Here is a 114,982-nt window from a genome sequence, read left to right on the forward strand (position 1 = left end):
CACGGTGACGATCGTCTTGCCGGCGAACTCGGGGCGCTGGGAGAGGAGGTCCGCGGCGGCCAGGGCGGCTCCCGAGGAGATGCCCACCAGGAGGCCCTCCTCGGCGGCGGCCCGACGGGCGTAGACGAGGGCGTCGTCCGACGGGATGTGCATCAGCTCGTCCCAGATGTCCTGGTCGAGGACCTCGGGGACGACGTTCGGGCCCAGGCCCTGGATCTTGTGCGGCGCGGCACGGCCCTCGCTGAGCAGTGGGGATTCGGTGGGCTCGACGCCGAAGATCTTGACGTCTGGCCGCTCTTCGCGCAGCACCCCTCCGACGCCGGTCAGGGTGCCGCCCGTGCCGATGCCGGCCACGAAGACGTCGAAGTCTCCCGCCTGCTCCAGGAACTCGCGCGCCGTGGTCTCACGGTGGACCTTGGGGTTGGCGGGGTTGGTGAACTGCGAGGCCAGGACCGAGTTCGGGGTGGCCGCCTGGATCTCCTCGGCGCGCTTGACCGCACCGGCAACGCCGCCCTCGGTGGTGAGCACCAGTTCGGCGCCGAAGGCCCGCATGATCGCCCGGCGCTCCTTCGACATGGTCTCCGGCATGGTGATGACGACCTTGTAGCCCAGGGCCGCACCGACCATGGCCAGGCCGACGCCCGTGTTGCCGCTGGTGGCCTCAATGATCGTGCCGCCCGGTTTGAGGTCGCCGGAGGCCTCGGCCGCGCGCACGATCGACAGGGCGATGCGGTCCTTGACGCTGCCGGCCGGCTCGAAGGCCTCGACCTTGGCCAGAACCGTGGCGGGGCCGGAGATGACGCGGTTGATGCGCACCAGCGGGGTTCCGCCGACGGCTTCGGTGATGTTCGACAGGTAAGCCATGATGCTTCTTTTCTTTCTTGTTCCTTGTGCTCGGTGTGGTGCTCTGTGCGCTCTCCCGCTGCTGCGGGCCCGGCCGTGGAGCGGCGCGGCCGCAAGGACGTGGGAGGAGGCGGAAGGAGGCGGAAGAACGCTGATGAGCGCTGACGAGAGGCGGATTGGATGGGGCCGGAGCGGGCCCGGGGTGCCGGGGAGGTCGGCATGGAGATCGGCGTGAGGCCGATTGACGGTTCGCCGCCGTCGATGGGGAGGGGGTACCCGCGGGTCGTGCGTGTGACTGCAGAGGCCTTAGCGGTGCGTCGCCCTATAGCGCCGGGCATGCGCGCAGCGACGCGCGCACAGTGTCGTGGCCAGGCGCCCTATCGACACTCGCAGCACTGACAGCAGGAGGACATCTCGCGCATGACGCCGTTGGACATCATGGGGTCCTCCTTTCGCAGTTCAGAGGCGGCTGTTCCGCAGCGGAGGCCGCCCGTGCGGCAGACAGTACCGCGATGGTGCACATGACTGTCAAGCGGGACTGTCAAGGCGGTCGGGACGGCGTCCGCATGATGGGTGGCGTGGAGCAGGTGCGAGCGAGGGCGAGCGAGGGCTTGAGAGCGATTCAGATGACGCGGATGCGGCGGCTGTGATGCAGATTCGGCGGGCATTCAGGCGGGCAGTTCGACGACGCGGTGCCCGGAGCTGCGAGGCGCGGCACCGCCTGCCGTGATGGCGGCCAGGATTTCGGTGATCCGGGTGGCGTCGGGGGAGTCGGTGGTCAGGGCGAGAACCGCGTGGGTTGCGCCCCAGGTGGTGTCCTCCACGGAGAGGCCGTGCGCACCGCGCTCGCTCGCGGCCCGCAGCTCCGCCTCGACCCGGCCGGCGTCGGCCACGGGGATCTGAGCCTCCCACAGGTAACGGGTTGTCAGGCGCACCCGCTTCGCGGCGGCCAGGACGCGGATAGTCGCCTCCGAGTAGGCGCGTACAAGGCCGCCGGTGCCCAGAAGAGTCCCGCCGAAGTACCTCGTGACGACGACGGCGGTTGCGGTCAGCCCTGTGGATCGCAGCGTCTCGAGCATCGGCTGACCGGCCGTGCCCGAGGGCTCGCCGTCATCGCTGGAGCGCTCGATGGGGAGAGCGCCGGGACTGGGGACTATGTAGGCCGAGCAGTGATGCCGGGAGTCGGGGTAGCGACTGCGGACCGCGGCGATGAAGGCCCGCGCCTCCTCCTCGCAGTCCGCACGCTGAGCGCGGGCCAGGAAGTGGGACCGCTTGATCTCCAGGTCGATCTCCGGCTGGTCGCCTCGAGCCAGGGTGAGTTGCGGGTCGGGGGAGTCAGGGATGTCAGGTGAATCGTGGGAGACGGCGGGGCCGGTCGAAGAGGGGGCGGAGGAGGCGGGCATGGTTCCATCGTGGCATGTCGTGAGGTGATGCGACGTGCCGTGGCTAGCCGTGACGCGCCGAGCACCCGGAGGGGTGGGGGAGGGGAGCTCCTGCGTTGGCGAGAACCGACGAGGGGATTGATATCACACGCATATCGCCTCACCCGGGCTGGAAGGGCCTTGGTCGATGCCGTTAAGGTTTCCCCCGGTCCAGTTTTCGATCGATCAGACGATCCAGTTCTTGAGAGGAGCGGGCTCATGGCAGTGCCGAAGCGGAAGATGTCCCGCAGCAACACCCGCAACCGCCGCTCGCAGTGGAAGGCCAAGCTGCCCGAGCTCAACACCATCCGCGTCAACGGGCGTGAGATCTCCGTGCCTCGCCGTCTGGTGAAGGCCTACAAGACCGGGCTTCTGGAGTACTGAGTCGTTATCGCCGTTATTCCGCGGCTATTCAGCGGGCCGGTGCGGTCGGCTCGCGCATGCGGGTGTAGCTCAATGGTAGAGCCTCTGCCTTCCAAGCAGATGGTGCGGGTTCGATTCCCGTCACCCGCTCGGTGATCGAGCCGGGCCGCCTCCGAATGTTCCGGTGGCGGCCCGGTCCGTTTTCCACGGGGTGTGGCGCAGCTTGGTAGCGCGCCTGCTTTGGGAGCAGGAGATCGTGGGTTCAAATCCCGCCACCCCGACCAGGGCTCGCATATTCAAACCCACGCCTTGAGGTATCTCGGGCGTGGGTTTTTGGGTGGATTAGACCCTGAGAATCCGTATGCCTGATCTCCTGATGATGTACGGCTCATCAAATAGTGTCCTGCCGTACCGTGCGCTCGCCGAGCTCCCGGCTGAGCGTCACCTGGCAGTGCGCTTCCACGGCGATGGCTTTACATGCATCCGGACCTTCCGGAAGGTCTCCGACCATCAGGTTGATCGTCACGTCCTCATCCGTCTCCGTGACCTGTGCATTCACGCCCTCGCAGTCAGTCGGTCCACTTGTGAAAGTGACGTCAATCGTGTCGGGAGAAACCAGCGTCCAGGATTCCCAGGCCTCGGGCTGAGGCGAGACCAGGTCATCGCGCGACGTGAGCAGTGGTGGACCGGAAGTGCCGTTGCCAGTCGATCCGCCCGACCCGTCGGTACCACCGGTGCTGGCAATGCCGCCGGTGCCGGCAGTGCTGGTAGCGCTGGCATGTGTGGCCGTGCTGCGCGCCGATCCATGGCGGCGGCAACCGCTCGCAGCAGCAGCGACTCCCGTGGCCAGGGCTGCTGTCAGGCCGAGAACCGTGCGCCGGTTCGTAACGGCCTTCGCGTTCGTCTCGTCAGTCATGCTCAGTCATATCGGGTGGCGGCATCCCGCGCGGTCTTCATATCACCCGAGAAATATGGACCCCAGTTCTCATCCTCCGCATCATTCCATCTGGACATCACCGATTCGAGATATCCCAGTCCGGTGCTGTTGTCATATGAGTCCAGCCAGGGCCCACCGGAAGATCCTTTACCGAAATCGCACCCGGTAATCGAGTAACTACTCTCCTTCGAGGCATCGCGGGCCGCATTCTCCTGACATGTCCACATCGCCAGGCGGCCGTCGGGATCCTTCTTATTGCTGGGGTATCCGAAGATCGAGACGTCGAAGGCGCTGGGACCATTCCACTTCATGCCATGACCGCCGACGGTGTTCACAATGGGCTCATCATTGTCGCCGCCATCATTGAGGGTCACATATCCCACGTCGTGGGTCCAGTCCTGCTCGTCTATCCAGGTGTCGAACGTACGGAATGAGCGGGCCGTCCACATTCCGAAAGGCTCTCTGTCGTCGTTATTCCTCCCGTCGAATGCGGGGACGAAGACCGCGTTCTCGGACCATTTCCCCGTGTCGAAGTTGTATACGCAATGAGCGGCGGTGAGTATCAGGCGCTTGCTCTCCGTATTCTGCGCCGAAGCGCTGCACGTATGGGTGTCGATGCCGTTGGCGTCTCTGAAGAACAATTTGCCGTTTGTCGCCGAATAGCCGGTCTCCGGAGGTGCGGCCACCGGTGCGTCCTGCTGCTCGTCCCCCTCGGTTGGAGCTGTACCGACGTTATCCGATTTATCCGCCAGCTTCGCAACGACCTCTGCCGAGGGGGCGGCCGGCTCGCTCACCTCCTCGGGACCGGTGGGCTGAGCACTAGTCGCACCCTGCTGCGTGTCCGCATCGGATGGCTCCGGAGTGTCCAGAGGGGTGGCCGCCGCCAGCCGTTCGGGCGTCCAATAGGCGAGGACGTCTTCATCTGGAGCGCTGTACTCATCGGGCGAAGAAACCGCCTCGTCGTCACTGACGGGGGTTGCCTCCTTGCCGAAGCTGGTTGGAGCGCTGACCGCAGTGGAGGCGGCGCGGTCGTCACTGCCATCGGCGGCAGCGGGAGCGTCTGCCGCGGGTGCCCCTAACGCAGGCGGTGCTGCGAGAGCGGAAACGCTCAGGAGAAGAATGGTGGCCCAGCCCGGCCGTCCGCTATGCATCCGCGCAGGCCTCCGTACAGGCATTGTGATTCGCATGGATTCCTCCTCAGGGGGAGATGGAATATCACTTCGATGAATAAGCGCGCAAAATGCCCGAACCTCGTTTGTTCGATAAACGTGGCAAGTATTTTCTAAATATCGTTGGTACATCAGGGATCGTCAGACAGCTGCACGCAGTATCGAGCCTAGCCATCGCAGTTGCCCGTGTAAACCCTGTGCCGCGGCCGAGCGGCGGCAGGTTCGCTCTCCATTCAAGCCAATTGGAGCAGGCCCGCATCATAGGATGACAGCGGCGTCGCATATGGCGCCAGGAGGAGGAACCATGAAGATCCTGCACTCGCAGTTCACCGCCAAGCCCGGCTTTGAGGACGAGGTCGCGACGATGATCTGCGGATTCGCCGACAAGGTCCGCGCCGAGCCGGGCAACCGCGTTTTCGACGTCTACCGGCACAGCGAGGACCCCGCGAAGTTCTTCGTCATGGAGGCCTACGTCGACGAGGACGCTTTCCAAACCCACTTGGGCATGCCCTATGGCGGGCCCTTCAATGCACGTCTGGAGGAGATCATCGAGGAGCCCCACTCGATCCTCACCTTCCTCGACCAGATCGCCTGACGGCGCTCGCCGCTGGCGCCCGATCAGCAGCACAGGGCGGGGCCCGCCGAAACGGTTTGAGTTTCGGCGGGCCCCGCCCTATGCGTGCGTCACGTTCGGCGACGTGCTTCCTACCGGGTAACCCGGACCGATCTCGGCGCGGAACTGGACCGATCTCGAGCCGGAACTGGACCGATCTCGGCGCGGAACTGGACCGATCTCGGCGCGGAGTACGACCGATCTCGACGAGTAGGGGAGGCCGTCGGGCCTCGCCCGCCTCTGAGCGGCCCTGCCGGCCCCGCCCCTGCCTGCCTCCCGCCTGCCCCGGCCCTGCCTGCCTCCCGCCTGCCCCGGCCCTGCCTGCCTCCCGCCTGCCCCGGCCCTGCCTGCCTCCCGCCTGCCCCGGCCCTGCTTGGCTCGGCAGGCCAGGAACCGATCCGTCTAGTGGTTGGCGGGACCGCCCGCCCCCTCGTTGACGCGGTCGGTGAGGATGCGGCCGAAGGAAGAGGCGTCGCGGGTCGAGATGTAGTTGTTGACGGCCTTGAAGAAGCCGTCCTGCATCGCCGGTGAGATCACTTCCCCGTAGGAGATCGAGTTGAGGATCTTCTGGCTGCGCAGGTCCTTCGACGCCTGCTGCTGGTAGGAGCTGAGGGAGGAGACGTCGGCGTCGTTGCGCGTCGGGATGCAGCCCTTGACCTCGCAGACCGCGGTTTGCACCCCGGGGTCGAGGGCGGAGCTCAGGAAGGCGTCCGCGCCGCTGCGGTTGTCCGTCGAGGAGGACGCCACGAATGCGTCCACGACCATGAGGAAGCTCCCCTCGGTTCCCGGGAAGATGGTCGAGGAGACGGGCGAGGTCCCGTTGTTCGAGTCGGTGGTCGCCTCCTCAAGGGTGGTCGATTCGGTCAGGGCGCTGTCGTTCATCTGATAGAAGCCGCATTCGCCCGCCGCCAGACGGCCCGAGGCCTCGTCCCAGGTGCGCGTTGCATCCGCCTGGTCGGTGTGGTCCATAAGGCGCCCGAAGGTATCGAGGGCGTCCTTGACCTCCTGGCCATTCCAGTCGAAGCGATCAGCCTCGATCCTCTCCCACCCCTCCTGGCCGATGGTGGCCAGCAGGACCGACTCGAAGAGCCCTGCTGTGGTGATGGAGTCGGCTCCACCGATGCACAGGGGCGTTGTCCCCTTCGACTGCAGGGTGTCGAGATCGGTCAGGAACTGGTCGAGAGTGTAATCGGCACCCGGTTCGGCGACCCCGGCGCCCTGGAGAACATCGCTGTTGAACATGAGGAGATTCGCGCGATGCGCGGACAGTGGGGCCGCGTACTGCACCCCGTCGACCGAGACCGAGGAGAGTACATCCTCGGGGAGCTGCGACGTGACGTCCTCAGGGAACAGGGAGGAGACGTCGGCGACGGAGCCGGCGTTGTGCCACGCCGTGATATTGCCGCCGACGAGGCTCTGCCAGACGTCGGGCGCATCGCCGTGCGCAATGCGCGTTGCCAGAGTCACGTGCGCCTCGGAGCCTCCACCGCCGACCACCGCGATCTCATCGACAGAGGCGTCTGGGTTGCGCTGCTTGTGCTGATCGACGAGCGTATCGAGGGCCGAGGACTCGGAGGCCGACGTCCACCAGGAGAGCACGTCGATCGATCCGCCTGCGGAGGGGGAGGAGCCGCCCGAGCAGGCGGTCAGGGCCAGGGCGGTCGTCACCGCGGTCAGAGCGGTCAGAACGGCGACGACGCGCCGCCTCAGGGCACTCAGGGCATTCAGGACTCGCGGGGCTCCCGGCGTGCTCGATACGCCAGACGTTCTCGATGTGCCCTGCGTTCTCAGGGTTCTCAGGATGCTCGGCGTGGTCATCACTTGGCCTTCCTCTCCGATGAGGTTGTGGCTATTAGTCGCGGGGTGGGCGTGCGCAGGTCGTAGATCGCGTAGAGAGTGACCATGGCGAAGCAGAGCGCCGGAACTATGAACGACGTGGCCGCGCTCGTCGCGTCCATCACCTTTCCCTGGACCATGGGCATGATCGCTCCGCCGACGATCGCCATGACCAGGCCTGCGGCGCCGAACTTCGTCGCTTCGCCGAGCCCCGCCAGGGCGACCCCGTAGATCGTGGGGAACATGAGGGACAGGCACAGGGAGATGGCGATGACGGCGATGACCCCGGTGATGTCGGGGCGCAGAGCGGCGTAGATGCACAGGGCGACGGCCAGTGAGCCGAGGGCCGCCATGACCTTCGTCGCCCGGATCCTCGCGATGACGGCGGTCATGACGAAACGCGCGATGAGGAAGACGATGAGGCTGACCTGCAGCATCTGCGATCCCAGTTGAAGAGAGCCGTCGATGGCCTGCTGGGTGTACTGGATGATGTACGTCCAGCAGCACACCTGGGCGGCCACGTTGAAGAACTGGGCGACGACTCCGTATCGGTACCGCTTCGAGCGCCACAGGGTGAGCCCCGGGTTGGCGGACTTCGATCCGCTCGCCTTCATCTCCTCCTCGGGGGAGGCCGAGGACGGGGCCCTCTGGATGAAGATGATGACGAGGATGACGGCCAGCAGGATTCCCAGCCCGATGTAGGGGCCGGTGACGGCGCGCAACTGCTCGGCGCGGATCTGGCGCTCCATCTCTGCGCTGACGTCGGCGAGGTTCACCGGGGTGTCGAGCTTGGGCAGGATCATGGTCGAGGCGATCAGGACGCCGATATTGGTTCCCAGCGGGTTGAACGCCTGGGCCAGGTTGAGTCGCCGCGTCGCGGTCTCCTCCGGCCCCAGGGATATGACGTAGGGGCTGGCGGAGGTCTCCAGAAGGGAGCAGCCGGCGGCGATGGCGAACAGCGCGGCGAGGAACGCCCCGTAGGTCATCACCTGGGAGGCGGGCCAGAAGCCGAAGGCGCCCAGTGCGGCGAGGGCGAGGCCCGACACCATTCCCGCCTTGTAGCCCCAGCGGGAGTTGATGAAGGCGGCCGGGATCGCGAGCAGGAAGTACGCTCCGTAGTACGCCATCTGAACCAGGGACGCCTGGAACGAGGACATGTCGAAGATGCGCTTGAAGCCGGAGACCATGGGGGTCGTCAGGTCTGCGGCGATGCCCCAGGCGGTGAAGCACCCGATGACCGCGATGAAGAGCATGGCGGCACCGGGGAAGAGGATCTTTGATGCGGACCCAGTGGGCTCGGTGGGCTCGGTGGACTCGGTGGACTCGGCGGACGGATCGGTGGATTCTCTGGATTCTCTGTCGTCGTTGGTTGCTGGCAGGGCCGTCATGAGCTCTCCGTGGATCTTTCCGGCGACACGGATGTGGAGGTGGAAGAAGCGGAATCTGTACCGGAGCGTGTGCCGGAGTGTGTGCAGCGCGTCACTGCGATGGTACCTGGAGCGCGTCGTGTCGGCGGGTGTTCGCGGACCCGAGATGGGTTGAACTGAGCTGAGATCGATGGAGCGATACGGTGGGGCCGTGCCTTCGTATCGGACGATCCTCACCGTCGTCTCCCTGCGCCCCGGCCGCGCCCCCGGGGACGTCGAGGCGGCAGCGCGCGCCGCCGTCGGCGAGACGACTGTGCTGGAGGCGTTCCAGGTGGATGTCGTGCGCGGAGAGCCGCGCGTCACCGTCCGCTTCACGGGCGCTGACGACGCCGAGGCGCGCGTCGTTCACGATCGCGTCGTCGACGCGGTTCGCGCCATTGCGGATGCGCCCCGCACCCTCCTGGCCAAGGTCGTGGCCGGCCGCAGCGTCCCGGTCGCCTGAGCCCGGTCGGGCGCCCCGCACGCGTGACGGCCCCTCGTGTCGCCTTGATGCCTCTTGTGACCTCCTGCGGCCCCACGGCATGTGTGCGGTGCTCCCGATGTGCCCGATGCGCCTGATGTGCGCGGCCTCATTTTTCGCGTCACGCCGCCTGTGCCCTAGGATGGCACGGATTGACGCCGTCGATCGGCGTCCGTGACGGGGCGCTCTTGGCCCCGCACGCACCATCAGCACCCCGCATCGGAGTAGACCCTCGTGAAGAGCACTGTCGAGAATCTTGACCCCACGCGCATCAAGCTGACCGTGGAGGTCCCCTACGAGGAGCTCAAGCCCAGCCTCGACGCCGCCTACAAGGAGATCGGCTCTCAGATCCAGGTGCCCGGCTTCCGCCGCGGTCATGTTCCGGCTCAGGTCATCGATCAGCGCGTGGGCCGCGCCTCGGTCATCCAGGAGGCTGTCAACAACAAGCTCTCCGACTTCTACCGCGACGCCATTACTGAGGTCAGTCGCATTCCCATGGCCCAGCCCGAGGTCGAGGTCACCGAGCTGCCCAACGTCACCGGCGCCCAGGGCGGCCGGCTCGTTTTCACCGCCGAGGTCACCGTCCGCCCCGAGTTCGACCTGCCCGACCTGGGCAGCGCCGAGGTCGTCGTCGATGCCGTCGAGGTCGGCGACGAGGACGTCAACAGCGAGTTGGAGAGCCTCCGCGCCCGCTTCGGCTCCCTGAAGTCCGTGGAGCGCGCGGCCGAGACCGGGGACTTCGTCACCATCGATCTCAAGGCCGTCATCGATGATGAGGAGGTCGACTCGGTCTCGGGCGTCTCCTATGAGATCGGCAAGGGCAACATGCTCGAGGGCCTGGATGACGCGCTGAGCGGTCTGAAGACCGACGAGTCCGCCACCTTCACCACCACCCTCGCCGGTGGCGAGCACAAGGGCGAGGAGGCCGAGGTCACGGTCACCGCCACGGCGGTCAAGGAGCGCGAGCTGCCTGAGGCTGACGACGACTTCGCCCAGGAGGCCTCCGAGTTCGACACCATCGACGAGCTTCGGGAGGACTTGAGGAAGCAGGTCGCCGATCGCAAGGCCGCCGACCAGGCCATCGCCGCCCGCGATGCGCTTCTGGAGCATCTGCGCGAGCAGGTCTCCTTCGACGTCCCCACCGATGTGGTCGAGGATGAGATCAAGCAGCACCTGTCTGCCGAGGGCAAGACCGATGATGACGACCATGCCGCGGAGATCCGCGACGACGTCACCGCCAGCGTGCGGGACCAGATCCTTCTGGACGCTCTGGTCGAGAGCCTTGAGGTCGGCGTGGGCCAGGATGAGCTCATCGACTACCTCGTCCAGACCGCTCAGCAGTACGGCATGGAGCCCGCCCAGTTCATGCAGGGCGCTCAGAAGGCCGGTCAGATTCCGGCCTTCGTCTCCGAGATCGCCCGCAACAAGTCCCTCGCCATGGCCCTGCGCCAGGTCACTGTCAAGGATTCCGACGGTCAGGTCGTCGACCTGACCGAGTTCATCGGCTCCGACGAGCTCGACGCCGCCGTGGTCTCCGAGGCTGAGGAGGCGGTCTCTCCGGCGGACGCGGGCTCCGAGGGATCGGCCTCCTCGCCGTCGGCCTCCTCGGCCTCTGCCGAGAGCGCCGAATGACTCGAGTGAGGCGGGCCCGCTGAGGCTCCGCCCGCTCAGCGGGCTACGGGACCTACGGGACCCCGCACCGGTTCGCCGGTGCGGGGTCCCGTCGTCTCGTCATCGTGGTCCGCATGCGGCATCGCGGTCTTGCGAACCGCGCGGCTCAGACCTAGAGTGTGACTCGCCGGTCATATGACTGGTGAGTCATATGGAGTCTCTCATGCCCAAGCAGACCTTCTTCAATCTCCCCGAGTCCAAGCGCACGCGTCTTATGGGCGCTCTCAAGGAGGAGTTCGCGGCGCACCCCTATGCGCGAGCCTCCGTCGATCGCGTCACCGGCGCAGCTGGAGTCTCCAAGGGAAGCTTCTACCAGTATTTCGATGACAAGCTCGATGCCTACACCCACCTGGTGGCCGGGCTCATGGGAAAACGCATCGGGCTGGTGGACACGCCCGTGCCGGCGGCCTCCTTCAAGAAGGTGCTTACGGACATCGTCCGGGCAAGCCACGATTTTCACATTCACGATCCCCAGGGGTGGGCCGTTCTCGCTCGCGCCTGCGCCGATGACGCCCCGCCGGTCATCGACTCCGACCAGTCGATCTCCGGCGGTCTCCACCGGTGGGCAGTCGCCGCCATCACCGCCGGGCAGGGCAACGGCGAGCTGCGCCACGACGTGGACGCCGACAGTGCGGCCTGGATGGTCGAGCGCGTACTCCTGGGGGTGCCCCAATACGTCATGGCCCGCTTCGACATCGATCCCGGACGGGTCGCCGTCGACGGCTCCGCCATGGATCGGCCCGAGATCGCCCGGGCGGTCGACGATGTCGTCGCCCTGCTCGTCTCCGCCTTGGCCCCGGAGCGGTCATGACCGCCGCGGCACTGCGCGTGCGCGAGCTCGGATTCACCTACCGGGGCGCCCGAGCCCCGGCTCTCGACCGCATTGATCTGGACCTCCCCGCCGGTGAAGTCCTGGGGCTGCTCGGGCCCAGCGGTGCCGGGAAGTCCACCCTCCAGCGCATCCTCACCGGTCTCCTGCCGGGCTACCGGGGCTCGGCGCAGGTCCTGGGCGCAGAGGCATCGGCCTGGGGGAGGGCTCTCTACGAGCGCATCGGGGTCGCCTTCGAGACGCCCATCTCGTTCGGGCGACTCACGCTGCGGGAGAACCTCCGGTACTTCGCCGGCATGTACGACCGCGTCACTCGCGATCCCGACGAGCTGCTAGAGGCCGTGGGTCTTCTCGACGACGCCGACACCCTCGGGGCCCACCTGAGCAAGGGCATGGGGGTGCGTCTCAATCTCGCCAGGGCGCTGCTCACCGATCCCGAGCTCCTCTTCCTCGACGAGCCGACCTCGGGACTCGACCCGGCCCGGGCGGCACGGGTGGAGGAGATCATCGATCGTCAGCGCCGGCGGGGAGGCTCCGTCGTGGTGACCACCCATGACATGGTCCTGGCCGAACGCGCCTGCGACCGTGTCGGCTTCATCGTTGATGGGCGTCTGGTGGAGGTCGGGGATCCCGGACGTATGCGGCGTCGCCACGGCGCCCCCGAGGTCCTGGCCACCTGGGAGGGCGGCAGCGCCCGCTTCCCCTTGGCGGGACTCGCCGATGACGAGGACTTCCTCACCGCGCTGCGCATCCACCGGGTTCAGAGCCTCCACAGCCAGGAGGCGGACCTGGCCGAGGTGTTCCTGGCGGTCACCGGCCGGAGCCTGTCATGACGCCTGCCCTTCGGCGCATAGGCGCCACTGCGAGACTGAATCTGGGGCGGCAGGCCCGAAGCGGGTTCTGGCTGGTCGCCCTGATGGTGGGAGCCCTGGTCGCCGGGCTCGTCCGGGCGCTGCCCTGGACCGAGGGGCCCGGACAGTGGTGGCCCGTCCTCATTCTGGGCGAGCTGGTCATCACCGGCTTCTACTTCGCCGCCGTCCACGTCCTGCTCGAGCATGATGAGGGCACTCTGGTGGCGCGCGCGGTCACGCCCATGCGCGGCGGCGAGTACCTGACCGCCCTGGCCGCCTCCCTGACGCTTCTGGCGCTCGTCGAGAGCGCCGTCCTGGTGCTCTTCGGCCGTGGGGCTCAGATGCGGTGGGCGCCGTTTCTGGTCGGAGTCGTCTTCCTGTCCGGTCTGTACGTGCTCTACGGGGTCATCGCGGTGGCGGGCTACGACTCCATGAGCGGATTCCTGCTGCCATCGGGCGTGTGGACGCTGGCGCTCATCGTCCCGGCGCTGCCCTTGATGGGGGTGCGAGGCGGCTGGTGGCTCTGGCTCCACCCGCTCCAGGGCGCCTTCGTGCTGATCCAGCTCGGCTTCGATCAGGCGCCGGCCCAGGTCGGGCTGCCCGCCGCGCTGCTGTCGGGCGCCTGGCTGTGCGGGGGAGTCCTCCTGGCCCGCCGCCGTCTGACGGGCATGATCGCCCGGACGGGAGGACGCTGATGCCGCCGCGCGCAATTCTGGCCCTCATGGAGGCCGATCGCCGTCGTCTGCTGCGCGACGGGCTCATGGCCTGGATGATGATCCTCCCGCTGGTCATGGCCGCCGCTGCGCGCGCGGGCCTGCCGGAGCTGGTTCTCGTGCTGGAGGGGCGGGGCATCATGATCGGCCCCTGGGTTCCGCAGCTGCGAGCCGTGGCCTTCACGGTCGTCGTCCCCGTCCTGATCGGCGTCGTGGTGGGCTTCATGCTCCTGGAGGAGAAGCAGGACCGGGTATGGCGGGCCCTGGCGGTCACCGGGGTCCGCCTGCGGCGCTACCTGGTGTGGCGGGCGATGACCTGCCTCGCCGTGGCGGCGCCGGTGTGCCTCCTCTGCCTGCTGATCGCCGGTCCTCCCGGCCTGAGCGCGGTCCGCCAGACCTGCCTGGCCCTGGGCGCAGCACCTCTGGCGGCGGCGGTGGCACTGGGGCTGGCCGCCTGGACGCGGGATGCGATCCAGGGCTTCGCCGCGACCAAACTGCTGCTCGTCCTCCTGGTCCTGCCCGCTGTCGCACCCCTCCTGGGAGCTCCGTGGCGGGAGCTGCTGGTCCTCGTGCCCAGCTGGTGGATCGTGCGGGCGGCGGAGATTGCAGGCGCCATGAACGACGGCGGCCGCTGGTTCCCGCTCGTGCTCGGCTCTGCGGCCGTCAACCTGTTGATCGCGGGTGCCGCGGTTGCGTGCGGGGCGGGAGGACCGGCGCTTCTCCGCCCGTTCTCCCGCCCCGCTTCCCGCAGTCCTGCGCGGGTCAGTCCTGGCTCGCGCCGACGGCGTCGTTGTCGACGTCGACCATGACGAGCTGCATGCGGCAGGGGGTCACGGCGACCAGGGCGTGTCGGTCGTTGGGCGCCAGGTAGATGACGTCACCGGTCTTCATGCGCTCTTTGCGCTCCTTGATGGAGAAGTCCATCTCGCCCTCCAGGAGGGTGACCACGACGGCCTTGGGCGAGGCGTGCTCGGTAAGCTGCTGACCGGCGTCGAAGGTGAAGATGACGGTGCGCAGTACGTCATTGTTGACGACCACGCGGGAGGTGGTGGCCTCATCGCTGATGGGCAGGGCCTCGTTGAGGCCGAGGCGGAAGAGGGACTCGCTGACGAGAGTCGATGTGGCGGCCATGGTGTTCCTTTCGTGTGTTTGGCGAGGTGCGGTGAGAGCAGTGAGGTTGGTATCTCGGTTCTCGGCCTGAGGTGCGGATCCGCAGCGGGGCGAGCCTCAGACCGAGGGGTGGGAGAGCCGGCGGCGCAACGGCCCCAGGATGCACAGCTCCAGGGCGAGCGTGAGCACCGCCATGACGACGGACAGGGCGAAGACGTCGTCCGTATTCAGATTGGTGCGCGCACGCTGAACCATTGCCCCCAGTCCCGTCGTCGTGCTGAGTAATTCGGACATGACGGTGACACGCACGGACTGGCCGACGGCGACGGTCAGTGCCGACAGTACCGGGGGAGCGACCGCGGGCAGAATGACCCTGCGAATCGTCCAAGCCCGGCTCCTGGCGAACACTCGGCTCATGTCCAGCAGATCCGGGTCCACGCCGGCCACGGCGTCGCGCACGGTGGTGGCCAGCAGGGGGAGGGTCACCAGGGCGACCACGAGGACGACGACTCCGGCGGTGGGGCCGAGCCAGATCATGCCGACCACGACGATGACGATCGGCGGCACGGACAGGAGTATCTGCATCCATGAGTCCAGCAGCTCGCGCAGCCACGTCCATGTCCCCATCGCCCAGCCCAGCGGCATGCCGACCAGGCAGGAGACGCCGAGTCCGGTGGCGCCGCGCTCGATGGTGAGCAGAAGCGCAGTGCCGAGCCGCTTGCTGCGGATCAGTTCGAGCAGTGCCTCCCAGGCGGCCTGCGGGCTCGGCAGCACGTAAGCGGGCTGAGACCGTGCCGCCAGGTGCCAGATGACGACCCCCAGCACGATGCCGGTCCACCACAGCAGGGCGGAGCGCAGTCGCTCGGCCCGTGAGCGCCGTTCGTGCATCAGCGCGGATCGGCGACGTAGAAGTCCTCCGCCGGCAGGGAGCCGCCGATGATGTCCGGGTCGAGCGTGGACATCCTCGTGTAGAAGTCCTCCAGCTCGCCCCTGGCATCCGCCGCGGCCACGATCTTCAGCTGCAGACGCGGGATCGTCTCCTTGACCACCGGGACCGGCACCCCGGTGGTGTCCGAGATCGTCTGCACGGTCTCGTCGGTCTGTCCGTTGACGTCGGCCACGGCGGCCTCGAGCTCGTTCAGGACGGCGCCGACCAGCTCGGGGTGATCGTCGGTGAGCGTCTGCGGCATGACGAGGCCCGCCATGGGGAAACGGGCCTCGCCGCCGGTGACCTCGGCCCACAGGTCCTGGAGGTTGAGCGTGTGCTCCAGGCTCAGGCCCTGCTGCTTGCCCTTGGTCAGGGACAGGCTCGCCGCGTGCTCGGGCAGCACGGCGTACTCGACCTCTCCCGTCAGCAGGGCATTGAGCGCATCCTGGCCCTCGGTGTAAGGGGTCTTGCTCAGGTCGGAATCGACGTCCCACCCCTTCTGCCCGAGCAGGTAGCGGAAGACGAGGCCGGGCATGTCGTTCGGCATCGGCACGCCGACGGTCTTGCCCCGTAGCGCCTCCAGACCCTGTTCGGAGGAGCCCGAGGGGCCGATGACGTAGAGCATGCCCCACACCTGCATGGCGATCAGACGCAGCGCCACGCCCTTGTTGAACAGGTTGGCGGCGACGTACGAGGGGGTTGCCGCCAGGTCCGTCTCCCCGTTGACGAGCAGCGACTTGAGCACATCGGTGGTGTTCCAGTTGTCCTTCTGGACATCCCCGACGATCCCGTCGAGATTGCCGTAGGTGCCGAACAGGGCCATGGGGGCGGCGTAGGCGAGCGTGGTGGGGGTGTGGACGCGCAGTGCGTCGGGGAGAGCAGACCCCGAGCCGGACGAGTCCTTCGAGTCGGTCGTCGAGGAGCAGGCGGCCAGGGCGGAGGCCGAGTCCGGCCAGGGCGAGGAGGGAGCGGCGCTTCACGATGGGGTTCCTTTCACGGGTGCTGCTGCTGGGGCGGTTCTGAAGGCTTCCGGTGGGGACGGTGCCCGCGGCGGTTCAGGAGGTCAGCTGCCAGGTGCCGGGCGGGCCGTCCAGGTGCAGGTGGAGGTGGGAGACCTCCTCGGCCTCGTCGGGATCGTGCGTCACCCAGACGGTCACCACGTTCTGATCGGCCAGGAGCTCGGTCAGGTCGGTGCGCAGAGCGGCGGCCAGCGGGCGATCCAGGGCGGAGAAGGGCTCATCGACGAGCAGGAGCGTCGGTGAGGCGGCCAGGGCCCGGGCGATGGCCACCCTTTGGCGCATACCGCCGGACAGCCGTGCCGGGGGCAGGTGGCCCGCGGCCGCGAGCCCGACTCGTTCGAGCCACTGCACGGCCGTCAGGTCCGGCGCGGGGCCGTCCACGATGAGCGAGATGTTGCGGTGCGCGGAGTACCAGGGAAGGAGGCGCGGCTCCTGGAAGACCTGGGACAGGCGTCCCCCGGGGCGCGCCACCGTGCCGCCGTCGGTGGGGGACAGGCCGGAGATGGCGCGCAGGAGCGTCGTCTTTCCCGCGCCCGAGGGGCCGGTGACGGCCAGGACCTGGCCGGGGCCGACTGCGAGCGACAGGTCCTCCACAAGCGTGAGGCCGCGTCGCACCATGGTGACGTGCCGCAGGGTCAAGGACGCGGCTGTGTCCGCTGTGTTCGCCGTGCCTGCGGCAGTTGCGGCAGTTGCGGCGGCTGTGCCGGTGCTCGCGGCTGTGTCGGTCGGGTCAGTCATCTCAGTCATCCCCGGCTCGCCTCGCAGGGTGAGTCTCGTCGGCCTTCCGCGCCACGATGCCGACGGCGCTGAGCAGTTCGCCCTGCAGGCGGAAGTTCTGGCGCATGGCGCGCACCCGGTCGCGCGCCCCGGGGGTGCGTTGCATGGCGCGCCAGAAGCGGGCGGCGCCGAGCAGGCCCTCATCCTCAATGACGCGACGGGGCTCGAGCAGATGCATGGGGGCGGTGCCCGTCCACTCGACGACGAGGCCGGCCTCGGTGAGCAGGTCCTTCCATCCCTCCAGCGGCAGTGGGCGGGCTCCGACCTTGATGGTCCGGGAGATGCTCCTGCGGATGGAGTCGAGCTCCTCGGGCGAGCGATCGCCCCGGAGCGCCAGCTCGTGGATGGCGTAGCGCCCTCCCGGTGCCAGGACGCGCACGGCCTCGGCGACGATCTCGCGCTTGTGCTCGTCGGACTGGATGGTGAGCATGGCCTCGCCCACGACCAGATCGGCGTCGGCGTCCGGCAAGCCCGTGGCGGCGGCGTCGGCGACGACATACTCGACATGCTCAGCATGCTTGGCGCTGGGGTGCTTGTCGAGGACGGCGGCCATCTGATCGCGGCCTTCGGGATTGGGGTCCACCGCCCTGTAGGTCGAGGGGCGGGAGGCCAGCAGCAGCTCGGCCGTGCGCCCGACGCCGGGGCCGAGCTCGACGATGCGTTCGCCCGGCTCGGGAGCGGCCGCTGCCAGAAGACGGCGGGTCAGGCCCATCCCTCCGGGGCGCAGGACGCGCTTGCCCAGGCGGGCCAGGAGCCAGTGGCCCTGCATGCGAGCTGCTTCGGGACCAGAGCGACTGCCGCGCTCGGGCGAGGTTCCGCCCGGTGCGGAGCTGGAAGCGGACGACAATTGTTACCCTTCGAACCGTAACAAATACGTTAAGGGAACCCTAACGCACTGATCCGCACTGCTGAGGGTGTGCTCCCTCACGGTGCGGCGTGCGACAGATCGGTCACACCCTGTGCCGTGAGCGAAAGCGCCCGATCGCGGGCATATGGCCGGCGCCGCCCGCGTTAGCGTTGGCAACACCGAATACGAGAGGACTAGACGTGAGCGAGCTGACTTCGCCCGTGATGCCCGCGGCGGCCGAGGGGCCCGGCACGGGTCTGGGCCTGACCGACTCCATCTACAACCGCCTCCTGAAGGAGCGGATCATCTGGCTCGGCTCCGAGGTGCGCGACGACAACGCCAACGCCATCTGCGCGCAGATGCTGCTCCTCGCGGCCGAGGATCCCGACAAGGACATCTACCTGTACATCAACAGCCCCGGGGGCTCAGTGACCGCCGGCATGGCCATCTATGACACCATGCAGTACGTCCAGCCCGACGTCGTCACGGTCGCCACCGGTCTGGCAGCCTCCATGGGGCAGTTCCTGCTGACCGCCGGGGCCAGGGGCAAGCGCTACATCACCCCGCATGCGCGCGTGCTCATGCACCAGCCCTCCGGCGGGGCCGGGGGCTCGGCCACCGATATCCGCATCAACGCGGACCTCATCATCAAGATGAAGCAGCAGCTGGCGGAGATCACGGCTGCCAACACCGGGCACACGGTGGAGGAGATCATCGCCGACTCCGATCGCGACCACTGGTTCAGCGCGTCCGAGGCCCTCGACTACGGCTTCATCGACCACATCGTGACTTCGAGCCGTGAGATCGGCGCCCAGAACGGAGAGAACTGACATGACGAGCTCTCGCCCCTATTTCGACGCCGCCGCTCACCAGCTGGGGGCCGCGGGCGTCGCGCCCGCCGCCCTGCCGTCGTCCCGCTACGTGCTGCCCCAGTTCGAGGAGCGCACCGCCTACGGCTTCAAGCGTCAGGATCCCTACGCCAAGCTCTTCGAGGACCGCATCGTCTTCATGGGCGTGCAGATCGACGACGCCAGCGCCGACGACATCATGGCCCAACTGCTCGTCCTGGAATCCCAGGACCCCGACGGGCTCATCACGATGTACATCAACAGCCCCGGCGGCTCGTTCACCGCCCTGACGGCCATCTACGACACCATGCAGTACATCAAGCCCCAGGTGCAGACGGTCTGCCTGGGCCAGGCGGCCTCCGCCGCCGCGGTGCTGCTGGCCGCGGGGTCCCCGGGCAAGCGCCTGGCTCTGCCCAATGTGCGAGTTCTCATCCACCAGCCCGCCATGGAGGGCGTCCAGGGGCAGGCGAGCGATATCGAGATCGTCGCCGATGAGATCGACCGCATGCGCGCCTGGCTGGAGGACACCCTGGCCTCCCACACCGGTCGTGAACGGGAGCTCGTGCACGCCGATCTGGAGCGGGACAAGATCCTGACGGCCACCCAGGCCCTGGAATACGGCATCGTCGATCAGGTCCTTTCGTCCCGAAAGACGCCCGCCTCGCCCCGCTCAGCCTGAGAAGGCTCTGAATTCGCCATGAAATTGGTCAGATCAGGCGACGAGCGTGGGGTGGGCACGTTAACCTACGAGAAACAATCCCACCCCATGCCCATCCCACTACCGTGCGGACACGCCGAATAGCCCGATCGCGCCGAGCCTTGTTCGTCATAGGCTTGCACATGAATTGGGCTTCGTGCCCGCAGCGGCCCGACAAGACGGAGGACCCCACGTGGCACGCAGCGCCGAGAGTGTCGATCTTCTCAAGTGCTCTTTCTGCGGTAAGAGCCAGAAACAGGTCAAGAAACTGATTGCCGGCCCGGGCGTCTACATCTGCGATGAATGCATCGAGCTGTGCAATGAGATCGTCGATGAGGAGCTCGGCGATTCCGCCGCGGGCGTCCCCCTGGAACTGCCCAAGCCGCAGGAGATCTTCGACTTCCTCAACCAGTACGTCATCGGCCAGGAGGGCGCCAAGCGCGCCATGAGCGTGGCTGTCTACAACCATTACAAGCGCGTTCAGGTGCGTGAGCGCGCGGTGGCCGAGGGCGACGGATTGGAACTGGGCAAGTCGAACATCCTCCTGCTCGGTCCCACCGGCACGGGAAAGACCCATCTGGCGCGCACCCTGGCCCGCCTTCTCGACGTCCCCTTCGCCATTGTCGATGCGACCGCCTTGACCGAGGCCGGTTACGTGGGCGAGGACGTGGAGAATATTCTTCTCAAGCTCATCCAGGCGGCCGACGGCGACGTCAAGCGCGCGGAGAAGGGCATCATCTACATCGACGAGATCGACAAGATCGGGCGCAAGGCCGAGAATCCCTCGATCACGCGCGACGTGTCCGGCGAAGGGGTCCAGCAGGCGCTGCTCAAGATCATCGAGGGGACCACCGCCTCCGTTCCGCCCGGCGGTGGGCGCAAGCACCCCCACCAGGAGTTCCTGGAGATCGACACCACCAATATTCTGTTCATTGCGGCGGGCGCCTTCGCGGGTATTGAGGACATCGTCCGGCAGCGCCAGCGCAAGGAGGTCGGCGCTCAGCTGGTGGGCTTCGGGGCGACCTTGGCCAAGGACTCCGGCAGGGACGTCTTCGCCTCGCCGGTGCGTCCGGAGGATCTTCACAAGTTCGGCCTCATCCCGGAGTTCATCGGGCGCCTTCCCGTCATCGCCACCGTCCAGGATCTGGGCGTGGCCGAGCTGGTGAGGGTGATGACCGAGCCCAAGAACGCGCTCGTGTCCCAGTACGAGTACCTCTTCAGCCTCGACGGCGTCGAGCTCGTCTTCACCGATGACGCCATCAAGGCCATCGCCTCTCTCGCCCTGGAGCGCAAGACCGGTGCCCGAGGTCTGACCAGCATCGCCGAGGAGGTCCTGGGCAACGCCATGTTCGAGGTGCCCTCCATGCCGGAGGTCGGCCGGGTCGTCATCGACGCCGACGCCGTGCGCGGAACGGGACGCCCCCGGTACGAGGTGGGCTCGGGGACACTGGCGGCTGCCTACAAGGGGGAGCGGAGCCGAACGGCATGAGGATCGTTCCGGCCTTCTGCCGGAGCGGCGTCGACGCTCCGGCGGTCCAGGTCCAGCGGCCATGACGACGCAGACCGGACCGGAATCCGTGGAGCGGAGCCTGCCGGGCGTTCCGCCCCGGTTGGCGGCCTATCGGGCGACCATCGACAACCTGGATGCCGCGCTCGTGCATCTGCTGGCTGAGCGATTCCGCTGCACGCAGCAGGTCGGCGTTCTCAAAGCCGAGCTCGACCTGCCCCCTTCGGACCCGGGCCGGGAGGAGCGCCAGGTGGTGCGCCTGCGCGCCCTGGCGCAGGATTCCGGACTCGATCCGGTTTTCGCGGAGAAGTTCTTCGCCTTCATCGTCGCCGAGGTGATCCGCCACCACGAGGCGATCCGTGACGAGATGACCGACTGACCGGAGTGCCGGGTGAGGGAGGCCCTGCCCGGCGATTGACCGTCTCACCTCAGGGTGCGCGTGTAGAGCGCATCGATCTCCTTGGCGAAGCGCTCCTGGGCCTGAGCCCGACGGACTTTCAATGAGGGCGTGAGCAGCCCGTTGTCGACGGTGAAGTCGCCGGGCAGCACCGTGAAGGTGCGGATCGACTCGGCACGCGAGACCGCTTCGTTCGCCCGGGCCACCGCCTTCTCCAGGGCGGCCCGCACACGAGGATCCTGCGCCGCCTCGATCGGGGCCATGTCCTCCAGGCCGTGGCCGGACAGCCACATCGGCAGTATTTCCGCATCCAGGGTGATCAGGGCGCCGATGCAGGGCCGTCCATCCCCGACGACGAGCACCTGACTGACCAGCGGGTGCCCGCGCAGTCGGTCCTCCAGGATGGCGGGGGCGACGTTCTTGCCGCCCGCCGTCACGATCAGCTCCTTCTTACGGCCCGTGATCCTCAAGAAGCCCTCGGAGTCGAGGGAGCCGAGGTCTCCGCTGCGCAGCCATCCATCGTCGAGCGCCTCGGCGGTCGCCTGCGGGTTGTTTCGGTATCCGCGGAAGAGACCGATGCCCTTGATGAGGATCTCGCCGTCGTCGCTCAGCCTCACCGACGTGCCGGGCAGAGGCCGTCCCACTGAGCCGATGAGCGTGGCCGCCGGCAGGTTCACCGTGCACGGAGCGGCCGTCTCGGTCAGGCCGTAGCCCTCCAGGACGGTGACTCCGGCCCCGCGGTAGAAGTGCCCCAGGCGCTCGCCCAGCGGCCCGCCGCCGGAGATGACATGCGCGACCCGGCCTCCCAGCAGGCCTCGCAGAGTGGAGAAGACCATCCGGTCGAAGACGGCTCGCTGTGCGCGCAGGCCCCGGCTCGGCCCGTCAGGGGTGTCCAGGGCCCGCGAGTAGGCGATCGCGGTCTTGGCGGCCAGTCGGAAGACCTTCTGCTTGGCGCCGGTCGAGCGGGCGTCGGCCGCGTTGTAGATCTTCTCGAATACGCGCGGTACCGCGACGACGAAGGTCGGGCGGAAGGAGGCCAGGTCCGTCACCAGGTTCTTCACATCGGGCGCGTGCCCGAGGACCCCGGCCGGCGAGCAGATGATCGCGATCTCGACGAATCGTCCCAGCACATGGGCCAGGGGCAGGAACAGCAGCGCGCGAACCTCAGGGGCCTTGAGCACTTCCGGAACGTGGGCGACGGCGTTGACCCCCAGGTGGATGAGATTGCCGTGAGTGAGCTCGACGCCCTTGGGACGGCCGGTTGTGCCCGAGGTGTAGACGATCGTGGCCAGGTCCGTGCTCTTCAGATTCGCGACGCGGGCGTCGAGGTCGGCACTGCTGACGCTGCCGGAGCCGTCGGCGCTCGCTGTAGACGCTGTAGACGCAGTGGAAGTGGACGCGGCGGACTCGTCCTGCCCGCCCGTCGCCATGAGCTCGGTGACGGCGCCCTTGGCGAGGGACAGTACCCGCAGTCCGCTCAACTCGGGCACGGCCGCGGTGAGTGAGGTCAGCATCGTCTCCATGGCCGCGTCCTCGACCACGACCAGGCGCACGTCCGCATCGGTGAGGATCCACTGCGCCTGCTCGGGCGAGGAGGTCTCGTAGATGGGAACGACGACCAGGCCCGCCTCCCAGGCCGCGAAGTCGAGCAGCGTCCACTCGTAGCTCGTATGCGCCATGATGCCGATCGCGCTGCCCGCCTCCAGGCCGAGGGCCATGAGTCCGGTCGCGACCTGACGGACCTGATCGCGGAAGGCTCGGGCTGACATGTCCCGCCAGCGCCCGCCCACGGAGGACTTGCGGGCGATCAGCGGGCCGTCGGGGTTGACGCGCACGCGCTCGGCGAGTGCCCATGGGCCCGTCATGTCGTCATGAACGGGTGTGAGCAGTGGGGTGGAGATCTCGCTGGTCTCGCGGCTCGTGCTCACTCCTGCGGGCCCTTCCTCGTGGAGGCGTAGATATCGGCGATCGTGTCGGCGTACTCCTTCATCACCTGGTTGCGCTTGACCTTCAACGACGGGGTCAGCAGCCCGTTGGCCTCGGTGAAATCGTTGGTCAGCACCCGGTAGGTGCGGATGGACTCGGCCCGCGAGACGGCGCGATTCGTGCGTGCCACGGCCCGGTCCAGTGCGGCCAGGACCTGGGGATTGGTCGAGGCCTCCACGACTCCCATCTCCGGCAGGCCGTGGTTGTGCAACCAGCCGGGCAGCATCTCGCGGTCCAGCGTGATGAGAGCGGATATGAAGGGCTCGCCGTCACCGATGACGAGCACCTGGCTGATCAGCGGGTGCCCGCGCAGTCGGTCCTCCAGGATGGCGGGGGCGACGTTCTTGCCGCCCGCCGTCACGATCAGCTCCTTCTTACGGCCCGTGATCCTGATCCAGCCGTCCGAGTCGATGGAGCCGATGTCCCCGGTGCGGAACCAGCCGTCCGGCGTGAAGGCCTCAGCATCCGCAGCGGGATTGTTGTGGTAGTGGGAGAAGACGCTCATCCCGCGCACTTCGATCTCGCCATCGGCGCTGACCCGGGCCCGGCCGCCGCAGACCGGCGGGCCCACGGTGCCGACCTTGTTGCGCCAGTCGAGGTTGACGCTGATGGGGCCGAGCGTCTCGGTCAGGCCGTAGCCCTCGAGGATGGCCAGGCCCAGGCCGCGGTAGAAGTGCCCGAGGCGCTCGCCCAGCGGCCCTCCGCCGGAGATCGCGTAACGGGCGTTGGGACCCAGCAGGTCGCGAATGGTGCGGTAGACGAGCCTGTCCGCCATGGCGTGCGCGGCCGCCAGCCTGCGCGAGGGGCCTGCGGGCATGTCCAGGGCGCGGGAGTACTCGATGGCGACCTTCGCGGCCCAGCGGAAGGTCTTGAGCTTGAAGCCGCCGCCGGCCTTCGCGTCCGCCGCGTTGTAGATCTTCTCCAGGACGCGGGGCACCGCCAGGACGTAGGAGGGGCCGAAGCTCTTGAGGTCGGGCAGCAGGGTGGCCACGTCGGGGGTGTGTCCGAGCACGCCGTTCCCGGCGATGGACAGCAGCTCCAGACAACGGGCGTAGGAATGAGCCAGTGGCAGGAACAGCAGCAGGCGCGTGTCGGGGGAGAAGAGCAGATCGGGGATCCAGCGCACCCCGTTCCAGGCCAGTCCCGCCGCCATGCGATGCGTGATCTCGACGCCCTTGGGATTGCCGGTCGTTCCCGAGGTGTAGATGATCGAGTAGAGGTCGTCGGCATTCAGCGCATCGGAGCGCTCGTCGAGGTCCGCGCGGGAGACCGTCCTGCCCTCGGCCGAGATGGTCGTGAGGGCATCGCGGTCCAGCGACAGCACCCGCACCTCGGCGGCGTCCGGGTGCGCGGCGGCCCGCGCTGCGGCCGCGCCCCGCACCAGTTCGGCCAGCGCGGCCGACTCGGTGATCACAAGCCGCACATCCGCGTCCTGCAGGATCCACTGCACCTGGGAGGCGGAATCGGTCTCGTAGATCGGCACCGAGACCAGGCCCGCCCGGGCGACGGCCATATCGAGCAGCGTCCACTCGTAGGAGGTGTGAGCCATGATGCTCACGCGCTGACCGGGCTCGAGCCCCATTCCCATCAGGCCGGAGGCGACCCGGGCGACGTCATCGCCGAAGCCGCGGGCCGTGACCTTGGCCCAGGAATGGCCCAGTGCCGCCTTGCGCTCGATGATCGGCGAGTCCGGGGTGCGGGCGATGCGGTCGGCCAGGAGCCACGGGACCGTCCAGGAATGATCCGGCTCGGTGATGACGCTGCTGGTAGCCGCGTCATCAATGATGGAGGGCTTGCCTGCGACGGACACAGCGGGGTGGCCGGAAGAGGATCGAGGACTCAGACTCACCGGGTCATTGTGTCAGGTCAATCGATGTGAACGGCAGGCGTTGGCCAAAAGATCTGACGTTCTGTCTTGGAGAGATCCGCTAAGGAGGCCCAGGCTGATCGTGCGCACTCACATAACCGGGGGCGATACGGCCCTGAGCGAGCCCCGGGAGTCGCACACCCCAGCGCTCAGCGCTCAGCACTCAAGTACATCGCATCGATCTGCTCGGAGAAGCGCTCCACCGCCACAGCGCGCTTGACCTTCAGCGACGGGGTCAGCAGGCCGTTGGCCTCCGTGAAGTCGCCGCTGAGGATGGTGAACTTGCGGATCGACTCCGCCCGCGAGACCTGCGTGTTGGCCCGTGCCACCGCTCGGTCCAGTGCCGACAGCACCCGCGGGTGCAAGGCGGCCTCGGACACGGTCATCGCGGGCAGGCCGTGGGATCGCAGCCACAGGGGCAGCATCTCGGCGTCGAGTGTCATCAGCGCGGCGATGAAGGGCCGGTTCTCGCCGACGACGACGACCTGGCTGATGAGGGGGTGCCCGCGCAGGGAGTCCTCGAGACCGGACGGGGCGATGTTCTTGCCGCCGGCTGTCACGATGATGTCCTTGGCCCTGCCGGTGATCCTCACGTATCCGTCCCGGTCCAGGGAGCCGAGATCGCCGGTGCGGAACCAGCCGTCCGGCGTGAAGGCGGACGCCGTCGCCTCGGGATCGCCGTGGTACCCCTGGAAGACCGAGGGGCCCTTGAGCAGGATCTCGCCGTCCGCGGAGATGCGCACGGACATAGGCGGCAGCGGCGGCCCCACGGTGCCGATCTTCGTCAGTCGGGGGATGTTCACCGAGATCGGGCCCACGGTCTCGGTCAGGCCGTAGCCCTCCAGGACGGGTATGCCGAGCCCGCGGTAGAAGTGGGCCAGGCGCTGCGACAGGGGTGCGCCGCCGGAGACGATCCAGTCCGCATTGCCGCCCACAAGGCTCCGGATGCGCCGGAAGACGAGGCGGTCGGCCAGCGCCCGCCGGGCACGCAGCGCGCGGGACGGACCCGTCGGGGCGTCCAGGGACCGGGAGTAGTCCACCGCCACCTTCGCCGCCCAGCGGAAGACCTTACGAGCGCTGCCGGAGGCCGCCCGGGCGTCGGCGGAGTTGTAGATCTTCTCGAGCACTCGCGGCACGACCAGCAGGTAGGACGGGCGGAACGCGGCGAGATCCGGCAGGAGGTTCTTGGTGTCGGGCGCATGGCCGATGACTCCCTCACCGGAGATCTGGAAGACCTGCAGGAAGCGGGCGAACACGTGGGCCAGCGGGAGGAAGAGCAGGAGTCTGGAATCGAGCCCCATGGCGATCTCCGGCATCCATTGATGCGCATTGGTGCATAGGTCGGTGAAGTTGCCGTGGGACAGGACCGTGCCCTTGGGGGTGCCAGTGGTTCCCGAGGTGTAGACGATTGTCGCCAGCGAGGAGGTCCGCAGGGACTCGGTGCGCTCGGCGAGCACGGAGGCCGGAACATCGCGGCCGTTCTCGGTGATGGTGCGGATCGCTCCGGCATCCAGGGACAGCACGCTCGGGCTCTCCCGTCCGACTGAGACGGCGGCCGTGCGAACGAGCTCGGCCATGGTGATCGTCTCGGTGACGATGAGGCGGGCCTCGGAATCGGCGAGGACGTGGGTGATCTGCTCGGTCGAGCTCGTTTCGTAGATGGGGACCGGGACCAGCGCGGCGGTCCAGCAGGCGAAGTCGAGCAGCGTCCACTCATACCGGGTGCGCGACATGATGGCGACTCGCTCGCCGGGCTCCAGGCCCATGCCGATGAGCCCGGAGGCCACCGCGTCGACCTCCTCGGAGAACTCGCGGGCCGTGATCGTGCGCCACACTCCGCTCGTCTCCTGCTTGCGGGCGATGAGGGGGCGGTCGGCTGAGCGGGAGACCCGGGCTTGCAGCAGGGCGGGAATGGTCGTCCGCTCATCAATGCGCGTGAGAGTAGGAGCGTGCCACTCCAGCGCGTGTCCGGTGGAGGCGCCCGGGGAGGGGGACGGGGCAGGTGGGGATGGGGCGGTCATGAACAGCATTACAGCACTCCATCCGCCATCCCAGTGCGCGGGAGGCGGGGAGCAGACCCCTACTCCACGGGCCCGGCTGGTGACACACTGGTGGAGCGGCCCCCCGCGCCGGCAGGGGCACTCGAGGCAGGGATGACGGGGCATTACGAGGCGTTCAGGAGGTTTCAGGGGTGATGGGGAAGGCGCGCAGAGGAGTCCTCCTGCCGATCGGGATTCTCGCTGCTCTGGCCGTCATTGCGGTCGTCCTGCTCCTGGCGCGCACACCCGCACCGGATACCCGGGCCAGGCCGGACGCCGGCCTCGTCCAGACGGCCCTCGATGATCATCAGGCGGTGCTCGATTCCGAATGGACGGACCCCAAGGCGTCCAGCGGCGCCCCGAGCCCCATGGCCGCGGAGGAGACGATCCGCCGCGTGCGGGACGGACTGGCTCAGGACGGGCTTCCGGTGACGTCGGCGACGAGCAGCGTGCACCTCGACAGGGCGACCTTCCAGGACGACGGCAGCGTGCTGGCCGCCGTCACGGTGACCACCACTTACGCTTACGAAGGGGGAGAACCGGATTCGGCCGCAGCCGACCTTCACTGGATGACTCTGACCGGCAGCGACGCCACCGGCTACTCGGTTGTGCAGGACGAGGTGATCGATGAGACGGCCTTCAAGGGCACGCTGGACGGTCCTGATGAGGTCCAACGGCGGGCCGACCTCATCGGACTTGCCATCTCCGTCGTCTTCGGCGCACTGGCGCTGGCTGCCGCGTTCCAGCCATGGCTGGTGCGGCGTCGGCTCCGGCTCGCTCGCCCCGACTCCGGACGCCTGACAGGCTTTCTCACCGCCCTGCTGGTGGGCGGCCCCGCGGTCTTTGCCGTCGCCCTCACATGGCTCTTCACACTGGGCGGTGCCTCTACCATCAGCGACTTCGACGGCAGCCAGGCGACCTGTATGCGTGAGCGCCTCACCTCGCTCGACTCCCGACTCGAATCCGGCGACGGGCTCTGGCACGGCTGCGTCGCTCACAGCCGGATCGATGTCGCCTTGGCGCTGGTGATCGCGACGGCCGTCATCGTGGTGGAGTACCTGATTCTTCTGGGTCTTCACCGCCATCGCCTTGGCAGCATGCGCGCACCGGGCGGCGAGGAGCCCCCGGCCGGCGATGCCGACGGTGCTGACAGCACTGACAGCACTGACAATGAGGGCCCCCGGCTCCCCGAGCCTGACGAGTAAGCCAGAGCAGCGTCTTTCCGGGGCGCGGCGGATGCGGAAGGTTCGCGGTAGACGCGACTGGATGACCTTCCCCCGGTCTTGCTCCGATTGTGAATGTGTTGTGGCCCCGACCCGCTTTCCCGGGTCGGGGCCACAGCGTGAACTGCGCACTTGAACGGGTGTCAGCGCCTCACTTCTTGGAGCGCTTGGGAGGGGCCTGGCCGAGCTCGACGGCGGTGACGCTCACCGATGCGCTCTCATCGCCCTTCTCCGCGCCGTCGTCGGCCTGGCCGGCTACGGACGCAGAGTCGAAGTCGGGGTTCATGACCTCGACCGTGAAGGGGCCGGTGACCTTGGCGGCCTCGATCAGGTCTCCCTGCACGGCCTCGACCGCGGGCGCGACCTCGGGCGCCACCGCCAGGGCGACTGACAGGATCGGCGTCTTCTGGCTCGTCTTGGCCTCGGACTTCACCTTGCGCAGAGCCGCCAGAGCCGTCCCCGCGTGCGCGATCAGCTCGGGATCGGCATCGCCCGCGGCGGCTCGCAGCTCCGCCGCCTGGGGCCAGGCGGCGCGGTGCACGCTCCCGGTGCGGTACCAGCTCCACACCTCCTCGGTGACGAAGGGCAGGAAGGGGGCCAGCAGGCGCACGAAGGTGTCCACCGCGATCGCCAGCGTCGTGCGGGCACTGCGCACCGCCGCGGGCTCGTGAGCGCCGTCGAAGTCGTTGGCCCGGTCCTTGACCAGCTCGATGTAGTCGTCGCAGAAGGTCCAGAACAGCGACTCCGTGGCCTCCAGCGCGCGAGCGTGCTCGTACCCCTCGAAGGCGGCCGTTGCGGACTCGACGACACCGGCCAGGGCGGCCAGCACCGCGCGGTCGATGGGCTCGGTGACGGCGCTCGCGTCCAGGCTCGGCGGCGGCGCGGCGGCCAGCGCCGCCTCATCGGCGTCGAACGGAATCCCCATGGACAGGGCGAACTTGGAGGCGTTGAGGACCTTGATCGCCAGGCGCCGCCCGACCTTGATCTGCGCCTCGTCGAAGGTGGCGTCCAGACCCAGGCGGGCCGAGACCGCCCAGTAGCGAACGGCGTCGGAGCCGTACTTCTCCAACAGGTCCATCGGCGTGACCACGTTGCCCTTGGACTTGGACATCTTCTTGTGGTCCGGATCCAGGATCCACCCGGACAGGCCGGCATGCGCCCACGGCAGTGCGCCGAACTCCAGATCGGCGCGCACCACGGTGGAGAACAGCCAGGTGCGGATGATGTCCTGGCCCTGGGGGCGCAGGTCCATGGGGTAGACGCGGCGGAAGAGATCCTCATCGCTCAGCCATCCCGAGGCCAGCTCGGGGGACAGGGAGGAGGTGGCCCACGTGTCCATGATGTCGAGCTCGCCCACGAAGCCGCCGGGTTCGCCGCGCTGTGCCTCGGTGTAACCGGGTGGGACGTCGGAGGAGGGGTCCACCGGCAGGGCGGACTCATCGGGGGTGATGACGGCGTCGTAGTCGACCTCGCCGTCGGCGCCGATCGCGTACCACAGCGGGAACGGCACGCCGAAGAAGCGCTGGCGGGAGATGAGCCAGTCGTTGTTCAGGCCCTTGACCCAGTTCTCGTAGCGCACCCGCATGAAGTCCGGGTGGAAGACCAGCTCGCGGCCCCGGGCGAGCAGCTCGGCGCGCAGGTCCGCGCCCGTGGCGGGGTTGGTCCACTCCTTGCCGCCGTTGCGGATGTACCACTGCCGGGAGGTGACGATCTCCAGGGGCTTGTCGCCCTTCTCGAAGAAGTTGGCCTGGCGCACCGTCTTGGTGGGCTCGCCGCGCATCTCGCCGGTGGCGGCCAGCTCGGCCACCAGGGCCTCGCGGGCGGAGTAGGCGGTCTTGCCGGCCATGGCGGCGTACATCTCGCGGCCCGCCTCGGAGGTGATCCAGTCCGGGGTCTCGGCCTCGATGCGCCCGTCCTTGCGCAGGATGGCGCGCAGCGGCAGCTCCAGGTCCCTCCACCAGTCGATGTCGGTGGTGTCGCCGAAGGTACAGCACATGGCGATGCCGGCGCCCTTGTCCTTCTCCGCCGCCGAGTGGGGCAGCACGGGCACCTCGACGCCGAAGACGGGGGAGGTCACCGTCGTGCCGAACAGCGGCTTGAAGCGCTCGTCGTCGGGGTGGGCCACCAGGGCCACGCAGGCCGGCAGCAGCTCGGGGCGGGTCGTCTCCACGCAGACGTCGGCGGTGCCGCCCGGGCCCTCCTCGATCGGAGCGCCGGCCGCCCTGGCCCTGGCCACGGCCCCGGCATCGGCGATGTGGAAGGCGATGCGGTGGTAGAAGCCCGGGTACTCCCGGGACTCCAGCTCCGCTTGAGCCACCGCCGTCTGGAACGTCACGTCCCACAGGCCCGGGGCCGCCGACTGATAGGCCTCGCCGCGAGCCAGGTTGCGCAGGAAGGCGGCCTGGGCGACTTTGCGAGCCCGTGAGCCGATGGTCTGGTATGTCTGCGACCAGTCCACGGACAGGCCCAGGCGGCGCCACAGGGCCTCGAACTGGGCCTCGTCCTCGACCGTCAGGCGCTCGCACAGCTCGACGAAGTTGCGCCGCGAGATGGGCAGCTGATCCCTGGCCTTGATCGACTTGCCCTGACCGCCGGTGAAAGGCGGCTCGAAGTCGGGGTCGTAGGGAAGGGTCGGGTCGCAGCGCACTCCGAAGTAGTTCTGGACCCGGCGCTCGGTGGGCAGGCCGTTGTCGTCCCAGCCCATGGGGTAGAAGACGGCCTTGCCCCGCATGCGCTGGAATCGGGCGACGGCATCGGTGTGGGTGTAGGAGAACACGTGGCCCACGTGCAGAGAGCCGGAGACCGTGGGCGGAGGGGTGTCGATGGAGAACACCTCGGCTCGCTCGGCGCTGCGGTCGAAGGCGTAGGTCCCCTCGGCCTGCCAGTTCCCGCCCCACGTGGCCTCCAGGCCATCGGTGGAGACCCTGGCGGGCACTCGCGGGCTGTGGACGGAGTGGACAGAGCTGGCAGAGTGGGCGGGGGCGAGACGGGGTGAGGACCCTGCTGGAATCGCTGAAGCCGCTGAAGTCTCTGGAGTCGCTGGAGTCTCGGGCATGAGCCCGATTCTGTCATGGGGCGCGAGCCCGCCCCGAACGGGAGCCCGATGCCGCCGTGTGAAGTGGACTACGAGCCGGGTTCGGCTGCTGCATGGTGACTGCGTGGGACGAGTGCCACGTTCCCGGTAATGACGATGGGGTGAAACGAAGCCCGCAGACGTTTATCGTTCTGTTAAGAAATCCGCTGACCAGCGATCCGCCCCATCCCGAGTCCCGAAATCACTGAGAGGAGAGCCCGTGGACGAGCGCCCTCAGACGGCCCCGTCCGGGACATCCCCTGACCCCTTCCCGGAAACCGATCCCGCTCCCGCACCTGCTCCGTCATCGCCGGCTCCTGAAGCCTCTGAAACCTCTGAAGCATCCGCTGCAGCCCTTGCAGCTTCTGCAGTTTCTGCAGCTTCTGCAGCTTCTACAGGGGCCGCGCCCGCAGGATCTGCCGAGCTCGAGGCGCAGCGGCGCCTGCGGGAGGATACCGGCGATATCGAGCCCATCGATGAGGCTATCGCCGTCCCCATGACGGCTTCGGAGGCCTCCGAGGCTTCCGAGGCTTCGGCGCCTTCCGACGAGCAGCCCCCGAATACGCCCGTGGCACCGATTCCCGCGGTGAAGGCCGCGGCGGTCAGTCGACTGTCCTCGTTGGCGCGCGCGCAGATCGGTGTCGCCGCGGTGGCGAGCCTGGCGATCGTTGCGGCCCTTGCCGTATTCGTGCCGGGTTTCGGCGGTCGGGAAGGCGCCGCCGAGAAGGCCGTCGCACCCACGGCCACCAGTACGGCCGAATCCGAGCGGCCGTCGCCCACGCCGCAGGCGACGAGGACTGCCACTGCCGAGGCGAGTCGGCACGACGGCGAGGGCGCCGTCGCCGACTCCGATCAGCCGGACGCCGGATCCCCCGAGGCGACGGCTGCCGCCGGCTCCGATGACGCCTTGAGTGACGCCGGCGCTGACGGTGCCCCCGGTGGTGCCGGTGGCGCTGGGGGTGCCGGCGGTGCTGGTGGCGTCGCCGGTGGGGTCAACAGTCCCGACGGCGGGAGTGATAGGGCCTCCGGCGGGGGCGGCTCCTCGACCGGAGAAGGATCCTCAGCCGGGGAGGGGACTCCGGGCGGAGGATCCGAGGATCCTCAGCCGCAGCCCAAGGAGCCTCGGGAGGATGACCTCAACCCGTTGGAGCCAAAGCCTCCGGTGCCTTCGAAGCAGCCCGCCCCCAAGCCCACGACCCCTTGATCCTCGAGGGATCTTCGAGGGGCGACGCCAGGGCGTTCGGTCGAGCAATCGCGGTCGAAGATAAATTGCAGATAGATGGCCAATAGGCTCCCGCTAGGAACCCGATAGGAATAGGATCGAGCTGTACCTCTCGCGCCGTCCTCGTGACGTCCGGGCCCGTGACCGCTTGCGACGCTCGCAGGACCACCCCTCACCACCGAAGAAGTTCTCGAAGGGACCACGCGACCATGGATCATGAAAAGCATTCGAAGAATCCCGATACATCCGACGCAGAGGGCGCGGAAGACGCGGAGGACACAGGGCGAGTCCGGTCCGCATCAGGCGTGACGCCGCGGCGATGGGACGATCGCATTATCAAGACCGTCAGCCTCGTCCTGGTCGCCGTCGTCGTCGTTTTCGCGGTGCTCAATGGTGAGGCCGCTGCGCGTGCCATCGGTTCTTTCAGAACTTTCGTGACCGGAAACTTCACCTGGTACTTCGTCGTGCTCGCCACGATGGCTTTGATGTTCTGCATATACATGGCGATCGGCGAACGCGGCTCCATTGTGCTGGGAGGGAAGGGGGCCAAGCCGGAGTACGGCCGCTTCGCGTGGTATTCGATGCTCTTCGCCTGCGGTCAGGGGATCGGGCTTATCTTCTGGTCCGTGGCCGAGCCCATTCTGGTCAAGGACGACGACCCGATTCAAGCTCATATGAGCGTTGATAAACTCGACGGCGCGCTGATCTGGAGCTATTTCCACTGGGCGGTGCACGGATGGGCCATTTACTGCGTCGTCGCCCTGTGCTTAGCACTCTCTTTCCACAACCGCAAAGCGCCGATGACCTTCCGGGATGCTGTAGTCGGGATGTTCCCGGAGAATACTCGCCGGCCGATCGGGCTGGCGGTTGAGATCATTGCCATTCTGGCCACTGTTTTCGGACTGTCGACTTCTTTCGCATTCGCGGCCATGCAGCTCTCCTCCGGTTTGGTGCAGACCTTCGGATTGGGCAATGGGAGCCTCATCCGCATCGTCGTCATCATCGGAATCGGAGTTTTCGCCGGGGTCAGCGTGTACCTGGGCATTGAGAAGGGGATGAAGCGGGTCAGTGAGGTCAACTCCATTCTGTCCATCGTGCTCGTTGTAGGGGTGCTCATCGCCGGCCCGACCCTCTACCTGCTGTCGGTTCTGCCTCAGACCGCCGGTCAGTACTTCTGGTCGATGTGGTGGATGGGAACCTGGACGGACGCCGGTTCCGCGATGGCGCCGCCGCATGTGTGGAGCGACAGCTGGAATGGCGTCTGGACCGTATTCATCTGGTGCTGGTGCTGGGCCTTCTCCCCGTTCGTGGGGTCGTTCATCGCGCGCATCTCCCGCGGTCGCTCGGTCAGGGAATTCGTTGTGGGCGTGCTCGGCATCCCCTCGGCGATCTGCGTCGTGTGGATCGGCGTCGTCGGCGGTGCGGCTCTTTTCTACGATGAGACAAGGGGCGGTGTCGTCAGCGAGGCCGTGGGTCAGGACACCTCGCTCGGACTGTTCGCCATGCTCAAGGAGCTGCCCTACCGGCCGGTGGTCTTCTCCCTGCTGCTGGCCGCCACCATTCTGGTGGGCACCTACTACCTGACGTCCCTGGACTCCGGCGTCCATGCATTGAGCGGATTCGTGGCATCGGCTTCCAAGCCATCTCGGGTATTCCGAGTCACCCTGGTCGTGGGCATCGCCGCCATCGCCTTCCTGCTGCTCAGCATCGGCGGCGAGAGCGTGGTCGGCACAGTGCAGACCGGCACCATTATCGGCGCCCTGCCCTATACCGTCGTCGTGCTCCTGATGATGCTGAATACGGTCCGTCAGACCAATCTGGAGATCGCGTCGCGGAACAGCGGCTCTTAGCGGCTCGCAACAGCCCTCAGCGGCTCGCAGCAGCCCTCAGCGGCTCTCAGTGGGCATCTGGTTACCCCGCCCGCATCGGGTTAGGCTTGCCTGACCAGGTGTGGTGCGTCCGGGCGCCGATGCCGAATCTTGAGCTCTCTCCGGCTCTCTTCAGCTCTCCCCGGCGCACCCGTTGATGAGGAGGCATGAGGATGACTGTCACCATCGGCACGCTCATCACTCCCGCGCGCAAGGCCATGATCGTCTCCGGCCTGCTCACGGCCGCCGGGGCCGTCATGTCCGTCGTGCCCTATGCGGCGCTGCGCAATATGGCGGCCATCTGGCTGGGGGAGTCGGAGGCCACAGGCTGGGCCGCCAGTTTGTGGGCCTGGGCGGCCATCGCCGTCGTCTCCCTCTTCGCCGCGCAGATGCTCTACCTCATGGGCCTGGGGCTCACCCACCTTGCCGAGGCGAAGCTGCGCCACCTGCTGCGCACGCAGGTGGTGGATGCCCTTGGCCACCTGCCGCTGGGGCGCGTGGCCGCCATCCCGCACGGCGCCATCCGCAAGATGGTGGCCGATGACACCTCCTCCATCCACACCCTCGTCGCCCACGTGCCCGGGGACGCCACCAATGCCGTCGTCGGAGCCGTTGCCGGCATGGCCTACCTCCTGTGGACGGATTGGCGGCTCGCCTTGGCGCTGCTGGGCGTGTGGTGCCTGGTCCTGGCGGCCATCGCCCTTCCCACCATGCGCGGTCTCAGCGGCATCACCGACCGCTTCGCCGTCGCGCAGACCCGGCTGTCGTCCGCCACCGTCGAGATGCTCGAAGGCATGAAGGAGATCAAGAGCTTCCATGCCACCGATGCGACCCGCACCCGCTTCAACACCGCCCGGAAGCACTTCTCCAGCATCTCCTACGAGTGGGTGTCCGCCTCCGGGAAGACCATCAGTCTCATGGGCGCCTTCCTGCGCCCGGCCACTGTCTTCGCCACCGTCGCGCCCCTGGTCGTCCTCTTCGTCTCCCAGGGATGGACGCAGCTGTCCGCCACGCTGCCCTTCTTCCTCCTCGCGCTGGGCCTGCCCGAGGGGCTGCAGACGCTGATCGGCATGATGCAGCAGATGTACGAGTCCCGTATGGCTGCCCAGAGCACCGCCGACCTCCTGTCCCAGGCGCCCATGCCCGAGGGCTCCCACGATGAGGGGGAGGGGCCGGCCCCGGGCCGCGTCGAGGCGGATGACATCACCTTCTCCTACGAGGCCGGCTCCCCGGTGCTGCGGGGCGTCTCCTTCACCGCCGAGCCGGGCACCGTCACCGCTCTCGTCGGCCCCTCCGGCGGCGGCAAGTCCACCCTGGCCCGCCTCATCGCGCGCTTCTACGACGTCGACGGCGGCGCCGTCCGCGTGTCCGGCATCGATGTGCGCGAGACGACCTTCTCCTGGCTGCTGTCCCGCGTCGCGATCGTGCTGCAGGACGTGGACCTGTCCCACGACTCGGTGGCGGACAACATCGCCCTGGGGCGGCCCGGGGCCACCCGAGAGCAGATCGAGGACGCGGCTCGCGCCGCCTGCATCCACGAGCGCATCACGCGCCTGCCCCACGGCTACGACACCGTCCTGGGCGAGGAAGGAGGATTCCTCTCGGGCGGCGAGAGGCAGCGGGTGACTCTTGCCCGCGCCTACCTCCAGGACGCGCCCGTCCTCGTGCTGGACGAGGCCACCGCCCAGGCCGATCCCGCCTCCGAGCGCGACATCCACCTGGCCCTGTCCCGCCTGGCGGTCGGGCGCACCGTCATCGTGATCGCCCACCGCCTGTCCACCGTGCGCGACGCCGATCAGATCCTCGTCGTCGATGACGGCCGCATCGTCGAGCGCGGGCGCCACCGGGGACTCATGGAGGCCGACGGCCGCTACGCCTCCATGTGGCGCAGCCAGGACTTCGACTCCGCTGATGGTGCTGGCAGGGCTGACAGGGCTGATGGTGCCGGTGGTGCTGACGATCAGGCCGGCGTCCCGGCCGCCGCTGCTGCAGAAGGGGAATGACGATGTGGACGATGCTGCTGCGGCTCGTCAATGCGCGCAGGATGCGGGCGATCCTCGCCTGGTTCGTCGCCTCGGCGATCCTCCAGGGCGCGACCCTGGCCCTCATGATCCCCTTCCTGCGCGCCCTCTACGGGCGCTCGGATTCCCTGGTCGCCTGGCTCATCGCCGTGGTCGTACTCGGGGTGGTCACGGTCGCCGTGGACACCACCGCCATGTACCGCTCCTACCGGGTGAGCGTCTTCGAGGTCTGCGACACCATGATCGATCGCGTGGCCGAGCACGTGCTCGCTCTGCCGCTGGGCTGGTTCAACGCCCAGCGCGAGGCCGCCGTGGTCAATGCGACCTCGAAGGAGGTCAACACCCTGTCCCACCTGACCTCCATGGTCATCCCGAATCTGTGCAACGCCTTCATCGTTCCCCTGGTCATGCTGGTCGCCACGGCCTTCGTCGAGTGGCCGCTGGCCCTCATCATGGCGGTCACGATCATCCCCCTGGTCCTCATCTGGCGGCTCATGTCCGCGGCGACCTCCCGCGCCAATGAGATGGAGGACTCCGCCTCGGCGGCGGCGGCCGGGCGCCTGGTCGAGTTCGCCCGACTTCAGCCGGTCCTGCGCGCCACAGGCGTCACCGAGACGGGCTGGGAGCCCGTACGCGCAGCTCTCGATGCCGACTCCGAGGCCACCCTGAACGGCCTGCGCATCAAGGGGCGCCCCGGCCAGGCCTTCAACCTGACCGTCAACATCGCCTTCGCCCTGGTCATGGCCACGGGTCTGTCCTTCGTCAGCGGTTACCGGCTCGACGTGGTCGCCTACCTGGCGATCATGACCGTCACCTCGCGGATGCTCATGCCGCTGACCAGGGCCGCCCTGTTCTCCACCGAGGCCGACGGTGCTCGGGTCGCCCTGCGCGCCATGAGTTCCATCCTCGACGCCGAGCCCCTGCCCGAGCCCGCCCCCGAGGAGCGGGCCCGTCCGGAGGGCACCACGATCGCCCTGACCGACGTCTCGTTCTCCTACGACGAGGGGCGTCCCGTTCTGAAGGACGTGTCCCTGACCGCGCCGCAGGGACGGGTCACCGCACTGGTGGGGCCCTCCGGCGCCGGGAAATCAACGATTCTTCGTCTGGCGGCCCGTTTCTGGGATGTCGGCTCCGGGGCGGTCACCATAGGCGGCGCCGATGTGCGCGCTCTGCCCACCTCCGAGATCATGGGAATGACCTCCATGGTCTTCCAGGACGTCTATCTCTTCGACACGACCATCCGGGAGAATCTGCGCATCGCCCGACCTGAGGCCACCGACGTCGAGCTGGAGGAGGCGGCCCGCCGCGCCCGCCTGGACCGGGTCGTCGAAGCGCTCCCGCACGGATGGGAGACGAAGGTGGGACCCGGTGGCCTGAGCCTGTCCGGAGGTGAGCGCCAACGCGTCTCGATCGCCCGCGCCTTCGTCAAGGACGCTCCGATCCTCCTGCTCGATGAGATCACCTCCGCCCTGGACGGGGAGAACGAGTCGGCGATCACCGAGGTCGTCCGCGAACTGTCCCACGGGCGCACCGTCATGGTGGTGGCCCACCGTCTGTCCACGATCCGCCGCGCGGATGAAGTCGTCTTCCTCCAGCCCGCCGCCGGCGGTGCGCGGGTGGCGCAGCGGGGCGTACCGGACGAGCTGGCCGCCATGCCCGGGCCTTTCCGCGACTTCATCGAGGCGTCCACCGCCTCCTCCCGCTGGCACCTCGCGCGGGGCTGAGCTCAGGCCCCGAGGGCGCGGTCGCGGGCGATCGCCGCCCGCACCGCCTCGATCACTGCGGGGGAGAAGCCCGCCCCCTCCATTGCGATCAGACCCGCCACCGTCGTCCCGCCGGGGGAGCACGCGGTGTCGAGCAGGTCCGCCAATGTGCGGCCCGTCCCGTCCTCGGCTCGACGCTCCGCCTCGCGGCGGACCATGGACGCCGATCCGAGCAGCGCCTGAGTGACGATCTCGACCGCCCGCGCCTTGGGAAGTCCGGCATCGACACCGCCTCGGGCGAGTGCCTCGATGAACGTGAAGATGAATGCCGGAGAGGAGCCGGCCAGGGCTGTGAAAGCCGAGAAGTCCTTCTCGTCTAGGACTATTGTGCGGCCGACCCGGCCCATGAGGGAGGCCGTGAGCTCCAGGTCCTCCTCGCTCGCCGCCGTGCCCGCCGTCAGGGCCGTCATGGATTCGCGGACCGCCGCCGCCATATTCGGCATGGCCCGCACCACGCGTGTGCCGTCCGGCAGCAGGGACTCCAGTCGCGTCGTCGTCAGCCCCGCCGCAATGGAGACGACCAGGGGCTTCCGGGCGGCCAGGGCATCCTGCAACGGTGCCAGTACGACGGGGATGACATGCGGTTTGACCGCCAGGATCACGACGTCGCTCGTACCTACGAGCTCCTCGGCGCTGGGGGCGAGACGCACGCCGGTGCGAGCGGCCAGCGCCGAGGCCGAGTCGTGCGCACTCCACACAGTCGTGCCGCCACTGTGCCCGGAGGCGATCAGACCGTCCACGATCGCGCCCGCCATATTTCCCGCACCGATGAAGCCGTAAGTCGTCATGACTCCAGTTTATCCGCGCCCCATGAGCCGGAGCTGTGCCGAAATCGGTCGGGTTCCGGCTCGAGTTCGGTCGGGTTCCGGTTCGAGTTCGGTCGGGTTCCGGTTCGAGATCGGTCCGGTTCCGCGTCGAGATTGTGGTGTGTCAGGGCGTCTGGGGTGGGATACACCGAACGCACCACCGATCTGCCATCACACCCGACGTTCGCGTATGTCTGGGGCTGTGGGTGGTAGGTCCAGGGGTCCGGTGGGTTTGTTCCCCGATACCCGCGCATGCCCGGGTGATGGGTGTTGCACATTCGCGTGTGCTCCGCGTTGACGAAAACCGCGGAATCATGCGGAATAGTAAGGTTGCTTGTGGCCGTGGTCGGGCTCCCATGTGCGCAGTCCCCCCTGACTGCACATGGGAGCCCGACCGCCACAGACAGTGATCATCGGAAAGGCGCGTAATTCCGGCAAAAACCAGTCCTCGTCCCGCAAGAGCCGTGCTCTCCCATGTGCGACACCGCAGACAACCGTGTCCATCGGTCGGATAACCGTGTCCGCGGTCGCTTGACGCACGACATCGGGGCGTCCCATCTCTCTGCGAGATCGACTTTTTCGAACGAGGTCGACGGTGGCGCCGTCGACCTCGTTCGAGAATGTCTATGTGGACGGGTCCTGCAGTACGCTCCCCGCTCCAAGACAAGGCACCATCGCCTCGGTGCGGAAGTGGACCGATCTCGAGCCGGAGTGCGACCGATCTCGGTGCGGAAGTGGACCGATCTCGAGCCGGAGTACGACCGATCTCGAGCCGGAGTACGACCGATCTCGAGCCGGAGTACGACCGATCTCGAGCCGGAGTACGACCGATCTCGGCACGGGTTTCGACCGATCTCGGCGAAAGGGGCGGGGCGGGGGCGCGGGGCTCAGGTCAGGACTGCCCAGCCGAGCGGCGGCAGGACGACGCCGTCGCCCTCGGGGCGCGGGGGCGGGGCGTCGTACGTCGAGGCCAGGACGAGCTGGTGGCCCGCCGTGGGCAGCCAGGCCTCGGTCTCCTCCAGGCTGAGGACGAGCACCGCCTCATTGTGCTCAGCATTCTCGTGCTCGGGCGAGCGCGCCCGCATGCGCAGGGACAGCACCGTGTTGCCCAGGTGAAGGGCCTCGACCTCGGCGTCGTGCAGCCACGGCAGGCGGCGGCGCACTCCGATGAGCTCCTGGTGCAGGGTCCGCACTGCGCCGCCGTCGCGCTCCTGCGGTGAGGCGGGCAGCTCGGGGCGGATGGCGTCGTCCCCGCCGAGTCGGTCCTCCTTGATGGCGCGCAGGCCGTCCTCGTCGCCGTAGTAGATCGCCGGCGTCCCCGGCAGGGTCATGAGCAGCGCCAGGGCGTGGGGCAGACGGCGCGCATCGGGCAGTTGGGAGGCGATCCTGGAGGTGTCGTGGTTGCCGATGAAGGTCCATGGCACGAAGGTGGCGAGCAGATCGGCATTGCGCCGCAGGGTCCAGTCCAGCTCGTAGAAGTTCGCCTCCGCCAGGGAGTGCCAGATCGCCTGCCACAGCTCGTACTGGGTCACGGAGTTCATGCCCGAGGCGGTCACGATGGCGGCGTAGTCTCCGTGGATGACCTCGCCCACGATGTAGACCTGCGGATGGTCGCGGCGCACCCGGGGGAGCACTCGCGTCCAGAAAGCCGGATCGACGGCGTAGGCCGCATCCAGTCTCCAGCCGTCCACGCCGCGCTCGCACCAGTGGGTCATGACATCGGCGACCAGGTCCACCACGGCCTCGCAGGAGTGGTTGAGCTCGGGAAGCCAGTCCTGGCCCTCGAAGCGCCTGTAGTCGGGCGCAATGCCCGGGGCCCATGTTTCCCCGGTTTCTCCGGTTCCCCCGGCTTCTCCGCCTGTTTCGCCGCCCGCCCCGTCGCCTCCCGGCCACGTCAGGTGGAACATGGAGGCCTCGCGGGAGTGGGGGCCGGCTTCGGGCAGGGCAGCGAAGGCCGGGTGGTCGATGCCGACGTGGTTGAAGACGCCGTCGAGCATGACCCGCACCCCCCGGGCGTGGGCGGCGTCGATGAGGGCGAGCAGGTCCTCATTCGTGCCCAGTCGGGGGTCGAGCCGCATGTGGTCGATCGTGTCGTATCCGTGCGACATCGAGTGGAAGACGGGGCCGAGCATGAGCACGTTGCAGCCGAGCTCGACAAGGCGGTCGAGCCAGGGCAGCAGGCGGCGCAGGCGGTGCTCGGCCGCCATCGCCCCGGCCGGTGACGAGGGATCGTCCGGGTCGCCCTTCGGACACAGCGCCGGAGCGCCCACGGCGCCCAGGGGGAAGACGTGCCAGGCGATGGCGTGACGGACCCAGTCCGGTTCATTCGGAGCAGTGGAGCGGAGGGCGGAGGACTCGGGCGCGGCGTCGTCGGCGTGCATGCCCTCAACCTACCGCGCTGACGATGCGAATAGTCGGAAGGTCGCCAGAAAGTATGGGGTCTTCGCGCGCAACTCGCGGGATCGCGGCGATGAGGGGCTGTCGATTGCTTAATCCATACCGTATGGTATTTTACATACCGCCTAGTTCGTACCGATCGGTATATCGATTGTGCGATACCGCGACGATCCGGACATCCAGCCAGTACCAGTCAGTTAAGGAGCATCGGGCATGGCCGCCATCAGCGAGGACACCGACGAGAGGACGAACAAGGGGATGAACGAGGATCTGCTCACCATCACCGACCTCCACAAGCACTTCGGCTCCGGTGCGCGCACCGTGCGCGCCAACGACTCCATCTCGATGAACGTGGCCTCCGGCCAGGTCGTCGGACTGCTCGGACACAACGGGGCGGGCAAGAGCACGCTGGTCAACCAGGTGGTGGGCCTGCTGCGCCCCACATCCGGGACCATCAGACTCGACGGCTTCGATGCGGTCGCCCGGCCCGCCGCGGCCAGGCGCGCCGCGAGCGTCCAGGCCCAGGCCAACATCCCCATCACCGGGCTGACGCCGCAGCGCGCCATCGAACTCGTCGGGCGCGTCCGCGGGGCCGACCGGCGTCGTGTCCGCCGGCGGGCGGAGCAACTCATCGATGCCCTCGACATCGGCCAGTGGGCCCGCACCCCGGCGCAGAAGATCTCCGGCGGGATAGCCAGGCTGACCGCCTTCGCCATGTGCGCCGTCGTCCCGGGTCGGCTCGTCATCCTCGACGAGCCGACCAATGACGTCGATCCCGTGCGCCGCCGCCTGCTGTGGGACCAGATCCGCGCACTCGCCGACGACGGCGCCGCCGTCCTCCTGGTCACCCACAACGTGCGCGAGGCGGAGCGGGCGGTCGACCGGCTCGTCATCCTCGATCGCGGTCGCGTCATCGCCCGGGGAGCGCCCGATGATCTCATCGCCGCGCGCCCGCACCCCGTCGTCCTGGAGCTCACGGCCCCTCCCGGCACCGTCCTCAGCCCGCCTCCCGGACTGGCCGTCGAACGCTCCGAAGGCGCTCGCACCGTCGTCGGAGTGCCCGCCGAGCAGTCGACCGAGGCCATCGCCTGGGCCTCCCGGCTGCGTGAGGACGGCGTCGTGGAGCGCTACAGCCTCGAGCCGGTCTCGCTGGAGGACGTCTACGTCGACCTCACCGCCCACGGCTCCCGGGGCTGATGAACCCGGCGACAGTCCCGATACCCAGACAGCCCCGACACCCCCGACTGTGCCTGATCATGAAGGAGAAGAAGCACGCATGACCGCTGCGATCACGACCGCCCCAACCACTCCAGCCGGGCTGTGGCGTCAGACCGGCCTGCTCATTCAGTGGCAGCTGCGCCGCTCCCTGCCCGTGATGCCGTTGCTCATGGTGATCCAGGCGCTCCTGTCCGTCTCCACGATTCTCGGGTACGGGCTCATCGCTGGCGACCCGGGGCCGGAGGCGAGTCTTTACCTGGCGACCGGTGCGCCCGCCATCTCCCTGGTGGTCCTCGGCCTGGCCATGACTCCCCAGTGGGTCTCCCAGTCCCGCACCGAGGGGAGTCTGGACTGGATGCGCACGCTCCCCGTGCCGCGGATCGCCTTCCTGCTGGCGGACCTCACCCTGTGGACGCTCCTGGCGCTGCCCGGCCTGGTTCTCGGGGTGGTGGTCGGCGCCGCCCGCTTCGACATCTCTCTGAGTCCCGCCTGGTGGCTCCTGCCCGGGGCTGTCCTGGTGGCCCTGACAGCCGCCTGCATCGGGTACGCCATCGCCAACCTCCTGGCGCCTCCCCTGGCGCAGATCATGTCGCAGGTGCTCATCTTCGTCATCATGCTCTTCTCGCCCTTCTCCTACCCGGCCTCCCAGTTGCCCGGCTGGGCCCGGACCGTGCACGAGTGGCTGCCCTTCGAGCCCATGGCCCAGGTCGTGCGCGCGGGTCTGTGCTCGCAGGACGCGTCCATGACGGCTCGCGACTGGATCGTACTGGGAGTCTGGGGCGCGGTGGCGATGGCGGGCGCCTCCTGGGCCCTGGGGCGCCGCGCCTGAGAATCAGCGGGGCGGGGTGCGCCCCCGTCTAGGATGGAGGCCATGGCACGCCAGGATCCCCCGCGCGACTCGGACGACGACGCCCTCGCCGAGGTCCACACGGCTGCGCGCGCCCTCAACGACGCCATCAATTCGCTGACCCGCTCGGTCGTCGAGAGTTCCGCGCGCACCGGTCAGGACGCCGTCGCCGGTTCCATGCGCAAGGCCGCCCGCTCCCTGAGCACGGCGGCCGAGCGTCTGGGCGGGAGCACTGCCAAGGGCGGCAACTCCCGCGGACGGTCCGAGGCCACCCGTCAGCGGTTGCTCGAGGCGGCCGGGCGCGTCTTCGCCGCCAAGGGCTATGAGGGCGCCTCCGTCAGCGATATCGCGGCGGCCGCCGGTTTCACCAAGGGCGCCTTCTACGCCTCCTTCTCCTCCAAGGAGGAGGTCTTCCTCGAGGTGGCGCGCTTGCGCTGCGGCGCCGAGGAGGACGGCGGGTCCCAGGGCTCCGACTGGCAGTACGACCTGGCGGACGTCCCCATTGAGGACGTTCTTCTTCAGCTCGAGTTCTGCCTGTACGCGGTGCGTCATGAGGGCTCGGACTCCCGCGGGGTGCTGGTGGACAGCTGGCACCGCTCCTTCGAGGCGGTGGCCGCTCAGGTGGCCCGTCACAAGGGGCGCGACGCCGCCGCGGAGGAGGACGTCGAGACCGCCTTCGCCATGGTGTCCGTGGGACTCCTGGGGTCGATCATCGGTGCGGCGACGAGCCCGGAGGAGACGAACCCGATGGTTCAGGGCACCTGGGCGCGCCTGCTCGGCCCGCAGCACGACTCTCCCGAGCCCTGAGTCCGCGGGCCGTCCCAGCCCGGGACTGGACGGTGGGCCGCGGGCGCGGGGAGGATGGCGCCATGAGTCAGTCGCAGGGGCGGGGACAGTCACGGGATCAGTCGCAGGGCCGGCCGGCCACCTCCTCCGGCATGCGTCGGGTCCTGGTCACCGGAGCCTCCACCGGCATCGGCGAAGCCACGGTTCGCCTGTTGCGCGCCCGCGGGTGGGATGTGGTCGCCACTGCGCGCCGCGGTGAACGTCTGAGGGCCCTCGCGGCTGAGACCGGCTGCACCTGGGCGGCTGCCGATCTTCAGCGCCCCGAGGATGTCGAGCGTCTCGCCGATGAGGCGCTCGCCGCCGGAGGCGTGGATGCGGTGGTCAATAATGCCGGCGGAGCGCTCGGCGCTGATCCGGTCGCCGATGGCAGTCCCCAGGAGTGGCTGACCATGTATGAGCGCAATGTCCTGGCGGCGCTGCGCGTCACCCAGGCCTTCCTGCCCGGCTTGCGCGAGCGAGGCGGCGACGTCGTCTTCCTGACCTCGACCGCGGCCCACGACACCTATCCCGGCGGGGCCGGCTATGTGGCCGCCAAGCACGGCGAGCGGATCATTGCGAACACCCTGCGTCTGGAGTTGGTCGGGGAGCCGGTGCGCGTCATCGAGATAGCGCCGGGAATGGTCGCCACCAGCGAGTTCTCCCTGAATCGCTTCCACGGTGACCGGGCGCGAGCCGATGCCGTCTACGCCGGGGTGGACGCCCCGCTGAGCGCCGAGGACGTAGCCGAGTGCATCGCCTGGGCTCTGGAGCGCCCCGCCCACGTCAACATCGATTCCATGGTGGTGCGGCCGCGGGCTCAGGCCTCCAACACGGTGATCGCGCGCGGTTGAGGGGGCAGCGCCCCGGCCAGGAAGCCGATCAGGCGCGCCTGCGCGTCGTCGTCGGCGGTGCCTCTGGCGCGCACCGGGTCGTAGAGGCCGATGAGCGTCCCCGCCCGAGTGCTCCTGGTCCGCGCCTGCCCCGCCAGTGCCGCGCCCGCGTCCCCGCCCCGGGCATCCCGCAGTCGGGCCGACACCCACCACAGGCAGGGCGGGTCCGATGGCGCCCGCCGGCTCAGCTCCTCGGGCAGCGGCAGCAGGGCCTCCGGCCCGAGTCCCGCGTAGAGCGCGTCCGTCCCCTCGGCCAGGCCGCGCAGCAGTCGGACGGCGAGGTTCCAGCGGCGGCGGGCGCTCGAGTGCTCGCCGCCTGCGCGCATTGCGGACCTCGGGCTGAGTGGGCCGGCGTCGAGGACCAGGTCCGTGAGCAGCAGGCCGGACCCCGGGGCGTGGCGGACGCTCAGGACCATCGGCCCGCAGCCGCCGCGACTCCAGCCCATCCGCACCACCCGGCGCCCACAGCCCGCCATTCGCGCCGCCGCCTGCTGCGGTGCGCCGCGCACAACCTCCTCCACGGGCTCGTCCGCGCTGCCCGTCCCGGGACCCTGAGCCTGCCCCCACCGGTCCAGGTATGAGCCGTGCGGCAATGAGGCGAGGTGTCTGGTGAAGGTGCAGCCGCTCGCGGTCATCACCTCCGCCGCCCGGCTCATGAGCGCGCCCGGCCCGACGTCCGCAGGCGCGGCGGTGGTGATGATGAGCAGCTCGCCTGTGGGCGTCCTCATACCGGTTCGCCGTCCTTTGCGGTGCCCGCGGTCGCTTTTGGGCGGGGGCTGCTGCATCTGGTGCGAGGCGAGGGGCTGAGGGGGATGCCTGGTGCGCGGAGCGGGACGGTACACACCGAAAAAGTATGACGTGCCTCTCTTTGCTTGGCTCGGGGTTTCTACGGTCTACTTATATGCACAAGTGCGCAGGTGTACGACTCGCCCATCCCGCCCGATCCCAGGGGAAGCCATGTCCTTCAAAGACGCCGTCGTCTATCAGATCTATCCGCGCTCCTTCCGCGACTCCACGGGCGACGGCGTCGGCGACCTGCGCGGAATCGTCGAGAAGGTCCCCTACATCGCATCCCTCGGCGTCGCCTACGTCTGGCTCAACCCCTTCTTCCCCTCGCCGGGCAAGGACAACGGCTATGACGTGTCCGACTACTGCGCCATCGACCCGGACATGGGCACCCTGGAGGACTTCGACGACCTCGTCTCCGCCCTGGAGGCCCACGGGGTCGGCGTCATGCTCGACATGGTCCTCAATCACACCTCGACCGAGCACGAGTGGTTCCAGCGGGCACTGGCCGGGGAGCAGCGCTACCGCGACTACTTCTACATCCGTCCTCCCAAGGCGGACGGCTCCCTGCCCACCAACTGGGTCTCCAAGTTCGGCGGGTCGGCCTGGGCGCCCTTCGGGCCCGTTGATGAGGACGGGCGCCCGCTCTCGGGCGAGTACTACCTCCACCTCTTCGACCCCGGTCAGGCCGACCTCGACTGGCACAACCCCGAGGTGCGCGCCCGCGCCGCCGAGGTCGTCAACTTCTGGCGCGCCCGGGGCGTGCAGGCGTTCCGCTTCGACGTCGTCAACCTCATCGGCAAGACCGAGCCGCTCCAGGATGCCCCGGTCGGGGTCGATGACCGGCCCACCTACACCGATGGCCCGCTCGTCCACACCTACCTGCGCGAGCTCAACGAGGCCAGCTTCGGCCAGGACCCCGACTCGGTGACGGTGGGGGAGATGTCCTCGACCAGCATCGGCGCGTGCGTGGAGTACACGCGTCCGGAGAACCATGAGCTGTCCATGGTCTTCAACTTCCACCACCTCAAGGTCGACTACGCCGACGGGCGCAAGTGGACGCTCATGGAGCCCGACATCCTCGCCCTCAAGCGCCTGCTCAACGACTGGTCCCTCGGGCTTCAGGCCGGCGGCGGCTGGAACGCCCTGTTCTGGAACAACCACGACCAGCCCCGCGCCCTCGACCGCTTCGGCGACGCCGACCGATTCCGCTACGAGTCCGCCACCATGCTCGCCGCCGCCATCCACCTCATGCGCGGAACCCCCTACGTCTACATGGGCGAGGAGATCGGCATGAGCGACCCCGGCTACACGACCATCGACGACTACGTCGATGTCGAGGCGCGCAATGCCTTCGCCGAGCTCGTCGACGCCGGGCACGACGAGGAGGAGGCGTTCCGGATCGTCCACTCCAAGGCGCGCGACAACTCCCGCACCCCCATGCAGTGGGATTCCAGCGCCGGCTCCGGGTTCACCGATGGCACCCCCTGGCTGCAGCCCACCAACCAGGCCGAGGTCAACGTCGCCCACGAGGAGACGGCTGGACGCATCCTGCCCTTCTACAAGCGGCTCATCTCCCTGCGCAAGAGCACCCCGGTGATCTCCGAGGGCGACTACGAGCCCTACGCGCCCGACCACCCGGACGTCCTGGCCTACATCCGTCGGCACGAGGGCCGCCGTCTGCTGGTGATCTGCAGCTTCCGCGGGCACGAGACCGAGATCGATGTGCCCGAGGACTTCCTGGACGGCGAGGTGTTCGTCTCCAACTACCCGGCGCGGCCGCTGCGTCCGCGTCTGAGCCTGAGCCCTTACGAGACGCTGGCCCTGCTCGTCTGAGCCCAGTCGCCCATTCAAGCGGTTCGGTCACTCGCTCAGCGGCGAGGCGACGATCCCCTCGCCAGATCTTCTGACGACCCACAGGCCGTATCCAACTCCATTCCTGATCCATTCCTGACAACATCCACCTTCCGACAACCGCCTCTTGTCCGCCCCGGAGTACCGCACACCGCTTGCGCGGCTTCTCCCCGACCCTGCTGCCAGCACAACGCTCCGAAAGGAACCCCTCATGTCCCAACCGGCAACAGATCGCGAGGTCCCGATCGCCTCCCCGGTGACGGGGAAGGTCATCGACCTGGCCGACGTCCCCGACCCCGTCTTCTCCTCCAAGGCAGTCGGCGACGGTCTCGGTGTCGAACCCGACGACGGAGCCATCGTCTCCCCGGTCGATGCAGAGGTCACCATGGTGGCCGGCACCGGGCACGCCATCGGGTTCAAGGCCGACTCCGGCCTGGAGGTCCTCGTCCATCTGGGCGTGGACACCGTGGAGCTGGAGGGCAAGCCCTTCAATCTCACCGTGAGCGTGGGCGACACCGTCAAGGCCGGGGACAAGCTCGGGACCATGGACCTGGAGGCCATCCGCGCCGCGGAGAAGGCCACCACCGCCATCGTGGTCCTGACCAACACCATCACCCACCTGGAGTCCCTGTCCGTGGACACCGGTCAGGCCGAGGCCGGTGCCACCGTCGCCACCGCCACGCTCAAGGGCGAGGACGACGATGCTTCCGCCGCCGGCGCCGGGGCCTCAGCGGTCGCGGAGGCCTCGGGTGACGGCGAGCGCACCGACGGGCTGACCGGCTTCGACGCCACCGCCGCCGACATCATCAAGAACATCGGCGGCCCCGACAACGTCCGCTCGGTGCTCCACTGCATCACCCGCGTGCGCTTCTACCTCAAGGACGAGTCGATCGCCGACGACGCCGCCGTTGCCGGCACCGAGGGCGTCATCGACGTGGCCAAGGCCGGCGGCCAGTACCAGGTCGTCATCGGCCCCGAGGTCGAGGACGTCTACGAGGCCGTCGTCAAGCAGCTGCCCGGCACCTCTAAGGGCGATGCGGAGGGCGAGGTCGAGGAGGTCGAGAGGCCCACCACGCTCATAGGATGGGTCAAGTTCGGCTTCTCCTCGCTCATCGGCGTCATCACCGGATCCATGATCCCGATCGTCGGGATGCTGGCCGCCTCCGGAATCCTCAAGGGGCTGCTGGCCCTGCTCGTCCAGTTCAAGGTGGTGGCCGAGGCCTCGGACACCTACCAGATCATCGACGCCATGAGCTCGTCGATGTTCTACTTCCTGCCGATCATCGTCGGCTTCACCGCCGCTCGGCGCCTGGGGTCGAACCCCATCGTCGTGGCCATTGTCGGCGGCGTGCTGTGCTACCCCTCCATCGTGGCCCTGTCCAACCCCGACCATATCGTCAAGGTCACTCAGGACGACGGCTCTGTGCAGTACACCGAGACCTACCACGTCATCGCACAGTTCGGGCAGACCGTCTTCAACGCCGACTTCTTCGGGATCCCGGTCACCCTGCCGCAGGGCAACGCCTACGCGTCCTCGATCTTCCCCATCATCGTAGGCGCTTGGCTGGCCGCCAAGATCGAGCCCTGGCTCAAGAAGGTCCTGCCCGCGGTCATCCGCCCCATCTTCGGCCCGCTCATTGAGATCTTCGTGGTCTCCGCCCTCATCCTGCTGGTCTTCGGCCCTGCGGTCATGTTCGTCTCGGGTGGCATCGCCTCGCTCATCAACGCGATTCTGGACTTCAACTACCCGATCGCGGGCTTGGTGATCGGCGGCTTCTACCAGTGCCTGGTCATCTTCGGCCTGCACTGGGCGGTCATCCCGCTCATCTCCTCCGAGCTGGCCTCGACCGGGAACTCGTACCTGAACGCCATCGTCTCGGCCACCATGATCGCCCAGGGCGGCGGCGCCCTGGCCGTGTGGATCAAGATCAAGAAAGCCCGTATCAAGAGCATGGCGGGCCCCGCCACCGTCTCCGCCTTCTGCGGCATCACCGAGCCCGCCATGTACGGTCTCAACCTCAAGTACGGCCGCATCTTCATCACGGCTTCGCTCGGCGGCGCCGTGGGCGGGCTGCTCACCGGTCTGTTCAATGTCAACATGTACGGGTTCACCGGCGCCTTCGTGGGCTTCCCCTCCTTCGTCAACCCCGACGGCATCGACTCGGGCTTCACCGGATACTGGATCGCCTCTGTTGCGGCCCTGGCGGTCTCCTTCGCCTGCACCTACTTCTTCGGTTTCAAGGAGGAGGACTTCGAGCAGGGCAGAACCGTCAAGAAGGTCCGGCTGGGCAAGCGCGAGCCCGCCGGTGCGTGACTCCGGGAGGGGGCCGGTCGGACGGTAGGCGGCTCCCTCCCGCGCCCTCGTGCTCCTTCGGCCACTGCGGCCGGGGGAGCACGAGGGCGTCTGCGCCTCCCGGGCCCCGCGATCGCTCAGCGCTGGGCCGGCAGGCGCTGGGCGGTGGAGATGAAGCTGAAGGTCCGGGGCGCGTGATGGGAGCGGGTGTACTCGAAGGGGACCCCCGCCGAGTCGAAGGAGAAGGACTCGACAACGCCGACGCAGTTCTGCCCGCCCAGGTCCAGGTGGCGCAGGTCGTCGTCGTCGGCCGGCTCGATGGTGGCCAGGCGGGAGGAGGAGACGATGCTCACGTCGAGCTCGTTCTCCAGGTAGGCGTAGATGGAGGACTCGGCCGCGTCCCGCGGTATCCGGGGGACGACCTCGGCGAGGAACATGTTGTGATCGACGATGGCGGGACGCCCGTCGAGGAGCCGCAGTCGCGTCAGGGAGAGCGCGCTCGCCCCCTCGGGCAGGCCGGACCGTTCCGCCAGGCCCGAATCGACGGTCACCGTGCGGGAGTCCAGCAGCCTGGTGCGCACCTCAATGCCCAGGCGCCGGCCAGCCTCGGCCAATGACTCGACGCCGGCCAGCAGGAAGTGGGACGCCCGGTACTGACGGAAGATGACCTGGATGCCCCGGCCCTGCATCGCCTGGACGTACCCCTGGCTCGCCAGGTACTGGAGCGCCTTGCGCACCGTGTTGCGCGAGATCCCGAATTCGTCCGCCAGGGAGTTCTCCGAGGGGAGGAATGACAGGAAGGGGTACGTGCCCCGTTCGATCCCCGTGCGCAGTGCGGAGTAGATCTCCTCGTACTTCGCCACGTGCCTCGCTCTCTCCCGCCCGGATTCTCACCGAGCGACCAGTTGTCGGACGACCGGTAGGTCGTTGGGGCTCAACCTTATCCTCTGAGGCGCTCAGGACGGGAGTGCTGACCGATGGCGGCCCGATAGCGCCTGGCGACGAGCTCCGCGATCGCGGGATGATCGCCCAGGGGAGCGGAGACCACATCGGCGTCGGCGCTGTGCAAAGCGCGGGAGAAGCGCCCCTCCGCCAGGAGATAGGCGGCGACCGCGATGCTCCTGACGCCCCCGGCGCGCCAACGACGGATGGCCTCGCGCACGCCCGGCCGGGCCGCCGACAGGTAGGCCGGGCGCACCGGGACGCCGAGCAGCCGGGCCAGCTCCCGGGCAGCGGTTTCCACCTCGGCCACCGGCCCGCGGCGACGCGAACCGGCCGCGGCCAACACCACGCCGTCGAGCTCCGTCAGATCCGCGCCCTCGCGCGCCAGTGCCTCCCGGAGGCGCTGCGCCGCTGCCTCCACGACGATGGGCTCCGGCCCCAGATGGGCGGTGATCGTCCCGGAGCCGTGCTCGCTCATGAGGCGCGGCAGATCGTGCTCGACGTGGTATCCCCCGCCCAGGAAGAAGGGCACGACGACGGGGTCGGCGTCTCCCGCCAGCGCCTCCGCCGCGCTCGGCCTCTGGAACTCCACCCAGCCATGGCGTACCTCCGTCCCGGGGAGCAGCTCGCCGACCCGCCCGGCCGTGCGCTCCAGCAGCGGCACGGCGCTGGAACGACGGGTGCCGTGGGCGACCAGGACGAGGGTGCGGGGCGCCGCCGTGGTGGAGGCGGGACCCGGAATCCGTGCGAGCACTTCGACGGCCATGGGGTCAGGCCGCCGGTGCCACGATGGAGCCCTCCAGGTCCTCCAGCGGTTCCGGCCTGCACGGGGACGGCTCCGCCGCCGCCGTCGAGGTCGGCCGGGGCGCACCGCGCCCCGAGGATCCCGAGAGCCCTGCGCGTCCTGAGCGTCCCGAGGTTGCGACCAGCAGCGCCCATACGGGCACGAACGCCAGGAGGGCGATGGCGATGAGCGGTCCCGGGGCGTGCAGAGCGGACAGGACCGTGCGCGCATTGGTCAGCACGATGAGCCCGCCGACCGCGCTGCCGAGGATCCGCCCCGGCAGCCTCGACACCAGCCAGGCCGCGATCGGGGCCGCGACAAGACCGCCGGCCAGCAGTGCTCCCACGACCACGGGGCTGATTCCGGCCGTGCCCAGCCCTGCGAGGAATCCCGCCGAGGCGGCCAGGGCGACCATGAACTCGGAGGTGTCCACGCTGCCGATGACGGTGCGCGGTGCGGTGCGGCCGCGTGCCAGCAGCGTCGTGGTCGCCACCGGGCCCCAGCCGCCACCGCCGGTCGCGTCCACGAAACCGCCGACCAGACCCAGCAGGGCGAGGAACCGGACCGAGTGCGGACTGCGCCGGACGGTGGAGCCGGCCGGAGGGCGCACCGCGAAGCGGACCAGGACGTACAGCCCCAGTGCCAGCAGGAGGCTCGAGGCCATGGGCGCGGCCGCCTCGGTGCTCAGATGCGACAGGACCACCGCGCCCAGGAGCGCGCCCGCCGCTCCCGGGAGGCCCAGGCGCGCCACGAGTCGCCAGTCGGTGTTGCCCAGCCGGTGGTGGGCCGTGCCCGAGATGAGTGTCGTGCCGATCTCGGACAGGTGGACGCTCGCGCTCGCCAGGGCGGGGCCGATCCCGACCAGCAGGAGCAGCGAGGAGGAGGTGACGCCGTAGCCCATGCCGAGGGCGCCATCGACGAGCTGGGAGGCCAGGCCCACAAGGGCCAGGACGAGGAGCTTTCTCACGGGCTGATCCGATCTGTCTGTGCGGGTGCGGTGGGAGCGGGCGGTCATTCCCCGGGCACGAGCCGGTGCCTCCAGGCGGGGCTGACCGTGACGACGTCGCCGAGGACGATGACCGCCGGGGCTCTGACCCCGACGGACTCGGCGACGTCGGGCAGACATCGCAGGCGTGTCGTCGTCACCCGCTGATCGGGCTGGTACCCGCGCTCGACGACGGCCGCCGGGGTCTCGGAATCGGCCCCGCGGTCGGTGAGGATGGCGGTGGAGCGGCGCAGGTGGTGCACGCCCATGAGCAGGACCAGGGTGTGGTCGCGGCGCACCGGGACGGTGGCGATCAGATCCTCGTGGGCCGAGACGACCGAGAAGCCGCGGGCGAGCCCGCGATGCGTGAGCGGGATCCCGGCCGCCGCGGGCACGGCCACCGCTGAGGTCACCCCGGGGACGACCTCGACTCTCACGCCGGCTGCACGGCAGGCCCGCGCCTCCTCGCCGCCGCGGCCGAGCACGTAGGGGTCGCCGCCTTTGAGGCGCACCACCCGCTGCCCGGCTTCGGCCCGCGCTACCAGGAGGGCATCGATCCCGTCCTGGGGGACCAGGTGGTTGCCGGGCCGCTTGGAGGCGTCGATCACCTCGGTGCCCGGGCTCAGGTCGTCCAGCAGGCCCCGCGGCGCCAGGCGGTCGGCGACGACGACGTCGGCGCGGGAGAGCAGCTCCATCCCGCGCACCGTGATGAGACCGGGCTCGCCCGGGCCCCCGCCCACGAGCGCGACCCAGCCTCCCGGCTCATCATCGAGGATGCCCTCCCGGGCGGCCGAGGCGCTCATATTCCTGTCCGGACGCCCGCGTTGTGCTGCTCGGGATCCTCAGGGCCCTTGAGGGGAACGGGAATTCCGGGAGTTTCGAGGGCCTTGGGATCGCGGACCATGCCGGCCCCCAGGGTCCAGCCGTCCTGCGGATCGATGAGCAGGAAGGCGCCGTCGGCGCGTGACGTGGCGTAGTCGGCGGCGGGAAGCGGCTCGGCCAGCCGCAGGCGGAGGCGTCCGATGTCGTTCAGGGCGAGCTCGTCCGCGGGCGAGATCGCCAGGTCGTCCAGCTCCAGGACGCCCTCGATACCCGCCACGAGTGCCCGGACCGTGCGGGCGCCGTGCTTGACCAGGACCCGATCGCGCACGTGCAGGGGGCGCTCGGACAGCCAGGCAACGTGCGCCTCGACCTCGCGCACGAGCGGCGGGAAGCCGTGGCCCGCCGCGATGAGATCGCCGCGGGCGATGTCGATGTCGTCGGCCAGTTCCAGGGACACCGATTGCCCGGCCCGCGCCGCGGGGACGGGCTGCGCTCCCAGGTTGATGCCGGTCACCGTGGTCCGCCTGCCCGAGGGCAGGACGACGACGTCATCGCCGAGTTCCACCGCGCCGGCGCTGATCCGCCCGGCGTAGCCGCGGTAATCGGTCAGCCCCTCGGCGGCGGCGCTCTGCGGGCGGATGACCAGTTGAACGGGCAGGCGCAGGGCGCGATCGGCCTGAGTCGAGTCCGCGGGCATGGACTCCAGCAGCTCCAGGAGGGCGGGACCGTTGTAGAAGGGGGTGCGCCCCGAGCGCTCCACGACGTTGTCCCCTGCAAGCGCGGAGGTGGGCAGGACGTGCGCATCCGCGACCCCGAGCGCCGCAGCGACCCGTTCGATCTGCTCGGCCGTGCGCGCGTAGACCTCGGCGGAGAAATCGACCAGATCGATCTTGTTGACCGCGACCACAACATGGGGGACCTTCAGGAGCGCCGCCACCGCCAGATGGCGCCGGGTCTGCTCCACCACCCCGTGGCGGGCATCCACCAGCAGCACGACGGCGTCGGCCGTGGAGGCGCCGGTGACCGTGTTGCGCGTGTACTGCACGTGCCCGGGGCAGTCGGCCAGGATGAAGGAGCGCTGCGGGGTGGCGAAGTAGCGGTAGGCGACGTCGATGGTGATGCCCTGCTCGCGCTCGGCCCGCAGGCCGTCGGTGAGCAGCGCCAGGTCCGCGCCGGTCAGGCCCCGCTCCAGGCTGACCTGCTCGACGGCGGCCAGCTGATCGCGCAGAACGGCCTTGGAGTCGAACAGGAGACGGCCCACGAGGGTGGACTTGCCGTCATCGACGCTGCCGGCCGTGGCCAGGCGCAGCAGCGAGCCGGTGGTGGTCATCAGAAGTACCCCTCCTTCTTGCGGTCCTCCATGGCGGCCTCGCTCAGGCGGTCGTCGGCGCGCGTGGCGCCCCGCTCGGTCAGGACGGAGGCCGCTACCTCGACGGCGATCTCGTGATTCGTGGCGGCGGCGGACTCCACCGCCCCGGTGCAGGACATGTCGCCCACGGTGCGGTACCGCACGGTCAGCGTGCGCACCTCCTCGTCGTCGCGCGGCCGGGTCACCGCACTGACCGGCAGCCACATGCCGTCGCGGGAGAAGACCTCCCGCTCGTGGGCGTAGTACAGGCTCGGCAGGACGATGTCCTCGCGCTCGATGTAGCGCCACACGTCCAGCTCGGTCCAGTTCGACAGCGGGAAGACGCGTACATGCTCGCCCGGGGCGTGCCGGGGGTTGAACAGGTCCCACAGCTCGGGGCGCTGATTGCGCGGGTCCCACTGCCCGAACTCGTCGCGCAGCGAGACGATCCGCTCCTTGGCGCGCGCCTTGTCCTCATCGCGCCTCCCGCCGCCGAAGACCCCGTCGAAGCCCCCGGCCTCGATGGCGTCGAGCAGGGGCAGGGTCTGCAGGGGATTACGCGTGCCGTCGGCGCGTTCGCGCAGGCGCCCGTCGTCGATGTAGTCCTGGACGCCGGCGACGACCAGGCGCACTCCGAGGCGCTCGGCGGTGGCGTCCCGGTAGGCCAGTACCTCGGGGAAGTTGTGGCCGGTGTCCACGTGCAGCAGGGGGAAGGGGACGGGCGCCGGCCAGAAGGCCTTGGCGGCCAGGTGCAGCATGACCACCGAGTCCTTGCCTCCGGAGAAGAGCAGCACGGGGCGACGGCACTCGGCGACGATCTCCCGGATCACGGCGATGCCCTCGGCCTCCAGAGCGTCGAGCTGGTCGAGGGGACGGATGCCCGGGCTCGCGCCGTCCCGGATGTCGTTCCGGGTGTCGTCCCGGATGGCGGGTGAGGACCCTGCGACGGTCGGGGCGCTCATAGGTGGATCCCGCATTCGGTCTTGGTGAAGCCGGCCCAGCGCCCCGAGCGGGGGTCCTCGCCGGGGGCCACGCGGGCGGTGCAGGGCGCGCAGCCGATCGAGGGGTACCCGTCGGCCAGCAGCGGGTTGATGATGACGTCGTGCTCGGCGGCGTAGGCCAGCAGCTCCTCGAAGGTCCAGGCCGCCAACGGATTGATCTTGACGATCCGGTGCGTCTGGTCGAAGGTGACCAGCGGAGTGGCGGTGCGGGTGAGCGCATCCTCGCGGCGGACCCCGGTGGCCCAGACCTCGTACCCGGCCAGCGCGCGGGCCAGGGGCTCGACCTTGCGCAGGCGGCAGCACGCGCCCGGATCGCGTGCGTACAGGCGCGGCCCGAAGCGCTCGTCCTGCTCGGCCACGCTCAGCTCGGGAGTCACGTCGACGACGGTGACGTCCATGGTGGCGGCCACCGCGTCGCGGGTGCCCACGGTCTCCGTGAAGTGGTACCCGGTGTCCAGGAAGAGGACGTCGACGCCGGGCAGGACCCGGGAGACCACGTGCGGCAGGACGGCGTCGGCCATGGAGCAGGCCACCGCGAGCGTGCCCGGGAAGGTGCGGGCCGCCCAGGCGATGACCTCGGCGGCGGGGGCGTCGTCGCCGAGCTCGGCGACGCCCGCGGCGGCCAGGGCGCGCAGCTCGTCCTCGTCGCGCCTGGGGGCATCGGCCGGGCGCGGGGCGTTGGCGCCCCGGGCGGTGGCGCGCCCGAAGCGGTTGCGGGCGGCCCCGGCCGGCCCGGCGGGGTCGGCGCGATTCGGGGCAAGGGGGCTGATGACGGTCATTGGAGGGCCTCCTGATCGGCTCGATGAACCCATTGGGCGAAGCTCTCCTCGTCATCCCGCTGGGTGAGGTAGCGGCGCACGAGGCGCTCGATGTAATCGGTCAGGCCGGCGGCGGGCACCTTGAGCCCGCGCACCGTGCGCCCGATCTCGGCCTCGGGCCGGCCCTCGCGAGCCAGGGATCCGCCCAGGTGGACCTGGAAGCCCGGCACGCGCTCGCCGTCGACCGTGATGATCTGGCCCTTGAGGCCGACATCGGCGGTCTGAATGCGCGCGCAGGAGTTGGGGCAGCCGTTGATGTTGACGGTCAGCGGGCGCTCCAGGTCGGTGTCGGCCAGGCGCTCGTCGAGCTCGGCCGCCACCCGCGCGGCCAGAGCCTTGGTCTCCACGATTGCGAACTTGCAGAACTCCAGGCCGGTGCACGCCAGCATCGAGCGGGTCAGGGGGCCGGGGTCGGGCTCGATGCCCAGAGCCCTCAATCCGGCGACGGCATCCTCGATCCTGTCCCCGGGCACGTCCAGCAGCAGGATGTTCTGCAGGGGAGTGGTGCGCACCCGGTCCGATCCCATCGATTCCGCTAGGTCGGCCAGGCCCAGCATGATGTCCCCAGACAGGCGCCCCACCGGGGGCTTTCCGCCGATCCAGTAGGCGCCGTCCCGCTGCAGGTGCACGCCCAGGTGGTCGGCCTCGCCGCGGGGCGGGCGCGGGGCCGGCCCATCGGCGAGGCGGAAGCCGAGGTACTCCTCCTCCAGGACCTCGCGGAAGCGCTCGGGACCCCATTCGGCCATGAGGAACTTCAGTCGCGCCTTGTTGCGCAGGCGCCGGTAGCCGTAGTCGCGGAAGATGCGGACCACGCCCCACCACACGTCGCCGACCTGGTCGGGGCGTACGAAGGCCCCCAGGCGCCTGCCCAGGAACGGCGCCGTGGACAGGGCGCCGGCGATCCACAGGTCGTAGCCGGGGCCGAGCTCGGGGTGGTCGACGCCGACATAGGAGATGTCGTTGATCTCGTGGAGGACGTCGAGAGTAGGGGAGCCGGTGAAGGCCGTCTTGAACTTGCGCGGCAGATTGGCGATCTCCGGGTCGCCCAGGTAGGCGTCGTGGATCGCCCGGGCCGCCTCGGAGGGGTCGATGACCTCCTCCGGCTCGATGCCGGCCACCGGTGAGACCAGGAAGCCCCGAGGGGTGTCCCCGCAGGCCTCGACGGTGGTCAGTCCGACGTCGTCCAGACGCCGCCACAGCTCGGGGATGTTCTCGATCTCGAGCCAGTGCAGCTGGAGGTTCTGACGGTCGGTGATGTCCAGAGTGCCGCGGGCGAACTCGTTGGAGGCGGTGCCGATGACCCGCATCTGGCCCACCGACAGCGTCTGCCCGTCCATGCGGATGCGCTGCATGAAGTAGTGGTCCTCCAGCTCGGTGACGTCGAGCTGGGCGGTTCTGCCGCCGTCGATGCCCTGCTTGCGCTGGGTGTACAGCCCCCACCATCGGAAACGGCCGTGCAGATCGGTGGGGTCGATGGAGCCGAAGCCGCCCGCGGCGTAGTCGGCGATGATGCGCTCGCGGGCGCCCAGCGGATTCCCGTCCTGCTTGAGGGCCTCATTGTCGTTGAGCGGCTCGCGGCCATCGACGAGCCACTGGCCGTTGGAGCGGCCCCGGCGCGGCGGGCGGACGTCGCGCCGGGCTCCGGGGGCGGCATCCGGGACGGAGCGGCGGGCCGTGATGGGGCGCTCGCGCGCAGGCCGGGTGCGGGTGGTGGTGCTCATGTCCTTCTCCGAGAAAAGCGGGATCGATGAGCGTCCGGTGGCGGTTCTCGCCGCGGTCCATGGCGGTGGCCGTCATGGCTCCACCTCTCGCACGCGCCTGTGCGGCCCCGGACGCCTCGTTGCGCCGGATCCGTGTGCGGTCGTGCCGTTGCGGTCAGGCGCCTGTCAGGCCTGACAACACATGACTCGTCCGTGGGCACGCTGCTGCGTCGCGGGGCCGATCCTCTCCGGGATGCCCCTGGCGGCGGTACGGCGTGCTGCGGTCATGCCACTGACGCTAGTGAGGGCGACGCGTGGCTCTACAGGTAGGGAACCTCGCAAGATGACGCTGTGTCATTGGGATGAACCACGAAAATCCCGAAGAATCTCATCCTGCGGAATCGGGGTGGTCTCCAGAGCGGAACCCGACAGTGCGCCGTGCGGCCTGTGTCACGCCGGAGAGGGGAGAGGGGTGAGGAGCGACGAAGAGGGCCGGCGCAGCGCCGTGAGGCTGAGGATGGGGCGCCGGAGGTCGCCGTCACCACGGTGGGCCACTTGCTTGTGCCGTGAGGCTGAGGATGGGGTGCCGTCGAGGTCGTGCGGTCCTACCTGGGACGCGCCGGAACGTGAACGTACCTTCGTCACGTGAACGTACTTTTCTCCCATTCCACTGAGCTTTAGCCCCAGTGGAATGGGAGAAAAGTACGTTCACATCGCAAAAGTACGTTCACGCTGGGGCTTTGCGCTGTTGTCCGCGTTTGGCTGGGCCGGCCTCGCCGCCGGCGGCCGGCTCGACATGGTTTCCCGAGCCTCCCGAGCCTCCCGAGCCTCCCGAGCCTCCCGAGCCTCCCGAGCCTCCCGAGCCTCCCGAGTCGGGCGGATCCGGTGGGCTCCGAGGCGAGCCGCGGTTCGTGGCTGCGATCGGACGCTGCGCAGCGCGTCGTGTGTCATGTGTCAGCGCTGCCTCAACGGTGCCTCAGGGTGTGTCGAGGATGACGCCGCCGACCGGGGCTCGCGGCTGGTCCGGGCCGCCCGGGTCTGATTACACTCCCTGGCATCCAGGCGCTGACCCGGCCGGAACGTCGTCTGCACTGTGCGCACGACGAGTCCGGGCATCACCGGCGAGCCTCCCGGAAGAACAGGTGCCTGCCGACCAGTCGACATCATCGGCCTCAATCAGCCGATCGGCCCGGGTCGGCATGCGCCCCACTAGACCCGGGCGGGAGGGGCCCGTACAGCCCCGCACGAGCGGTCGCGCACCGCCCGCCGTCGCGGCTCTGACGCGGCGGCGGTGCCTCAGGGGTCCACCCCGCGGGCGAGGTGCGCGGCAAGCGAGGTGGTACCGCGGTGCCCTTCCCCGCGCCGGCTGCCAGCCGGGACCGGCGGGGGCGGCGTCGTCCTCGTGAGACGCAGATGTTCACGAGCGAGACACGAGGCAGACCCCGATGGCTGATACCGCCGCTACCGCCGATACGGCCGGCACCGCCGAGCCGACCACCGCCCACACGGGCGCCGCCTTCTACCCCCTGCACCGGCCCGGCCAGGCGGTTGAGCCCTCGCCGTCCTTCCCCGCCATCGAGGAGGACGTCCTCGCCTACTGGAAGGCCGACGGCACCTTCCAGGCCTCCATCGACAACCGCAACGAGCCCTGCGACGAGTTCGTCTTCTACGACGGCCCGCCCTTCGCCAACGGCCTGCCGCACTACGGCCACCTCCTGACCGGCTACGTCAAGGACGCCGTCGGACGCTTCCAGACCCAGATGGGCAAGCGCGTCGAGCGCCGATTCGGCTGGGACACCCATGGGCTGCCCGCCGAGCTCGAGGCCCAGCGCCTGCTCGGCCTCGACGACGTCACCGAGATCACCCGTCCCGGCGGTATCGGCATCGAGAAGTTCAACGCCGAGTGCCGCTCCTCCGTGCTGCGCTATACCGAGGAGTGGGAGGACTACGTCACCCGCCAGGCGCGCTGGGTCGACTTCGAGCACGACTACAAGACCCTCGACCCCACCTACATGGAGTCCGTCCTGTGGGCCTTCAAGTCCCTCTACGACAAGGGCCTGGCCTACCAGGGCTACCGCGTGCTGCCCTACTGCTGGCACGACCGCACCCCCTTGAGCAACCACGAGCTCAAGATGGACGACGACATCTACCAGGACCGCCAGGACAACACCGTCACGGTGGGCCTTCGCGCTGAGGACGGCGACCTGCTCCTGATCTGGACGACGACGCCGTGGACCCTGCCCTCCAACTCCGCGATCGCGGTGGGCCCGGACGTGGAGTACTCCACCGTGGCCGTGGCCCCCGGCCTCGACTCCCCGCTGGCCGGGGAGCGCGTGGTCATCGCCACCGACCTGATCGGCGCCTACGAGCGCGAGCTCGGCGAGGACCCGCGGATCGTGGCCACCCGCACCGGTGCGGAACTGGAGGGGCTGCGCTACCACCCCATCTTCGACTACTTCGACGATGACGCCCACCGTGCCGCCGGTGCCGCCCCCGGGCCGAACGCCTGGAGCATCATCACTGCCGACTTCGTCACCACCACCGACGGCACCGGCCTGGTCCACATCGCCCCCGCCTTCGGTGAGGACGACATGATCGCCTGCACCGAGGCCGGCATCGAGACCGTCGTGCCCGTGGACGACGGCGGCTGCTTCACCGAGGAGGTCGGCGACTACGCCGGGCTCCAGGTCTTCGAGGCCAATAAGCCGATCGTGGCCGACCTGCGCGACGGCAGCGGCCCCCTGGCGCGCCGCGCTGCCGACAAGCGCGCCGTCCTGGTGCGCCAGGCCTCCTACGTGCACTCCTACCCGCACTGCTGGCGCTGCCGCAAGCCGCTCATCTACAAGGCGGTCTCCTCCTGGTTCGTGCGCGTGACCGCCATCCGCGACCGCATGGTCGAGCTCAACCAGGAGATCGACTGGTTCCCCGGCCACATCAAGGACGGCATCTTCGGCAAATGGCTGGCCGGCGCCCGCGACTGGTCGATCTCCCGCAACCGCTTCTGGGGCGCCCCCATCCCGGTATGGCGCTCGGACGACCCGCGCTACCCGCGCGAGGACGTCTACGGCTCCTTCGAAGAGCTCGAGCGCGACTTCGGCGTGGAGGTCACCGACCTGCACCGCCCCTTCATCGACTCCCTGGTACGCCCCAACCCCAACGACCCCACGGGGAAGTCCATGATGCGCCGCATCCCCGACGTCCTGGACTGCTGGTTCGAGTCGGGCTCCATGCCGTTCGCCCAGGTGCACTACCCCTTCGAGAACGTCGAGTGGTTCGAGTCCCACTACCCCGGCGACTTCATCGTGGAGTACATCGGTCAGACCCGCGGATGGTTCTACACCCTTCACGTGCTGGCCACCGCCCTGTTCGACCGGCCCGCCTTCACCAACTGCGTCTCCCACGGGATCCTCCTGGGCAACGACGGGGCGAAGATGAGCAAGTCCCGGCGCAACTACCCCGACGTCTCCATGGTCTTCGACCGCGACGGGGCCGACGCCATGCGCTGGTTCCTGCTGTCCAGCCCTGTGGTGCGCGGCGGGAACCTCGTGGTCACCGACAAGGCCATCCGCGACACCGTGCGCCAGGTGCTGCTGCCGCTGTGGAACGTCTGGTACTTCTTCGCCCTGTACGCGGGACAGGCCGACGACGGTCGCGGCTACGTCACCGCCGGGGTGGACCTGGACGACGCGGGCCTGTTCGGCAGGAAGGGTTCCCTGCACGTCATGGACCGCTACATCCTGGCCCGCGCCAAGGACCTGGCCGCCACGGTGAGCGCGCAGATGAGCGCCTACGACGTCACCGGCGCCACCGCCACCGTGCGCGAGTTCCTCGACGTGCTCACCAACTGGTACCTGCGCACCTCGCGGAGCCGCTTCACCGACGGGGCCAACGCCGCGGTCTGCCGGCCGGCCTTCGACACCCTGGCCACCGTGCTGCGGGTCCTGGTGCAGGTGATGGCTCCGCTCACCCCGCTGACCAGCGAGGAGATCTACCGCGGCCTGACGGGGGAGCGCTCCGTGCACCTGACCGACTGGCCGGTCCTGCCCGCGCACGTGGCCGACTCCGCCCTGGTGTCCGCCATGGACGAGGCCCGTGACGCCGTCTCGGCGGCGCTGAGCCTGCGCAAGGCCGAGAAGCTGCGCGTGCGCCAGCCGCTGCGCTCGCTCACCGTGGCCACGACCGATCCCGCCGCTCTGGCGCCCTTCCGCGACCTGATCGCTGAGGAGGTCAACGTCAAGGAGGTGCGGGTGCTCGACGCCGCGGACGCCGGCTACGAGGTGACCGAGCAGCTCACCCTCAACCCCCGCGCCTTCGACCCCGATGTCCGCAAGGCGACCAGCAAGCTCTTCGCGGCCGTCAAGGCGGGGGAGTGGACGCTGACCGAGGACGGGGACGTGCGCTTCGACGACGTCCTGGTGGGCGGTGCGCCCGTGGTGCTCGAGGCCGAGGAGAGCTCCTTCACCCTGACCAGTCGGATCGAGGTCGATGACGATTCCCTGGCCGCGACCATGATCGGCTCGGGCGCCTTCATCGTCCTGGACACGGCACTGGACGACGCCCTGGAGGCCGAGGGCTGGGCGCGCGACCTGATCCGGCTCGTCCAGGACGAGCGCAAGGCCGCCGGGCTGCACGTGGGCGATCGCATCGAGCTGACCCTGACGGTTCCGGCCGACAGGGGTGCCTGGACGGGTGCGCACCTGGACCTGATCAAGGGGGAGACCGGGTGCGTGGCCGCGAATGTCCTGACCGACCCGCAGGCCGATCAGGCCAGTGCCTCCGTTGCGAAGGCGGAGGGCTGAGCCTGCTCCGTGCTCCACTCCGAGTGCTGGGCACGCGTCGGCCGTGGACGTCGTTGGCGTACCTCGTCGTGGAGATCGCAGCCGGTTGGCTCACCTGGCTGTTCGCGAGCACCGTCGTGCTGCTGCCCGTCTGGGCGGCGGCATGGGCGGGCGCCGAGCGCCGGCTGGTGACGCTGGCCGGCCTCCCGCCGATCGCGCCCCGGGCGGCGGGCTGGGCGGGGCGTCTGCGCGAGGCCGCCTTCGTCCTGGTCCTCGCCGTGGTGGCGGTCCTGGGGACGATCGCGGTGGCGATGCTGCGCACCGCGGCGCAGCTCACCCTCATCGAGCCGTTCCGGGCCCAGGCCGATGCCGGCGGCGCATTGCCCTCTCCGGTGGGGCGCTGCCTGATAGTCCTCGTCGGCCTCATCGGCGCGTGCCTGCTCCCGTGGCTCGTGATCGGGGCGGCGTCGGGGCTGGCGCGCCTGTCCACGGCGCTGCTCTCCCCGCGGGCCGAGCAGCTGCAGAAGCAGGTCGACGCCCTCGTCGATAGGGCCGTGGAGACCGAGGATCGCCTCATCCTGGAGCGCAGGCTCATGGAGCAGCGCCTTCACGACGGCGCGCAGCTGCACCTGAGCGCGGCCGGCCTCCGCCTGGGGCTCCTCGAGCTTCGGCTCGCCGGCCTCGAGGGCGCATCGGGGGCGGAGGCGCGCGAGACCCTCGGCGAGCTGCGCGAGCAGATCGACGCCGCCGCCGACGCGGTTCGGGAGGCGGCCCACGGGCTGACCCCGAGAACCCTCGCCGAGCAGGGGCTGCGGGCCGCTCTGGAGGAGCTCGCCGCCGGCCTGCCCATCCCGACTCAGGTGATCTGGGCCGGTGGGGAGGGGGCGCCGTCGCCTCCCGATGAGATCGCCGAGAACCTGTACCTCATCGCCTCCGAGGCGATCACCAACGCGATTCGGCACAGCGGATGCAGCCGCATTGAGGCGCACGTGGAGTGCATCGGCGCCCAGAACGGCGCCGTCCTGCTGACTGTGCGCGACGACGGCGGGGGCGGTGCCGCCCCGACGGGGCAGGGCATTCTCGGAATGGCGGCCCGTGCCCGCCGTCTGGGAGGTACTTTCGAGGCGGTCAGCCCCGACGGCGGGCCGACCACCATCACCGTCCGCATCCCGACGGGAGAGCAGCGATGAGGATTGTCCTGGCCGAGGACGAGGCGCTGCTGCGCGAGGGCCTGGTCATGCTGCTCGAGCGAGCCGGGCACGACGTCGTCGCGTCCGTGGCGACCGCTACAGAGCTGGTCCACGTGGTGAAGCGCGGTGATCCCACTGCTCCACTGGATGCTCCACTGGATATGGTCATCACCGATGTGCGCATGCCGCCGGGCAGGACTGACGACGGCCTGCGCGCCGCCATCGAGCTGCGTCGGGATCGCCCGCACCTGCCGATCCTGCTCCTGTCCCAGTACCTGGGCAACGAGTACCTGCAACGACTCCTGGACTCCGCCGAGGACGACCCCCGCTCCGGCGGCGTCGGGTACCTGCTCAAGGATCGAGTCTCTCACGTACACGAGTTCATGCAGGCGCTCCAGACCGTGGCCTCCGGCGGGGTGGTCGTGGACCGCAAGGTCATCAGCGCGCTCATGCGCCGCCGCGAGGATCGCCTGGAGCGCCTGACGCCGCGGGAGCGGGAAGTGCTCCAGCACGTCTCGGCGGGGGAGACCAACCGCGGGATAGCCGAGGCGCTGCACCTGTCCGACGGTGCGGTCGTCAAGCACATCGGCGCCATCTTCGACAAGCTGGGCCTGTCCCAGCGCGAGGGCAACCGGCGGGTCCTCGCCGTGCTGGCCTTCCTCGAGCATCCCTGACCCGGACCGGCTCCGACCCCGACTTGCTCCGACCCCGATCGGCGGCGCCCGGCAGAGTCCTGAGTCCGTGGTGGGGTTTTCCCCACCACGATCGGGCACGCAGGCCCACTGCGCTCGCGGGTGCACTGGGCTGACATGGGGGCATGAGACCGACCCCGGCCGTTGAGGCCCACGAGCTGCGCAAGTCCTTCCCGACTCCCGGCGGGAGGCCGATCGAGATCCTGCACGGCGTCACCTGCGCCATGGAGGCGGGCGGGGTGACGGCGCTGGTGGGCCCCAGCGGGTCGGGCAAGTCCACCGCCCTGCTGTGCCTGGCGGGGCTCGAGCCGGCGTCCTCGGGCCGGGTCATCCTCATGGGACGCGACGTGGGCGCGCTGTCGGCCGCGCGCGTGGCGGAGCTGTACCGCGACCGGGTCGGCTTCGTCTTCCAGGCCTACAACCTCGTGCCCTACCTGAGCGTGCGGGAGAATCTGACGATCAGCGACACCCTGGCGGGCCGCAGGCCCGATCGGACGCGCGCGCAGCTAGTCCTCGCCGGGCTCGGCCTCGAGGCGCGCGCCGACGCGGTCACGACGACGCTCTCCGGCGGGGAGCAGCAGCGCGTCGCCCTGGGGAGGGTGCTCTACCGCCGCCCGCCGGTGGTGTTCGCCGATGAACCGACCGGGGCCCTGGACACGCGCTCGGCGTCCTTCGTCCTGGCCGAGCTGCGGCGCCTGGCCGACGAGGGCGCCGCGGTCGTGCTGGTCACCCACGACCTGGGGGCCGCAGCCATGGCGGAGACGGCGCTCGTCATGCGCGACGGAGTGAGCGTCGGCCGCCGTTGCGGCGCCACCCCCGACGAGCTGCTGACCGTGATGAACCAAGCGGGGGAGGCGGCATGATCCGCTACACGCTGCGCGCCCTGGCCGTTCAGTGGCGGGCCTGGTCGGGAACGCTGATGGTGCTGGCCTTCGCGGCGGCCCTCGTCGATGTCTGCCTGGTGCACCGGATGACCGTCACCCGGCCGGACGTGGTCGCCGCGGCGCGGGCCGCGGGCGTCAGACCGGCGGAGCTGGTGGTGCCCGGCGTATCGGTGTACGTCTACTCGGCGATGGTGGCGATCCCGGTGGTGGCGGTCGTCGGGCAGTCCTGCGTGCAGGCCCTGCGCACGGACTGGGCCAGATGGCGCCTGGCCGGCGCCCTGCCCCGGCAGGTGTTCGTCGGCGTCATCGCCACCGTGGTCGTGGTGGCGGTGGTGTCCTGCTTGCCCGGCATCCTGGTGGGGGCCGTGGTGGACCAGCCCTTCGCCGCGGTGCTCACGCGCATGGCGGCGCAGCGCATGGGACGGATCGAGGTGGCCCAGACGCCGTCGACGGTCCTGCTCACGATCGTCTCCGTCGTCGGCGTCGCCGTGATCGGGGCGATCGGCCCGGCGCGCACCGCCGTGCGCACTCCGGCGACCGAGGCGGTCCGCACCGCTACTGCCGCGTCGGGACGGCGCCGCATGGGCGTCATCCGGTGGATCCTGGCCGGGGCGTGGGCCCTGGTGTGCGTCGTCCAGCTGCTCGTGGCCCTCATGGTCCGGCCCGGGAAGCGTGTCGATGGGCTGCCGGACGGCGGCGGTCAGGCGATGCTGGCCGCCCTGCTGCTGGCCATCCTGGTCGTGCTGCTCGCGCCCGCAGTGATTCCAGGTCTGCTGCGCGCATGGTCAGCTCCTCTGGCCCGACTCGGAGGGCCGTGCATGATCGCCCGCCGCTCTGCGCTGTGGCGCAGCTCCCTGGCGGCCAGCGCCATCGCCCAGCTGGCCCTGGCCTTCTCCTTCGCGGCCGCCCTGATGACCAACCTCGATACGGCCGAGGCGGTGATCGAGGCGGAGCACCTGAATGTGACGCTCAACCAGTCCGATTCCCTGGTCCTGGCGGCGATTCTCGGGGCCATGGCCCTGCTCGGCGCCATCGCCGTGGTCGCCATGGCATCCCGCTCCAGACAGCAGGAGATCGCCGTGCTCCGCTGCGCGGGAGCCACCATCGGAGGTGTGCGCGCCCAGGTCGTGATCGAGGCGGCCCTGTACGTCGGGACCGCCCTGATCATCTCCGTCATCCCTTTGGCCGTCACGGCGCTCGGCGAGGCGATGTTCTTCGCCAGGGCGGGCCTGCCGTTCCTGCCGAGCCCAGCCGTCGGACGACTCGTGCTGCTGGCTCTGGGGTCCTTCGCGGTTCTCGCCGCGGTGCTCCTGGCGCCGGTGCGCCGCGCCCACCGGGCGCCGATCGGCTCCACCCTGGCCGCCGAGTGAGGCACGGGTGAGGCGAGTGAGTGCGAGGCGATCCGGTCAGTGCGCTTCGTCGCGTTGCGAGGAGCCGTCGTCGCGCCGGGACGCGAGGCGACGCAGGAGGTAGGCGCATCCCAGGCAGCCGAAGAGCGCGGGGTAGCCGACCAGCGTCCATGGCCGCGCCGGCTCTCCCCCGAGCGCGGGGATCGCACCGCCCAGAAAGGACGCAATGGCGATCAGGCCCAAGCAGAGTCCTGCCATTCTGAGGCAGAGGATGCGACGCTGAGCCGTCGTCCGCTTCGTCCAGGTCATCCGTATCATCACCGCGACCATACTCAACTCAACTCAAGTCAACATTCAGCTCGACTCGCCCCGGCTCGGTGACGCCACGGCCGGCATCCCCATCCTCACGATAGGTGAACTCGATTACTTTGCCTTCCTCTATTGACAGATGGCGGTAGCATCTGCTCGGGCTGCTTGGTCGCGCATGTGGCGAAAGGCGTGCGGACGGACATTCGAAGAACAATCGCGAAGGACGTGGTGATGAGCGGGAGTGAGCCTCGTTCCGGCGTAGGGGATGATCATCCGGGGGCGGCCTTCGGCATCCCCGAGGGGGCCACGGGCGAGGAGGTCGTCGATGCCGTCCTGGCCGCCGGCGGCTCGACCGGCCCCGATGGCTCTGCTGGTCATGCTGGTCATGATGGTCGTGCTGGTCGTGATGGCATTGACCCCGAGCTCCTGCCCTACCTGGAGGCCGCTGACGCCGAGGACGGTGAAGCCGACGAAGCCGACGAAGCCGACGAGGCCGGCGGTGGTGGTGACGCCGCCGAGCGCCGGGCGCAGGAGGAGGACCTGGAGGCCCTGCGCGAGCTCGTCGCCGCCAACATGATTCCGGGCGGCGACCTGGAGCGCCTCGACGCCCTCCTGGCCGAGGTCGATGAGGACGAGTCCGACGACTGGAACGAGTGGGAGCCCCAACTTCCCGACTCGCCCGCCGCATCGGGCGCCGACTCGGAGGGCGAGGGCGAGGAAACCGGGCGCCACCGGGCCGACCTGCTCGCCGCCGCCCGCGCCGTCGAGGTCTCTGGCCGCATGCGCGAGGTGGAGGCCGAGATCCTGTTGCGCGCCCCCGAGCACCGCGTCCAGCCGAGTCTGGAGCGCGTCGAATGGACCCTCGACCTGCTCGGCAACCCCGAGCGGGCCTACCGCAACATCCACATCACCGGCACCAACGGCAAGACCTCCACCGCCCGCATGGCCGAGCGCCTCCTGGCCGCCACCGGCATGCGCACCGGCCGCTTCACCAGCCCCCACCTGGCCAGCATTCGCGAGCGCATCGCCCTGGATGGCGAGCCGATCAGCGAAGAGGGGTTCATCGCCGCGTGGGAGGACGTGGCCCCCTACATCCGGATGGTGGATGAGCGCTCGACCGCGGCGGGCGGGCCGCGCATGAGCTTCTTCGAGGTCCTGACCGTCATGGCCCTGGCCGTCTTCGCCGATCATCCGGTCGACGTCGCCGTCATTGAGGTCGGCATGGGCGGAACCTGGGACTGCACCAACGTCGTGCCCGGGGATGTCGAGGTGATCACGCCCATCGGCTTGGACCATGCCGCCTGGCTGGGCGACACCATCGAGGAGGTCGCCTCCAACAAGGCCGGCATCATCAAGGACGGCGCCATGCTCATCACCGCCGTCCAGCCCCCGGCGGCGCAGGCGATCATCGCCGCGGCCGCCGCGCGCCGTGGCGTCGTCTGGCGCCGTGAACTGGATCCCGAGGAGGATCCGGACGAGGCGGGCGCGGGCGTCCTGAGCGTGCTGGATCGCACCCTGGCCGTGGGCGGGCAGATGACGACGCTGCGCACTGCGGCGGCCGTGTACGAGGACATCTTCATCCCGCTGCACGGCGACTACCAGGCGCATAACGCCCTACTGGCGCTGGCGTCCGCCGAGGCCCTGTTCGGCGGTCGTGCGCTGCCCGCCAAGATCGTCGAGGACGGCTTCGCCTCGGCGACCGGCCCCGGTCGCATGGAGGTGCTGCGCTCCAGTCCCACCGTCATCGTCGATGCCGGACACAACCCGCACGGTCTGGGAGCGCTCGTGCCCGCTGTGGAGGAGGCGTTCGGATTCCGCCATCTGGTGGCGGTCGTCGGGGCCATGGCGGACAAGGACGTCGAGGGGATCCTGTCCGTCCTCGAGCCGGCCTGCGACGCGGTGGTGTGCGTGCCCATCGACTCCCCGCGCGCCCTCGAGGTCGAGGACCTGGCCGTCGTCGCCCGCGAGGTCTTCGGGGCGGACCGCGTCGAGACAACCGACACGCTGGCGGGCGGCATCGAGAGGGCCGTGACTCTTTCCGAGGGGTATGAGGATCCGCTGACCTCCTCGGGCGTTCTCATCGTCGGCTCGGTGATCCTGGCGGCCGAGGCCCGCGCACTGTTCGGGCGGGCCTGAGTGCTGTGGCAGATATCGCGTTGACGGAGATCGGGGCGCCCAACAGGCGCGTTGGCGCGCGGGGTGCGACAATGGAAATGCGCATAGATGAGCATCGACTGACGCTGACCGGCACCGGATGGCCGCTGACTGGCGCAGTCCGGCATAGAATGATGGAGAGGACCGTGACTCACGAGAAGCCGCTTGACGCCGCATGGAGCGTCGCATGGATTCGTGGTGCGGCGGCGGCGGTTGCTGAGCACCGTGAAGAGCTCACGGAGCTGGACCGGGCCATCGGCGATGGCGACCATGGCATCAATCTCGACCGCGGCATGCATGCGGCTGTGGCCAAGCTCGACTCTCAGGAGAGCGCCGGAGGCGCCTCCTCGCCGCCGGCGACCGTGTTCAAGGCGACGGCGACGAGCCTGTTGGCCACGGTGGGCGGTGCGGCGGGCCCGCTTCTGGGGACGGCCTTCCTGCGGGCCTCACGGGCCTGTGATGTGGACGTGCTGTCCTCCCAGGATGTGGCGACGCTCCTGGGCGAGGCGGCGGTAGGCGTCCAGATGCGCGGACGGGCCGAGGTCGGTGATAAGACGATGCTGGATGCGTGGCAGCCCGCGGCCCGTGCTGCGCGCGAGGCCGCCGCGACCGGGGCGAGTCCGGTCGAGGTTCTGCGGGCCGCAGCGAACGCCGCTGTCGACGGCGCTGACGCGACCTACTCGCTGACGGCCCTCAGAGGACGGGCCTCCTACCTCGGCGCCCGCTCGGTGGGGCACCATGATCCCGGCGCGCGCTCGACCGCTCTCATCCTCCAGGCGGCGGTGCGGGCCGCCGGTGGCGAGGAGGAGCCGGAGCGCGTGCCCGCCCTGGCCGGGAGGATATGACAGGGGTTGCCAATCAGCGCGATCGGCGTCACTCTGACGCTCTGAACCGGCGCGAGCCGCCGTGCTCCCGCCCCGGGATGATCCGCGTTGAAAGGAATCACTATGACTGACGCCCCTGGCCGCATACTCATTCTCATCAAGCCGGACGCTGTGCAGCGTCGCCTGACTGGAGAGATCCTGCGCAGGATCGAGGCCAAGGGCTACGACATCATTGCGCTCGACCGCCTGATAGCCACCCCCGACCTGCTCGCCGAGCACTACGCCGAGCACGTCGACAAGCCCTTCTACCCCAGCATTGTGGAGTACATGACCAGCGGTCCGGTGGTCTCCGTGGTCGTCGAGGGGCACCGAGTGGTTGAGGGGCTGCGCTCCCTCATCGGGTCGACCGAGCCGACTGCCGCCGCCCCCGGGACGATTCGAGGTGACCTGGGCCGGGACTGGGGCGGCTCGGCCATGATGAACCTCGTCCACGGCTCGGATTCGCCTCAGTCCGCGGAGCGCGAGATCGCCATCTGGTTCCCCCACCTGGCGCGCTAAATCTCACTCTGCCTTCTCAGCCTTCTCATCAACCATCAACCGCATGGGACCCTCATCCTCACTGTGAAGGGGCCCGTGCGAGTGGTTGTGCACCAGTACGCAGAGCGGGCTCGATCGCTCGAGAGTCAGGACTGGGAGTCGAGCCATTCGGCCGCGGCTGCTGGTGCCTGCTCGGGGGGAGTCTCGACGTCGGGGGCGATCGGCTCCTCCCCGAACTGCTCGCCGGTGCGGGCCTGCGAGGTCCCCGTCGTGAGCACCATGGTGCGTCCCGTGTACAGCGGGAAGTTCTGATTGATCGAGGCGTAGCCCGCCGTCGCCTGGCCGAAGACCCGGGTTCTGTCCAGCCCGCGGAAGGCGAGAAGCGCCTGCTCTCCCGAGGAGGCGGTCGTCTGCGAGGTCAGCACGGCCACGGGCGCATCGAGCTTGTCGCGCTGCCCCACCGAGGTCGGAGTGCCGCCTCCCTTGATCGCGCCGTCCTTCAGGGTGACATCGCTGGTGCTGCCCTGGCTCACGAAGGAGGTGACCACTCCGTCGGGCAGGAGCGGGGAGAGCCCGGCGAGCATGGGGCCCATGTCACCGCCGTCGTTGTCCCGCAGGTCGACCACGACGGCGCATACGCCCTCGGCGCCGAGGGCGTCCGCCAAGGTGGTGGCGTAGTCCGTACCCTGCTCCGCCGTCCCCATGAAGGCCGGGACCGTCACGGTCAGCACGCAGCCGTCCATGGAGGAGGTCGGGGCGGTGTAGGAGTCGATCGAGTCCTGGAGGTCTGCGGCGTCCATGATGAAGGAGTGCTTGCCGCCGGCTACCTTGATGGCGTCGGCCAGGATGTCGTCGACCTCGTCGTGGGTGGTGGCCTTCTCGATCCGCCCGGCGGCGTCGGCGCGAGCCGTCTGCCACTCCTGACCGGTGGCATGGAGGCCCGAGTCCATGAGCCCCAGGACGGCCGACCCGTAGGACTGGGGACTCGGCGCGGGCCACCAGATCCCGAAGGCGGGTCCGATCGAGTGGACGAGCCAGGCTCCGCCGGCGGTGCCGACCACCACGAGGGCCGAGACGACCACGGCGACGATCGTGAGGGTCCGGCGGCGACGCCGGCCTGGTAGTGGCTCAGGCGTGGGATCGGTCCGGGGCGCTTCGGCGGGCCCGTCTGCGGAAGTGCTCATAGTCCTTATAGTGCCGCGGCGGGCGGGTGCGCGGATCGGTCACGGGAGGCACTTCACCCTCCGCCTCAGGGAGGAGGGCGCAGCTGGCTCCTCATTCGCAATGACGAGACCGCAGCTGCTTACCGGAGCGCCTTATTCGCCGTCCCGCATGGCCACGCGGCGCCCCGATGCCGCGCTCACGGTGAGCGCCGCAAGCGCCAGGACGAGACTGAGACCGACGACGGCGAGCCAGCGAGCGGGGTACGAGCCGGCGACGGAGGCCCACCCCCAGGGGGCCGACAACCACAGCCCGGGCGTGCTCACGATCACCTCGTTGCCCGCGATGACCAGGCCCGCGAGCAGGCCGATCACCGTCACGGTGATCGAGGCCGCCAGGCCGGCGGTCTGGGTGAGGGCGTACGCCAGGGCCAGGAGCATGAGGGCGACGAACGGGATGGTCACGGCGACGTAGACCTCCCCGGCCACGGCCGGCAGCTCCGGATCCGGCTCGACGGGGAACAGCTCCGACCCGGCGGCGCCCACGCCCCAGGCCAGCAGAAGCACCCCGGACAAGAACCCCCAGGCGGGCAGGAGCGCCGCGCACGTCGCCCGAAGGGGCGTGGTGCGCATCAGCAGGCTGCGCCATGCCCCGCGCAGGCTCACCCAGGTGGTCACGCCGACGACCGTGGCCGTGATCGGCACCCCGGCCAGGGCGACCAGGGAGACGGCGGCGGAGGAGGAGTACGCGGCTCGGACCAGGGCGACCAGGCCCAGCAGCGGCAGGGTCAGCACCGCCCAGAGCCTCCAGGGCAGGACGGGCGCCAGGGCGAGCCCGGTGCTGCGGCGCCCGCCTCCGGCTGCGGTCACCTGCGCCGGCAGAAGAGCGACGGCGCGGCCGGTCCCGGGCTGCGCCGGTGCGGCGTGCCGACCCGGAGCCGGCCGGGCCGCCGTCGGAAGGACCTCTGGGGACACTTCGGACACTGAGGACGCTGGGGACACTTCGGACGCTGCGGTCTCGGTGGGCCGGTTGCCGACCCCGTCGTCGGCTACGTCGGTCCTTCTCCCGGCGCCTGCGCGCCGAGTGGACCAGACGGTCCGGCTGCCGGTCCCGGCCGTGACCAGGACGACGACCAGCCCGAGCACCGTGATAAGGGTCTGCAGGAGCATCCCGGGCCAGAAGGGGTAGGACCAGGCGGCGTCGCCCGGCTCCAGGTTGACCGAGTTGCCGTGGACGCCCAGCAGCGGGAGCGTCGTGCGGATCATCCAGGTCCAGGGCTCGACCAGCCACGTCGGCGTCTCGGCGCGCTGGGCGCCAATGATCGCCCACACGGCGGCGGCCACCGGGGCCAGGCCGACCGCAACGCCGCCGATGAAGCGGGCCAGCGTCAGTCCCCACAGGCTCGCCCCGGTCACCGAGACCCACATGAGCGCGGCGAAGCGGAGGTAGTCCGCGACCGGGCCCCAGCCCGCCCCGGAGGCCAGCCCGTAGCCGACGACCGGTATGAGCAGCCCCGCCTGGCACGCCAGCGCCGACAGGGCCAGGACCGTCGCCCGCGCCCCCGCCACCCGGCGCGGGTCGGTGGCGCGCCAGGCGGTCCCGCCCTCGCGGACCCGCTGCTCGCGCCACTGCGTCATAGCGCCGACGAGCGCCCCGATGATCAGGGCGAAGAAGTCCGGGTAGAAGGACAGCCAGGCCAGGATGTTGCCGGCCCAGCGCCCCTCGTCCGTGACCAGCCCGGCTGAGGTCAGGGAGTGGGACAGATTGATCGACCAGGCCGCGATGAACAGGGAGACGCCGATGGCGCCCCAGGTGAAGGTCCGGTGCGACCGGAGCAGTTCGGCGCGCAGGAGGGCGAGCCGCACGGTTCGGGGCCGGCTCGCGCGGCGGCCTGTGCGGAGAGCCGGGGAGATGGTGGGAGAGGCAGAAGAGATAGGGGAGACAGGGGCGTTCGCGGGGCTCATGCTGCCGCCCCCCGACCGGTGACCAGGGCCAGGTAGGCCGCCTCGAGGCCGGGTCCGTCATCGGGGTGGGCGAGCCCGGACAACGGGCCCTCGTAGGCCAGGCGGCCCGCCACCAGGACGCCGACGTCGTCGGCCATGCGCGCCATCTCGCCCAGCTGGTGGCTGGAGACGACCACCGTGCGCCCGGCGTCGGCCAGCGACCGCAGCAGGTCCCGCAGCTCGATGATGCCCTGGGGGTCCAGGCCGTTCTGCGGCTCGTCGAGGATGAGGACCTCCGGGTCGGTCAGCAGCGCCATCGCCAGGGCCAGGCGCACCTTCATGCCGGTCGAGAAGGACTTGGCGCGCTTGCGCCCCGCCCCGCCCAGGCCCACGTGCTCCAGGAGCGGGGCGATCGCGGCGGGATCGGTGCCGGTCAGGCGGGCGTGCACGAGCAGATTGCGGCGGGCCGACAGCTGGGGGAAGAAAGCCGGGCCGTTGAGCGAGGCGCCCACATGCTCCAGGGACCGCCGGGTCCACGGCCGGTCCAGGATCTCGACGCCGCCGGCGTCTGGGCGCGTCAGGCCGAGCGCGATCGCGAGCGTGGTCGACTTGCCGGCGCCGTTGGGGCCCAGCAGGGCATAGACGCGCCCCGGCCGGGCTGCCAGGTTCAGGCCGTTCAGGACCCTCTGGGAGCCGAAGGACTTGACGATGTCCGTCATGCGCAGACCGGTCGGACGCGCAGCGGGTGGGACAGGGGTAACAGGGGGATCGGATGGGGCTGTGTGCGTCACTGGGCGTGTCATGGTCTCAGCATCCGCGCCGGCGGTGCGCGGCGGATCCCCCGTGGGGATGCGGTCGGGCCGAGCGGGCGCACCGGCTCCTCCTCCCCAGGGGGGAGCCGCGCCGGCCGGGCTGCGGGGAACTGGCTGCGCGGAACGATCCGGGCTCAGCGCACCGCCACCAGGCCGTGGCGGAATGCGTGCACGATGAGCTCGACCCGATTGCGGCAGCCGGTCTTGGCCAGCAGTGCTTTGACATGGGTCTTGACGGTGGACTCGGCCAGGTGCAGGCGCTCGCCGATCTCGGCATTGGGCAGTCCGTCGCACACCAGTGACAGCACGTCGCGCTCGCGGCCCGTCAGCGGTTCGAACAGGCCGTTCGCGCCGATCTCGGCCCCGGTCGGCCTGGTGGCGTCCATGGCGCTTGCAGGTCCGGACGCATTCGGCTTCGGCCCCATCCCGGGCCCGGAGCCGGGAGTGGTCGCGACTGTTTCCTCGCTCCCTGCGCCCCCCTCGCCCGCCCCGAGATGGGCCAGGACCGTACCCGTGACGGCCGGGTCGAGCCAGGACCCTCCGCGTGCGACCGTGCGCACGGCCTCGAGCAGGACCTGCGCGGAGGCGTCCTTGAGGAGGAATCCGTTGGCTCCCGCTCGCAACGCCGCCAGGACCAGCTCCTCCTCGTCGAAGGTGGTCAGCACGAGCACCGGGGTGCGGCGCAGTGCTTCCCGCGCCGCTGAATGCTCGTCATTCCGGTCATCCCCGCCGGTGCGCATGGCGCGGATCGCGGTCACACCGTCCATGACCGGCATGCGGATGTCCATGAGGACGACGTCGACGGGAGCGGCGCCCTGGAGCTGCTGCGCCCGCGAGCCCAGCAGCTCCAGGGCGGCGGCGCCGTCGGCGGCGGTTCCGACGACCTCCAGGTCCGGCTGGGAGGACAGGAGCATCTCGAAGGCGGAGACGAGCAGCGCCTGATCGTCCACGATGACGGCGCGCCACGGCCCTCGCGCGCCCTGGGCAGAAGCGCTCGCAGGGTTTACAGGGCTCACGCTGATCCTCCCGCCTTCTCGGTTTCGGTATCGGTGCTCTTGGCGGACACCGGCAGGCTCACCGCCAGGCGGAAGCCGGGGGCGCCGTCGTCGAGCATCCAGGGTCCGGCCTCCATGGTGCCGCCCGTCAGACGGATCCGCTCGGCCAGGCCCGCCAGGCCGCTGCCGGCGGTCTCCTCTCCGCCGGATCGCGTCATCGGGTTGGTGATCATGACGGCGCACCGGCCGGAGTCGATCCGCATGCGCAGGTCGGCGGTGCCGGCCCCATGGCGCAGGGCGTTGGTCAGCCCCTCCTGGATGGTGCGCAGCACGGCCAGCCGCTGGAGCAGGGACCATGAGGCGCTGGCGCTCGTCAGTTCGGCGGGCTCCGGGATGTCGGTCTCCAGGTTCAGCCCCGCGGCCGTGACCGTCGCCAGGGTCCGGTCGAGGGCGTCCAGGTCGGCGGGAGGCGCCGCGTCGCCGGCATTGCCCCGTAGCGCCCGTACCAGGTCTCGCACCTCGTCCAGGCTTGCGGCGGCCGTCTGCTCGATCGTGGTGAGTGTCGTGCGCAGGGTCTCTGCCTGCCCCACGGCCAGGGCGGTGGCGGCCTGCACCTTGATCGCGGTCAGGCTGTGGCCCAGGAGGTCGTGGAGCTCGCGCGCCAGCTCGAGCCGCTCGGATGCCGCCGCGGCCGCCCGCTCCCGGGCGAGCTGTCGCAGGCGCCCCTCGGCCAGGCGGCGGCGGCGCCACGCGTCGTTGGCGACCAGCAGCGCCGTCAGAGCGATGAGAGCCGTGTACGCGACGCATATGGCCAGTTCCCCAACGGGGTCCCGGGGCTGGACGACCGCATCCCATACGGAGCGGTTGTATCCCGTCACGGCCATGGTCATGGGGTTGACGAGAGCCCCTACGAGGGCCGCGCCGAGGGCCGTCCGCCCCCACCGGCGTTCCGGGCACCAGCGGGCGACGGCGTGCAGGCTCGTCAGGGCGGTCAGCGTCAGTGGTGAGAGCCCGAGTGGTACGGGGGAGAAGTAGGTCAGCAGCGCATACAGGGCGAGTGCAACAGCGGTGATGACGAAGGAGGTGCGCGGCATCCGCCGCCGCAGCGGCTGGGCCAGAGCGAGCACGATCTCCAGAACCAGGTCCGCGACATAGACCGCATGGGCCCCGAAACGGCTGATGAAGGAGAGGGGCGAAAGGGTGATGAGAAGGCAGGCGGCGCCCAGGAGGACGTCGGCCAGGGGCAGTGACCAGCGTGCGCCGCGCGGGCCGAGCATGCGGACGGTCGAGCGCCAGTCGGTGGCCGCTGCTACGACCCGGGCCTCGTCCGCGGCGGACGAACTGTCGAGGTCGTCCGTCATGACTCTCCTCCTCGGCTGCTCGGCTGGTCGTGCAGGCGCGGGCCCGGAGCTCCAAGTGTACGGAGGCCGTGTCACAATCCGGGACAAACGAGGGCCAACAGGCTTGCACCTCCTGAAGAAACCGCATAATTCCAACGATTCCCCGGCACCTTGAAGGCAGGTGGAGCGCGTTTGTCCCGGATTGTGACAGACGCGCGGGTGGACGTGCGCCCGCAACGTGCTGTTCGCGGGGCCCTCGCTCGGTGGCGGACGCGTCGCCGAGCGCGCCTACCGGCGGCTCTTCGGCTGACCGTTCCAGCGACACGGGCGCGGGTGCAGGTGCGCCGCCCCGCAGTAAACAGCGCTCGCGGCGCTATCGTGGGCGCCGTGCACCTCAAGACGTTGACGCTCAAGGGCTTCAAGTCCTTCGCCTCGTCGACCACCCTGCGACTGGAGCCCGGCATCACCGCGGTGGTGGGACCCAACGGGAGCGGCAAGTCCAATGTGGTGGACGCCCTGACCTGGGTCATGGGGGAGCAGGGCGCCAAGAACCTGCGCGGTGGCTCCATGGCCGACGTCATCTTCGCCGGAGCCGGGTCGCGCTCGGCGCTGGGACGCGCCGAGGTCTCGCTGACCATCGACAACACCGACGGCGCCCTGCCGATCGACTACACCGAGGTCACCATCTCCCGCACCCTCTTCCGCGGCGGCGGCTCGGAGTACCGCATCAACGGCACCGCCTGCCGCCTCCTGGACGTCCAGGAACTGCTGTCGGATACGGGCCTGGGCCGCCAGATGCACGTCATCGTGGGGCAGGGGCAGCTCGACGCCGTCCTGAGCGCCACTCCCGAGGACCGGCGCGGCTTCATCGAGGAGGCCGCCGGCGTCCTCAAGCACCGGCGCCGCAAGGAGCGGGCCCTGCGCAAGTTGGAGTCCATGGCCGCCGACCTCGCCCGCCTGACGGACCTGACCACTGAGCTGCGCCGCCAACTCGGCCCGCTGGCCCGCCAGGCCGCCGTGGCGCGCCGCGCCCGCACCATCCAGGTCGAGGTTCGCGACGCCACCGCCCGCCTGCTGGCCGACGACGTCGTCCAGACCCAGTCCCTGCTCGAGGCCGGGGACGAGGACAAGGCCGTCCTGGCCCGCCGTCGCGCCGCCGTCGAGGAGGCCGATCAGACCGCTCGCGCCCGTGCGGCCGAGCTGGCCGCCGTCGAGACCACCTCCGCGCAGCGCCTGACTCGCGCCACCGACGTCTGGGAGGAGCTCACCACCGCCGCCCAATCGCTGGGCGCATTGGCCGATGTCGCCGCCGAGCGCGTTCGCGGCCTCGCCTCCGCCCCCGGGCCTTCGCGGGGCACCGACCCCGATGAGCTCGAGCGCCGTGCCGAGACCGCCGCGGCCGAGGAGGCCGAACTGGCCGATGCGATCGAGACCGCCCGTTCCGCACTGTCCGAGGCCACCCGTGAGCGCGCCGACGCTGAGGCCGCCGAGACCACCGCCGAGCGGGCCCTGTCCCAGACGCAGCGCCGCGCCGCCGACCGCCGCGAGTCCCTGGCCCGCGCCGGGGGCCGAGTGGCTTCCACCCGCTCCCGCCACGAGGCCGCCCTGGCCTCCCTCGAGCAGGCCCGCTCGGCGCTGGCGGACGCCGAGAAGCGCGCCGATGCCGCGCAGGCGGTCCTGGATGAGTCGACTGAGTCGGCTGGGCACGCGGGCGCGCCCCCTGAGAGCCCGGACGGCGCCGACCGGGCGGCGGACGAGCAGCAGGCCCGGGCGACCGCCGCCCATGAGAGGGCCACCGCCGAACTGGCCGCCGCCCGCGACGCCGTCGCCGCGGCCACCGACGCCCGACGCGAGGCCGCCTCCGACCGCGCCACCTGGACGGCGCGCCGTGACACGCTGGCCCTGTCCCTGAGCGCCCAGGACGCGACCGGCGCCCTGGCCGAGGCCGAGCTGGCCGGTGTGCTCGGCCCCCTGAGCGAGGCCGTGAGCATTGAGCGCGGCTGGGAGAACGCCGTCGCCGCCCTGCTCGGAGACCTGGCCGGGGCGGCTCTCGTGGAGGGGATCGATGCCGCCGTCGCCGCCATGACTCATGTCCAGGGCGATGGCGGCGGCGCCCTGCGCCTGGTGCTCCTCCAGGATCCGGGAACAGCGGCGCCGGAGGCCGGCGCGCCCGCACCGCCCGTGGACGGCGCGCGCGCCGCCACCGGCCTGGTGTCGGCCGATCGGCCTGGCCTGCGCGTCGCTGTGGGGCGGATCCTGGCCGGAGCCTGGGTCGCCCCGGACCTCGAGACGGCTCGGGCGGTGCGCGAGGCACTGCCCGAGGCCGTCGTCGCCACCAGAAGTGGGGATGTCCTCGCACCCGCCTGGGCGACCTCCGCCGGACACGGCACCTCGTCCGTGCTCGAGCTGGCCGCCGCCCGCGAAGAGGCCGCCGCCGAGGCCGAGGCCGCCGCCCAGGCCGAGGCCGAGGCCGACGCCGCCCTGGACGCGGCTCGGGCCCGCGAGGAGGATGCCCGTCGCGGCGTCAGCGAGGCCCTGACGGCTCTGCGAGCCGCCGACGCCGAGGCCGCCCGCGCCGCCGAGGCGCTGGCCCGCCTGACCTCTGCCGCCCGTGCGGCGCAGGAGGAGGCCGGGCGCGCCCGCCGGGTGCTGGAGCGGGCCGAGGACGAGTCGGCCCAGCGCACCACCGAGCTGGCTGCGGCGACCGCCGCCCTGGCCGAGATCGAATCCGGACACTCGAGCGACGCCGGGGACGACGACCTCGATGCCGCGGTCGAGACGGCGCGGGAGCGGCGCGAGTCGGCGGTGGCGGCTGCCCGCCGGGCGCGCGCCGATGAGACCGAGGCCCGGTTGGCGCTGCGCACCGCCGAGGAGCGCGAGCGCTCGGGTCGCGGGCGCGCGGACTCGCTGCGAGCCGCCGCCCGCCGCGAGCGGGAGGCGCGAGCCGCCGCCGAGCGGGCCGAGGCGCGTCGGGCCGCTCAACTGGCCGTCGCCTCCCGCGTGCGCGATCAGGCCCGCGCCGCCGTCGATGCAGCCCGTGCCTGGATCGAGGAGGCGCAGGGAGAACGAGCCCGGATCGAGGCCGAGCGGGCGGAGGCGAGCGCCGCGACCGGCGAGGTCCGTGCCGAGCTGGATGCCCTGGCCGCGGAGCTGTCACAGCTCACCGATGCGGCCCACCGCGATGAGGTCGCCCGTGCCGAGCAGCGCATGCGCCTGGAGTCCCTGGCCGAACGCGCCATGAATGAGCTGGGGCTGGAGCTGGAGCCGCTCGTGGAGGAGTACGGGCCGCATATGCTCGTCCCCGCCACGGCTGAGGATGGGGGCGCGGACGGGGACGCCGCAGTCTCCGGGGGCGACGGCACCGACGGCACTGAAGGCGCTGACGGCACCGACGATGACGGCGCGGCGGACCGCCGGGCCGCCGCTGATCCGGGGCGCCCGTATGTGCGCGCCGAGCAGGAGAGGCGATTGGCGCGGGCCAGTCGAGACCTGGCCCGCCTGGGCAAGGTCAACCCGCTGGCCCTGGAGGAGCACGCCGCCCTGGAGCAGCGCCACCAGTTCCTGGCCGAGCAGCTCGCCGACCTCAAGTCCTCGCGCGAGGATCTGCTGCGCATCGTCGAGGAGATCGACACCCGCGTCCAGGAGGTCTTCACCCGCGCCTTCGAGGACACGGCGCGCCAGTTCGCGGAGGTCTTCGACCGCCTCTTCCCCGGGGGCGAGGGGCGCCTGGTGCTCACCGATCCCGGTGACATGCTCGCCACAGGCATCGAGATCGAGGCGCGGCCGGCGGGCAAGAAGGTCAAACGGCTCTCGCTGCTGTCCGGCGGTGAGCGCTCCCTGGCCGCGGTGGCACTGCTCATCGCGATCTTCAAGGCCAGGCCCTCGCCGTTCTACGTCATGGATGAGGTCGAGGCTGCCCTGGACGACACGAATCTGGAGCGACTGCTGGAGATCTTCACCGAACTGCGCCAATCGAGCCAGCTCATCATCATCACCCACCAGAAGCGCACCATGGAGGTGGCCGACGCCCTGTACGGCATCAGCATGCGCGACGGGATCACCAAGGCCATCAGCCAGCGTCTGGCGCACAAGGGCTGAGCCGCGGCCGACGGAGTGCCGGAGCGCCTCAGAGCTCCTCGCTGCTCAGGAGCCCGTCGATGAGTCTGCCCATGGTCCAGGCGAAGAGGTCGCCGAGTTCGCGGGAGCGCTGCTGCCCCGCTGCGATGGTGGGGAAGCGCGCGGCGTCGATGAGGGGCGCGGGCCCAGGCGTCCCGCTGCCGTCCTCGGCTGAGGGGATGGCGAGCTCACCGAGGGCGACGGCGCAACTGGTGACGGTGGACACGATGACGCTGGCGCGTGCGGGCGCCCATCCGTACCGTTCGGCCCAGGCCCTCTGGTTGTGCTCGATCGTCTCGAAGATCAATTCCGAACCGGGATCCAGGTTCAGCAGGCAGGACCCGATGCCCGGGTGGCGCGAGGCCATGGCGCGCATCGCCTCGGCGAGCTCGAGCAGGGCCCGACGGGGGTCTGAGGAGTCCGGTTCCGGGAAGTCCGTGCGCGCCCAGATCCCCTGCGCCACGGTTCGGCGCAGGCCGGCGAGGTTGTCGACGTGCCGGTAGAGCGTCATCTCGGAGATGCCGAGGGCCTCGGCGACTCCCCTCATGCTCAATGCGGGCAGCGTCAGGGCGATGCCGGCGTCGATGATGCGCTCGGTCGTCACCAGGGGAGGGCGGCCACGGCGCCGGCCCTGCGGGACATGATCGTTCATCATCGGCCTCCTGATCCAAGCATGTCACCTCGACCTTTTTCGGCGGCGTTGAACGTGCCTCGACCCCCAGTTAAAGTTAGACGACTAACATAAAGGAGGTCCAGCATGGCAGAGTCTGCAGAGTCTTATGGATCCCAGGAGTTCCACGGATCTCGCGAGCACGATGGGTCGCCCGAGAGCGACAGGGCTGAGGCTGCGCAGCTTCTCAGCCTGCTCAAGAATCACTCCCGCGACGCCTCGGATGACGGGCGATCCCCCGACCGGCAAGCGGACCGACCGGTGAGATGGCGGATCACCGGCATCGAGAGCCGCGCCGCGCATATGACGCGCGTGCACGGAATCCTCGATCGGGACGATGATGCGGATGCGGATACGGATGCGGATACGGAGGCGGGGGCGACGGAGTGGGCGGAGCGCTGGTGCATCCCCAACGTCGCCATACGCATCGAGCTTCCCTTCCAGTCGGCCGAGTTCCACGGGATTCCCGATGCCCCCGTGACCGCTTCCCGCGTCTACACGGTCGCCACGGCCGACCCCGAACGGAGGGAGATCACCGTCGATTTCGTCGTCCACGAGGGTGACTCGCCCGCCATGCTGTGGCTCCGCTCCGTGCGGCCGGGTGACGTCGTCGAGCTCTCCCAGCCCCGTCAGCACCGCATCCCCCTGGTGGCGACCAGCCATGTGCTGGTGGTCGATTCCACGGGTCTGCCCGCGGCGGTCAGCGTACTGACCGGCATGGACCTGCCCGGTCGAGTGCGCCTGCTCGCGCGGATCCCCTCAGATGAGGTCCCCGAGCTCGACGGTGTCGAGGTGATCCGCGTCGAGGAGCCGCTCGACCGCGCCTTCGCCGCACTCGACCTGGACGGCGTGGACTCCGTGTGGGGCGCCGCCGAGTCCGGTGAGATGCGTCCGGTGCGCCGGCACTGCCGACGCACTCTGGGCCTGTCCAAGGAGGCGACCCAGGTCTACGGGTACTGGCGCCGCGGAGCCAGCAACACGCGGCTCGACCTCGATCGGCTGCGCCTGTACCGGGACATCCTCCCCGCCGGGGGAGACCCGGCGGAACTCGAGGAGCGCATGGTGGAGATGGTGGAGGACGAGTGAGGCGGCGAGTGAGGCGGGTCGAAGTCGTTCACGCCGCCCGGCGGCCGGTCGGGAGGACGATCTCATGACCGCCGGTCACCGCCAGGGTCTTAAGGCACGAGATATGTGTGACGAAAGTCCGAACAAAGCCTGTGCGTCATCGGCATGCGAATGTGCCGCGTGCGCCCAGGGCGAACACGGCGAACGAGACGCTGCGAGCGCGCGACACGTGTCATGGACCTCAGCGACGGTATGACAAACGTAGGTAACAATTAACCACATGGGTGACATGATCGTTCCTCTGCTCGTCGTCGTCATCGCCGCTCTAGCGGTCATCGGATTCTTCGTTATCACTCGCTACCCAATCTCCACCTGGCGGGCCGGACTGCGCGATCTCAGCAAGGCCGCCCGTGAGAAGGAGGAGCCCGTCGAGATCGTTCCCCAGGACGTGCGCCTGGACGATCTCATGACTCGTGAAGGCCCGTCCGTCTACACCCGCACCGACTCGTTCCCCGGCCTGGTCGGGGCCGTCGAGAAGGCCATGACCACCGCCGAGGGCACTACTGCAGTGGTGCGCAGAGCTCGTGCCGAGTTGGGGGCCGACCAGGCCTCCAAGTCGCAGCGGGCGAAGGGCGGACAGGTCTCGGTGTCCTGACTCCCTGAATTCCCTGACTCCGACGTGCGCGCCGTGCTGATGCGGGATCCCCCGCATCAGCACGGTCGTCTGAAATGACCTGAAATGACGCGATGAGCGGGTGCCCTCCAGGTTCATTCACGGGGCGGGGGCGGCTGCCCACCGCCGGCGTCATCGGGCATGATGGAGCCATGGAACCTTGGATGATCGTTCTCGCCGTCATCGTCGTCGTCGCCGTGATCGGCGGCCTCTGGTTCGTTGCGAGTCGCCGCGGCAGTGGGCAGGTCCCTCCCGAGGTCAGCGCCCACAAGCCCACCAGTGCCGACGACGTCCTTCCGGCTCCGCCCTCCGAGCAGAAGGAGGGTGCTGGGGAAGCTGAGGAATCCGAGGGGGCGCAGGCCCCTCAGGCGCCGACGCTCGAGCGCCCCGAGTCGATCCCCGGCCGCATGCAGCGCCTGCGGGCCCGTCTGGCGGGGTCCGGGGGTTTCGGGCGCGCCGTCCTGTCGGTCCTGTCGCGCGGCGACCTGACCGAGGCCGACTGGGAGGAGATCGAGGACACGCTGCTGACCTCGGATCTCGGCATCGAGGTCACCACCGCGCTCATGGACGAGCTGCGCACCCAGGCCAAGGTTCTGGACACCTCTGACCCCGAGGCGATCCGCGGCGTTCTGCGTGCCGAGCTGCTGAAGCTGGTCGACCCGACCATGGACCGCTCACTCGTCCTGGATCGGCCCGCTCCCGCGGAGAGCTGGGACGAGAACCAGGGCGACCCGGCCGCCGCCGTCCTCATGGTGGGCGTCAACGGGACCGGCAAGACGACCACCTGCGGAAAGCTCGCGCGCGTCCTGGTTGCGCAGGACAAAACAGTCGTCATGGGTGCGGCTGACACCTTCCGCGCCGCGGCCGCCGACCAGCTGACCACCTGGGGCCGGCGCGTGGGCGTCGAGGTCGTGCGCTCCGACAAGGAGGGCGCTGACCCGGCGTCGGTCGCCTACGATGCCGCCCAGCAGGCCGCGCGCACCGGTGTCGATGTCGTCCTGGTGGACACCGCCGGACGCCTGCAGAACAAGGCCGGACTCATGGACGAGCTCGGCAAGATCAAGCGCGTCATGGACAAGATCGCCCCGGTCGGCGAGATCCTGCTGGTTCTGGACGCCACCACCGGTCAGAACGGCATGCGACAGGCGCAGGTCTTCTCCGAGGCCGTGGGCATCACCGGAATCGTCCTGACCAAGATGGACGGCACCGCCAAGGGCGGCATTGTCGTGACCGTGCAGAAGGAACTCGGCGTGCCGGTCAAGCTCGTCGGGCTCGGGGAGGGCGCCGACGACCTGGCACCCTTCGACCCCGAGGGCTTCGTCGACGCCCTGCTCGCCTGAGGCCGCTCTCGGCCCGCCTGCCTGGGGCGGCGACTGGCCGCTCAGGAGGCGAGCCCAAGTGCTGCCGCGCGTCGCACGGTCGTCGTCAGCGAGTCGAGGGTCGAGGAGCTGAACCTCCACCGTTGCCAGTACAGCGGCACCTGCACGCTACGGTCCGGGTGCAGCCTGACCAGCCTTCCGGTCTTAAGGTCCTCGATGATCTGGCCCTCTGGAAGCACACCCCATCCGAGCCCGAGCTTGGTGGCCATGAGGAACTCACGGTTCGAGGGGATGTAGTGGACAGGGGGCTGGTCCTCCACCCCGGTCTGCCGCAGGTATGAGTGCTGGAGGTCGTCCTTGGTGTCGAAGCGCAGCATCGGCAGCCCTCCCAAGTCAACCTCGTCTTCCTTAAGGCCCTTGATCAGGGACGGGGCGCAGACCGGCTGATACACCATCGTCCCCAGCCTGTCGACCGTGCAGCCGGGGGCGGGCGTGCGGGAGGTCGTGACCGCCGCCATGACGCGCCCTTCCCTGAGCAGGGTAGCGGTGTGGTCCTGGTCCTCCACGTGGAGGTCGAGCAGGACTGATCGTTCCGCCGCGATCTGGGCGATCACGGGCTGGAACCACGTAGAGATGGAGTCTGCGTTGATGGCCAGCGAGACGCGTGCCATCCCGGACGCGTCAGGCAACGAGCTGTCCGCTGCGAGAAGGCGTTGGGTGTCCGAGCTGAGGAGCATGACCTGCCGCGCAAGAGCCAGAACGATCCTGCCGGGTCGTGTCGGCTTGACGGGACGCGACCGCTCCACGAGAACCAGCCCCGCCTCGCGCTCCAGCGCTCCGATCCTCTGGCTCAGGGCGGGCTGGGTGATCCGCAGTGTTGACGCCGCGGTCTCGAACGATCCCGACTCGCAGACGGCGCTCAGGGCCTCGAGGTGCGACGTCTTGAACATTGAGGTTCCTTATGATGGAGCAATAGAAATGATTTTACTCAATATTAGCCCGGCTGTAGCATCGTGGCATGACGGCGATGACGGCGATGTGGGCATATGTTCCGGTAGCGCTCGTCTTCGGCATCACCCCTGGCCCAGACGCCGCGCTCGCGCTGCGCAGCTCCATCGCGCACGGCGTCAGGCACGGAGTCGTCGTAGCGCTCGGGGCGGCGACCGGCTCGCTCGCCTGGGGCGTCGCGGCGGCCGCAGGCGTGGCAACGTTCGTCACCCAGGTCCCGACAGCGTTCGAGTTCCTGCGCTGGGCGGGCGCGATCTACCTGGGCTGCCTTGGCGTGCACTCGATCATCACGGCTGGCAGCTGGGTCGTCTCGGCGGATGGCGAGGGGATGGCGGCGAGGGCGCCTGTCTTGAGAGCGTTCTGGACCGGGCTGGCCGCCGACCTGCTGAACCCGAAGATGGGGGTCTTCTACCTTGCTGTCCTCCCGCAGTTCATCCCCAGGGGAGGACCGGTGCTCGAGTGGTCGATGGCACTGATGGCGATCGAGCTCGTCATCGCGGTCGTCTGCTTGTCCTTGTACGCCGTGCTCGCGTCCTCCGCGAGACGAGCCCTCGCGCGCGGGAGGGCCGCCGCCTGGATGGAACGGCTCCTCGGCGGCGTGCTGGTGGGACTCGGGGTACGGGTGGTGGTTGGCTAGACCGTGCTAGACCGTTGTGCTGCTGCCGCTGCTCGTGCGCCCAGACCGTGCGCAGTGGCAGGAAGCAGCAGTAAGACAGCAGAGGCGTCTACTGGATGATCCAGCCCTTCTGGGCGGCGATGTGGACGGCGGCAACCCGGGTGGGGGCCGGTCTTGGCCATGGCCTGGGAGAGGTGGTTGCGGGTGGTGCCCTCCGACAGGTGCACGCGCCGAGCGACCTCGGCGACGGTGGCCCCGTCGGCGGCCGCTTGGAGCACCTTGGTCTCGCGGGCGGTCAGGGGCGAGTCGCCGAAGATGAGGGAGTCCGTCGCCAGGGCGGGGTCCACCACCCGCAGGCCCGCGTGGACGCGCCTGACCGACTCTGCCAGGTCGGCCGCGGGGGCGTCCTTGACTAAGAGGTCGTGAGCCTCGGAGCTGATGGCGCGTCTCAGGAAGCCGGGGCGGCCGAAGGCCGTGACGATGAGGACCCGCGTTGCTGGCATCCGCTTCAGCAGCTGCGCGGTGGCGGTCAGCCCGTCGGTGCCGGGCATATCCACGTTCATGAGGACGACGTCGGGCCGGTGCGCGGGAGCGCCGCAGCGGTGGCCGCGCTGGAGGGCAGCGGGCGGACGCTGACCCGCAGCAGCGTTCCGGTGCCCGCAGGCCCGGGGCTGAGCCCGGGCGCGGGGGAGGTCTGAGGCCGCTCTTCCCGGTATCGTGGGGCGCAGTCATGCAGTCATGCAGCCCATGCCTGCACGTTCCCGCGATGCGCCACCAGCGCCAGGAAGGACCTCAGCGTGTTCGGCAACCTCTCCGACCGGCTCACAGCCTCGTTCAACTCCCTGCGCGGCAAGGGCCGCCTGACCGAGGCGGATATCGACGCCACCGTCTCCGAGATCCGTCGCGCCCTGCTGGAGGCCGATGTCGCCCTGCCGGTGGTCCGCTCCTTCACCGCCGCCGTGCGCGAGAAGGCCAAGGACGCCGCCCGCTCCCAGGCCCTCAACCCCGCCCAGCAGGTCGTTCAGATCGTCAACGACGAGCTCATCGAGGTCCTCGGCGGCCAGTCCCGCGAGCTCAACTGGGCCGACCGCGGTCCCACCATCATCATGCTCGCCGGTCTCCAGGGCGCCGGAAAGACGACGCTGGCCGGAAAGCTCGGCCGCTGGCTGCGCGAGGATCGCAAGCGCGTCCTGCTGGTCGCCTCCGACCTACAGCGGCCCAACGCCGTCACCCAGCTCAGCGTCGTCGCCGAGCGCGCCGGCGTGGATGTGTGGGCCCCCGAGCCCGGCAACGGCGTCGGCGACCCCGTTCAGGTGGCCCGCACCGGTGTGGAGCAGGCGCGCACCCACGGCTACGACGTCGTGGTGGTGGACACCGCCGGGCGCCTGGGCGTGGACGCCGAGATGATGGACCAGGCGATCCGCATCCGCGACGCCGTGAGCCCCCACGAGATCCTCTTCGTCCTGGACGCCATGGTCGGTCAGGACGCCGTCAACACCTCGGTGGCCTTCCGCGACGGCGTCGGCTTCACCGGCGTCGTGCTCTCCAAGCTCGACGGCGACGCCCGCGGCGGCGCCGCCCTGTCCGTGCGCGGGGTCACCGGCGCCCCGGTCCTGTTCTCCTCCACCGGCGAGGGCCTGGGGGACTTCGAGCGCTTCCACGCCGACCGCATGGCCAGTCGCATCCTGGACATGGGCGACCTGCTCACCCTCATCGAGCAGGCGCAGAGGACCTTCGATGAGAAGGAGGCCGAGGACGCCGCCGCCAAGCTCGCCTCCGGGGAGTTCACCCTCGACGACTTCCTGTCCCAGCTGCGCCAGATCCGCAAAATGGGCTCCATGAAGAAGCTGCTGGGCATGATGCCCGGCATGGGCCAGATGCGCGAGGCCCTGGAGACCTTCGACGAGCGGGAGGTCGACCGCATCGAGGCCATCGTCTGCTCCATGACTCCGGCGGAGCGGCGGGACCTGTCCATCCTCAACGGGTCGCGCCGATCGCGTATCGCCAAGGGCTCGGGCACCACCGTGCAGGCCGTCAACGAGCTGGTGGACCGCTTCGGTCAGGCCAAGAAGATGATGGAGGCCATGGCCTCCGGAGGCGGGGGCGCCGCCGGAGAGGGCGGCATGCCCGGCATGGGGTCGCTGCCCTCCATGGGCAAGCGCTCCAAGGCCCGGCAGGCGCCCAAGGGCAAGCGGCGCAAGGGCGGCAAGAAGGGGCGCTCCGGCAACCCCGCCAAGGCGGCCCGGCAGGCCAAGGAGGCCCAGGCCAAGGCTGCTGGCGGTTCGTCCGAGGCGTCCGCACCTGCGGCCCCCGCTGCGGGCTCGGCCTTCGGCCTGGGCGGCGGAGCCCCTGCGGGAGGCTCTGGCGGTTACGGGATCATGCCCGACCAGGAGAGCGCGGCATCGGGGTCGGGCGATGAGGTCGCCGACGCCATGAACGCCCTGCCCGAGGATCTCAAGCGCCGACTCGGTCTGTGATGCGGGGCGCCCGGTCGCACAGGCCCGGCCCCGATGCCGCGGACCGATCTCGATGCGGAAGTGGACCGATCTCGGCGCGGAGTACGACCGATCTCGGCGGTTACAGCCAGCCGTTGGTCTCGGCGGTGCGGGCCGCCTCGGTGCGGTTGCGGGCGTGCGTCTTGGCGATCGCACTGGACAGGTAGTTGCGCACCGTCCCGGCGCCCAGATGAAGAGCCTCGGCGATGTCGTGGGCGTCCGCACCGCGCGCGGCCAGGCGCAGCACCTCCTTCTCCCGGTCCGTCAACGGGTTCGGGCCCACGATCACCGACTCCTGGGCGAGAGTCGGGTCGATGACGCGCAACCCCGCCGCGATCTTCCGGATCGCCTCCGCCAGCTCCTCGGGCGGGGTGTCCTTGACCAGGAACCCGGAGGCTCCCGCCTCCAGCGCGCGGGAAAGGTAGCCGGGGCGCCCGAAGGTGGTGACGATGAGGCTGCGGCATTCCGTGCCCGCGGCTGTCAGCGCCGCCGCGGCGGCCAGGCCGTCCATGTCCGGCATGTCGATGTCCAGCAGGGCCACATCCACGGCGCGCTCCCGAACCAGGGCCACCGCCTCGCGGCCGGTGCCCGCCTGGGCGACGACGTCGATATCCGGCTCCAGACCCAGCAGCGTGGCCAGCGCCCCGCGGACGAGGGCCTGATCGTCGGCTATCAGCACACGGATCGGGGCGCTCACAGGTTCACCTCCAGGACGGTGCCCGGGCGCACGGCGGTGCCGCCCGGTGCGGGGCTGGTCAGGACCAGGGTGCCGCCCGCGGCCTCGACGCGCTCGCGCAGGCCGGTCAGCCCGTTGCCTGGGCGGTGCCCGGCTAGGCCCGCGCCGTCGTCCTGCACGCGCACCCGCCCCGGGGCGAGCTCGACGTTCACGCGGGCGGCTCCGGCGTGGCGCAGCACGTTCGTCGTCGCCTCCCGCAGGGCCCAGGCGAGCAGCTCGCGCTGGGGCAGGGGGACATCTCCGGCCCGCCCCGTGAAGGCGGCCGCGATGTCGGCGGCGGCAAAGGCGGTGCGCGAGGCCTTCATCTGACCGGCCAGGTCCGGCACGCGCAGGCGGGTCACGGTGGCGCGCACGTCCGCCAGGGCGGCGCGGGAGAGCTCGACGATCTCGGCCATCTCGCGCTCGGCCGCCTCGGGGCTGCGGTGCACGAGCCGGTGGGCGACCTCCGCCTTGAGGGCCAGGACGGTCAGGGAGTGCCCGAGCAGGTCGTGGACGTCGCGGCCGATCTCCTCGCGCTCCGCAGCGGCGGCGAGCTCGCGCTCCTTGACCTGACGACGCTCCTGGACATCGGCCCCGATGCGGCCGAGCGCAATGGCGACGGAGGAGAAGGAGCAGCCGGCGGCCAACCCCGCGATGTTCGCCCTCGGTGCGAGGACGAGGAAGAAGAGGGCGGTCAGGACGCACAGGCACCCGGAGACGGTCAGGCCCACGCGCAGCGTTGTCGCGTACATGATGATCGCGCAGAAGTAGGGCAGGTAGAAGACCGTGTACCACCACTCCAGGCCCGGGCCGGAGACGGCGGCGGCGCCCGCCAGCAGCGCGAGCCTGCTGGCGACGGGGCGCAGCTGCCCGACGGCGCCCGCTCCCGCCGGGAGGGCGAGCCAGGTCGGCATGGTGGAGACGGCCCAGCTGTAGAGGCAGGCGAACCCGACGATTCCGGCGACGCCCAGCGCCTTGAGGGACACCGGCATGTCGGCCGTGAGGACGAAGAAGAGAGGGACGAGAAGGAGGAGGGCCCAGACGGAGTTCGGCTCGATCCGCCGGTACCAGGGGCGCGGACGGTCGTCGGCCGCAACCGTGTCGGCTGCGTCGGCTGTGTCGGCCGTGTCGGCTGTGCTGCTGGCGGTCGCGGCGCGGGTGCTGTTGGCACTCACGGCATTCATTGCGAAGCCGGCGGTCAGCGGCGCGCCGTCGTCCGGCGCCGCGCAGCCAGGCAGGCCACGACGAAGATGAAGGTCCACGCGGTGATGTTAGCGACCGGCATCCACAGGGCCTCATGGACGGTGCCGGTCGCGGTGACGACCATGTCCTTCTGGAGCGCACGGGTCGCCAGGGCGCCGGTGCCGTACATGGGGGTGAAGCGGCCGAAGTCGAACAGGCTTCCGCTCAGCGGCATGAACAGGTTGCCGAGGAAGGCGTAGATGCTGATCGAGGCGCCCGCGATGCCGACCGCCGCCTGCGCCGGGACCCACAGCCCCACGGCCAGGCCATAGCAGGCGAAGGGGACGGCGGTCAGCACGGTGAGCAGGTAGCCGGAGGCCCACACCCAGGGCGCGTCCATCCTCGCGCCCGTGAAGACGCCGGCGATGAAGATGACCGTGACCGGGAAGACCGAGACGATGAGGGCGGTGAGCAGCTTGGTGGCGATGTAGATGCGCAGGCCGCCCGCCGTGAGCGCCATCTGGCGGCCCCACCCGCCCGCGTTCTCAACGGCGGCGCCGGCGGCCGTGCAGGTCGCGGCGATCGCCACCGAGAAGACCGACATATTGATCATGACCGAGGCGGCGACATTGCCACGGCCCGCGTCGTAGGAGGAGTAGTCCTGCAGGGCGCCCCAGAACAGGTACATGCCCAGCGGCATCACCAGGGTGAAGAAGAGCATGTCGGGGCGGGACAGGGTCGTGATCGTGTCGATGCGCGTATAGGTCCACGGGCGCGGGCGGCGAGCGGGCGCGGCGGTGCGGTCGCCGCTGCGGGCGGGGGAGGCGGTGGCGGTTGTTGTAGTAGTAGTTGTAGGTGTAGCGGTCATGGCTGGTTCCTTGCCTGGGTTGCCTGGGAGACTTCCTGCAGCTGTGACAGTTGGGTGGGTTCGGGCCGGCGGCCCGGGTCCCGCGGGGCGGGCTTGCGGCGCGGTGAGCGGAACGGCTCAGGCGGCGGGAGCGGCTGCGCGGTCATGACCGTGGTCATGACCATGATCATGACCGACGAGCTGGGCGAAGATCTCCTCCAGGCTGAGCGCCATCACGCCGATGTGGCCGGCCGGGGTGGCGGTGAGCAGGAGCCGGGCGACGTCGTCCGGGGCACTGGTGCGCAGCTCCAGGTGCGAGCCGTGGACCTCCATTCCCAGCAGGGAGTCGGCTACGGGTGCGAGAACGGCGCGCAGCTCCGCCTCACCGCTCAGACCCAGCCAGGTCGCGGTCACCGTGGTGCCCTCTCCCAGCGCCCGTACCTCGTCCACCGATCCCTCGGCGACCAGGCGGCCGCGGTCGATGATGATGATGCGGTCGGCGACGTCGGCGGCCTCCTGCAGATAGTGGGTGGCGAAGAGGATCGCCCGGCCCTGCGCCGTCTCCCGCCGCATCATCTCCCAGAAGGCGGCGCGGGCGGTCGGGTCCATGCCGGTGGTTGGCTCGTCCAGGACCAGCAGCTCGGGCTGGGCCAGGAGCGCCAGCGCCAGGCGAACGCGCTGGATCTCGCCGCCGGAGCACTGGGAGATCTTCCTGCGGAGCAGCCCCTCCAGCCTGGTCTGGGCGATCACCGATTCGATGTCGGGTATGCGCAGCTGGAGGGAGGCGATGATGTCGAGGGTCTGGCGCACCGTGAAGGAGGGGTTGAGCCCATCGGCCTGGAGGACCGCGCCGACGCGTCCTGCCCGCACCGCCTCCCGCGGGGCGACGCCCAGGACGGCGGCGGTGCCGGCGTCGGGGCGGGTGAAGCCGAGGACGACGTCGAGGGTGGTGGACTTGCCGGCGCCGTTCGGTCCCAGGAAGGCGACGACCTCGCCGGGGGCGACCGTCAGGTCCAGGGAGTCCACGGCGACGACGGGGCCGAAGGTTTTGCGCAGACCGCGCACGCGGACGGCCGGCTTGTCGGGGGTCGGGCCGGCCGGGCCGGCCGCGGCGCCTGTCATGACGGGGGAGGCGGGTGTGCTGCTCATGCCCTGAGCGTCGCCCCGACCGGTTTCGCCCGGTACTGAGCGCTATCACCGGCTTGGCGTGACAGGTGTCATATGAGCGTCCGGGACCGTATTCCCGGTAATCCCGGTATTCCCGAAGCTCCCGGATACGGACGCCCCGCGCCGTCGGGGAAGGGGGGGGCGCCCCGCGCCGAGAGCACGAGCACGCCTGGCGGACGCCCCGCGCCGTCGGGGAGGGCATCCTGTACTGTCGGGCGCGCCCCACTCCCGATCGATGGAGGCCCTCGTGTCCGCTGCGCTGCCCGTTCTGGCAGGAACCGACCTCACGGAGGGCCTGTCCGCATTCGAGGAGCTCGTCTCCGGGAAGATCCTCATCTGGGTCCTGCTCGGCGCCGGCCTGTACCTGACGATCCGCACGCGCGGCGTCCAGATGCGCCTGTTCTCCCGGGCGGTTCATCTGGTTGCGCGCTCGCGCCACCAGCGCGGCAGCCTGTCGAGCTTCCAGGCCTTCGTCATCGGGCTGGGAGGACGCGTGGGAACCGGCAATATCGCGGGGGTCGCGCTCGCGGTGACCCTGGGCGGCCCCGGGGCCCTGTTCTGGATGTGGGTGGTGGCCCTGCTCGGCATGGCGACCTCCTTCGCGGAGTCGACGCTCGCCCAGGTCTTCAAGGTGCGCAGCGCCGATGGCATCTTCCGCGGCGGCCCCGCCTATTACATGCAGCGCGGCCTGGGCCTGAGGGGCGGCAGCGGCCTCAGTCGGCTCGGCCGGATCATGGGCGTCGTCTTCGCCGCCATGCTGGTCTTCTCCTACGGCCTGATCTTCCCCATGGTCCAGTCCAACACCATCGCCCTGACCCTCCAGGAGGGCCACGGCGTCGGGACGACGGTGACGGCGATCGCCCTGATGGCCATCACCGCTCCGATCCTGCTCTCCGGCATGCGTGTGGTCGCCCGGGTGACCGAATGGCTCGTGCCGCTCATGGCGGTGGCCTATCTCGGCGTCGTCCTCGTGGTCATCATCGTCTCGGCGCCGCGGGTGCCCGGGGTGCTTGTCGACATCGTGGCCGGCGCCTTCCACCTCAAGGCGGGCCTGGCCGGCACGGCGGGCGGCTTCTTCGCCACCTTCCTGAACGGCACCAAGCGCGGCCTGTTCTCCAACGAGGCCGGCCAGGGCTCCTCGCCCAACGGCGCCGCCACCGCCGATGTCGCCCACCCCGTCACCCAGGGACTCATCCAAGCCCTCGGCGTCTTCATCGACACGATCGTCATCTGCACGGCCACGGGACTGACCGTGCTGCTCGCCTCGCCGCAGGTCTACACCCCCGGGGTGGAACCCGAGTGGGCCGAGACCACGCTGGTCCAGCATGCGCTGGCGGACGCCCTGCCCGGGGGCTGGGTCGTCGGCTTCATGACCTTCGTGGTCTTCACCTTCGCCTATTCCAGCGTGCTCGGATACTCAGCCTTCGCCGAGATCAACGTCTCCTACCTCGGCGGGGGCCGCACCTCGAGCGTGATCCTGCGCCTGGCCATGACGGCCGCCACCGGACTGGGCGCCGTCGTCGCCCTGGAACTGGCGTGGGTCATGGCCGACATCGCCCTGGCTCTCATGACGATCCTCAATCTCGTCGCCGTCCTGTGGCTGAGCCGCTGGGTCTTCGCCACTCTGGGCGATTACGACGGGCAGCGGGCCCGGGGCGTCGCGGAGCCGGCCTTCGTGGCGTCCGGCAACCCGCTGCTGCCCCGCGAGCTGCCCGGAGACGTGTGGACCGCCGAGCGCGCCGCCGCTCGCGTGGTCAGCCTCGACGAGGCCTGAGGCGGAGCAGTCCGGGGCCGGCAGAGCTGCTGAGCTGTTCAGCGGGCTCAGCCGGGAGGCGCGTAGGCTGCCAGGCCGCCGTCCTCGACCGCTATGAGGAGGTCCGCGCGCGCGACAACGGTGTGGGCGCGACGTCCGTACAGCGATTCCCCCTCGGGGACGACGCTCTTCTTCTCACGATCGATAATGCGCACGCGACCGCTCATGGAGCCGTAGCTCATGATCAGATATCGCTCACTCACCGCTGCGGTGACGTCACCCGCATTCATCGGTGACGACCTCGTATCGTTGTCTGTGCCGGGTATCGCGTGCTGGTCGAGTTCGCAGGTGTTGGGCCTGCAATCGAAGATGAGCGAGGCCCACGAGACGTCCCCTGACGCCAGTGCGTCCCTGTACTGATTGAGGGAGGGGAGGCCGGAACCGGAGTCCGTGAGCAGCAGCGCGTACGCGTACTGGGAGGCGGTGTAGGTCTCCTTCTCGGTGCCATCGGGCTCTAGAGCTGTGATCGGCCGTTGGGCACCTTGTGCGGCTCCGAGCTGGAGCCATCCATCGTCGGCGGGAGCGAAAAGCTTGTCCCCGTCCTCCTCGGGAAGGGTGGTCCCGATGCCCCCATCCTCCAGGGAGACGAATGCAATGGAGTCCGCACGCGCATTCGTATCTCTGACTCTCGCCAAGGCATAACCGGTGCTGGTATTCCCGGTGATGCCGTAGCGGTCGAAGCGAGGAAGATGATTCCCGGGCAAGGTGACGGGGCCCCAGCGCTGGGTCAGGACTGGACCGCTGGAATCCCAACCTGCGCAGACAGACGAGGTGCTGCAGGTGATGATGAGGTCGTCTGTGACCAGGACCGGGTGCGACTCGCCCCAGGGCGCCTCCGTCACCTCGCCGGTGGCCGGGTCGATGAGGCTCCCATCCGTGACGGCAACCGAGGAGGTCAGGCCCTTCAGCTCACCGGCCGAGGTCGACCACAGCTCCTGGGGTCGGCCGTTGGTGAGGCTGTATCCACGCAGTCTGCTCTTTTGGTTGTTGCTCTTATCCCAGTCGTAGACCACGAGATAGTCGTCATTGGCGTAGGTGCTGATGGTGGCGTCACTGCCGATCCCGAGGTCGATGCTCCAGGCCTGCTTCCACGAGTCGGCCGAAGCCGTTGGGGTCGGCGATGCGCTGCGGGTGTGTCGCGGCGTGGGGGCGGGGTGCGGTGCGGCGGCCCTCGTCGTCCTCGATCCTCCTGCTGAGGTCCGAGTGCTGTCGCCCTGCAGGTCGTCAAGGGCGCCGGCTGCGACGAGGACGACGATGATCGCAACCACCGAGACGACGAAGAACACGGAGCCCTGATCGAGACTCCCGAGCGGCCCCCGCGCTCGTTCCGGGCGCTGAGGGGGTCTCCTCGTCGGCAGGGTCTTGGAAGAGTACTTGGAGGGGACCTTGTAAAGACTCTTCGAAGGACGCGCCCTACTGGTCGGGCGTCGGGGAGTTTCCGGGGTCGGCTCGGTGCCGAGGACCTGGTCAATGCCGGTGGGGGCGGGCTCGCCCGCGGATGTCGTGTGATCCGGTCTGGGCATTGCCCGGCCCGGGCGTCGGAAAAGGGAGGATCCGGATGCGCTGTGCGCCGATTGCGCTGATCCCGGTGGGCGGATGGAGGTCGGCGCGCCAGGGGGACGGATGCCGAAGGGCGTCACAGATAGAAGCATGACCGATGCGTCTTGTGACTCGCCAGCTCTTTCTCACAGGTTGTAATTGGTGGTGTGGGTGGTTTGTGGGGGATCTCGCAGGGGGTGTGGGGGTGGGGGTGTGTGGTTGTGGGTGGGGGTGGTCTGGCATGATGGGTGGGTTGTTTGCGGCTGTGTGCGGTCCCTCTCCTGTGCGTGGTCGTGGTTGGTAGGTTGTGCGTCGCGGGCTGTTGCTTGATCCTCACCGGTGGGTGGCGTGCGCCGTCCTGGTTTGAGGAGTTTGTCTACTGTGGCAGTCAAGATTCGCCTGAAGCGCATCGGTAAGAAGTTTTCGCCGGTGTATCGGGTGGTGGTGCTCGATGCGCGTAAGAAGCGTGATGGGCGTGTGATTGAGGAGATCGGGTTGTATGACCCGATGCAGGAGCCGTCGTTGATTCGTGTTGATTCCGAGCGGGTGCGGTATTGGTTGGGTGTGGGTGCTCAGCCTTCGGAGACGGTGCATCGTTTGTTGAAGATCACGGGTGATTATCAGGCGTTCAAGGGGTTGCCTGTGCCTGAGGGCAAGTTGCGTCTCAAGGATGAGGGTGCGGCTGCGCGGGCGCGGTTGGATGCGATTCGGTTGGCTGATGATGATGCGCAGAAGCGTAAGGCTGCGGCCTCCGCCCAGGCCCAGGCTGAGCAGGTCGAGCAGGCTGGGCAGGCTCAGGAGGCTGGGTCTGAGGTGGTTGAGGGGGTCTGAGGCTGGTGTTGGCCGAGGCGTTGGAGCATTTGGTGCGTGGGATTGTGGATCGTCCGGATGGTGTGTCGGTGGTTTCGCGGTCGTTGCGTCGTGGTCAGGTGTTGGAGGTGCGAGTCAATCCCTCTGATCTGGGGCGAGTGATCGGTCGTTCAGGGCGCACGGCCCGAGCCCTGCGCACAGTGATCGGAGCCGTAGCCCAAGCCCCGGTCCGCGTCGACGTCATCGACACCGACCGCCACTAACCCCACCCCCAAACACCAACCAACCCGGCCCACACCAACCCCAAACCCACCGGCACTTTCAGGCGCATTGAGACGGTTGCATGGCTGCCATTGGCAGGCGCTTCGGCGTAGGCCGCCGCTGGCGCGATATGGCTCTGCTCGGTGGGGCTCGAGTAGATGCGCCCGTGATTCTCGGGCCGGTGGCGGGGCCGATGGCCCCGTCGCCGGTGGGGCGAGACGCCCAGCCATGTGACCGCGGTGCGCGATAGGTTGGCCCAGTGCTGCTCACCGTCGCCGTCATCGGTCCCGCCCATGCCCTCAAGGGGGAGGTGCGTCTCGAGATCCGCACCGACGATCCTCGGGGCAGGCTCGCTCCCGGCGCCCGGCTGCCGGTTCAGGCTCCCGACACGCATGAAGGCCGAGGCCACGGAGACTCGGATATCGACCACCTGACCGTCGCCCGTGTGCGCTTCGACGGCTCCCGCTGGTTCGCCCTCTTCGAGGAGGTTCGCGACCGCACCGCGGCCGAGGCTCTGCGCGGCGCGCGTCTGCTGGTCGAGACCGACACCGCCGATAGAGGCGCTACCGGCACCGCCGGTCCTGACGGTGCAGACGGTGCAGACGATGAGGATGATGAAGCCTGGTACGCCCATGAGCTCATCGGTCTGCGGGTCGTCCGCGCTCCGGCCTCGGCCGATGGAGAGTCTCAGCAGCTCGAGCAGCCCCAGCAGCTCGGTGAGGTCGTCGACCTCGAGCCCGGTGTCGCCCAGGATCGTCTCATCGTGCGCACTCCGGAGGGGGAGCGCGTTGCCGTGCCCTTCGTCGAGGCACTTGTTCCCGAGATCGACCCCGATGCGGGCACCATCACCGTAGACCCTCCCGGCGGGCTCTTCCCGGGCGTCGGCAGGGCCGAGGAGGATCGCCGATGAGTCAGGCCCCAGCCGCGCCGCCCTCCGGCCCTCTGCGCCTCGACGTCGTCACGATCTTCCCCGACTATCTGAGGGCACTGAACCTTTCGCTCGTCGGCAAGGCCGCTGACACCGGACTCATCGACCTGCACGTTCACGATCTTCGCGAGTGGACCCACGACCGCCACCGCACCGTTGACGACACCCCGCTGGGCGGTGGCGCCGGAATGGTGATGAAGCCCGACGTGTGGGGCGAGGCCCTCGACGCCGTCCTGGCCCCGCCTGCGGGCGCTCCGGCGCAAAGCCGTCGGGTCCTCGTCATCCCCGCCCCCTCCGGAGACACCTTCACCCAACGGACCGCCGAGGATCTCGCCCGGGCCGACCAGGTCGTCTTCGCATGCGGCCGTTACGAGGGCATAGACGCCCGTGTCGCCGAGCACTACCGGTCCGCCGGTGTCGAGGTGCGCGAACTGTCGATCGGCGACTACGTGCTCAGCGGCGGCGAAGCGGCGACCCTGGTCATGATCGAGGCCGTCGCCCGCCTGCGCCCGGGAGTGCTGGGCAACCCCGCCTCCGTCGTCGAGGAGTCGCACTCCGAGGCGGGTCTGCTGGAGTACCCGGTCCATACCCGCCCTGTCGCCTGGCGCGGCCTCGACCTGGCCGTCTCCGCCCCGCATCTGCTGTCGGGCGACCACGCCCGCATCGCCCGTGCGCGCCGTGACCAGTCCATCGCCCGCACGGTGGCCCGCCGCCCCGACATGATCGAGCGCCTGCACCCCGAGACGCTCGACACCGCCGACCGCACCGCACTGGCGCACCACGGCTGGGTGGTCCCCACGGGCGCCCAGGGCCCGGTCCAGCTGGTGATACGGCCAGCTCTGGCGGAGGATGCCGAGGACCTGGCCGCCCTGGCGGCGCGCACCTTCCCGGATGCCTGCCCGCCCTTCGTCCCGCGGGAGCAGATCGCCGTCCATATCGCGTCCACCTTCACCCCTGAGCGCTTCGCCGCCTGGCAGGCCGACCCGCGCGTGGTTCTCACGGTCGCCGAGCTGCCCGACGGGCTCACGCCGAGCAGGCTCACGGAGAGCGCCGATCCCGCCGATGCCGTCGCCCCGGGCAAGCTCGTCGGCTACAGCGCCGTGATCATCGAGCGGCCGGACTCCGGGGGCGAGTTCGTCGACGGGCTGGACCCGCGGCCCGACACCGTTGAGATCCCCGCACGTGCCGACGGCAGCGCCGGAATCGTGGCCGAGCTGTCCAAGGCCTACGTCGATGCCCGTCTGCGCTCCTCCGGCGTCGCCGCGGTGCTTCTGGACGAGGCCATCCGCGATGCCGCCGCCATGGGCGCCACCGCCCTGTGGCTCGGCACCCACGAGCGCAATCGCCGTGCGCAGAAGGCATACAAGCGGCGCGGCTTCCGCACCGTCGGATCGAGAATCTACGACGTCGGCGGGCAGGCCTGCCGTGACGTGGTCATGAGCCTGAACCCGCAGGAGGTCCACGATGAGCACTGAAGACTCTGAAAGCACTGACAAGACTGAACACGCTCAAAGCACTGAAAACGCTGAGGCCGCCGGCCCGGTCGGCAGGGGGCGCACGGCGGATACGCCCGGTCGTGTTGCGCTCACTCGTTCAGAACGACTGCGCAGCCAGGGAAGCAGGGGGGAGGCCGGCCGCCCCTTTCTGCGCGGACTGCTGACTCTCATCGTCGTACTGGCGATCATCGCGATTGTGCGCACTCTGTTCGTGCAGAGCTACACCATTCCCTCGGGATCCATGGAGGACACCCTCCACGCGGGCGACCGCATCCTGGTCACTCTGTACGACACCGATTCCGTCCAGCACGGTGACGTCGTGGTGTTCACCGACCCGGATCACTGGCTCACCGATCCCGAGCCGACCGGAGCCGCTCGTTTCGCCCAGGATGTGCTGGTCTTCCTGCGCATCCTGCCGCAGGACGCGGGGCACCATCTCGTCAAGCGGGTCGTCGGGCTCCCGGGCGATCACATCGTGGCCGATGGCTCCGGTCCTGTAAGCGTCAACGGAGTCGTTCTCGATGAGCCCTATCTCAAGCCCGGCCGCACCAGCTCGGACATCGCCTTCGACGTCACCGTCCCTGACGGTTACGTGTGGGTCATGGGGGACAATCGGTCGAACTCGGCGGATTCCCGACTGCATCAGGGCGATGCGCACGGCGGGTTCGTTCCAGCCGAGGATATCGTCGGCATTGCGAGGTTCGTCTACTGGCCCATCGGGCGCTGGTCAGGTCTTGTGGGCGGTCGGGACGTGTTCTCGCAGGTGCCGCAGGCTGCTTCCGTGCCGACTGTCGTGCCCGCTCCGACCGCCGGTGAGGGGTGAGGGAGCGAGCGACGAGCGAGGAGGTTTGAGGAAGGCTGACAGCCCGGGGCACGTGAAGTCGGGCACTCGCGCCTGAACGCCCTCGCAGCCCCGCGCCGCGCTGTGGCAAACTAAGCCCGCCTCCGGGCCTCGAGTATCCTCTGCCACTGGGGAGGTGCTCATGCGCAGGACCCGCGGGCGATCGAGAACGGCGCAGTCGCTCCATCGGGACCGGCCCGAGGCGAGTCGCGGCGTCGCCTACCAAGCGCCCATGACCAGTGGCACGAGCGTGGAGAGAATAATGACCAACCTGATCGACCAGATCGATGCCGCTTCGCTGCGCGACGATGTGCCCGCCTTCCGCCCCGGTGACACCCTCAAGGTGCACGTCAAGGTCGTCGAGGGCAGCCGCACCCGTACCCAGGTCTTCCAGGGCGTTGTGATCGCCCGTCAGGGCGGCGGCGTTTCGGAGACCTTCACCATCCGCAAGATCTCCTTCGGCGTCGGCGTTGAGCGCACCTTCCCGGTCCACACGCCCACCGTTGAGAAGATCGAGGTCGTCGCCCGCGGTGACGTGCGCCGCGCCAAGCTGTACTACCTGCGCAACCTGCGCGGCAAGGCCGCCAAGATCAAGGAGCGCCGCGAGAGCTGAGGGGCGCCCTCTATGCTCTTCGGTGATGTCCGGGGCCTCCGGGCCCCGGCATCCTTCCTCTCCCTTTACTGACGCCACTACTGAACTAGTGAGGCGTCACAGCCTCCCCACGTATACGCAAACCTCGGAACAGGAGCACGGTGACCTCACCGAAGGACGACCTCGAGGAGCTCAAGCCCGACGTCGGCGACGGCGGCGCATTGACCTCTCCCGATGAGGAGCGGGCTGAAGACGTATCCGTGGTCGCCCTCGTTGATGAGAGTGCGATGCAGGCTCGGTGGACGCAGGAGGGCGCTGGGGCTGCGGTAGTCGATGTCGTGCGGGATCGGGCCGTCCGGCCTGGGACGGTTGCCGTAGTCGATGAGCCTGGCGAGTCTGACGAGCCGGGCGAGGCCGAAGGGCCTGATGAACCCGTCGAGGGCGCGGTGGCGGCCGAGTCGGCCGAGCTCGAGCCTGAGTCCGAGGCGGAGCGCACGGGGGACGAACCGTCTGCCACGCCCGACGAGCCCGGGGGTGAGCGGGCCCGGGCCGGTGAGCCCGATCCGGACGCGGAGGGGCCGACCGAGTCGGCCGCCGTGGTCGGTGAGGGCGAGTCTGGCGAGCCGGGTGAGGCCGAAGGGCCTGACCCGGCTGAACAACCCGTGGAGGGCGCGGTGGCCGCCGAGTCGGCCTCCTCGACTGAGTCGGACTCTGCTGAGCCCGAGGCGCGTGAGGCGGGCGCGGCTGATAGCGCTGAAAATGCTGACAGTGCCTACAGAGCCGGCAGCGAGGCGCCTGACGAGTCCGGGGCTCCTGGGAGTGAGTTGCCTGAGTCGGGGGAGCCCACGGCTGTTGAGGCTGAGCCGGACGAGCTGGACGAGCCCGCTGCGGAAGCGGATGACGGCGTTGGCAGCGTTGGCAGTGCTGACGGGGCTGGCAGCGTTGGCAGTGATACCGGCGACGACGGCGATGACTCTGAGACCGGCGATATGGCGGGGGAGTCCGTGCGTGCCGGGGCGCCCGAATCGGAGTCTGATGATCGGGCCGACGCTCATGCTCACGAGGCGGCGGCCGGCGGCGTCGAGGATGCAGACGAATCAGAGGGCGCTGCGGATGCTGACGACACTGCGGACGCTGAATACATTGAAAACGCTGAAGGCGCTGAAGGCACTGAAGGCGCTGAGGACACTGACTCGACCGCTGCGGAGCCGTATGCCGAGCGGGCATCGGCTGCTGACGGAGCCGACGATGCCGACGAAGCTGCTGAGGTGGTCCCCGAAGCTGTTGAGGCTGCGACTGACACCGCTGATGTCGAGCCGTCAGGGGCTGAACCCGCTGAGTTAGCTGATTTAGCTGAGCCCGCCGGGCCTGCCGAGGCTGCGCCTCGTACGGAGGAGCCCGCCCGTGCCCCGGAGGTCGAGGGCCTCGGCGCTGACGCCGTCGCCATCGAGTCCGGAGTGCTCCTGGAGGCGGATGACGAGGGCTCCCAGGGCGACGCCGAGGCTGGAGTCGATTCCGCTGAGGCTGGCGCAGCCGGCGAGTTGGACGAGGCGGTTGACTCGGAGGCGGCAGAGAAGCCGGGAACCTCGAAAAGCTCAGAAAGCTCAGAGAAGGCTACAGACCTGCCGCCCTCCTATCCGCCCGCCCGGCGCCCTCGCCCCCTGCCGGTTCCGGGCGAGGAGGAGGATGATTCTGAGGAGGACCGACCGCGTCGCGGCTGGCTGTCCACCCTCGCCGTCGTCGTGGTCGTCTTGGCCCTGTCCGCCTTCATCAAGACCCACATCGTCCAGACCTTCGCGATCCCCTCCGGTTCAATGGAGAACACCCTGCAGACCGAGGATCATGTCTCGGTGCGGATGTACCACCCGCATGATGTGCATCGCGGGGATATCGTCGTCTTCACGGACCCGGGCGGTTGGCTCGACACCGAGGAGCCTTCCGGGATCAACGGAATCGTGCGCGACGGGCTCATCCTCACCGGCCTGCTGCCCGAGAACTCCGGACATCACCTCATCAAGCGCGTGATCGGCGTCTCCGGTGACCGCATCACCTCCGACGGCGCAGGCGCCCTGACCGTCAACGGCGTACCCCTGCAGGAGACCTACATCAAGGACGGTGCTGCGCCGTCCCTGGTGCCCTTCGACATCATCGTCCCCGAGGGATGCATCTGGGTGATGGGGGACAACCGCTCCAACTCCTCGGACTCCCGCTTCCACCAGGACGATCCGCATGGTGGCGCCGTGCCGTTGGATGATGTCGTCGGCGTGGCCACCAATGTTGTGTGGCCGGTGAGCCGCTGGGATTCGCTCGACGAGGGCGAGGCGGTCTTCCGCGACGTGCCCGATCCCAATCGGTGACATCGGCGCTCCCGATGATTCCCCGATGACGACAGCACGACGACTCCGCCCGGATAGCGGTGTCGAGGACGAGCTCCTGCGGCATCATGAGCTGGTCGGTGGCATGGACGAGGTCGGCCGCGGCTCGCTGGCGGGCCCCGTCACCGTGGGCCTGGCTGTCGTCGATCGTGGAACCTCGGATGCCTTTCCTCAGGGACTCGCCGATTCCAAACAGCTCACGCCTCGTCGCCGTGAGGCTCTGGTGGAGCCGTGCCGTGCCTGGGTCCTCGACTGGGCTGTGGCTCACGCCGCACCCGGGGAGATCGACGCCCTCGGCATCGTGGGCGCCCTGCGTCTCGCGGGACGGCGGGCCCTCGCCCGGATGGCCGCCCGCGATCACCTCCCCGGAGCGATCATCCTCGACGGCAGGGCGGACTGGCTGACCGAGCCCGAGCCCGACTTGCTCGATGCCCTGGGCGCCCAGCCCTCTGCTGTGCCTGTTGAGCCTGTTGCTGTGTCTGTTGAGTCTGTTGAGTCGATCGGAGAGGCCCGCCAATCGATCGGCGATGAATCCGTCCTGTCCGCCCGCTTCACCCCGGCCGTGCGCATGGAGGTCAAGGGAGACGCCCGCTGCGCCATCGTCGCCGCGGCCTCCATCCTGGCCAAGGTCGAGCGGGACGCCCTCATGTCGGCCCTGCCGGACCCCGGCTACGACTGGGCGTCCAATAAGGGATACGCCTCCGCCGCCCACGTCGAGGCACTGGCGCGCCTCGGTGCGAGCGACCAGCACCGCCGCTCATGGAACTTGCCCGGAGTCGGCTCTTTCGTGGACGCTGAGCGCTGAATCTGTTGCCCGGCCGTGATCGGCACGGCGCGACGCGCCATCGGCGCCTGCTCGGGCCGCACGCTCAGGACGTGCATGATGGAGTCGTGAGCGCTGAAGACCTCGAGTCCTATGAGAACGATCTGGAGCTGGACCTGTACCGCGAGTACAGGGATGTCGTCTCGTTGTTCTCCTACGTGGTGGAGACCGAGCGCCGCTTCTACCTGGCCAACGCCGTTGATGTGCAGGTGCGCACCAACGGCGGCGAGGTCTTCTTCGAGCTCAGTCTTGAGGACGCCTGGGTGTGGGACATCTACCGCTCCAGCCGCTTCGTGAAGTCGGTCCATGTGGTCACCTTCAAAGACGTCAACGTCGAGGAACTCACCAAGCCGGAGATGGATATCCCCTCATGACCTGCGACGCAGATACGGTGCGCGTGTGACGCGAAACGCATCGCAGGGCTCCACCGCTTAGCTCGCACGGCGCTTTCCCACCGGGCTCGACGACGCCGTTGTCGTCAGCCGCCCTCCGCCGCGCATGCTGGTGGCGGAGGTGATCATCGTGATCATGACAACTGCAGGGCTCGAGCGGGCAGCCGTGGGCCGACGCGGCGAGGATCTCGCCGCCCGGTACCTCAGCGATCACGGCTGGCAAATCGTGGATCGCAACTGGCGTCCCGGAACCGGATTGCGCGGTGAGCTCGATCTGGTCGCCCTGGAACCCGCGGGAACCGCCGGCGAGGGTCCGCCCGTTCTCGTGGTCATCGAGGTCAAGACCCGTACGAGTCTGAGGGCCGGGCCTCCGGCCGCATCCGTCGATGCGGACAAACTCATGCGCCTGCGCGTTCTCGCTGCGGCCTGGGCCGCCCAGAATCCCGTGTCTCACGGGCGTTTCCGCCTCGATGTGATCTCCGTGCTTCTGCGCTCGGGCCTGCCCGCCGAACTGCGCCATCACCGTGGAGTGGGCGCATCATGAGCCTGGCGCGCACCCTTGCCGTGACCCTGACCGGCCTGGAGGGGCATCTTGTCGATGTTGAGGCCCACTCGAGTTCAGGACTGCCCGGCTTCACCCTCGTGGGCCTTCCCGACGCCGCCGTGCGCGAGTCGCGCGAACGCGTACGAGCCGCGTTGACGGTCTGCGGCGTCACCTGGGGAGAGCAGCGCCTGACGGTCAACCTCTCTCCGGCGGACCTGCGCAAGACCGGCACCGGATTCGACGTGGCGCTGGCGCTGGCGGTGCTCGGAGCACGTGATCTGCTGCCCCCGCGCGCTCTGGCGGTGCTGGCCCGCACCGTCTACATCGGCGAGCTCGGCCTGGACGGCTCCATCCATGCGGTGCGCGGCATCCTGCCGGCTGTGCGCACGGCCGTGGAGGCCGGTGTTCCCGATGTCATCGTGGCCGCCCCCGCCGCCCGCGAAGCCGCCCTCGTTCCGGGCGCTCGCGTGCGCGCGGTCGACCATATCGGTGAGCTCGTGGAGGACTACGGCGGCAGGCTGCCCCCGCGTGCCCGGGCAGTCGTCGAGCGCGCCCGCCGCCGTGGCGAGCAGTCCCGCGAGCCGCGGAGCCATCCGGAGGCTCGCATCCCCGACCTCGCCGATGTCGTCGGACAGGCCGAGGCCCGCCATGCCCTGGAGGTCGCGGCCGCAGGCGGGCACCACCTGCTCCTCGTGGGGCCTCCCGGTGCGGGCAAGACCATGCTGGCCGAGCGCCTGCCCTCGATCCTGCCCGCACTGGATGCCGAGGACGCCGTGACCGTCACCTCCTTGCACTCCCTGGCGGGCACCTTCGATCCCGACTCCGGCCTGCTGACCGCTCCGCCTCTACGGGCCCCGCACCATACCGCCACCAGGGCGGCGGTCGTCGGCGGCGGCAGCGGTACGCCTCGGCCGGGCGACGTGTCACTCGCTCACCGCGGAGTCCTCTTCCTCGACGAGGCGCCGGAGTTCCCCAGCGGCGTCCTGGACTGCCTGCGCCAGCCCCTGGAGACCGGTTCGGTCACCATCGATCGGGTCGGCGGGCGGGCGGCCTTCCCCGCCGCCTTCCAGCTCGTTCTGGCGGCCAACCCCTGTCCCTGCGGCAAGGGCGGCGGGCGCGGGTTGGAGTGCACCTGCACATCCCTGCGGCGCAGGCGCTACTTCTCCCGGTTGTCGGGGCCGCTCCTGGATCGCATCGACATCCAGGTCGATGTTGCGGCCGTCACCGCCCGGGACCTGGCAGCCGGTGCTGCCGGCGAGTCGAGCCGGGACGTCGCCGCACGTGTGCGGCAGGCCCGCGCTCGAGCCGCCCATCGGCTCGCGGAGACGCCCTGGCGGCTCACGGGGCAGGTGCCGGGGTCCTGGTTGCGCTCGGCCTCCTCCGGGATGGAGCCGGCCCTGCTGACCCCGCTCATGGCGGCGCTGGATCGTGGCGATCTCACGCTGCGCGGCGTGGACCGAGTTCTCCGCCTGGCCTGGACCCTGGCCGATCTGGCCGCCAGACCGGCTCCCACTGCCGCCGACCTCGGCGGCGCGCTGGCCCTGCGCACGAGAGGAGCGCGTCTGTGACCCCGACCGACCTGACCGATGCGCCCACACGCCTGCCTGACGGCCCTGGGGATGCCGGCTGCCCTGATGGTGCTGCCTGCCCTGACGGCCTCGATGTCATCGACGGCCCGGCAGACAGCTCGGCAGAAAACTCGGCTGATACAGCCTGTGCAGTGGTCGCGCTGCCGGAGAGAGCCGGCGCTGCTGCACCGCAGAACGTCCGGGAGGATGCCCGGGCCGGGGCCGGATCCGCTTCCGGTCGGGCCCCGACGGCGGGCGGGCGGCTCTCCGGGGCGGGTCCGCAGCGCCGACTGCAGGCCCGTGCCATCCAGGATGAGGCTCTGGCGCGGGCCACCTGGTCACGGCTAGCCGAGCCCGCCGACCATGCCGCTTGCGCACTCGTCGGCAACCTGGGAGCGGGCCCGGCTCTCGCCTGGCTCCTCGACGAGGCCCTGGACTGCGAGGGATCGCCGCTGCCGGCGCCACGACCGCCGATCGCGCCCCGCGGCGATGCGGCCGGGGCCGGCGCCGCCTGGAGGAGAGCGGCCGCCCGCTGGGCGCCCAGACTCGCCGGTCTGGATATCCGCCGCGAGCTCGAGGCCTTGGAGAGGCTCGGCGGCAGCCTCATCCTGCCCACCGACTCGTGGTGGCCCACCGGATTGGACGATCTCGAACATCCGCCCCACTGCCTATGGGTCCGCGGGGACCCGGCGCTGCTGCCATCGCAGTGTCGTGAGGGCCCTGAGAGCCCTGAGAGCCCTGAGGGCGAGCCGCCGAGGCGGTCATCCGTCGGCGCCCGGCGCACTCGGGCAGACCTCGTTGCCGCCGGTCCCGGCACCGGACGGGCCCTGGCCCTGGTGGGTGCGCGGGCCTCCACCGATTACGGGGAGCGCGTGGCCGCCCGGATCGCCTCAGACCTGACGACGTGGGGCGTCGTGGTCGTCTCCGGCGGCGCCTTCGGCATTGATGCAGCTGCCCACCGCGGTGCCCTACGCTCCGGTCCGACGCTGTCCGTGAGCGCCGGGGGAGTGGATCGCCTCTACCCGACGGGGAATGCCGATCTGCTGCACGCCATCATCGACACCGGTGCTCTCGTGGCCGAGGTGCCACCGGGCTGTCGGCCCGGCCGTCACCGCTTCCTGACGCGCAATCGTCTGATCGCGGCCCTGAGCGAGGCCACCGTCGTCGTCGAGGCCGCTTGGCGCTCCGGGGCACTGTCCACCGCCCGGCACGCTCGTGACCTCGGCCGCGGCCTCGGGGCCGTGCCCGGCCCGGTGACCTCCATGGGGTCGGTCGGCTGCCACCGCTTGCTGCGAGACGGGGCGGTGTGCATCACCGATGCCGAGGACGCCCTGGAGCTCGTCGCCCCTCTGGGCAGCGTGGACCCCGAGGCCACCCGCGCCGCAGTCCCCGGCAACGCCGGCTCGGGACTGCTCGATGGACTGACGGGGGAGGCCTCCATGGTCGTCGATGCTCTTCCCGCACGGGGCGCGGCCACCGTCGGGGCGCTTGCCCGCGTGGCGGGCCTGTCGGAGCAGGATGTCGTCTCGACTCTCGGGCTGCTCGAGCTCTCCGGACGCGTCGAGCGCGACGGCTCGCGCTGGCGCCGACGCGCCGCCCGGTGAGGGTAGTGAAGACGCGCATGAAGACGTGTGGAGACACGTGAAGACGCAGGGGTCGCTAGCCTGCCTCCATGAGCGATTCTGCTGGGCCGCGCACCCGCGGCGAGCTGAGTGAGGCGTGGCTGCGTCATCTCGGGCTCCAGCGGGGCCTGTCCGAGCACACTGTGCGCGCCTATGTCGCCGACGTCGGCGACCTGCTGACCTTCCTCGGCGTGGGCGGCGACCCCGATGAGCCGATCGGCCCTGCGCTGCTCAGCCTCGACTTGGCCGATCTGCGCGCCTGGCTGGCAGAGATGTCGGCCGCCGGCAGCGCGCGGGCCACCATTGCGCGCCGTTCCGCGGCGGTGCGGGCCTTCTCCACCTGGGCGCACCGCAATTGCCTGATCAGCACCGATGTTGCCGCCCGTTTGCGCTCGCCTCGAGCCGAAGGCCGGCTGCCGGCCGTCCTGACCGAGGAGCAGGCCACGACACTTCTGGCGGCGGCGGCACGCCGCGCCGAGGAGGCGGGAGCGGAAGTCGTTCCCGTTGAGGCGGAAGGAGGGCTGGAGCGGGCATCGGGACGGACGGCGAAGACGGCGAGCTCAGCGGAGACGGCGAGGTCGGCTAAGTCAGCGAAGGCGAGCCCCGAGGACGGCCTTATGCAGGAGGCGATCGCGCTGCGCGATGCGGCGCTTCTGGAGGTTCTCTACGCCACGGGCGTGCGCGTCTCAGAACTGTGCGGTCTGGATATCGCCGACCTGGATCGATCCCGGCGCACTCTGCGCGTGCTGGGCAAGGGGGACAAGGAGCGCACTGTGCCCTACGGGGCGCCGGCCTCTCAGGCGCTCGAGAACTGGCTGGCGGTACGCGACCGGATCGCCCTTGCGGCCGCCGGCGGTGCGCTGTTCGTCGGGGTGCGCGGACGGCGCCTCGACCCGCGGGCGGTGCGCGATGTCGTTCACCGCGCCGCGGCGCTCGCGGGCGTGCCCGACCTCGGGCCGCACGGGTTGCGTCACTCGGCGGCCACTCATGTTCTCAATGGGGGAGCGGACCTGCGCAGCGTTCAGGAGCTGCTCGGCCACTCCTCCTTGGCCACCACTCAGCGTTACACCCACGTATCGGCCGAGCGCCTGCGGGCCGTTTACGCTCAGGCCTTCCCGCGGGCATGAGCCGGTCGGTGCGCAACATATCCGCGCTTCGGCCCGCCCCCTCGCCGGTGGCGCGCGACACGCAGCGGCGCTCGGCAGCTTTCAGAGCTGCACAAGGCGCTGCGCAATGGGCTGCGTATACACGTCGCTGCATATGCGCATATACGGCATACGCGGCGTACACGGCATGTACGGCATATGCGCTGGATAAGCCGGACAAGCTGCGGATGGTCAGCCCGGTTGGTTCTGCTCAGATCGCTCCGATCACTCCGATCTCAGTGGCTTGAGCCGGATGACGGCGGGATGCAGAAGACGCAACGGGTTGATGTAGCTCTTCGGCCCGGTGCGCGCGCCCCAGTGCAGAGCGTCCACCCCGTCGGAGCGATGTCCCGCCAGAAGCGTGCCGATGGTCTGCCCTCGAGTGACGACGTCCCCAGCGGCGACCGAGGCCTCGACCGGCTCGTAGGTGGTGCGGATGCCATCGGCGTGATCGATGGAGACGACCGGCCGCCCCGCGACCGCCCCGGCGAAGACCACGGTCCCGTCTCCCGCCGCGAGGACCGGAGAGCCCGCCTGAAGGGACAGGTCCACACCCCGATGACCCGAGCCCCAGGTCACCGTGGGCGGATCGAATCCCCGGACCACGCTCGCGGGACTGCCGGTCGGCCACCCGTAGGAGGCGCGGGGCGCATGGGTGCGCGGCGCTGTCGATTCCGCCGACTCTCGTGGCGCTCTCACCGTCTCTGAGTTCTCGAACGCCCCTGAGTCCCCTGACTTCCCTGTCTTCTCAGCGCCCGGCCCCGCCGGGAGGGCTGAAGGGGAGTCTGAAGGGGAACCGGGGGAGCTCGCGTACTCCATCGGCGCCATGACCGCGGCCGCGGGCCCGGGCGGAGGCCCGGTGGCGGACAGCGGCAGCAGGCTGAGGCTCATGCCCAGTGCCAGGGAGCGGAAGCGTCGCCGCCCCGGCTGCTCCGGCCGCCCCGGCCCCGGCAGCGGCAGGAGTGGCCTCGGGGAATGGCCGGGCAGCTCGGGCAGCCGAGGTTGCGTGTGCGCAGTGTGCGCAGCGGGCACAGTGGGCGCGGTAAGCAAAGCGGACGCAGCGGACGGAGCGGAGGCAGCGGACGGAGCTGACACAGGCGAGTATGTGGGACTCATGCGCATCAGATTGCGTCGGGAACGCAGGACGGCGCACTCGAGGGCATCGAGCACTGTGGGCAGCGGCGTATCTCAGCGACCGGTGGAGCCCGTGGAGGTGATAGGAATGACATGCCCTTACCCTGAGATTCTCGCGGATCGGCGCGGAATTGTGACGAATGCTGTGGTAGCCTCACGCTCGCAGTCGCCTGCGATCTGCTCGCTCCAGTTCGCCGGTCCGGTTGGCAAGGGCATGCGAAGACATGCAAAGGCCTGATGAAAAGCTCAAGGGCTCAGCCATCGACGTCGGATCGGCTCAGGACTGGGGATGCGCCGGCCAAGGGCGGTTGACTTCGCGCGCTCGCGCTCGCGCCCATCGGTTCGTCCGATTCGGGTGCGGGAATCCTTTCGGGCGTCGCGGCCGAGGTCCTGAACCGTCCGGGCAACCGTCCGGGTGGAGAGGGTGGTCGCGCGTCGCGAGCGCCAGGCCCCATCCTCCCGGCTCCCGTCGGGACGGAGCCGCGGCCCGCCGCGCGGGCCCACCGGTCAACGGGGAGAAACCATCAATACCGGGGCGCGCCGCCGAGCAGGACGGATGCAGGACGGATGACCGCCCCACGACTCACAGCGCACCCGGCGACCTCCGGATTGCGCGCGAAAGGACCGACATGGCGATCGTCACCATGCGTCAGCTCCTCGAGAGCGGTGTCCACTTCGGACACCAGACTCGTCGCTGGAACCCCAAGATGAAGCGCTTCATCCTCACTGAGCGCAACGGCATCTACGTCATCGACCTCCAGCAGACCGTCGAGGGCATCAACACCGCCTACGACTTCGTCAAGGAGACCGTCGCCCGCGGCGGCACCATTCTGTTCGTCGGTACCAAGAAGCAGGCCCAGGCAGCCGTGGCCGAGCAGGCCCAGCGCGTCGGCATGCCCTACGTGAGCCAGCGCTGGCTCGGCGGCATGCTCACCAACTTCTCCACTGTGCGCGCCCGCCTGGACCGTATGAAGGAGCTCGAGCAGATCGACTTCGACGATGTGGCCGGATCCGGCCGCACGAAGAAGGAGCTGCTCATGATGCGCCGCGAGAAGGACAAGCTCGTCAAGACTCTCGGCGGTATTCGCGACATGTCCAAGCTGCCCGCCGCGGTGTGGGTCGTCGACACCAAGAAGGAGCACCTGGCGATCTCCGAGGCCCAGAAGCTGGGCATCCCCGTTGTCGCCATCCTCGACACCAACTGCGACCCCGATGAGGTCACCTACGGCGTTCCCGGCAACGACGACGCCATCCGTGCAGTCAGCCTGCTGACCCGCGTCGTCGCCGATGCCGCTGCCGAGGGCCTCGTGGCCCGTTCCGCCGGACGCGCCCGCACGGGCGCGGAGGCCGAGGTCGCCGCTCCCGACGCCGAGCCCCTGCCCGAGTGGGAGGCCGCCCTCCTCGCCGGCGCCGAGGCCGAGCAGACCGGACAGGCCGGATCGGCTGGACAGGCCGAGCAGAGCGAGTCGGCTGAGTCGGCACCTGCCGAGCAGAGTGCGGCTCCCGAGCAGCCGGCCGCCGAGGCGAGCGGGCAGACGGCCGACGCCCAGCAGGCCTGAGCATGCCTGGGCGCCTTGCCCGCCCCACCTGCCGTCGCAGACGGCCGTAGGAGCGCAGTCGGGCGCACTCAGGCGCATCAAGCAATACCAGGAGATATTCAGGAGAAGTTATATGGCGAACTACACCACTGCCGACATCAAGGCGCTGCGCGAGAAGACCGGCGCCGGCATGCTCGACGTCAAGAAGGCCCTCGACGAGGCCGACGGCGACGCCGAGAAGGCCATCGAGATCATCCGCGTCAAGGGCCTCAAGGGCATCGCCAAGCGCGAGGGCCGCGCGGCCTCCGCCGGCCTCATCGCGGCCAAGGTCGTCGACTCCGACGAGGGCCAGGTCGGCGTCCTCGTTGAGATCAACGCCGAGACCGACTTCGTGGCCAAGAACGAGAAGTTCATCGACTTCGCCGCCAAGGTCCTCGACGCCGCTGTCGCCTCCGGCGCCGAGACCGCGGAGGCGCTCGCCGAGGTCGAGGTGGACGGCTCCACCGTCAAGGAGCTGACCGACTCCATGCAGGCCGTCATCGGCGAGAAGATCGTCGTGCGCCGCGTCGCCCGCCTGGTCGCCCCGAGGGTCGAGACCTACCTGCACCGCACCAACCCCGACCTGCCCGCCCAGGTCGCCGTGCTCGTCGGCACGGATGAGGCGGCTGCCGAGGTCGCCCACGACGTCGCGATGCACATCGCCGCCTACTCCCCGCTCTACCTCACCCGTGAGGATGTCCCGGCCGAGGTCGTGGACAAGGAGCGCGCCATCGCCGAGGAGACCACCCGCGCTGAGGGCAAGCCCGAGAAGGCCATCCCCAGGATCGTCGAGGGCCGTCTGGGCGGCTACTTCAAGGAGAACTGCCTGGTCGACCAGGCCTACGCCAAGGACCCCAAGACCACAGTGGACAAGGTGGTCAAGGCCACTGGCGGCAAGCTCACCGGGTTCGTGCGCTTCCGCGTCGGCGCCTGAGCGCGGCCATCCCCGCTGTTCCGGCGGCATACCCGCTGACGAGGGCCCCGCGAGCACCCGCTCGCGGGGCCCTCGTGCACTCTGCCGGGGACGTCTGCCCATGGACGCGTCCCGGGATGCACCGGCATACTCGCCCCCAAGATCAGATGGCTGCCCTGATCGCCCCTGACCGCCATGGTGGACCCCAGTCGCATGATGAGTGTTCCGGACCCTGATGACGGTGCGGGGCATCATCGGGTACGCGGGTATGCCGGGCCGTGCGGGCCCGCTGCAAAGTCGTGACAACGCGCAGAATAAGCGTGTTCACGACAAGCGGTAGGCTCGTCTTCGGCGCATGCGCGTATCCGGATACGATCATCGGAAAAATCCAGGAGACATCACTTATGACCCCCCAGCCGCCGTCCTCCGAGGCCCCGGCCGCGCATCCGCGCCGCGTTCTGCTCAAGCTCTCCGGAGAGGTTTTCGGCGGGGGAGCGGTGGGGCTGGACCCCGACGTCGTCTCCGACGCCGCTCGGCAGATCGCCGAGGCGGTAGCCACAGGCGTCCAGGTCGCGGTCGTCGTGGGAGGGGGCAACTTCTTCCGCGGCGCCGAGCTCTCGCAGAGCGGCATGGCCCGCGACCGCGCCGACTACATGGGCATGCTCGGCACTGTCATGAATGCCCTGGCGCTGCAGGACTTCATCGAGAAGGCCGGAGTGCCCGCGCGCGTCCAGTCCGCCATCGCCATGACACAGGTCGCCGAGCCCTACATCCCGCTGCGCGCCATCCGCCACCTGGAGAAGGGGCGGGTCGTCGTCTTCGGCGCCGGAGCGGGTCTGCCCTATTTCTCCACCGATACCGTCTCCGCCCAGCGGGCGCTGGAGACCCGCTGCGACGAGCTCCTCGTGGGCAAGAACGGCGTCGACGGCGTCTACACGGCCGATCCGCGCAAGGACCCGACGGCCCGGCTGCTCAGCCGCCTGACCTACGAGCGCGCTCTGGCCGACGGGCTCAAGGTCGTCGATGCCTCCGCCTTCGCCCTGTGCCGCGACAACAGCCTGACCATGCGCGTCTTCGGCATGGGCGAGGGCGGCAATATCACTCGCGCACTTCTCGGTGAGCAGATC

95 protein-coding genes and 2 tRNA genes (2 of these 97 running past the window's edge) are annotated in these 114,982 nt (G+C 69.6%); 56 read left to right on the forward strand and 41 right to left on the reverse strand.

Going from position 1 to position 114,982, the window contains the following annotated elements:
• Positions 1-864 carry the 5' portion of a cysteine synthase A gene (gene cysK / locus W5W_RS0107140; RefSeq protein WP_017194893.1) on the reverse strand. The gene continues 60 nt to the left of window position 1, outside the view, so only the first 864 of its 924 coding nucleotides appear in the window; it begins with the start codon at positions 862-864; its stop codon lies off the left edge, out of view.
• Positions 865-1,511: 647 nt separating this feature from the next.
• A complete protein-coding gene (locus tag W5W_RS0107150; RefSeq protein ID WP_017194895.1) occupies positions 1,512-2,246 on the reverse strand; it encodes an IMPACT family protein in 735 nt (244 codons plus the stop codon).
• A 237-nt stretch (positions 2,247-2,483) separates the two neighbouring features.
• On the opposite strand from W5W_RS0107150, the gene rpmF reads away from it, so the two are divergent.
• The 3 genes from rpmF to W5W_RS0107165 all read left to right on the forward strand — a co-directional run bounded on the left by rpmF (position 2,484) and on the right by W5W_RS0107165 (position 2,911).
• A complete protein-coding gene (rpmF, locus tag W5W_RS0107155) occupies positions 2,484-2,648 on the forward strand; it encodes a 50S ribosomal protein L32 (RefSeq protein ID WP_008731164.1) in 165 nt (54 codons plus the stop codon).
• A 58-nt stretch (positions 2,649-2,706) separates the two neighbouring features.
• Positions 2,707-2,777 (forward strand) — tRNA-Gly (locus W5W_RS0107160).
• Between the two features lie 57 nt (positions 2,778-2,834).
• Positions 2,835-2,911, forward strand: a tRNA-Pro gene (locus tag W5W_RS0107165).
• Between the two features lie 107 nt (positions 2,912-3,018).
• Here W5W_RS0107165 and W5W_RS0107170 read toward each other — a convergent pair.
• Both W5W_RS0107170 and W5W_RS0107175 read right to left on the reverse strand, forming a co-directional pair.
• A complete protein-coding gene (locus W5W_RS0107170) occupies positions 3,019-3,543 on the reverse strand; it encodes a hypothetical protein (protein WP_017194896.1) in 525 nt (174 codons plus the stop codon).
• Positions 3,544-3,545: 2 nt separating this feature from the next.
• Positions 3,546-4,715, reverse strand: a complete 1,170-nt coding sequence (locus W5W_RS0107175; protein ID WP_017194897.1) for a trypsin-like serine peptidase — start codon at positions 4,713-4,715, stop codon at positions 3,546-3,548.
• Positions 4,716-5,037: 322 nt separating this feature from the next.
• On the opposite strand from W5W_RS0107175, the gene W5W_RS0107180 reads away from it, so the two are divergent.
• Entirely contained in the window at positions 5,038-5,328 is a 291-nt protein-coding gene (locus W5W_RS0107180) for a putative quinol monooxygenase (RefSeq protein WP_008731169.1), read from the forward strand.
• A 420-nt stretch (positions 5,329-5,748) separates the two neighbouring features.
• Here W5W_RS0107180 and W5W_RS0107185 read toward each other — a convergent pair whose 3' ends face one another.
• Positions 5,749-7,164, reverse strand: coding sequence for an ABC transporter substrate-binding protein (locus W5W_RS0107185; RefSeq protein WP_017194898.1), 1,416 nt, complete (start codon positions 7,162-7,164; stop codon positions 5,749-5,751).
• A complete protein-coding gene (gene fucP, locus W5W_RS0107190) occupies positions 7,164-8,570 on the reverse strand; it encodes an L-fucose:H+ symporter permease (RefSeq protein WP_017194899.1) in 1,407 nt (468 codons plus the stop codon). Before fucP ends, W5W_RS0107185 begins: the two co-directional genes overlap by 1 nt.
• Before the next feature lie 169 nt (positions 8,571-8,739).
• Here fucP and W5W_RS0107195 point away from each other — a divergent pair, with 169 nt between their 5' ends.
• From W5W_RS0107195 to W5W_RS0107220, 6 genes are all read left to right on the forward strand, one after another.
• Entirely contained in the window at positions 8,740-9,051 is a 312-nt protein-coding gene (locus W5W_RS0107195) for a hypothetical protein (protein ID WP_017194900.1), read from the forward strand.
• Positions 9,052-9,303: 252 nt separating this feature from the next.
• A complete protein-coding gene (tig, locus tag W5W_RS0107200; protein WP_017194901.1) occupies positions 9,304-10,701 on the forward strand; it encodes a trigger factor in 1,398 nt (465 codons plus the stop codon).
• A gap of 202 nt (positions 10,702-10,903) precedes the next feature.
• Positions 10,904-11,551, forward strand: a complete 648-nt coding sequence (locus W5W_RS0107205) for a TetR/AcrR family transcriptional regulator (RefSeq protein ID WP_238533277.1) — start codon at positions 10,904-10,906, stop codon at positions 11,549-11,551.
• Positions 11,548-12,402 carry an ABC transporter ATP-binding protein gene (locus tag W5W_RS0107210; RefSeq protein ID WP_017194903.1) on the forward strand — a complete coding sequence of 285 codons (855 nt, stop codon included), beginning with the start codon at positions 11,548-11,550 and terminating at the stop codon, positions 12,400-12,402. Before W5W_RS0107205 ends, W5W_RS0107210 begins: the two co-directional genes overlap by 4 nt.
• Positions 12,399-13,115: a fluoroquinolone export ABC transporter permease subunit gene (locus W5W_RS0107215; RefSeq protein ID WP_017194904.1), complete on the forward strand. Its 717-nt coding sequence runs from the start codon at positions 12,399-12,401 to the stop codon at positions 13,113-13,115. The genes W5W_RS0107210 and W5W_RS0107215 overlap by 4 nt, the downstream gene beginning before the upstream one ends.
• Positions 13,115-13,942: a hypothetical protein gene (locus W5W_RS0107220; protein WP_017194905.1), complete on the forward strand. Its 828-nt coding sequence runs from the start codon at positions 13,115-13,117 to the stop codon at positions 13,940-13,942. The genes W5W_RS0107215 and W5W_RS0107220 overlap by 1 nt, the downstream gene beginning before the upstream one ends.
• Here the strand turns inward: W5W_RS0107220 and W5W_RS0107225 are convergent.
• The 5 genes from W5W_RS0107225 to W5W_RS0107245 form a co-directional block, all read right to left on the reverse strand.
• Positions 13,896-14,264, reverse strand: coding sequence for a cupin domain-containing protein (locus W5W_RS0107225; protein WP_017194906.1), 369 nt, complete (start codon positions 14,262-14,264; stop codon positions 13,896-13,898). The genes W5W_RS0107220 and W5W_RS0107225 overlap by 47 nt on opposite strands.
• 96 nt (positions 14,265-14,360) lie before the next feature.
• Entirely contained in the window at positions 14,361-15,131 is a 771-nt protein-coding gene (locus W5W_RS0107230) for an ABC transporter permease (protein WP_017194907.1), read from the reverse strand.
• Positions 15,131-15,994 (reverse strand): ABC transporter substrate-binding protein, encoded by an 864-nt coding sequence (locus tag W5W_RS14780; RefSeq protein WP_017194908.1) that lies wholly within the window; start codon positions 15,992-15,994, stop codon positions 15,131-15,133. Before W5W_RS14780 ends, W5W_RS0107230 begins: the two co-directional genes overlap by 1 nt.
• Before the next feature lie 232 nt (positions 15,995-16,226).
• Positions 16,227-16,937 carry an ABC transporter ATP-binding protein gene (locus W5W_RS0107240; RefSeq protein WP_017194909.1) on the reverse strand — a complete coding sequence of 237 codons (711 nt, stop codon included), beginning with the start codon at positions 16,935-16,937 and terminating at the stop codon, positions 16,227-16,229.
• Positions 16,930-17,736, reverse strand: a complete 807-nt coding sequence (locus tag W5W_RS0107245) for a class I SAM-dependent methyltransferase (protein WP_017194910.1) — start codon at positions 17,734-17,736, stop codon at positions 16,930-16,932. Before W5W_RS0107245 ends, W5W_RS0107240 begins: the two co-directional genes overlap by 8 nt.
• A 302-nt stretch (positions 17,737-18,038) precedes the next feature.
• On the opposite strand from W5W_RS0107245, the gene W5W_RS0107250 reads away from it, so the two are divergent.
• The 4 genes from W5W_RS0107250 to W5W_RS0107265 all read left to right on the forward strand — a co-directional run bounded on the left by W5W_RS0107250 (position 18,039) and on the right by W5W_RS0107265 (position 21,245).
• Positions 18,039-18,644 carry an ATP-dependent Clp protease proteolytic subunit gene (locus tag W5W_RS0107250; protein WP_193760075.1) on the forward strand — a complete coding sequence of 202 codons (606 nt, stop codon included), beginning with the start codon at positions 18,039-18,041 and terminating at the stop codon, positions 18,642-18,644.
• A 1-nt stretch (position 18,645) separates the two neighbouring features.
• Complete coding sequence (locus W5W_RS0107255; RefSeq protein ID WP_017194911.1) at positions 18,646-19,341, forward strand: ATP-dependent Clp protease proteolytic subunit; 696 nt, start codon at positions 18,646-18,648, stop codon at positions 19,339-19,341.
• Positions 19,342-19,552: 211 nt separating this feature from the next.
• Positions 19,553-20,848 carry an ATP-dependent Clp protease ATP-binding subunit ClpX gene (gene clpX, locus W5W_RS0107260; RefSeq protein WP_008729660.1) on the forward strand — a complete coding sequence of 432 codons (1,296 nt, stop codon included), beginning with the start codon at positions 19,553-19,555 and terminating at the stop codon, positions 20,846-20,848.
• Between the two features lie 61 nt (positions 20,849-20,909).
• Positions 20,910-21,245 (forward strand): chorismate mutase, encoded by a 336-nt coding sequence (locus W5W_RS0107265; protein ID WP_017194912.1) that lies wholly within the window; start codon positions 20,910-20,912, stop codon positions 21,243-21,245.
• A gap of 44 nt (positions 21,246-21,289) precedes the next feature.
• Here W5W_RS0107265 and W5W_RS0107270 read toward each other — a convergent pair whose 3' ends face one another.
• The 3 genes from W5W_RS0107270 to W5W_RS0107280 all read right to left on the reverse strand — a co-directional run bounded on the left by W5W_RS0107270 (position 21,290) and on the right by W5W_RS0107280 (position 27,146).
• Positions 21,290-23,128, reverse strand: a complete 1,839-nt coding sequence (locus tag W5W_RS0107270) for an AMP-dependent synthetase/ligase (RefSeq protein ID WP_081486236.1) — start codon at positions 23,126-23,128, stop codon at positions 21,290-21,292.
• 59 nt (positions 23,129-23,187) lie between these two features.
• Entirely contained in the window at positions 23,188-25,035 is a 1,848-nt protein-coding gene (locus W5W_RS0107275; RefSeq protein WP_029574145.1) for an AMP-dependent synthetase/ligase, read from the reverse strand.
• A 230-nt stretch (positions 25,036-25,265) separates the two neighbouring features.
• Positions 25,266-27,146: an AMP-dependent synthetase/ligase gene (locus W5W_RS0107280; protein WP_017194915.1), complete on the reverse strand. Its 1,881-nt coding sequence runs from the start codon at positions 27,144-27,146 to the stop codon at positions 25,266-25,268.
• Between the two features lie 164 nt (positions 27,147-27,310).
• On the opposite strand from W5W_RS0107280, the gene W5W_RS14785 reads away from it, so the two are divergent.
• Positions 27,311-28,360 (forward strand): hypothetical protein, encoded by a 1,050-nt coding sequence (locus tag W5W_RS14785; protein WP_050980352.1) that lies wholly within the window; start codon positions 27,311-27,313, stop codon positions 28,358-28,360.
• Positions 28,361-28,529: 169 nt separating this feature from the next.
• On the opposite strand, the gene valS is transcribed toward W5W_RS14785, so the two are convergent.
• A complete protein-coding gene (valS, locus tag W5W_RS0107290) occupies positions 28,530-31,433 on the reverse strand; it encodes a valine--tRNA ligase (RefSeq protein WP_029574146.1) in 2,904 nt (967 codons plus the stop codon).
• A gap of 238 nt (positions 31,434-31,671) precedes the next feature.
• On the opposite strand from valS, the gene W5W_RS16350 reads away from it, so the two are divergent.
• The 4 genes from W5W_RS16350 to W5W_RS0107310 all read left to right on the forward strand — a co-directional run bounded on the left by W5W_RS16350 (position 31,672) and on the right by W5W_RS0107310 (position 38,286).
• On the forward strand, positions 31,672-32,655 hold the full coding sequence (locus W5W_RS16350; RefSeq protein WP_154650265.1) for a hypothetical protein: 984 nt from the start codon (positions 31,672-31,674) through the stop codon (positions 32,653-32,655).
• Between the two features lie 323 nt (positions 32,656-32,978).
• A complete protein-coding gene (locus W5W_RS0107300; RefSeq protein ID WP_017194917.1) occupies positions 32,979-34,523 on the forward strand; it encodes a BCCT family transporter in 1,545 nt (514 codons plus the stop codon).
• Between the two features lie 185 nt (positions 34,524-34,708).
• Positions 34,709-36,544, forward strand: coding sequence for an ABC transporter ATP-binding protein (locus W5W_RS0107305; RefSeq protein ID WP_017194918.1), 1,836 nt, complete (start codon positions 34,709-34,711; stop codon positions 36,542-36,544).
• 2 nt (positions 36,545-36,546) lie between these two features.
• Positions 36,547-38,286 (forward strand): ABC transporter ATP-binding protein, encoded by a 1,740-nt coding sequence (locus W5W_RS0107310; protein ID WP_029574149.1) that lies wholly within the window; start codon positions 36,547-36,549, stop codon positions 38,284-38,286.
• Positions 38,287-38,288: 2 nt separating this feature from the next.
• Here the strand turns inward: W5W_RS0107310 and proC are convergent, their stop codons facing one another.
• Both proC and W5W_RS0107320 read right to left on the reverse strand, forming a co-directional pair.
• The gene (gene proC, locus W5W_RS0107315) at positions 38,289-39,113 is read right to left on the reverse strand and encodes a pyrroline-5-carboxylate reductase (protein ID WP_017194920.1); all 825 of its coding nucleotides are present in this window, start codon (positions 39,111-39,113) and stop codon (positions 38,289-38,291) included.
• A gap of 905 nt (positions 39,114-40,018) precedes the next feature.
• Positions 40,019-41,512, reverse strand: coding sequence for an alpha-amylase family protein (locus tag W5W_RS0107320; protein WP_017194921.1), 1,494 nt, complete (start codon positions 41,510-41,512; stop codon positions 40,019-40,021).
• Positions 41,513-41,741: 229 nt separating this feature from the next.
• Here W5W_RS0107320 and W5W_RS0107325 point away from each other — a divergent pair, with 229 nt between their 5' ends.
• The 4 genes from W5W_RS0107325 (at position 41,742) to W5W_RS0107340 (ending at position 45,269) form a co-directional block, all read left to right on the forward strand.
• On the forward strand, positions 41,742-42,725 hold the full coding sequence (locus W5W_RS0107325) for an ABC transporter ATP-binding protein (protein WP_017194922.1): 984 nt from the start codon (positions 41,742-41,744) through the stop codon (positions 42,723-42,725).
• Between the two features lie 79 nt (positions 42,726-42,804).
• Positions 42,805-43,575 (forward strand): ABC transporter permease, encoded by a 771-nt coding sequence (locus W5W_RS0107330; RefSeq protein WP_017194923.1) that lies wholly within the window; start codon positions 42,805-42,807, stop codon positions 43,573-43,575.
• 42 nt (positions 43,576-43,617) lie between these two features.
• Positions 43,618-44,400 carry a TetR/AcrR family transcriptional regulator gene (locus W5W_RS0107335; RefSeq protein WP_017194924.1) on the forward strand — a complete coding sequence of 261 codons (783 nt, stop codon included), beginning with the start codon at positions 43,618-43,620 and terminating at the stop codon, positions 44,398-44,400.
• Between the two features lie 131 nt (positions 44,401-44,531).
• Complete coding sequence (locus W5W_RS0107340) at positions 44,532-45,269, forward strand: SDR family NAD(P)-dependent oxidoreductase (RefSeq protein WP_238533311.1); 738 nt, start codon at positions 44,532-44,534, stop codon at positions 45,267-45,269.
• Here W5W_RS0107340 and W5W_RS0107345 read toward each other — a convergent pair.
• A complete protein-coding gene (locus tag W5W_RS0107345) occupies positions 45,236-46,036 on the reverse strand; it encodes a hypothetical protein (protein WP_017194926.1) in 801 nt (266 codons plus the stop codon). The two genes, W5W_RS0107340 and W5W_RS0107345, sit on opposite strands and share 34 nt — an antisense overlap.
• A gap of 229 nt (positions 46,037-46,265) precedes the next feature.
• Between W5W_RS0107345 and W5W_RS0107350 the strand changes: the two genes are divergently transcribed.
• A complete protein-coding gene (locus W5W_RS0107350; RefSeq protein ID WP_008733521.1) occupies positions 46,266-47,930 on the forward strand; it encodes an alpha,alpha-phosphotrehalase in 1,665 nt (554 codons plus the stop codon).
• Between the two features lie 229 nt (positions 47,931-48,159).
• Entirely contained in the window at positions 48,160-50,262 is a 2,103-nt protein-coding gene (locus W5W_RS0107355; RefSeq protein WP_017194927.1) for a PTS sugar transporter subunit IIABC, read from the forward strand.
• Positions 50,263-50,378: 116 nt separating this feature from the next.
• On the opposite strand, the gene W5W_RS0107360 is transcribed toward W5W_RS0107355, so the two are convergent.
• From W5W_RS0107360 to W5W_RS0107395, 8 genes are all read right to left on the reverse strand, one after another.
• Complete coding sequence (locus W5W_RS0107360; RefSeq protein ID WP_017194928.1) at positions 50,379-51,104, reverse strand: UTRA domain-containing protein; 726 nt, start codon at positions 51,102-51,104, stop codon at positions 50,379-50,381.
• A gap of 77 nt (positions 51,105-51,181) precedes the next feature.
• Positions 51,182-51,949, reverse strand: a complete 768-nt coding sequence (locus W5W_RS0107365; protein ID WP_008733531.1) for a sirohydrochlorin chelatase — start codon at positions 51,947-51,949, stop codon at positions 51,182-51,184.
• A 4-nt stretch (positions 51,950-51,953) separates the two neighbouring features.
• A complete protein-coding gene (locus W5W_RS14790; RefSeq protein ID WP_238533279.1) occupies positions 51,954-52,934 on the reverse strand; it encodes a sulfite exporter TauE/SafE family protein in 981 nt (326 codons plus the stop codon).
• Between the two features lie 44 nt (positions 52,935-52,978).
• A complete protein-coding gene (gene cobA, locus W5W_RS0107375) occupies positions 52,979-53,755 on the reverse strand; it encodes a uroporphyrinogen-III C-methyltransferase (RefSeq protein ID WP_017194930.1) in 777 nt (258 codons plus the stop codon).
• Entirely contained in the window at positions 53,752-55,104 is a 1,353-nt protein-coding gene (locus W5W_RS0107380; RefSeq protein ID WP_017194931.1) for a sulfate adenylyltransferase subunit 1, read from the reverse strand. Before W5W_RS0107380 ends, cobA begins: the two co-directional genes overlap by 4 nt.
• Positions 55,104-56,084 carry a sulfate adenylyltransferase subunit CysD gene (gene cysD / locus W5W_RS0107385; RefSeq protein ID WP_017194932.1) on the reverse strand — a complete coding sequence of 327 codons (981 nt, stop codon included), beginning with the start codon at positions 56,082-56,084 and terminating at the stop codon, positions 55,104-55,106. Before cysD ends, W5W_RS0107380 begins: the two co-directional genes overlap by 1 nt.
• Positions 56,081-56,902, reverse strand: coding sequence for a phosphoadenylyl-sulfate reductase (locus tag W5W_RS0107390; RefSeq protein ID WP_017194933.1), 822 nt, complete (start codon positions 56,900-56,902; stop codon positions 56,081-56,083). Before W5W_RS0107390 ends, cysD begins: the two co-directional genes overlap by 4 nt.
• Positions 56,899-58,662: a nitrite/sulfite reductase gene (locus W5W_RS0107395; protein ID WP_008734283.1), complete on the reverse strand. Its 1,764-nt coding sequence runs from the start codon at positions 58,660-58,662 to the stop codon at positions 56,899-56,901. Before W5W_RS0107395 ends, W5W_RS0107390 begins: the two co-directional genes overlap by 4 nt.
• Positions 58,663-60,086: 1,424 nt before the next feature.
• On the opposite strand from W5W_RS0107395, the gene ileS reads away from it, so the two are divergent.
• The 5 genes from ileS (at position 60,087) to W5W_RS0107420 (ending at position 67,555) form a co-directional block, all read left to right on the forward strand.
• Positions 60,087-63,440, forward strand: a complete 3,354-nt coding sequence (ileS, locus tag W5W_RS0107400; protein WP_017194934.1) for an isoleucine--tRNA ligase — start codon at positions 60,087-60,089, stop codon at positions 63,438-63,440.
• Positions 63,441-63,463: 23 nt separating this feature from the next.
• Positions 63,464-64,609, forward strand: a complete 1,146-nt coding sequence (locus W5W_RS0107405) for a sensor histidine kinase (protein ID WP_017194935.1) — start codon at positions 63,464-63,466, stop codon at positions 64,607-64,609.
• Positions 64,606-65,283: a response regulator transcription factor gene (locus W5W_RS0107410; RefSeq protein ID WP_017194936.1), complete on the forward strand. Its 678-nt coding sequence runs from the start codon at positions 64,606-64,608 to the stop codon at positions 65,281-65,283. Before W5W_RS0107405 ends, W5W_RS0107410 begins: the two co-directional genes overlap by 4 nt.
• 143 nt (positions 65,284-65,426) lie before the next feature.
• Positions 65,427-66,164: an ABC transporter ATP-binding protein gene (locus tag W5W_RS0107415; RefSeq protein ID WP_017194937.1), complete on the forward strand. Its 738-nt coding sequence runs from the start codon at positions 65,427-65,429 to the stop codon at positions 66,162-66,164.
• Positions 66,161-67,555, forward strand: a complete 1,395-nt coding sequence (locus W5W_RS0107420; RefSeq protein ID WP_017194938.1) for an ABC transporter permease family protein — start codon at positions 66,161-66,163, stop codon at positions 67,553-67,555. The genes W5W_RS0107415 and W5W_RS0107420 overlap by 4 nt, the downstream gene beginning before the upstream one ends.
• Positions 67,556-67,591: 36 nt before the next feature.
• Here the strand turns inward: W5W_RS0107420 and W5W_RS0107425 are convergent, their stop codons facing one another.
• A complete protein-coding gene (locus W5W_RS0107425; protein ID WP_154650268.1) occupies positions 67,592-67,792 on the reverse strand; it encodes a hypothetical protein in 201 nt (66 codons plus the stop codon).
• A gap of 282 nt (positions 67,793-68,074) precedes the next feature.
• Here W5W_RS0107425 and W5W_RS0107430 point away from each other — a divergent pair, with 282 nt between their 5' ends.
• The 3 genes from W5W_RS0107430 (at position 68,075) to ndk (ending at position 71,379) form a co-directional block, all read left to right on the forward strand.
• A complete protein-coding gene (locus tag W5W_RS0107430) occupies positions 68,075-69,979 on the forward strand; it encodes a bifunctional folylpolyglutamate synthase/dihydrofolate synthase (RefSeq protein WP_017194940.1) in 1,905 nt (634 codons plus the stop codon).
• A gap of 149 nt (positions 69,980-70,128) precedes the next feature.
• A complete protein-coding gene (gene dhaL, locus W5W_RS14795; protein ID WP_017194941.1) occupies positions 70,129-70,842 on the forward strand; it encodes a dihydroxyacetone kinase subunit DhaL in 714 nt (237 codons plus the stop codon).
• A 102-nt stretch (positions 70,843-70,944) separates the two neighbouring features.
• Positions 70,945-71,379, forward strand: a complete 435-nt coding sequence (ndk, locus tag W5W_RS0107440) for a nucleoside-diphosphate kinase (protein ID WP_008729609.1) — start codon at positions 70,945-70,947, stop codon at positions 71,377-71,379.
• 125 nt (positions 71,380-71,504) lie between these two features.
• Here the strand turns inward: ndk and W5W_RS0107445 are convergent, their stop codons facing one another.
• From W5W_RS0107445 to W5W_RS0107465, 5 genes are all read right to left on the reverse strand, one after another.
• Positions 71,505-72,542, reverse strand: a complete 1,038-nt coding sequence (locus tag W5W_RS0107445; RefSeq protein WP_238533280.1) for a S41 family peptidase — start codon at positions 72,540-72,542, stop codon at positions 71,505-71,507.
• Between the two features lie 132 nt (positions 72,543-72,674).
• Complete coding sequence (locus W5W_RS0107450; protein ID WP_238533281.1) at positions 72,675-74,483, reverse strand: ABC-2 family transporter permease; 1,809 nt, start codon at positions 74,481-74,483, stop codon at positions 72,675-72,677.
• Positions 74,480-75,253, reverse strand: coding sequence for an ATP-binding cassette domain-containing protein (locus tag W5W_RS0107455; RefSeq protein ID WP_154650301.1), 774 nt, complete (start codon positions 75,251-75,253; stop codon positions 74,480-74,482). Before W5W_RS0107455 ends, W5W_RS0107450 begins: the two co-directional genes overlap by 4 nt.
• Before the next feature lie 155 nt (positions 75,254-75,408).
• Positions 75,409-76,290 (reverse strand): response regulator transcription factor, encoded by an 882-nt coding sequence (locus tag W5W_RS0107460; protein ID WP_008729602.1) that lies wholly within the window; start codon positions 76,288-76,290, stop codon positions 75,409-75,411.
• The gene (locus tag W5W_RS0107465) at positions 76,287-77,630 is read right to left on the reverse strand and encodes a sensor histidine kinase (protein ID WP_017194946.1); all 1,344 of its coding nucleotides are present in this window, start codon (positions 77,628-77,630) and stop codon (positions 76,287-76,289) included. Before W5W_RS0107465 ends, W5W_RS0107460 begins: the two co-directional genes overlap by 4 nt.
• A 366-nt stretch (positions 77,631-77,996) precedes the next feature.
• On the opposite strand from W5W_RS0107465, the gene smc reads away from it, so the two are divergent.
• The gene (gene smc / locus W5W_RS0107470) at positions 77,997-81,707 is read left to right on the forward strand and encodes a chromosome segregation protein SMC (RefSeq protein WP_029574155.1); all 3,711 of its coding nucleotides are present in this window, start codon (positions 77,997-77,999) and stop codon (positions 81,705-81,707) included.
• A gap of 28 nt (positions 81,708-81,735) precedes the next feature.
• Here the strand turns inward: smc and W5W_RS0107475 are convergent, their stop codons facing one another.
• Positions 81,736-82,377 (reverse strand): TetR/AcrR family transcriptional regulator, encoded by a 642-nt coding sequence (locus tag W5W_RS0107475; RefSeq protein WP_238533282.1) that lies wholly within the window; start codon positions 82,375-82,377, stop codon positions 81,736-81,738.
• A 105-nt stretch (positions 82,378-82,482) separates the two neighbouring features.
• Between W5W_RS0107475 and W5W_RS0107480 the strand changes: the two genes are divergently transcribed.
• From W5W_RS0107480 to ftsY, 3 genes are all read left to right on the forward strand, one after another.
• Complete coding sequence (locus W5W_RS0107480) at positions 82,483-83,481, forward strand: siderophore-interacting protein (protein WP_017194949.1); 999 nt, start codon at positions 82,483-82,485, stop codon at positions 83,479-83,481.
• Between the two features lie 259 nt (positions 83,482-83,740).
• Positions 83,741-84,115: a hypothetical protein gene (locus tag W5W_RS0107485; protein ID WP_008732219.1), complete on the forward strand. Its 375-nt coding sequence runs from the start codon at positions 83,741-83,743 to the stop codon at positions 84,113-84,115.
• A 170-nt stretch (positions 84,116-84,285) separates the two neighbouring features.
• Positions 84,286-85,473 carry a signal recognition particle-docking protein FtsY gene (ftsY, locus tag W5W_RS0107490; RefSeq protein WP_017194950.1) on the forward strand — a complete coding sequence of 396 codons (1,188 nt, stop codon included), beginning with the start codon at positions 84,286-84,288 and terminating at the stop codon, positions 85,471-85,473.
• Between the two features lie 41 nt (positions 85,474-85,514).
• Here ftsY and W5W_RS0107495 read toward each other — a convergent pair whose 3' ends face one another.
• Positions 85,515-86,402 (reverse strand): LysR family transcriptional regulator ArgP, encoded by an 888-nt coding sequence (locus tag W5W_RS0107495; RefSeq protein ID WP_017194951.1) that lies wholly within the window; start codon positions 86,400-86,402, stop codon positions 85,515-85,517.
• A gap of 68 nt (positions 86,403-86,470) precedes the next feature.
• On the opposite strand from W5W_RS0107495, the gene W5W_RS0107500 reads away from it, so the two are divergent.
• Positions 86,471-87,097: a LysE family translocator gene (locus W5W_RS0107500; RefSeq protein ID WP_017194952.1), complete on the forward strand. Its 627-nt coding sequence runs from the start codon at positions 86,471-86,473 to the stop codon at positions 87,095-87,097.
• Here W5W_RS0107500 and W5W_RS14800 read toward each other — a convergent pair.
• Positions 87,094-87,627 (reverse strand): response regulator transcription factor, encoded by a 534-nt coding sequence (locus tag W5W_RS14800; protein ID WP_238533283.1) that lies wholly within the window; start codon positions 87,625-87,627, stop codon positions 87,094-87,096. The two genes, W5W_RS0107500 and W5W_RS14800, sit on opposite strands and share 4 nt — an antisense overlap.
• Positions 87,628-87,873: 246 nt before the next feature.
• Here W5W_RS14800 and ffh point away from each other — a divergent pair, with 246 nt between their 5' ends.
• Positions 87,874-89,553 (forward strand): signal recognition particle protein, encoded by a 1,680-nt coding sequence (gene ffh, locus W5W_RS0107510; protein WP_017194953.1) that lies wholly within the window; start codon positions 87,874-87,876, stop codon positions 89,551-89,553.
• A 100-nt stretch (positions 89,554-89,653) separates the two neighbouring features.
• Here ffh and W5W_RS0107515 read toward each other — a convergent pair whose 3' ends face one another.
• From W5W_RS0107515 to W5W_RS0107530, 4 genes are all read right to left on the reverse strand, one after another.
• On the reverse strand, positions 89,654-90,268 hold the full coding sequence (locus W5W_RS0107515; RefSeq protein WP_008732229.1) for a response regulator transcription factor: 615 nt from the start codon (positions 90,266-90,268) through the stop codon (positions 89,654-89,656).
• On the reverse strand, positions 90,265-91,548 hold the full coding sequence (locus W5W_RS0107520; RefSeq protein ID WP_017194954.1) for a sensor histidine kinase: 1,284 nt from the start codon (positions 91,546-91,548) through the stop codon (positions 90,265-90,267). Before W5W_RS0107520 ends, W5W_RS0107515 begins: the two co-directional genes overlap by 4 nt.
• Positions 91,485-92,336, reverse strand: coding sequence for a hypothetical protein (locus W5W_RS0107525; protein ID WP_017194955.1), 852 nt, complete (start codon positions 92,334-92,336; stop codon positions 91,485-91,487). Before W5W_RS0107525 ends, W5W_RS0107520 begins: the two co-directional genes overlap by 64 nt.
• 117 nt (positions 92,337-92,453) lie before the next feature.
• Positions 92,454-93,464, reverse strand: a complete 1,011-nt coding sequence (locus tag W5W_RS0107530; RefSeq protein ID WP_034498457.1) for an ABC transporter ATP-binding protein — start codon at positions 93,462-93,464, stop codon at positions 92,454-92,456.
• A gap of 265 nt (positions 93,465-93,729) precedes the next feature.
• Between W5W_RS0107530 and W5W_RS0107535 the strand changes: the two genes are divergently transcribed.
• Positions 93,730-95,256, forward strand: coding sequence for an alanine/glycine:cation symporter family protein (locus tag W5W_RS0107535; protein WP_008732513.1), 1,527 nt, complete (start codon positions 93,730-93,732; stop codon positions 95,254-95,256).
• Positions 95,257-95,303: 47 nt separating this feature from the next.
• Here the strand turns inward: W5W_RS0107535 and W5W_RS0107540 are convergent, their stop codons facing one another.
• Positions 95,304-96,818 carry a hypothetical protein gene (locus W5W_RS0107540; RefSeq protein ID WP_154650269.1) on the reverse strand — a complete coding sequence of 505 codons (1,515 nt, stop codon included), beginning with the start codon at positions 96,816-96,818 and terminating at the stop codon, positions 95,304-95,306.
• Positions 96,819-97,215: 397 nt separating this feature from the next.
• Here W5W_RS0107540 and rpsP point away from each other — a divergent pair, with 397 nt between their 5' ends.
• From rpsP to W5W_RS0107605, 13 genes are all read left to right on the forward strand, one after another.
• Entirely contained in the window at positions 97,216-97,665 is a 450-nt protein-coding gene (gene rpsP / locus W5W_RS0107545) for a 30S ribosomal protein S16 (RefSeq protein WP_017194958.1), read from the forward strand.
• A 5-nt stretch (positions 97,666-97,670) separates the two neighbouring features.
• Complete coding sequence (locus W5W_RS0107550) at positions 97,671-97,907, forward strand: RNA-binding protein (protein WP_029574156.1); 237 nt, start codon at positions 97,671-97,673, stop codon at positions 97,905-97,907.
• A gap of 257 nt (positions 97,908-98,164) precedes the next feature.
• Positions 98,165-98,815 carry a ribosome maturation factor RimM gene (gene rimM, locus W5W_RS0107555; RefSeq protein ID WP_017194960.1) on the forward strand — a complete coding sequence of 217 codons (651 nt, stop codon included), beginning with the start codon at positions 98,165-98,167 and terminating at the stop codon, positions 98,813-98,815.
• On the forward strand, positions 98,812-100,308 hold the full coding sequence (trmD, locus tag W5W_RS0107560) for a tRNA (guanosine(37)-N1)-methyltransferase TrmD (RefSeq protein ID WP_008730280.1): 1,497 nt from the start codon (positions 98,812-98,814) through the stop codon (positions 100,306-100,308). The genes rimM and trmD overlap by 4 nt, the downstream gene beginning before the upstream one ends.
• Positions 100,298-101,152: a signal peptidase I gene (gene lepB, locus W5W_RS0107565; protein ID WP_008730274.1), complete on the forward strand. Its 855-nt coding sequence runs from the start codon at positions 100,298-100,300 to the stop codon at positions 101,150-101,152. Before trmD ends, lepB (W5W_RS0107565) begins: the two co-directional genes overlap by 11 nt.
• Positions 101,153-101,432: 280 nt before the next feature.
• Entirely contained in the window at positions 101,433-101,783 is a 351-nt protein-coding gene (gene rplS / locus W5W_RS0107570) for a 50S ribosomal protein L19 (RefSeq protein WP_008730272.1), read from the forward strand.
• Positions 101,784-101,923: 140 nt separating this feature from the next.
• A complete protein-coding gene (lepB, locus tag W5W_RS0107575; RefSeq protein WP_008730281.1) occupies positions 101,924-104,119 on the forward strand; it encodes a signal peptidase I in 2,196 nt (731 codons plus the stop codon).
• A gap of 25 nt (positions 104,120-104,144) precedes the next feature.
• A complete protein-coding gene (locus tag W5W_RS0107580; protein WP_017194961.1) occupies positions 104,145-104,942 on the forward strand; it encodes a ribonuclease HII in 798 nt (265 codons plus the stop codon).
• 86 nt (positions 104,943-105,028) lie between these two features.
• Complete coding sequence (locus W5W_RS0107585) at positions 105,029-105,334, forward strand: DUF2469 domain-containing protein (protein ID WP_008730273.1); 306 nt, start codon at positions 105,029-105,031, stop codon at positions 105,332-105,334.
• 154 nt (positions 105,335-105,488) lie between these two features.
• Positions 105,489-105,896 (forward strand): YraN family protein, encoded by a 408-nt coding sequence (locus tag W5W_RS0107590; RefSeq protein ID WP_029574158.1) that lies wholly within the window; start codon positions 105,489-105,491, stop codon positions 105,894-105,896.
• Complete coding sequence (locus tag W5W_RS0107595; protein ID WP_017194963.1) at positions 105,893-107,464, forward strand: YifB family Mg chelatase-like AAA ATPase; 1,572 nt, start codon at positions 105,893-105,895, stop codon at positions 107,462-107,464. The genes W5W_RS0107590 and W5W_RS0107595 overlap by 4 nt, the downstream gene beginning before the upstream one ends.
• Complete coding sequence (locus tag W5W_RS0107600) at positions 107,461-109,068, forward strand: DNA-processing protein DprA (RefSeq protein WP_017194964.1); 1,608 nt, start codon at positions 107,461-107,463, stop codon at positions 109,066-109,068. Before W5W_RS0107595 ends, W5W_RS0107600 begins: the two co-directional genes overlap by 4 nt.
• A 68-nt stretch (positions 109,069-109,136) precedes the next feature.
• On the forward strand, positions 109,137-110,213 hold the full coding sequence (locus W5W_RS0107605) for a tyrosine recombinase XerC (protein WP_017194965.1): 1,077 nt from the start codon (positions 109,137-109,139) through the stop codon (positions 110,211-110,213).
• Between the two features lie 243 nt (positions 110,214-110,456).
• Here the strand turns inward: W5W_RS0107605 and W5W_RS16395 are convergent, their stop codons facing one another.
• Entirely contained in the window at positions 110,457-111,263 is an 807-nt protein-coding gene (locus tag W5W_RS16395) for a M23 family metallopeptidase (protein WP_238533284.1), read from the reverse strand.
• A 731-nt stretch (positions 111,264-111,994) separates the two neighbouring features.
• Between W5W_RS16395 and rpsB the strand changes: the two genes are divergently transcribed.
• The 3 genes from rpsB to pyrH form a co-directional block, all read left to right on the forward strand.
• Positions 111,995-112,924, forward strand: coding sequence for a 30S ribosomal protein S2 (rpsB, locus tag W5W_RS0107615; protein ID WP_017194967.1), 930 nt, complete (start codon positions 111,995-111,997; stop codon positions 112,922-112,924).
• A 112-nt stretch (positions 112,925-113,036) separates the two neighbouring features.
• On the forward strand, positions 113,037-113,876 hold the full coding sequence (gene tsf / locus W5W_RS0107620; RefSeq protein WP_017194968.1) for a translation elongation factor Ts: 840 nt from the start codon (positions 113,037-113,039) through the stop codon (positions 113,874-113,876).
• 383 nt (positions 113,877-114,259) lie between these two features.
• Positions 114,260-114,982, forward strand: partial view of a UMP kinase gene (gene pyrH, locus W5W_RS0107625; RefSeq protein ID WP_017194969.1) — the 5' portion only. 24 nt of this gene lie beyond the right edge of the window; the window shows 723 of its 747 coding nt (coding positions 1-723); it begins with the start codon at positions 114,260-114,262; the stop codon falls past the right edge of the window.

Origin of the sequence: Actinomyces massiliensis 4401292, from assembly GCF_000269805.1 — a bacterium.
GTDB classification, from domain to species: domain Bacteria; phylum Actinomycetota; class Actinomycetes; order Actinomycetales; family Actinomycetaceae; genus Actinomyces; species Actinomyces massiliensis.

What these genes read in the sequence shown, in the direction of transcription:
- W5W_RS0107150 (WP_017194895.1), bottom strand. Translation starts at nt 2,246, where the DNA reads ATGCCCGCCTCCTCCGCCCCCTCTTCGACCGGCCCCGCCGTCTCCCAC.
- rpmF (WP_008731164.1), top strand. Translation starts at nt 2,484, where the DNA reads ATGGCAGTGCCGAAGCGGAAGATGTCCCGCAGCAACACCCGCAACCGC.
- W5W_RS0107170 (WP_017194896.1), bottom strand. Translation starts at nt 3,543, where the DNA reads ATGACTGACGAGACGAACGCGAAGGCCGTTACGAACCGGCGCACGGTT.
- W5W_RS0107175 (WP_017194897.1), bottom strand. Translation starts at nt 4,715, where the DNA reads ATGCATAGCGGACGGCCGGGCTGGGCCACCATTCTTCTCCTGAGCGTT.
- W5W_RS0107180 (WP_008731169.1), top strand. Translation starts at nt 5,038, where the DNA reads ATGAAGATCCTGCACTCGCAGTTCACCGCCAAGCCCGGCTTTGAGGAC.
- W5W_RS0107185 (WP_017194898.1), bottom strand. Translation starts at nt 7,164, where the DNA reads ATGACCACGCCGAGCATCCTGAGAACCCTGAGAACGCAGGGCACATCG.
- fucP (WP_017194899.1), bottom strand. Translation starts at nt 8,570, where the DNA reads ATGACGGCCCTGCCAGCAACCAACGACGACAGAGAATCCAGAGAATCC.
- W5W_RS0107195 (WP_017194900.1), top strand. Translation starts at nt 8,740, where the DNA reads ATGGAGCGATACGGTGGGGCCGTGCCTTCGTATCGGACGATCCTCACC.
- W5W_RS0107205 (WP_238533277.1), top strand. Translation starts at nt 10,904, where the DNA reads ATGCCCAAGCAGACCTTCTTCAATCTCCCCGAGTCCAAGCGCACGCGT.
- W5W_RS0107210 (WP_017194903.1), top strand. Translation starts at nt 11,548, where the DNA reads ATGACCGCCGCGGCACTGCGCGTGCGCGAGCTCGGATTCACCTACCGG.
- W5W_RS0107215 (WP_017194904.1), top strand. Translation starts at nt 12,399, where the DNA reads ATGACGCCTGCCCTTCGGCGCATAGGCGCCACTGCGAGACTGAATCTG.
- W5W_RS0107220 (WP_017194905.1), top strand. Translation starts at nt 13,115, where the DNA reads ATGCCGCCGCGCGCAATTCTGGCCCTCATGGAGGCCGATCGCCGTCGT.
- W5W_RS0107225 (WP_017194906.1), bottom strand. Translation starts at nt 14,264, where the DNA reads ATGGCCGCCACATCGACTCTCGTCAGCGAGTCCCTCTTCCGCCTCGGC.
- W5W_RS0107230 (WP_017194907.1), bottom strand. Translation starts at nt 15,131, where the DNA reads ATGCACGAACGGCGCTCACGGGCCGAGCGACTGCGCTCCGCCCTGCTG.
- W5W_RS14780 (WP_017194908.1), bottom strand. Translation starts at nt 15,994, where the DNA reads ATGGCCCTGTTCGGCACCTACGGCAATCTCGACGGGATCGTCGGGGAT.
- W5W_RS0107240 (WP_017194909.1), bottom strand. Translation starts at nt 16,937, where the DNA reads ATGACTGAGATGACTGACCCGACCGACACAGCCGCGAGCACCGGCACA.
- W5W_RS0107245 (WP_017194910.1), bottom strand. Translation starts at nt 17,736, where the DNA reads ATGCAGGGCCACTGGCTCCTGGCCCGCCTGGGCAAGCGCGTCCTGCGC.
- W5W_RS0107250 (WP_193760075.1), top strand. Translation starts at nt 18,039, where the DNA reads ATGCCCGCGGCGGCCGAGGGGCCCGGCACGGGTCTGGGCCTGACCGAC.
- W5W_RS0107255 (WP_017194911.1), top strand. Translation starts at nt 18,646, where the DNA reads ATGACGAGCTCTCGCCCCTATTTCGACGCCGCCGCTCACCAGCTGGGG.
- W5W_RS0107265 (WP_017194912.1), top strand. Translation starts at nt 20,910, where the DNA reads ATGACGACGCAGACCGGACCGGAATCCGTGGAGCGGAGCCTGCCGGGC.
- W5W_RS0107270 (WP_081486236.1), bottom strand. Translation starts at nt 23,128, where the DNA reads ATGACGGGCCCATGGGCACTCGCCGAGCGCGTGCGCGTCAACCCCGAC.
- W5W_RS0107280 (WP_017194915.1), bottom strand. Translation starts at nt 27,146, where the DNA reads ATGCTGTTCATGACCGCCCCATCCCCACCTGCCCCGTCCCCCTCCCCG.
- W5W_RS14785 (WP_050980352.1), top strand. Translation starts at nt 27,311, where the DNA reads ATGGGGAAGGCGCGCAGAGGAGTCCTCCTGCCGATCGGGATTCTCGCT.
- valS (WP_029574146.1), bottom strand. Translation starts at nt 31,433, where the DNA reads ATGCCCGAGACTCCAGCGACTCCAGAGACTTCAGCGGCTTCAGCGATT.
- W5W_RS0107305 (WP_017194918.1), top strand. Translation starts at nt 34,709, where the DNA reads ATGAGGATGACTGTCACCATCGGCACGCTCATCACTCCCGCGCGCAAG.
- W5W_RS0107310 (WP_029574149.1), top strand. Translation starts at nt 36,547, where the DNA reads ATGTGGACGATGCTGCTGCGGCTCGTCAATGCGCGCAGGATGCGGGCG.
- proC (WP_017194920.1), bottom strand. Translation starts at nt 39,113, where the DNA reads ATGACGACTTACGGCTTCATCGGTGCGGGAAATATGGCGGGCGCGATC.
- W5W_RS0107320 (WP_017194921.1), bottom strand. Translation starts at nt 41,512, where the DNA reads ATGCACGCCGACGACGCCGCGCCCGAGTCCTCCGCCCTCCGCTCCACT.
- W5W_RS0107325 (WP_017194922.1), top strand. Translation starts at nt 41,742, where the DNA reads ATGGCCGCCATCAGCGAGGACACCGACGAGAGGACGAACAAGGGGATG.
- W5W_RS0107330 (WP_017194923.1), top strand. Translation starts at nt 42,805, where the DNA reads ATGACCGCTGCGATCACGACCGCCCCAACCACTCCAGCCGGGCTGTGG.
- W5W_RS0107335 (WP_017194924.1), top strand. Translation starts at nt 43,618, where the DNA reads ATGGCACGCCAGGATCCCCCGCGCGACTCGGACGACGACGCCCTCGCC.
- W5W_RS0107340 (WP_238533311.1), top strand. Translation starts at nt 44,532, where the DNA reads ATGCGTCGGGTCCTGGTCACCGGAGCCTCCACCGGCATCGGCGAAGCC.
- W5W_RS0107345 (WP_017194926.1), bottom strand. Translation starts at nt 46,036, where the DNA reads ATGAGGACGCCCACAGGCGAGCTGCTCATCATCACCACCGCCGCGCCT.
- W5W_RS0107350 (WP_008733521.1), top strand. Translation starts at nt 46,266, where the DNA reads ATGTCCTTCAAAGACGCCGTCGTCTATCAGATCTATCCGCGCTCCTTC.
- W5W_RS0107355 (WP_017194927.1), top strand. Translation starts at nt 48,160, where the DNA reads ATGTCCCAACCGGCAACAGATCGCGAGGTCCCGATCGCCTCCCCGGTG.
- W5W_RS0107365 (WP_008733531.1), bottom strand. Translation starts at nt 51,949, where the DNA reads ATGGCCGTCGAAGTGCTCGCACGGATTCCGGGTCCCGCCTCCACCACG.
- cobA (WP_017194930.1), bottom strand. Translation starts at nt 53,755, where the DNA reads ATGAGCGCCTCGGCCGCCCGGGAGGGCATCCTCGATGATGAGCCGGGA.
- W5W_RS0107380 (WP_017194931.1), bottom strand. Translation starts at nt 55,104, where the DNA reads ATGACCACCACCGGCTCGCTGCTGCGCCTGGCCACGGCCGGCAGCGTC.
- cysD (WP_017194932.1), bottom strand. Translation starts at nt 56,084, where the DNA reads ATGAGCGCCCCGACCGTCGCAGGGTCCTCACCCGCCATCCGGGACGAC.
- W5W_RS0107390 (WP_017194933.1), bottom strand. Translation starts at nt 56,902, where the DNA reads ATGACCGTCATCAGCCCCCTTGCCCCGAATCGCGCCGACCCCGCCGGG.
- W5W_RS0107395 (WP_008734283.1), bottom strand. Translation starts at nt 58,662, where the DNA reads ATGAGCACCACCACCCGCACCCGGCCTGCGCGCGAGCGCCCCATCACG.
- ileS (WP_017194934.1), top strand. Translation starts at nt 60,087, where the DNA reads ATGGCTGATACCGCCGCTACCGCCGATACGGCCGGCACCGCCGAGCCG.
- W5W_RS0107410 (WP_017194936.1), top strand. Translation starts at nt 64,606, where the DNA reads ATGAGGATTGTCCTGGCCGAGGACGAGGCGCTGCTGCGCGAGGGCCTG.
- W5W_RS0107415 (WP_017194937.1), top strand. Translation starts at nt 65,427, where the DNA reads ATGAGACCGACCCCGGCCGTTGAGGCCCACGAGCTGCGCAAGTCCTTC.
- W5W_RS0107420 (WP_017194938.1), top strand. Translation starts at nt 66,161, where the DNA reads ATGATCCGCTACACGCTGCGCGCCCTGGCCGTTCAGTGGCGGGCCTGG.
- W5W_RS0107425 (WP_154650268.1), bottom strand. Translation starts at nt 67,792, where the DNA reads ATGGCAGGACTCTGCTTGGGCCTGATCGCCATTGCGTCCTTTCTGGGC.
- W5W_RS0107430 (WP_017194940.1), top strand. Translation starts at nt 68,075, where the DNA reads ATGAGCGGGAGTGAGCCTCGTTCCGGCGTAGGGGATGATCATCCGGGG.
- dhaL (WP_017194941.1), top strand. Translation starts at nt 70,129, where the DNA reads ATGATGGAGAGGACCGTGACTCACGAGAAGCCGCTTGACGCCGCATGG.
- ndk (WP_008729609.1), top strand. Translation starts at nt 70,945, where the DNA reads ATGACTGACGCCCCTGGCCGCATACTCATTCTCATCAAGCCGGACGCT.
- W5W_RS0107445 (WP_238533280.1), bottom strand. Translation starts at nt 72,542, where the DNA reads ATGAGCACTTCCGCAGACGGGCCCGCCGAAGCGCCCCGGACCGATCCC.
- W5W_RS0107450 (WP_238533281.1), bottom strand. Translation starts at nt 74,483, where the DNA reads ATGAGCCCCGCGAACGCCCCTGTCTCCCCTATCTCTTCTGCCTCTCCC.
- W5W_RS0107465 (WP_017194946.1), bottom strand. Translation starts at nt 77,630, where the DNA reads ATGACGGACGACCTCGACAGTTCGTCCGCCGCGGACGAGGCCCGGGTC.
- W5W_RS0107475 (WP_238533282.1), bottom strand. Translation starts at nt 82,377, where the DNA reads ATGAACGATCATGTCCCGCAGGGCCGGCGCCGTGGCCGCCCTCCCCTG.
- W5W_RS0107480 (WP_017194949.1), top strand. Translation starts at nt 82,483, where the DNA reads ATGGCAGAGTCTGCAGAGTCTTATGGATCCCAGGAGTTCCACGGATCT.
- W5W_RS0107485 (WP_008732219.1), top strand. Translation starts at nt 83,741, where the DNA reads ATGGGTGACATGATCGTTCCTCTGCTCGTCGTCGTCATCGCCGCTCTA.
- ftsY (WP_017194950.1), top strand. Translation starts at nt 84,286, where the DNA reads ATGGAACCTTGGATGATCGTTCTCGCCGTCATCGTCGTCGTCGCCGTG.
- W5W_RS0107495 (WP_017194951.1), bottom strand. Translation starts at nt 86,402, where the DNA reads ATGTTCAAGACGTCGCACCTCGAGGCCCTGAGCGCCGTCTGCGAGTCG.
- W5W_RS0107500 (WP_017194952.1), top strand. Translation starts at nt 86,471, where the DNA reads ATGACGGCGATGACGGCGATGTGGGCATATGTTCCGGTAGCGCTCGTC.
- W5W_RS14800 (WP_238533283.1), bottom strand. Translation starts at nt 87,627, where the DNA reads ATGCCCGGCACCGACGGGCTGACCGCCACCGCGCAGCTGCTGAAGCGG.
- W5W_RS0107525 (WP_017194955.1), bottom strand. Translation starts at nt 92,336, where the DNA reads ATGACCGCTACACCTACAACTACTACTACAACAACCGCCACCGCCTCC.
- W5W_RS0107530 (WP_034498457.1), bottom strand. Translation starts at nt 93,464, where the DNA reads ATGAGCAGCACACCCGCCTCCCCCGTCATGACAGGCGCCGCGGCCGGC.
- W5W_RS0107540 (WP_154650269.1), bottom strand. Translation starts at nt 96,818, where the DNA reads ATGCCCAGACCGGATCACACGACATCCGCGGGCGAGCCCGCCCCCACC.
- trmD (WP_008730280.1), top strand. Translation starts at nt 98,812, where the DNA reads ATGAGTCAGGCCCCAGCCGCGCCGCCCTCCGGCCCTCTGCGCCTCGAC.
- lepB (WP_008730274.1), top strand. Translation starts at nt 100,298, where the DNA reads ATGAGCACTGAAGACTCTGAAAGCACTGACAAGACTGAACACGCTCAA.
- rplS (WP_008730272.1), top strand. Translation starts at nt 101,433, where the DNA reads ATGACCAACCTGATCGACCAGATCGATGCCGCTTCGCTGCGCGACGAT.
- W5W_RS0107580 (WP_017194961.1), top strand. Translation starts at nt 104,145, where the DNA reads ATGACGACAGCACGACGACTCCGCCCGGATAGCGGTGTCGAGGACGAG.
- W5W_RS0107590 (WP_029574158.1), top strand. Translation starts at nt 105,489, where the DNA reads ATGACAACTGCAGGGCTCGAGCGGGCAGCCGTGGGCCGACGCGGCGAG.
- W5W_RS0107595 (WP_017194963.1), top strand. Translation starts at nt 105,893, where the DNA reads ATGAGCCTGGCGCGCACCCTTGCCGTGACCCTGACCGGCCTGGAGGGG.
- W5W_RS0107605 (WP_017194965.1), top strand. Translation starts at nt 109,137, where the DNA reads ATGAGCGATTCTGCTGGGCCGCGCACCCGCGGCGAGCTGAGTGAGGCG.
- rpsB (WP_017194967.1), top strand. Translation starts at nt 111,995, where the DNA reads ATGGCGATCGTCACCATGCGTCAGCTCCTCGAGAGCGGTGTCCACTTC.
- tsf (WP_017194968.1), top strand. Translation starts at nt 113,037, where the DNA reads ATGGCGAACTACACCACTGCCGACATCAAGGCGCTGCGCGAGAAGACC.